Raw genomic sequence first — 115,343 nt, forward strand, 5'->3', positions numbered from 1 at the left:
CTAGAGATCCAATCAAGTTTTAGTGCAGACACGGTTTATGCAAAAGCAGTAGCTCATAAAATTGATTTACATGAAAAAATGTTTGTTTTAGCAGATTCGTTATGGCCAAAATACATGAAAAAGGAGGTTAAGCCAACTGATAAATTACAGTTGATAAAAAGAGTCATTGATAAAATTTCACTACAACATACCACACCTGCAAAATTTCAATCAGAAATTGAAAAGCAAATTCCTGAATTAGCTGCTTATGTTAAAGAAAAAGATCTATTGAACATCGATCCTTCTAAACCATTGGTTGTTCGTAAAGAACCGGCCTATATGGCAGGTGTAGCAGGAGCTTCTATATCTGCACCTGGTCCTTATGATAAAAATGCTAATACGTATTACAACGTAGGTAGCTTAAACGGATGGTCAGCAGAAAAAGCAGAAAGTTACCTAAGGGAATACAATGACTACGTACTACAAATTTTAAATATTCATGAAGCGATTCCGGGTCATTATACCCAATTAATTTATAGCAACCAATCCCCAAGTATTATAAAAGCTATATTAGGCAATGGTGCTATGATTGAAGGTTGGGCAGTTTATGCGGAAAGAATGATGTTAGAGAGCGGTTATAAAAATTCGCTTGAGATGTGGTTAATGTATTACAAATGGAATTTACGTACTACATGCAATATGATTTTAGATTACGGTGTACACACTAAAAACATGAGTAAAGAGCAAGCCATGTCATTGTTAATTGAGGAAGCTTTTCAGCAACAAACAGAGGCCGAAGGTAAATGGACGCGAGTAAGCGTTTCTCAAGTTCAATTAGGATCTTACTTTTCAGGATATATTGAAATATATGACTTTAGAGAACTGCTTAAAAAAGAGCAAGGTGAATCTTTTAATTTGAAAAATTTTCATGAAAAGTTCTTGAGTTATGGTAGTGCTCCTGTTAAGTATATAAAAGAATTAATGCTTCAAGAAAATAAAAAGAAAAAGTAACAAAATGAAAGAGACCCAATTAATTGTATTAATTGGGTCTCTTTTTTTAGATTAAAATTGACCTAATAGCCAATATATAATTATAAAAAGTATAATTGTTCCAAAGCATCCACCACCTAATTTTTTGGCGCCCCAGCCAGCGAGTATTGTTTTAAAGAATCCGTTCATGATGTATAAATTTAATTAATAAGTTGATTTATTGTTAAAAATAATTAAAATACACATAGCTTTTACTGTTACATTATAATGTTGATATATAATCTATTAATTTCGAAAGAAGTGGCCTAGATGGATTTAGTGAGATGCAAATAGCTGTCTCAGCATCCAAACAATCTGCTAATAAACAAACAGCTTTTTTGATCCAATATTTTTTAGAAATATAATTCTATGATGTAAATTTGCTTCAAATTAATTTGACCATTGATGAAGCCATTAAAAGAAAACCTACTTGTAAAAGACGCTACCTTACACAAAGTTCAGTTCGATACTGAATGGTTTTTTAATTTAGATGAAATGTCATTCTATTTAAAAGAAGATTTATCAGAAGTAGAGTTTGTATACTTACCCATGATTATTAATGGAGAGGAAGAATATGTAAAATGTTGCTCCTTTGAAGATATTATTCGGGGACGAAAAGAATTTATTTAAAAATAAGAGGAGCCAAAACAAACTCCTCTTTTACTTTTTACTACCGGTTACTTAATTTTGCTTTCTCTTTTCTAATATCACTAATTTTTCGGTTTTCAATCTTGCTTTCTAGCCATGAAATGATATCTAGATATAAAAAGGCTCTTTTCTCGTAGGTATTATTATCGAGTTCTATAAACCGAGCCCTCATTTTTATAAATTCTTTCTTAATATCGCTTGGGTAAATTGAATTTAGATTTTTTAAAAATTTAATTATTTCTTTCTGCACCTCATGTAAATCATTCATTTTCAATAGAAACTTATAAGTGTTTTTTAACTGACTTTCTAAGTAATAATCCTTTCCTAATTCATAATGCGCAATAAGGCATAGCAATCGGGCGAAGCACATTAAATCTTCGCGCATACTAAGGTTTTTGTTATTAATTATTTTTTCAAGATACAGTATGCATTCCGCGTACTTTTCATTTCCGAAATATATACTCGCAATTTTGTAGAAAAACATCATCTCATGATGCTCATCTAAATGATCATTATGTACTTTCAGTTTATTTAAGATCTCAGGAATAAGGTATTCCGCCTCTGCAAAAGTTCCTTCTAAAATATGAAAATTAAGTTTGTTATTGTAAACGTAGAGGAAAGAGAGTGAGGCTATATTATCATTACTTGGAAATCGAGCATCAGCTATTGTTTCTTCTAATCGAGTCAAATTTTCTTTAAATTTCGACATGTATTTTAACATATACAAAGACTCTAATAAATAATGGTTCCCCTTTAAAAAGAAAACTGGATTTAAAAAAATCATGTGCTGGTTATCATAAAATAAAGTAACCCATTTATAAGCATATTTATAACTAGATAAAAAGTCTTGAACTAAAAAACTTCGCCATAAATTTGCATTATAAAACCAGTACTTTTCTCTAAAACCAAACTTTGTCTCATCAAACTTAGCGATGTGTTTGTTAAAATAGTCATCAATATACTTGTACTCGTCATCGCTCTTTACATACCCTGTTTTAAGCATGATGCCATAAAGCTGTAAAGAAAGGTTTGAAAGTTTACTAGAAATTGTATTTCGGTAATTCAACTCCTTTGCTTGAATCACTAATTCATCTGCACGACCCTGAATACTTCGAGTGATATATTGAGATTCAATCAATTTTTCGAACTCAACTATTTCATAAGCCATTAATTTTTCATCGTTTTCTAAGGCGATGATTTTGGTTTTATCTAGAAGTTTTAAACTCTGTTTGTACAATCCTTTATTGTATAAGATAGTAGCAAAATCTATTTGCTCTCTTAATTGATAACGAATATTTTGACTAGGAATATTAAGTCGGATGCTAACTAATATTTGCTTATAAAGGTATGATTTTAAGTTTGATAGCTGTACTTTTTTAATTATACCACTTTTTAAAATTAATTTTTCATCATACAAATCAGATTTGTCTAGAACATTGAACAACTCAATAAACTTAGTATTTGAACTCGTCTCCAAACGACTTGCAAAAATTTTAAATTGTCTTTTTTCAGATTTAGACAAAGATTTTATTAATACAAATAAGAAATCTTTTTGATGGTTAGCCATTGTAAAATAATATGATGTATAATACTGATTATCAATTAGTTAATTGCTTAAAAATTACCTTATGAGCAGTATATTTGGTTGAAATCTGTTTTAGATTCGATGTTTGGAAATCTATTTTTGTTATGAAGATGTGAAATTACATTAAATAAATGAAAATGAATAGAGAGAAAGTTCAAATTTTTGATACCACTTTGAGAGATGGAGAACAGGTCCCGGGATGTAAATTAGATACAGATCAAAAACTTGTTATTGCAAGACGATTAGATGAGATGGGTGTTGATATCATTGAAGCTGGATTTCCTGTTTCAAGTCCTGGTGATTTTTTATCGGTTTCTGAAATTAGCAAAGTAGTTAAAAACGCTACTGTATGTGGATTAACAAGAGCAGTAAAAAATGATATTGATGTTGCAGCTGCAGCTTTAAAGTATGCTAAATATCCCCGCATTCATACTGGAATTGGAACATCAGACTCACATATTGTACACAAATTAAATACAAATAAAGAAGATATAATTGAACGTGCCAAAGCCGCCGTAAAACATGCAAAATCATATGTTGAAGATGTAGAATTTTATGCTGAGGATGCAGGTCGTACCGATAATGAATTTTTGGCTCGAGTCTGTGAGGAAGTGATAAAGTCAGGGGCAACTGTTTTAAATATCCCTGATACTACAGGATATTGCTTACCAGAGGAGTATGGAGCAAAAATAAAGTATTTGAAAGAGAATGTTAAAGGTATTGAAAACGTGGTTTTGTCTTGCCACTGTCATAACGATCTTGGAATGGCAACCGCAAATTCTATTTCAGGAGCAATCAATGGAGCAAGACAAATAGAATGTACCATTAACGGAATAGGGGAACGCGCAGGAAATACTGCTCTTGAGGAAGTGGTGATGATTTTTAAACAACATCCTTATTTGAATTTATATACTGATATAGATACTAGGCAACTGAATGAAATGAGCAGGTTAGTTTCTGAAAGTATGGGAATGCTTGTTCAACCCAATAAAGCAATTGTGGGAGCGAATGCTTTTGCACATAGTTCTGGGATACACCAAGATGGTGTTATAAAAAACAGAGCTACTTATGAGATTATGGACCCTTTAGAAGTAGGTGTCAACGAATCTTCAATTGTATTGACTGCCAGAAGCGGAAGAGCTGCCTTGGCTTACAGAGCTAAAAAGGTAGGCTACGAACTGACAAAAGTACAATTAGACATTGTATATCTAGAGTTTTTAAAATTTGCAGATATTAAAAAAGAAGTTATTGATGAAGATATTCATCAAATTATTGAAGTCAGCAAATTACAAGCTGAAATTAGTAGAAATTAGAAACCAATCAGGAATAACAATATTTAGGAGCAGTACATAAATTATATCTATAGACATCATGAATTTAAAAATAGCAGTACTAGCAGGAGACGGAATTGGTCCAGAGGTGATATTACAAGCAAAAAAAGCTTTGTACGCGATTGGTGTAGTTTACCATCATGAATTTATTTTTGAAGACGCCCTAGTAGGAGCAACAGCTATAGACAAAACAGGGACTTCGTTACCTCAACAAACATTAAACCTTTGTTTAAATACTGATGCTGTTTTGTTTGGAGCTGTAGGAGACCCCGCATACGATAACAATTCAGATACGGCACTTAATCCAGCGCAAGGTGTTTTAAAGCTAAGAAAAGAATTGGGTCTTTTTACAAATGTGAGACCAATTAAAACATATCCTACTTTATTAAACTCCTCTCCTTTAAAACAAGAAATAATCGACGGAATTGATTTTGTTGTTTTTCGAGAGTTAACAGGTGGAGCTTATTACAGTGAGAAAAAAATAAATCAAGAAGGAACTATCGCTTCAGATTTATTGGAATATTCCGAAGAAGAAATTGCTAGAATCGCACACTTAGCTTTTAAATCGGCAGAAAAAAGAAAGAATAAAGTAACAATGGTAGATAAAGCTAATGTATTAGAAACTTCTCGTTTATGGAGAAAGGTTGTTCAGAACATTGCTTTAGATTATCCTGATGTGGCATTAAATTTTTTATATGCGGATACTGCTGCTATGCAAATTATTCTAAATCCAAAGCAATTTGATGTGATACTTACTGAAAATTTATTTGGGGATATTTTATCAGATGAGGCCAGCGCGATAACTGGTTCAATCGGATTGTTGGCATCCGCATCCTTTGGTACTTCTAATGCTTTGTTTGAACCTATTCATGGTTCTCACCCATTAGCTAAAGGTAAAAATATTGCGAATCCAATTGCTTCTATCGTATCAGCTGCAATGCTTTTAGAGCATTTTGGATTGCATGAAGAAGCTCAAAAAGTACATGAAGCAGTTTTGAAATCTATAGAATACAATGTTGTGACAATCGATTTGAATCCTGGAACTAGTTTTGGAACTAACGAGGTCGGGGAATTCGTTTCTAATTACATCTTAAACAAAGATGATTTATTGTACTTCAATAATGACAATGTCCACATAGGACAATCGACGATTGTTTAGATCGAAAAAGTAAATTAAATATACAGACAGAAATACATATAATGGAATTAAATAAATACAGTAAAACTATCACTCAAGACGAAACGCAACCAGCCGCACAAGCGATGTTGTACGGAATAGGATTGACTGAAGAAGATCTAAACAAAGCGCAAGTTGGGATTGTAAGTATGGGTTACGAGGGAAATACGTGTAACATGCACTTAAATGACCTTGCAAAAGACATTAAAAAAGGCGTGTGGAAAGAAGATCTTGTTGGTCTTATTTTTAACACAGTGGGCGTAAGTGACGGGATTTCAAATGGTACAGACGGAATGCGTTTTTCACTAGTTTCAAGAGACGTAATTGCTGATTCTATCGAAACAGTTATGGGAGCACAATGGTATGATGCATTAATTGCCGTTCCAGGTTGCGACAAGAATATGCCCGGATCTGTAATTGCAATGGGTCGCGTGAATCGCCCATCGATTATGGTTTATGGAGGAACAATTCACTCTGGTAAATGGAAAGGAGAATCTCTAAATATTGTTTCTGCATTTGAAGCATTAGGAAAGAAATTTAGTAATACTATCGAACCAGAGGATTTCAAAGGGGTTATTAAAAACGCTTGTCCAGGTGCCGGTGCTTGCGGTGGAATGTACACTGCAAACACCATGTCATCAGCGATTGAAGCTTTAGGAATGAGCCTACCTTATAGCTCTTCTAACCCAGCTTTAAGCCAAGAAAAAAAACAAGAGTGTATTGATGCTGGAAAAGCAATCAGAATATTATTAGAAAAAGATATCAAACCTCGAGACATCATGACCCGTGAAGCATTTGAGAATGCGATCACCATGGTGGCTGTGCTAGGAGGTTCTACAAATGCGGTGATGCATTTAATTGCAATGGCACATTCTGTTGATATCGAAATTACATTAAAGGATTTTCAAGATATTAGTGATAAAACACCACTACTTGCTGATTTAAAGCCAAGTGGTAAATACCTAATGGAAGATTTGCACGAAGTAGGCGGAGTTCCAGGAGTAATGAAGTATTTATTGAAAGAAGGGTTGCTTCACGGAAATTGCTTGACTGTAACTGGTAAAACATTAGCTGAAAACTTAGCTGCTGTTCCTGATTTAAACGACGGACAAGACGTTATTCACGAAATCCAAAAAGCATTAAAAGCAACAGGTAATATCCAAATCCTTTACGGTAATCTTGCCGAAGAAGGTTGTGTAGCCAAAATTAGTGGTAACGAGGGAGAATACTTTGAAGGTGATGCCATTGTCTATGAGAATGAGCATGATGTAATAAAAGGAGTTCGTGCTGGAGAAGTAAAACCAGGCAATGTGGTCGTCATTAGGTACTGTGGACCTAAAGGTGGGCCAGGAATGCCTGAAATGCTTAAACCAACGTCAGCTATAATGGGTGCCGGTTTAGGTAAAAGTGTAGCTTTAATTACGGATGGTAGATTCTCTGGTGGTTCACATGGCTTTGTTGTAGGTCACGTAACGCCCGAAGCTTTTGATGGAGGTGGAATTGCACTAGTTGAAAATGGTGATATTATTACTATTGATGCCGTAAAAAACACCATCAATCTAAAAATTTCTGACGAAGAGTTTGCTGCAAGAAAAGTAAAATGGGTACAACCCGAAACAAGCATTAAAAAAGGAGTTTTACTAAAGTACATAAGATCAGTATCTAGTGCATCTACGGGATGTGTTACTGATAAATAAAGCAAAGAGCTTTAGCCTCAGCGCTACAAAATTATAACCAATGGGAACAAATAAAATATCAGGCGCAGAAGCCGTTATTAGATGTCTATTAGCAGAAGGAGTAGATTTGGTTTATGGCTACCCAGGTGGTGCTATTATGCCTGTTTACGATGAATTATATAAGTTTAAAGATGAACTACAGCATGTATTAGTACGTCATGAACAAGGTGCAACGCACGCTGCACAAGGGTTTGCAAGAGCAACTGGTAAAGTAGGTGTAGCAATCGCAACTTCGGGTCCTGGAGCAACTAACCTTGTCACAGGAATTGCAGATGCGCAGATTGATTCAACCCCTATGGTTTGTATTACAGGGCAAGTTGGAAAACATTTATTAGGTTCTGATGCCTTCCAAGAAACTGATATCATTGGGATTTCGACACCAGTCACCAAGTGGAATTACCAAATCACAGAGGCATCGGAGATTCCAGAAATCATGGCTAAGGCTTTCTACATAGCGAGATCAGGTCGTCCAGGGCCAGTTTTAGTTGATATCACTAAAAATGCACAGTTTGATTTATTAGATTTCTCATATAAAAAGTGCGAAGGAATTAGAAGTTATATTGCTGTTCCGAAATTAAAATTGGATAAGATAAAAGAAGCTGCCCAAATCATTAACAATGCTAAAAAGCCATTTATAGTTTTTGGACAGGGAATTATTTTGAGTCAAGCGGAAGCTGTATTTAAAGAATTTGTAGAGAAAACTGGTATTCCAGCAGCTTGGACCATTTTAGGATTATCTGCTTTGCCTACTAGTCATCCTTTAAATGTAGGAATGTTAGGAATGCACGGAAATTATGCTCCAAATATTTTGACTAATGAGTGTGATGTTTTAATCGCATTAGGAATGCGTTTTGATGATCGCGTTACAGGTAATCTAGAAACATACGCTAAGCAAGCAAAAGTGATTCATTTTGATATTGACCCTGCGGAAATTGATAAAAATGTAAAAACAGACGTGGCAGTTCTTGGAGATGTAAAAGAAGCTTTAGAAGCAATCCTTCCTTTAATAGCAAATAAATCACATGATGATTGGCATAATAAATTTAAAGAATTGTACAAAGTTGAGTGCGAAAAAGTAATTGACGAAGAGTTAGCACCAACAAATGGAAAAGGAATTTCAATGGGTGAAACAATTGAAATGATCAATAAACACGCTAATGACGACGCTATTATGGTTTCTGATGTTGGTCAGCACCAGATGTTTACGTGTCGCTACTCCAAATTTAAACAATCTAAAAGTAATGTTACTTCAGGAGGATTAGGCACAATGGGATTTGCTTTACCAGCAGCTATTGGTGCCAAAATGGGTAGACCAGATCGAGAAGTAGTTGCAATCATAGGCGATGGTGGTTTCCAAATGACAATTCAAGAACTTGGAACAATTTTTCAAACAAAAGTACCTGTGAAAATTGTGGTATTAAACAATGAGTTTTTGGGTATGGTACGTCAATGGCAACAATTGTTTTTTGATAAAAGATACGCGTCTACTGAAATGACAAATCCAAATTTTGTTGCTATAGCAGAAGGGTATTATATCAAAGCAAAAAAGGTAACAAAACGGGAAGATCTAGATGCAGCTGTAGCTGAAATGATGGCTTCAAAAGAGTCTTATTTTCTAGAAGTTATGGTCGAAAAAGAAAATAATGTATTCCCAATGATACCTACAGGAGCCTCAGTTTCAGACATTCGTTTGTCTTAAAATAGTTTAAAGTTTAAGGTTTAAAGATAGGAGCATTTATTTTAATGTTGGCCGACTTTGAACTTTAAACATAAAAACTTTCAAATTAAAAAAAATGGAAAATCAAACATTCACCATTTCTGTTTATTCAGAAAACAACGTTGGCTTACTAAATAGAATATCTGGTATATTCTTGAAGCGTCACATTAATATATTGAGCTTAAATGTTTCAGAATCAGAGATTGAAAACGTATCTCGTTTTATAATAGTCGTGAATACAACTGAAAAATGGGTTCACAATATTGTAGGACAAATAGAGAAACAAGTAGAAGTCATTAAGGCTTTTTATCATGTAGATGATGAAACAATTTTCTTAGAAAATGCTTTGTTTAAAATCGAATCTAGTTTGCTATTTGACGAAAAACAAATTCAAAATATTATAAAGGAAAGCAATTCAGAAATTGTCACAGTAGCAAGAGATTTTTTTGTGATTTCAAAATCAGGAAGACGATCAGAAATCGAGGAACTATATACTAACTTAAAACCCTTCGGGATAATGCAATTCGTACGCTCAGGAAGGATATCAGTTTCAAAAGAAAAAATGGAAATTTCAGCACTTTTAGAAGAATTAAAAAATAAATAAATAAAAAACAATGGCAAATTATTTCAATACGTTACCACTACGATTACAATTAGAACAGTTAGGAGTTTGTGAATTCATGGATCAATCAGAGTTTAGTGATGGGATTTCGGCTTTAAAAGGTAAAAAAGTTGTAATTGTTGGTTGTGGAGCTCAAGGATTGAATCAAGGATTAAACATGAGAGATTCAGGTCTTGACATTTCATACGCTTTACGTGCAGAGGCGATTGCTCAAAAGAGAGCCTCTTTTATGAACGCGGCAGATAACGGTTTTACAGTAGGTACTTATGAAGATTTAATACCAACTGCTGATTTAGTATGCAACCTTACACCAGACAAGCAGCATACAGCGGTTGTCACAGCTATAATGCCATTAATGAAAAAAGGTTCAACTCTTGCTTATTCTCATGGTTTTAATATTGTTGAGGAAGGAATGCAAATTCGTAAAGATATTACAGTAATTATGTGTGCTCCCAAATGTCCTGGTTCAGAGGTACGTGAGGAGTATAAAAGAGGTTTTGGTGTACCAACTTTAATTGCCGTACATCCAGAAAACGATCCTAATGATTTAGGCTTAGCTCAAGCAAAAGCTTACGCAGTAGCAACAGGAGGCCATAAAGCAGGCGTTTTAAGATCTTCGTTTGTGGCTGAAGTAAAATCGGATTTAATGGGAGAACAAACTATCTTATGCGGTTTACTACAAACAGGATCAATTTTATGCTTTGACAAAATGGTAGCTGAGGGAATTGATGCGGGTTATGCTTCTAAATTAATTCAATACGGCTGGGAAACCATTACCGAAGGATTAAAATATGGTGGAATTACTAACATGATGGATCGTTTATCTAATCCAGCTAAAATCGCTGCTTTTAAAACTGCAAACGAATTAAAAGATATCATGCGTCCGTTATTTCAAAAACACATGGATGATATTATCTCAGGTCATTTCTCTAAAACAATGATGGAAGACTGGGATAACGATGATAAAAACTTACTGGCTTGGAGAGCAGCCACAGGAGATACTAACTTCGAAAAAACACCAGCAGGTGATTTTGAAATTTCAGAGCAAGAGTACTATGATAATGGAGTTTTAATGGTGGCGATGGTAAAGGCAGGAGTTGAATTGGCTTTTGAAGCAATGACTGAGTCCGGGATTATAGAAGAGTCTGCTTATTATGAGTCATTACATGAAACACCGCTTATCGCGAATACAATTGCTAGAAAAAAATTGTTCGAAATGAATCGCGTAATTTCTGATACTGCAGAGTATGGCTGTTATTTATTTGATCATGCTTGTAAGCCATTAATAGCTGATTATGTTAAAAATGCACCTAGTAATTTAGTTGGTCGTCCTTTTAATAATGGTGAAAACGGAGTAGATAATAAAGAACTAATCGAAGTAAATAGTGTAATCAGAAATCATCCTGTAGAGGAAGTAGGTGCGTGGCTAAGAGAGTCCATGACAGCAATGAAAAAAATAGTTTAATTGTATTAATTTCAGGAATTACTGCACTAGAGCGTGTGCTAAGATTTGCTCATTATCATAAGTTGGTTATTGTTTTGAATTAGTTATAATAAAATTCAATTTAATGATATAAATGATGCCAATTACATTCACTTAACTCTAGCTAAAACGAGTTAAGTGAAGTAATTCCTTTTAAAAAGATTCTGTTTAAATAAAACAAGTTTAATTTTTTTGAAGATGTCATCTTTTCCAAAAATTACAGAATTAAAAAATTTATTGTAGCTGCATAGAATGATTTTTGATCTTATGCTTAGGTTACTGATTAGTTGTTTCTGTATTTTTGGTTATACTATATTGTTAATTTTAAAGGCGCCTTAGTTTTACTTTGGCGCCTTTTTTAAATTTGCACTATATCCAAAAACTGTTATTTTTTATGATATTCTAAATATATCATAGATCTTCGATGCTAATTTGTATTTTTTTATACGAATTTATCATTTTATTTGCTTTTACATTCAACGCTTATTTAATACATTTATAAAAAAATAAATAAGCATGAGTTATTATAAAATTGAAAATTTAGAACAATACTTTAAACACTATAATAAATCTGTTCGCGAACCTAGAAAATTTTGGGGAAAAATTGCAGAAGAAAATTTTACTTGGTACCAACAATGGGATAAAGTTGTTGACTTTAATATGGCCGAAGGTGATATAAAATGGTTTACAGAAGCAAAATTAAATATAACAAAAAACTGTATTGATAGGCATCTAAATAAGAGAGGAGATAAAACAGCTATTATTTTTGAACCAAATAATCCAGATGAAGACGCATTGCATATTACGTATACTGATTTGCATCAGCGTGTGTGTAAAATGGCTAATGTTTTAAGAGAACAAGGGATTGTAAAAGGAGATCGAGTTTGTATTTATTTACCAATGATTCCTGAATTAGCAGTTGCCACACTAGCTTGTGCAAGAATAGGAGCGATACATTCTGTAGTGTTTGCTGGATTTTCATCTACGGCTGTTGCGACACGCATTAATGATAGTGAATGTAAAATGGTAATTACCTCTGATGGCGGATTCCGTGGTACCAAAACAATAGAATTAAAAGATATTATTGATGAAGCATTAGAAAATTGTTCATCGGTAAACAAAGTATTAGTCGTTAAAAGAACGAACAATACAGTTACAATGATAGACGGTAGAGATGTTTGGTTACAACCCTTATTAGATACTGCATCGGATAATTGTGTAGCAGAAATAATGGATTCAGAGGATCCGTTGTTTATTTTATATACTTCAGGTTCTACAGGGAAACCCAAAGGAATGGTACATACAACCGCTGGATATATGGTACAGACAGCCTACACTTTCAAAAATGTTTTCAATTATGAAGAAAATGATGTTTTTTGGTGTACCGCTGATATTGGTTGGATCACAGGTCATTCTTACATCTTATACGGTCCTTTATTAAACGGAGCTACAACTGTAATTTTTGAAGGAGTACCATCTTACCCTGATTTTAGTCGTTTTTGGCAAATAATAGAGAAACATAAAGTAAGTCAATTTTACACAGCGCCTACAGCGATTCGCTCTCTAGCAAAAGAAAGTATAGAGTATGTTCAAAAATATGAATTAAAAACATTGAAGGTAATTGGATCCGTTGGAGAGCCTATTAACGAAGAGGCTTGGCATTGGTTTAATGATCACGTTGGGGCAAAGCGATGTCCAGTTGTAGATACGTGGTGGCAAACCGAAACTGGAGGTATTATGATTTCTCCAATTGCATTTGTAACCCCTACAAAACCAACCTATGCAACACTACCATTACCTGGTATTCAAGCGGTTTTAATGGATGAAAAGCGTAATGAAATTGAAGGCAATCAAGTAGTAGGAAGCTTGTGTATTAAATTCCCATGGCCAGGAATTGCACGTACGATATGGGGAGATCATCAACGTTATAAAGACACTTATTTTTCTCAATTCCCAGGAAAATTCTTTACAGGAGATGGTGCTTTAAGAGATGAAGTGGGTTATTATAGAATTACAGGACGAGTCGACGATGTTGTAATTGTGTCTGGTCATAATTTGGGAACTGCACCAATCGAGGATTCTATTAACGAACACCCTGCCGTGGCTGAAAGTGCAATTGTAGGTTTCCCACACGAGGTAAAAGGTAACGCTTTGTATGGTTTTGTTATCTTAAAAGAGTCGGGGGAAATTAGGAATAAGGAAAACTTGTTTAAAGAAATTAACCAACACATCTCAGATCACGTTGGTCCAATAGCAAAATTAGACAAAATTCAGTTTGTATCTGGTTTGCCAAAAACAAGATCAGGAAAAATTATGAGAAGAATTTTAAGAAAAATTGCAGAAGGTGATTTTTCAAATTTTGGAGATATTAGTACTTTATTAAATCCCGAAATTGTAGAAGAAATAAAAGAAAATAGAGTGTAAAATTTTATAAACAATATGTAAAGGTTGGTAATCTATTTCAAGATTACCAACCTTTTTTTTGGCTTACTTACAAAAAGATAGATGATGTAAAAGGCAGTAAAATGTAAAATTCTGTCAAGTGTATTTAAGACAATATTATCAATAATATAGGTGCCAATAGCAGCAAAAATATCATTAAATATAAGAGCAAAAGCACCGAAAAAATAGTAATACGCCTTTTTATCCGCGAATTTTCCTAAATAAATAACGGCAGTCGCTCCAAGAAACACAGCGATTATTGCGTTTGAAACAATGATAACATTAAGAATAATATCATTTATTGAACTAGTTAAAATATAAAGCACAGCTAGTAAGAAAATACAATTCAAAACCAAAATAAATAATGAAAATCCTTTGGGCACGGTAAAGAGAGATCTACTCTTAATTGAACTGTATCCCATGCTAATTAAAGCTAAATAACAAAAAAAAGAGGCAATCAAGGAAGCCTTGTATAAGGGTACTGAGTCTTCCCAAAATAATAGTAAAATTTCATTGATGTAAAATAAAGTAGCGAATGCTAAATAATTTAAAGTCAAACTTTCTTTGTTAGTGGTACATATATAAAAAAGAAAAGTGGGAATAATAAAGGGCTTAATAAAAACGATATATCTAGGATCATAAAATAATCCAGCGCAATAATAAGTTATTAAAAGAGCAAGGAGCAATACCATCAAGAATGCTTTCTGATTAACTTTTTTCATATTTAAAATAATTAAGGTCATTTACCTTTACAAAGCTTAAATATCTCAAATTTTATGAAATATTGAAACAATATATTGATCTTAAACAGTAAATTTACGAGATATGACAAATGATGCTGTACTTATTGTTGGTGGTGGATTAGCAGGACTTGTTGCAGCTATTCACTTAAAGAACCATAATCAGGAAGTCATTATCATAGAGAAAAATGAATTTCCTAAACATAAAGTGTGTGGTGAATATATTTCTAATGAGGTAGTACCCTATCTAGAATCATTGGGATTAGATATTGAATCTTTGAAACCAACACATATAGAAAAGCTTTCGTTTTCGTTAGTATCAGGTAAATCGATCAATACACAGCTGCCTTTAGGTGGTTTTGGAATTAGTAGATATGAATTAGATCAGTATTTATATACTGAAGCAACAAAAAGAGGGTGCTCAATAGTCCAAGAGACTGTAGCAGACATTAACTTCGTTAAGGATTATTTTACGATTACTACAAATTTAAATACCTACAAAACAGCAATTGTGTTAGGTGCTTTTGGTAAAAGATCAAATTTAGATGTAAAACTAGGACGCAGTTTCATTCAGAAACAGTCTAATTGGCTTGGTGTAAAGGCGCATTATAAATTAAATTTTCCTGATGATCTTGTAGGTTTACATCATTTTAAGGGAGGATATTGTGGTGTTTCTAAAATTGAAAACAATTTAGTAAACATATGTTATCTAGCTAATTACGAAACTTTTAAACAATACAAATCTATCAGAGAATATGAAAATAAAGTCGCGAGTCAAAATCCTCATCTAAAACAAATCTTTGATGAAGCTATCCTGCAATTCGAAAAGCCTTTAACTATTAGTCAAGTATCATTTGAAGAAAAAAAATGTGTAGAAGATCATATTCTTATGATTGGAGACACTGCTGGTTTAATTCATCCTTTGTGTGGTAACGGAATGGCAATGGCAATTCACAGCGCTAAAATTGCGGCAGAATTAGTAATTAGTTATAGTAGCGGAGAAATTAAAACAAGAGAAGTCTTTGAAAAAAAATATAGCGAACAATGGAACTATAATTTTAAGAAACGATTACAAATTGGTCGTCTATTAGGGAGAATTTTACAAAAGGAAAAACTTGCAGCTATGCTAATGCGTATATTAATTGTATTTCCTTTTCTATTACCAATAATTATAAAAAAAACACATGGTAAAGCCATTTTATAGCAATCACTTATGTTTCTAGATACAAAACAAAGAACGGATGAACCCGAGATCATGGATGATTTTGCTTTAGAAGGTGAGGTTTTACGAGATGCTTTGGATAAAATCGCTAAAATTAACCAACTTTTAGGCGGAAACAAGTTAACTTTACTTGGAGTCAGGGAGTTGATAGATGAGAGTTCCAAAATAAGCGAAATAACTATTGTTGATATTGGTTGCGGGAACGGAGATATGCTACGTGCTATTGCCGATTATGGTTTACATTATAATATTAAATTTAATTTGATTGGAATTGATGCTAATAATTTTACGGTTGAGCACGCTAAAAGTTTATCGCTAAACTATAAAAACATTAGTTATCGTTGTGAGGATATCTTTGACCCGTCTTTTAAAGAATTAAAATACGATATTGCCCTTTGTACATTAACCTTGCATCACTTCAAGGATGCAGAAATCTTGAATATTGTGGATACTTTTTATAAAAATTCGAGACTTGGTGTCGTGATTAATGATTTGCATCGAAGTCCTCTAGCATATCGATTATTTCAAGGTTTATGTTTCGTTTTTCAACTGAATGATATGTCAAGAGAAGATGGATTAATTTCAATTTTAAGAGGTTTTAAAAAGAAAGAATTAATTGAATTTTCCAAAAAATTAAATTTTAAAAATTATACCATTCATTGGAAATGGGCCTTTCGTTACCAATGGATAATTTCAAAAATATGAGTGTAAAAATAAATACTGTTACAAAGCAACTGCCAAAATATTCGAGAACGACAGCTGAGATTGTCCCTTTTCTGGACTCTTGGCTTACAGGTCAGGACGAGCGTTTTATTCGAAAAGTAAAAAAAATATTTGAGGGCGCAGCTGTAGACAAGCGCTATTCGATAATGGATCCTTTGGAAGTTTTTACTAATACTTCTTTTGAAGAGCGCAATGATATTTACACTAGAGAAGTTATTGATTTAGGTGAAAAAGTACTCCAAAAAGCATTGGACAAATCGGGTTGGGATCCAAAAGATCTTGATTATATCATTACAGTGAGTTGTACAGGAATTATGATCCCGTCTTTAGACGCTTATTTAATTAATAAATTAAAGTTAAGGCAAGATATCGTACGATTGCCTGTAACCGAGATGGGCTGTGCTGCAGGTATTTCCGGTATAATCTATGCCAAGAATTTCTTGCAAGCTAATCCTGGAAAGCGAGCTGCTGTAATAGCAGTCGAAAGTCCTACAGCAACCTTTCAACTAAATGATTACTCGATGTCTAATATCGTTAGCGCGGCAATATTTGGTGATGGAGCGGCCTGTGCTTTATTGTCTTCTCATCCTGATGACAGTGGGCCAGAGATTCTAGCCGAAGAGATGTATCACTTTTATGACAATGAACACATGATGGGTTTTAAGCTTACAAATTCCGGCTTGCAGATGGTTTTAGATATCGAAGTACCGGATACAATTGCATCCCATTTCCCCATGATTATTCATCCGTTTTTAGAAAAAAACAATTTAAAAATTAACGATATTGATCACTTAATATTCCATCCAGGTGGAAAAAAGATTGTGCAAACAGTCGAGGCTCTATTTTCTGATTTAGGCAAAAACATAGATGATACTAAAGAAGTTTTAAGACTATATGGAAATATGTCGAGTGCCACCGTTTTATATGTTCTAGAACGTTTTATGGATAAGACTGATTTAAAAGGAACAAAAGGAGTAATGCTAAGTTTTGGACCCGGATTTTCTGCTCAAAGGGTTTTATTACAGTTTTAAGATCGTAGTTTAACTTAATTATTTTTTTATTTTAAAAGGTAAGGTCAAATGTTAATAAATAATTTTACAGTGCATGACTAGCAATGAAATCATCTCTAAATTACCGTATTCCAAGCCATTCTTATTTGTAGATGAAATAACTAAAGTAAATGAGAATGGAGTAGAGGGGAATTTCACTTTTGATCCTACGCTGGACTTTTACGAAGGACATTTCAAAAATAATCCTATAACCCCTGGTGTAATTTTAACAGAAGTAATGGCGCAAATAGGAGTAGTTAGTTTGGGTATTTATTTATTAAATAATACAACTAATACATCTATTACAATTGCCTTAACATCAAGTAGTATTGATTTCTTAAAACCAGTATTTCCCTCTGAAAAAGTTACTGTGATTTCTGAAAAAATCTATTTTAGATTTAATAAACTAAAATGTAAAGTAGAGATGAAAAATGAAGAGGGACAAATTGTTTGTAAGGGAGAGATTGCGGGAATGATGGTTTCAAAATAAAAATTACAAAGCAGTATAATATTTGATAAAAAAATGAAAAAACGAGTTGTGATCACAGGTTTGGGAATTGTCGCTCCTAATGGTGTAGGTTTAGACGCTTTTACTACTGCCATAAAAAACGGTATTTCGGGGATTACAAAAAATGCAGAATTGGAGCGTTTACAATTTTCCTGTCAAATATCAGGTACTCCAGCAATATCAACCGAATTAGCTTTACAATATTTTTCAGAATTAGAACTTAGAAATTTTAATTCTTCAGGTATTTTATACGGAGTTATAGCAGGAATAGATGCTTGGAAAGATGCCAATTTACCTATTGAGCAAAATGAAGATCCAGATTGGGATAGCGGAACTATTTTTGGTACGGGAACTTCTGGAATCGAAAAATTTCGAGAAAGCATATATAAAATTGACGATTTCCAAACTCGTAGACTTGGAAGTACTGCTGTTGCACAAACTATGAATAGTGGTATAAGTGCCTATTTAGGTGGAAAATTAGGTTTAGGGAATCAAGTAACGACCAATTCGTCGGCTTGTACAACTGGTGTCGAAAGTATTATGATGGCTTATGACAGAATCGTTTCCGGTCAAGCTAAACGAATTTTAGCTGGAAGCACTAGCGATAGCGGTCCTTATATTTGGGGTGGCTTTGACGCGATGCGTGTGTGCACTTTCAAGCATAATAACTCGCCTGAAACAGGCTCAAGGCCAATGAGTGCAAGTGCATCTGGTTTTGTTCCCGGTAGTGGTGCAGGCGCAATGGTGCTAGAGGATTTAGATACTGCATTAGCGAGAGGAGCACGTATTTATGGCGAAATTATTGGTGGTACTATTAATTCAGGCGGTCAGAGAGGACTAGGTACTATGACAGCTCCGAACCCAACGGCTGTTATACACTGTATTAAAAAAGCAGTAGAAAATGCAAATATAAACCCTAATGATATTGATGCCATTAACGGGCATTTAACAGCTACTTCAAAGGATAGTCTAGAAATAGAAAATTGGTCGAAAGCGTTGGGTCGTTCAGGGAATAATTTTCCTTACATCAATTCCTTAAAATCTATGGTCGGTCATTGTTTATCTGGTGCAGGAAGTGTGGAAAGCGTGGCTACAGTTTTGCAGCTGTATCATGGATTTGTTTTTCCCAATAGTAATTGTGAAGATTTACATCCTGAAATTACGGCTATTGTAGATGCTTCTAAAATACCCACAAAACTGTTAGAATTAGAACTAAATATTATAGCTAAAGCTAGTTTTGGCTTTGGTGATGTTAATGGATGTATTATATTAAAAAAATATAAAGCTTAAAAATAAAAAAATGAATAGAGAAGAAATTATAGCGCAGTTAAAAAGTATTGTTAAGCCTTACTCAAGTAATCAGGACGCCTTTGACAATTTTACAGAAGACACTGATTTCATAGCAGATTTAAATATTAACTCCGCAAATTTAGTAGATATTATATTAGATGTAGAGGATGCGTTTCAAATTCACATCGACAACGAATCGATGGAGAAAATGATGGATGTAAAGTCGACACTTTTAATTATTGAAACCAAATTAAGCGAAAAATGATTGGTAATGATGTAGTTGATTTAGCTTTAGCCCAAATAGAAAGTAATTGGCGCCGAACTGGCTTTATATCAAAAATATTTACCGACCAAGAGCAAAAACTAATTCGAACTCACCACAATCCAGAGCTTATCATTTGGAATTTATGGAGTAGAAAGGAAGCCGTTTATAAAATTTATAATCGAGAAACGGGAATAAGAGCTTTTATTCCCCAAGAATTAGAGTGTTTGTATAGTAATGAGTACGAGGGTAAAGTACTATGTAAAGGGAAATACTATTATACCAAAACGACTATAGAAAATGATTTTTTACATAGCATAGCAGTGACTGATGAATCTCATTTTGATCTAATTACTTGTGTTAATGAACAGCAAACGATTGTAAAAAAGGAAGGAATTCCCTTTATTCATTGCAACTATTCTCATGAATTACTTCCCGTTTCTATTTCGCATCATGGTCGATATTATAAAGCGATTACAGTAAAGTAAAAGGCAACATTATTTAAGACCCAATCTTGATTTAAGTTTTAAAAAGAGTAATGCTATGGTGTAAGCAGCTTCTGTAGCAGTGTTCCTCTCACTTCTTTCTACTTTGTATGCATCTCCTAGTTTATCTAGGGAAAATTCTTTGTCTGTTATATCATGATATTTTCGATGCATGATATCGATATCTAATGCCTCGTTTTTTAGACGTCCGCAATCTAATCTTTCTAAAGTAGCATTAATCATATCTACATCAAAATCAATATGATGACCTACCAATACTGCGTTTCCTAAGTAATCTATAAAAGCTTTTATGGCGTCGACTTCGGCAAGTTTAGGTAATGTACTCTCAATAATAAACTCATTAGATAAATGATTATCATGCAAAAACTTATATTGTAGCAACACCGCTTCAAAACTATCTTTGATGTAGATAGTATCATCTATTATTGCAAAGGCACCAATTGATAAGATGACGTCCTTACTTAAGTTCATACCTGAGGTTTCTGTCGATAGCACCACATACCGATTTGATTTTTTACCAAATTTTGTTAAGTAGACTTTCCAAAAATCAGGAGTTTCTTTATTTATTTGTTTTAACCAGTCTAACATAATTAAGAAAATTGAGTTAGTTGAAATTTACTTTTTATTAATTCTTCTAACTCACGCATCGGAGCTAGAGCATTCTTTAATTTATCTTTATCTAGTTTGGATAATTCTTCTAAGTTTATGTATTGTCCAGAATTTTCGTTTTTTAAACCTTCAAGAGTTCTAAATTTAGACAAAGTCAAAAAGGCTTCAGCACAATCTAAAAATATTTCAGCGTGCTTAGGATCAGAAATTGCGAGCTGCTTAAATCGAACATATGTATTGTTGATTCCTCTAATCTCATTACTTAGCGCGAACAAGCGAGCACCATCAACAAGTGGCATAATAGCTCTAGTTTTAATATCAAATTTATCTTCGTGAGGGCCTTCTTCTTCTACAATGAATTTTTTGAAAAAACTTAAAGGGGAATTTTTGCGCAAAGCGTCGTTTCCTAAAAAGTCATAAAATAGCGTGTTGTTTTTAGTGCTTTTAAAAATGACTTCTGTGATAGCATCTTCAATTTTTTGTTCTCCAAAAACAATTTCATAATCAAAGAATATACTACTAATATCATTGCTATTTTCACCTGGAGTATTTATCCAATTGTTGTATTGTTTTATCCAATCAGTCAAAGATTTACACCAAGAAATACTACTACCCATATGCCCGTTAGGACACGCCTCATAACCTATTTTTTCAAGTGTTGCTGTTGTTTTTTTTCCTAATCTTAAAAAGTAATCTTTTACCTCACGATATTTATCTGGAGCAACATCCTCAAAGACCAAAATACTATCTTGATCTGTCAACAATAATTGCTCTTTACGACCTTGGCTACCAATGCTTAGCCAAGCAAATCGAGCAGGAGGGGAGCCTAAATCTAAAATAGCTAGCTCTACTGCTCTCTTCAATATTGCAAAATTAATTTCGCTTGCAATATTGTTAATATGCGGTAAGGGTATGTTTTTTTGAATCGAAGATTGAATTAAATTAGTTAATCGAACACGAATTTGTTTCAGATCTTTAGATGCATGTGACTTTTTTATTTCCTTAATCAATACACCTGGATTACTAGCTTGTGCAGCAATTAAATCTTGTTGCGATATGATTCCTTTTACTGCAGTTTTATCAGTACCATCTTTAGTAACACATAAGTGACTAACATTATTTTTAAGCATCAATAGTTGTGCTTCTGCAAGAGAAACATTCTCTATAACACAAACTACTGGTTTTGACATGATTTTCGAAACAACATCTGTAATCAAGAAACGTCCTGTAGCTATTTTAGAACGCATGTCCGTATCAGTAACAATCCCAATGGGTAAGTCCTGATTAATTACAATAGCACTGTTTATGCGAGTTTCCGACATTAACTGAGCTACTTCTTTAACTAAATTGTTTTCGGTAATTTCTAATGGAGCAGTATTGTACGATAAGGTTTGAAAAAACTGTATTTCAGACTGTTGGTCTGTGTATCTAAAAGAGTCTGAACTTATAATACCTTGTGAATTACTCGTACTAGAGGATTGATTAGTAGAAGCAAAACTTTCAAGTAAATAATTCATAACCGCTGAATTATTCGTAACAAATGGTTTAAAAATAGCGATAGGAATAGCATAAACAATGCTTTCTTCGCGTGCTTTTGCAGTCATTTGATAATTATTCTTAGCAAAAAAAGCTCTTAATCCAAATATCGAGCCTTCATGGCATTTGTTTAAAATCGTTTCTTCGGCATCAGCAATCACAGAAAGATGAATAACGCCTGATGCAACTACATAAAAGCTGTCGTGCAAAATATCGTTTATTTGAAACAATGTTTTGTTCTTTTCTAAATTTACCACACGAATGTTGCCCGCTATTTCAGCTAACTCCTCAAAAGTTAAGTGATCAAAGGGTGTGAATTCTTTTAAAAAATCAGCAATTTGTGCAGCGATTGTATTCATAATTCGTAAACATATTTAGTGCTACAAAAATAGCAATTTTTAAAGTGTGATGGCATTAATCATTAACCTTTAGTATGCGTTTTATCAATAATCTAAATTTAAACTAGTATCGTTACAATTTTGATAGCAATTAGTCAAAAGTACGCCTAAGCAGTATAACCAATTCGGTGGATTAAAAGTTGACAATGCGATATTTTTAAATATTCTATTTTACATAATATAAATTATAGTTCATTTATATGTAACGTTAAAAAGGAGTAGAAATGATCACTATATATAACTTTTGTACTTTACATTACTGTTTGTAACAAAAAAAGCTGTTGGATTTAAAAATCACAACAGCCAAAATATAATATTGTATTGGGTTTTAAATTACAACCAAGTAACAATGTCCTCGATATTTCTTCTTGTTTTAGGATTTGCTGGATCTGCTTTTCTATAACCAAAAGCAATCATAAATGATAACCCATATTTATCAGTATCAACACCAAATTTCTCTTTTAATAAAATTTCCACTTTTTCTTGATGAAATCCTTCAATTGGACAACTGTCAATACCTGTCAAAGCTGCAGCCGTCATCATATTTCCTAAAGCAATGTAAGTTTGCTTAGAAGACCAATCGAATAACTTTTTATCTGTATCTAATTCAAAATCACTCTCTTGAAATTCTCTATAGAATTTAGAATACATTTCAATTACATCAGCTGGCATTTTTTTAACGTCCTTCATCATCATGCTAATGTACTCAGAATCATGCTTTACCATAGGCGCTTTCATCGATAAGCCTAAAACAAAATGACTTGCAGTATCTAATTTTAAAGGCGCTCCCCATGAAACAGGCTTCAATAATTCTCGTAATGCTGCATCTTGAACTACGATAAAATGCCAAGGTTCAAAACCAAATGAACTTGGCGACAAATGAGCTGTTTCTAAAATAAAATGCATATCAGCATCTGAAATCGTTTTTGTAGCATCAAATTCTTTTGTTGCATGTCTAAACTTAAATCCTTCAATAATATCTTCTTTTGCTATGTTTGGTGTACTCATAAATTTATGTTTAACTTTTTAAAAATACAAATTTACAATGCTATCGCGACAACCTCGTTGATCTATATCAAGTACAACCAAATTAGGCTAGTAAAACAATTAAAACAACACTTATTTAGCTGTTAATCAATCCAAATCGTTTTTGTATTCACAAATTCCCGAATTCCATACGCTGCTAATTCTCTACCGTAACCGCTATTTTTAACACCTCCGAATGGTAATCTCGGATCGGAAACTACTAATTTGTTTACAAAACTACTTCCTGCTTCTAACTGTAAAGCAATTTTTTCTCCACGCTCCTTATTTGCTGTTAGAACTCCGGAACCTAATCCAAATTGAGAATTATTAGCTAATGCAATTGCTTCATCGTCATCCTTGGCACGAATGACAGATGCTACGGGACCAAATAACTCATTATCAAAACCTTCCATTCCCGGCTTTAGATCAGCAAGTATAGTGGCTGGATAATAAGCACCTTTTTGATCAGGAATATATCCTCCAAGTATGAGCTTCCCTCCTTGCGCTATTGTTTTCAATACTTGTTCATGTAGTTCGTCTCGTAAATCGACTCTTGCCATAGGTCCATAATACGACGTTTCATCTGTAGGTTCACTCATTTTTGCAGCTTTCATTTTTTGGGTGTATAGCGATAAAAATTTATCATAAATAGCATCTAGAACAACAAATCGTTTGGCTGCAATACACGTTTGTCCGTTGTTTTGTAGTCTTCCCAGCGTGGCTAAATCAGTCACTTCTTCTAAGTTAGCATCCTCTAAAATAATGTATGCATCACTCCCGCCTAATTCCATTACTGTCTTCTTTAGATTCTGACCTGCTATTGAGGCAACCGAGCGACCTGCAGGATCACTTCCTGTTAAAGTTACAGCAACGATATTCTTATTTTCAATTACTTCTTTAACTTTTTTGGAGTCAATGTTCAGGTTGCTAAAGACACCTTCTGGAAAACCTGCTTTTAAAAAAGCTTTTTCTATTGCTAGAGCACAACCTTGTACATTTGTAGCGTGTTTTAAAATGCCGGTATTGCCCGCCATAAGTGCTGGCACAGCAAACCGAATTACTTGGTAAAAAGGAAAATTCCAGGGCATAACAGCTAGTACAACACCAATTGGCTGAAATGTAACATAACTTTTAGATGCTTCTGTAGGAACGATTTCATCAGCGAGTAAGCTAGAAGTAGTATCAGCATAATACCTACATATCCAGGCACATTTTTCTATTTCTTTCCGAGATTGACCTATTACTTTACCCATCTCGCGAGTGGCTAGCTGCGCATATTCTTCTTTGTTTTGATCAAGAACATCAGCAAGCTTGTGCATTAAAACAGCTCTTTCTTCATACGATTTTTGTTTCCAGAGTGAGTAAGCTTCTTTAGAAATCGTAATTTTATCTCGAACTTCAGTTGATGTTAGCCTTTCGTATTTTGTTATCTCTTCTCCTGTTGCTGGATTTATTGTAATCGCATATTCCATGTTCCTTATTTTTATTTAAAGTATAAAGTTAAAAAATCATTAGCCAAAACAACTAGATCCATTACTAATTAATTCCCAATTTTTCCTGTTTTATATCCCGTTCTAAGATGCGTTTTTTAAGGTGAAAATTGATTTTTAAATAAGGAGCACTACAATAGTTTGCAGTTGAGCATCCCTCCTGCTGTTCGCTGTATCTCTTACTTTGGCTATCGCCCAGCAAGAGGATGCCGCTGCCATCAGGGCTAAACTAGAAAAGCAGAATTACTAAGGTCGTTAAGAAAAGTATTTAGGTAAAATCAAAAAAGCGATTTAGAGTAGGTTCTAAATCGCTTTTTACATTTCATTTGTATTTTAAACAGCATACGCACCTGATGAGTATGTTAGTTCATAACTGTGCGTGTAAATTTCGAATACGATACCAAATGGATCTTGCACATAGCACATTTTATATGGTTTATCATTTGGGTAATATTCTCTAATCGGCATGCGTTGTTTGCCTCCGTAAGCCACTATTTTTTCGATCAATTCCTCAATATTGGGATCTTGGACACAAAAATGAAACAATCCAGTATTAAAAGGATTAAATTCTGGCGCCTCCTTTACACCATTTGGAAACGAAAATAATTCGATTCCCACTCCATCCGAAGTCGAAAGATGTGCAATTTCAAATTCTTCCCAATCATTTCCAAATACATCAATGCACATTTGTCCTATCGCTGTTTCACTTTCTTTTTTCACCGTTGATGGTTCCATAATAACATACCATCCCATTACTTCAGAGTAAAAACGAACAGCATCGTGAATTTTTGGAACAGTAATACCAATGTGTGAAAATGATTTTGGGTAATTGTTATTTGTTGTCATAATTATATTTTTTGTTTTGCAAAGATATGCTATATTTGCCTGTATAGCAATAACTTACCTAAAAGTACTATAGTTACCAATAGGAGTATTATGCACAATATGAGTTATTTAAAAACATAAAATGAATCAAGAAAATCTTTGCCCTTTACATTTCACAATGAATTTAATAGGAACCAAATGGAAACCATTAGTATTATTTCATTTATTAGGAGGTCCATTACGTTCCGGAATATTACAAAAACACATTTTAGCTATTTCTAATAAAATGTTTACGCAAACGGTACGCGAATTAGAGCAAGACGGACTAATATCTAGAAAAATTTATCCAGTGGTTCCTCCTAAAGTAGAGTATGAATTGACTGAAAAGGGTTTATCGTTAGAAACTATTTTAAGAAGCTTAGATGAGTGGGGATCCGCTGCTTGGAGTGAACAAAACAAATTGTAATTAGTATTTAATAGTTTTGTAGGCTAGTCTTTGGTGCAATTATCTACAATAATAAATATAATTAATGCTAAAAAAAAAAGCAGCATCTAAATATATTTTAGATGCTGCTTTACAATAAATAAATAACAGGATATTATTTAAGTGATTTCATATCAATTACAAAACGGTATTTTACATCATTACTTGTAACACGATCATACGCTTTGTTGATATCTTGCATATCAATCAATTCGATATCACTAGTAATATTATGTTTTCCACAGAAATCTAACATTTCTTGAGTTTCTTTAATACCACCAATCAAAGAACCTGCAATACGTTTGCGTCCCATGATAATGTTTCCACCATGAAATGGCTTTAAAGGCTCAACTGCTCCAACTAAGACCATTGTTGCATCAATTTTTAATAATCCTAAATACGGATCCATTTCATGACCTACAGGAATCGTATTTAAAATAAAATCGAAGCTGTTTTGGTGTTTTTTCATCTCCTCAGCATCCTTAGATACTAGAACTTCGTGAGCTCCTAAGCGTTTGGCATCTTTACCTTTTTCTGGAGATGTTGTAATCATTACAACGTGTGCGCCTAAGGCATTAGCAAACTTAACTCCCATATGACCTAAACCTCCTAAACCAACTACACCAACTTTATCTCCAGCTTTTACTTTCCAGTGACTTAAAGGAGACCATGTAGTAACTCCAGCACACAATAATGGCGCTGCTCCTGCTTCATCTAAATTTTCTGGAATTCGCAATACAAATTTTTCATCAACCACTACTGAAGTTGAGTACCCTCCATAGGTTTCTTTACCTTCAATGTGTTTGTCTGGGCTGTTGTAAGTAAAAGTAGCACCTTCCTCACAAAATTGTTCTAAATCTTGCTGACAAGAAGAACAAGTTTGACAAGAATCAACTAAACAACCTACACCTACTAAATCTCCAACTTTATAAGAGCTCACGCCATCTCCCACTTCTACTACGCGACCTACAATTTCATGTCCTGGAACTACTGGATACGTGGATCCATGCCATTCGTTCCTAGCAGTGTGTATATCACTATGACATACACCGCAGTAGGTAATATCAATTTTCACATCGTCATTTCCTACTGCTCTTCTTTCTATGTTTAACGGTTTTAAATCTTCTGTTGCAGCCGTTGTACCGTAAGCCTTTACTGTTGTTGTAGCCATTTTATTTATTTTAAAATTTATTTATATAGTATCAAAAAAACATCAATAGTTTGATTATCAATGCTTTTTGTATTAAATGTATAACAAAAAAGTTTTATATTTTACTTTTTCGAAAATTAATTATTTCGATGCCCGTTCGTAATCAGTATATCCTTTTGCACCCGGAACATAAAAAGTATCTTGATCCGAGGGAGCTAGTTCTAAATTGTTTTCAAAACGCTCTACCAAGTCGGGATTGGAAATATAAGGTTTTCCGTAAGCGACAAGATCAGCATAGCCGTCTTCGATTACTTTATTTCCTTTTTCTTGATCAAAATTAGAATTAATCATTAAGGTACCATTATATAATGGACGGAAGTGCTTAGCAATTTCTTGCACGGCAAACGGGATAGTAGAAACGTCTGTAAAAGGCTCTGATAAATGCACGTAAGCTAAATTGTAATCATTTAACTTTTTAATAATATATTCAAAGGTTGGAATTGTCTCTTCATCCATTTTCATTCCGAATATACCATCTAATGAAGGATTAAAACGAACTCCTATTTTCTCTTGAGGTATAACTTCTTTTACCGCATCTAAGACTTCAAAAAAGAAACGACATCTGTTTTCGATACTACCGCCATACTCATCTGTCCTCACATTCGAAGTTCCATTAAAAAATTGATGAAACAAATAACCGTTGGAAGAATGTATCTCTACACCATCAAAATCAGCTCTTACAGCATTTACTGCTCCATTTTTAAAATCAGCAACGGTATCTTGAATTTCTTCGATAGTCATTGCCTTTGGGGTAACTGTATCTTTAAAGCCTTCGGGAGTATACGATTTTTCATTTGGATTAATAGCAGAAGCCGATAAAGGAAGCGCACCATTGTGAAAATCAGGGTGTGACATTCCGCCTACATGCCATAACTGAATATAAATTTTCCCGTCTTTATCGTGTACTCTTTTGGTCACTTTTTTCCAACCTTCTACCTGTGCATCTGTATAAATACCGGGAGTATTGATATAACCTACAGCTGCAGCAGAAACCTGAGAACCTTCTGTAATGATTAATCCTGCTGATGCACGTTGCTCATAATATAAACCATGTAAATCATCAGTAGGTACATTCCCTTCGTTATCTGCTCTACTACGCGTCATTGGAGCCATTACGACTCTATTGTTTACTGTAATATTTTTGCTGTATGGTGTTAATAATTGTTGTTTCGACATATATGTAATAAATTATTTGTGATTAAAAACAAATTTACAATACTTAATATCTAATCTCATTGATCTAGATCAATTAGCGTTTAATTAACTACTATTTCAATTAAGAATACTCATGACAAAAAGAAATCATAACTTTTGTACAAACTTGCAAATGCTGCTGAAAATGTAGCATACTGACAATTTTTCATAATTACTTTCCCTTACGAGCGTTTTTGAAAATTATATCTTTAAAGTGCTGTAAGCCTTACAGAAGGCTTATTTATGCTAAAACAATCTTGATTTTTTAAATAAATATTGAATTAATACCAATTTTGGCGCAGTTTTGGTGCTTTTAATGTCAAATTAAGTTTAAACAGAAGCCTTTTCAACAATGAAATGGAGGTTTTAAAATTAAAAAAATATGACTCAAGTTAAAGAGAACAACACGGTTAAAGTACATTACACAGGAAAATTAGCAAACGGACAAGTATTTGATACTTCGGAAGGAAAAGAGCCATTGGCATTCACCTTGGGACAGGGTAGCTTAATTCCTGGTTTTGAAAAAGGCCTGATTGCTATGAAATTAAATGAGAAAAAAACAATCAATATTACTAAGGATGACGCCTATGGCGATCCTCGTGAGGATTTAATTATTGAAGTACCAAAAAGCGAATTACCTCAAGAAATGGCTCCAGAAGTGGGTATGGGATTGGTTTCTAGAACTCCAGAAGGGCAAGAAATGAATCTTTTAGTTGTTGAAGTAAGAGAAGAATCAGTAGTATTAGACGGGAATCATCCTCTTGCAGGTAAAGATCTAATTTTTGATCTTGAAGTTGTTGAGATTACTGAGTAATCTTAGATAAAGAATACATTTGCAAAGCCTGACAGTTTATAATCTGTCAGGCTTTTTTTATGATATTATTTTCGAAAATGAAAATGTTTGAATTGAAAATGCAACCTCAATTATAAAGCTTCATTTCATCGAAATCTCAATTTTTCTATTTTCTACTAATAGCTTTAATTAGTTTTTTATTGCGTCTATCGGCTCTTGAATCTTGTAAAGAGAGCACTGCCCAGATTGAAGCAGGAATCCAGCCAATGATTGTTATTTGCAATAGGAAACACAAAATCGCTGTCAATATTTTACCTCTTAGGAAAAAGGATAGCGTTGGGAAAATGATTGCGATTAATAACATGATTCTTTAAAGGTTTAATTAGTAACACTCTAAGATAATTATTTACTTAAATGTTACATAATTTTATTACCAAAATTTTGAGATTAAGTACAGAATTCCAATTACTTTACTATTTTGAAACAGCCATTAATCATGAATACAACGTTTTCGGAAGTGTAAATCTACACTATTTTACAACTAATCATAAAAATTAACTTACTAAAAAAACGATGTAGTAGTGATTTTTGTTTTTTTTTTCGAATAATTGTCTTTTTGTATTATTACTATATTAAACCATAAATTCAATCAATATTTTTAAGATAATTCAATAAAGCGTACATTTAACGCATTATAAATATGTAAAAATATATAGATTAATATGTTAATATATCATTTTTATTGATTAATTATTTAGATTATCATTTATTTTTAAAGCTATTTTCTTTTATATGTTACTAATTAATATATATTTGTTTTTATTAAACGTCAGTAATACGTTTTATAAGATAAGCTAACAAATAGTATGTATGAAATTATTAATCAACCACCCAAAAACGACTAAGGCAGCTAAAGTTAGTGTAAGCTATACTTTCAAATACCTTTTTTTCTTAGCCACTATAATACTATTATTTACTCCTAAAAATATATTTGGTCAAGAGAGTACTGCAATTGACGCTAAAAGCAGTGCCGTAGATAGTAGCGATTACAAACCTTTTAATATTCACATGCATTTAAAAAATATGCATACATGGCATGGTTTCGTGGTAACACCAAGTCCTATGGTCGCAACGTCATTAGAATACAATTCGAAAAATAAAAAATTTGTTTTTGGTTTATGGGGTGGCGTAGGTTTCTCTGTAGATCCAATAACAACTAACGATGGTGACCGAGTAAACGCAAATTATAAAGAGTTATCTATATATACGTCCTATCACATTACTGACAAATTTTTTATCGAAGCCGTTTCGCACAACAATTATACGGGTGTAGAAGAACGAGGGGATGTATTACATTACTGGAGTTATAAAAAAACACAAGGATATAATTTTGTAGATTTAAACTTTGGTTATCAGGTGACTAATAAAACTTCGTTGTATTTAGCAACGATTTTAGCTGGTAGATCTGGTGATTATGAGGTTCAAAATGATGGTTCGTTGAAAGACTCCTACACACATTACCTAGAAGTAAAGCATAAAGTTTGGGAAAAAGACAATAATAGTTTGACATTGTTCACTGGTGGTGCTTTCTCTTTCCTTACTGACAAAACTTTTTACACAGACCAAAAAGCAAATATCATCAATGTAGGCGCTGTTTATGCACGCACAGTAAAAGCTGGTGGTTTTTCTTTCCCAATTGAAATGACTGCAATGTGGAATCCTGAAAAGCAAAAAGCAGTATTACAAGTTGATATTGCGCTGTTTTAAAATACTTATTCGATCTAATTCTTAAAAATTAAAATATGAAAACATTTTTCAAAAAAGCAGTCAAACCCTTATTAATGTTAACAGTGGCTTTAAGTCTTGTTAGCTGTCTTGATAAGAGCGACAGGATAAAATCAGATGTTCAGTCTAGTGGCTCAAAAGCTACAAAGATTGAAAGCGCTAAAGATCTAAAAGGAATGAAGATTGGGTATTGTACTCCTTCACTTGACGCTCCTTATTACCAAGCTTTGTTAATGAGTATCAAAGAAAACACTGAAATTAACGGAATGGAATTCTTGTCAGCTGACGGACAAGGTGATATCAATAAACAAATTGCCGCAGTAGAGGATTTGATCACTAAAGGGGTTGATGCTTTATTACTTAACCCAAAGGATCCTATGGCACTTGTTGCAGTTACTAAGGTAGCAAAGGCAGCTGGTATACCTGTATTCATCATTGATAGTTCGATAGACCCTTCTGCAGAAGTTGTTACTACTATTCAATCTAATAATCTAGCTAATGGTGAATTAGCAGGTGCTTGGGTTGCTAAGAAATTTGGAACTAAAAAAATGAAAATTGCATTACTAAGTGGGAATGCAGGAAACCCTGTAGGGCTAACGCGTAAGCAAGGATTGTTGCAAGGAATTACTGAGGAGCAATTAAGAACACTAGGTTACATCAATTTAAATGTAGCTACTCAAATGTACACTGAGTGGACGTATGCTGGTGGATTGAAAGCTATGGAAGATGTATTAGTAGCACATCCAGATATTAATGTCGTAATAACAGAATCTGATGTTTGTGTTTTAGGTGCCATTAAAGCGATTGCACAAGCTGGTAAAACAGATGACATCTTGATTGTTGCTGGAGCAGATGGTCAAAAAGAAGCCATTAAATACATCATGGATACTGACTTCTACGGTTGTACAGCAATGAATAGCCCTGTGCAAATAGGTCGAAATTCTGTTGAATGTGCCATACAATATATTAACGGAAAGAGGGATTTTCCATTAAAATCATATACAGCTCCTTTATTAATTACTAAAGAAAACGCTGCACAATACTACAATCCAAAAGCATTGTTCTAAAAATAAAAAAAGTACTCAAATGGGAAATTCAGAAAGCGAATACCGTCTTGAAATGACTGGAATAACTAAAAGTTTTGGGGTTGTTTCTGTTCTTGAGGGTGTGAATCTAAAAGTCAAACATGGAGAAATTCATGCTTTGCTTGGTGAAAATGGTGCAGGTAAATCAACATTAGTTAAAATATTAAGTGGTGTACATCAAAAGGACAGCGGAACAGTTTTACTTAATGGCAAAGAAATAAATCCAAAAAATACCCATTACGGTCAACTACTCGGCATTAGTGTAGTCTACCAAGAACTTTCATTAGTAAATGATTTATCAGTAGCTGAGAATATTTACTTACATAAGTTAGGTGCAAGTAAATTCTGGATGAATTGGAAAAAAATTACCAAGGATGCGCAAGAGTTAATTAATTCTTTAGGTTTCGAAATTGATGCTTCGGCAATTGTTAGAGATTTAAGTATCGTCCAGAAGCAAGTGGTTGAAATTGCCAAAGCATTATCTGAAGATACTAAAGTTTTAATTCTTGATGAACCTACCACCGTATTTGATCCAAATGATGCCAAAAAACTTTTTGCCAATTTAGAGCGCTTGAAAAAAGGTGGAATGTCCATCATTTATATTTCGCATCACCTAGAGGAAATTTTTAAAATAGCAGACACGATCACTGTTTTAAAAGATGGAGTTGACACGGGTTGCGTGCCTAAAGAAGATATCGATAAAGACGGTGTCATTCGATTGATGATAGGTAGAGAATTAGAAGATTTATTTCCGGTGCGAGACGTTACTGTTAGTGAAAAACCTGTATTTGAAGTAAAAGGATTAAGCGGAGACGACGGTTTTGTAAAAGATGTCTCGTTTGCTGTTCGTGCAGGTGAAGTTTTAGGAATTGCGGGATTAGGAGGAAGCGGTCGTACAGAGATGGCTAAACTAATTTTTGGTGCCGACAAAAAGAAATCAGGAACCTTAACCTTAAACGGTAAAGTGATTACAACCAGAAATCCGGTTGAAGCTGTAAACCAACAAATTGGTTTTGTATCTGAAGATCGTAAAGAAGAAGGTGTTTTTCTGCCTTTATCTATTCGTAAAAATATAAGTATTACCAGTTTTAAAACTATTTCTAGCAAGCTAGGTTTTATAAATGACGAAAAGGAAAATACTAATGTTAATGATTTAATTGCTAAGCTTAATATCAAAACCCCAAGCTCTGAAATTGATGTCAAAAATTTGTCGGGAGGAAACCAACAAAAAGTCGCATTAGCAAAATGGTTGAGTATCGATAGTAAACTTATTATTATTGATGAACCAACTAGAGGCGTTGATGTAGGCGCCAAGGTCGAAATCTACAACCTAATCAATGAAGTAGCAAAAAAAGGAGTTGCTGTTGTTGTAATATCGTCTGACATGCCAGAAATCATGGGAATTGCAGACCGAATATTAGTCATGCACAAAGGAAGCATCTTTGGAGAATTACCTAAAGATAAATTCTCTGAAGAAAATATTTTGAGATACTCTATTGGCGAAGAATTAAAAAATTAAATTTTAAATAATATTAAATACAACGTAATGAATCTAACTATAAAACAACAGCTTAGCACTCCAGGAGGAATTCTAAAGTTTTTAATTAAGCACAATACAATTGTCATTTTTGTATTGCTGATGATTTTCTCAGCTTTGATTTCTGATGTGTTTTTTACGCAAACGAACTTATCTAATTTACTAAAACAAGTATCTGGAATAGGCATTATCAGTATTGGGATGCTTATTGTAATCCTAACTGGAGGAATTGACTTATCTGTTGGTTCGCTAGTCGCTCTACTAGCTGTGACATTTGCACTTTTAATAAATTTAGTCATTCTACCTGCTGCTATATTATTGACAATCGTTATGGGATTTGCTTTAGGTAGTGTATCGGGATATTTGGTTGCCTATCAAAAGATGGCCCCTTTTATTGCCACATTAGCACTAATGACTATAGCAAGAGGTTTGGGTTTTATTTATGCCAAAGGTTCCCCTGTAACATTTGAAACAGCTGGAGGTGCATTCATGTCTGATTTTGCAAACAATGCAACTCTAGGTATTCCTAATATAGCCATTATCTTTTTCATCATTGTCGCCATGGCATCTGTGATGTTGAAATACAATGTGTTTGGTCGTTTAGTTATTGCCATGGGAAGTAACGAAGAGGCTTCTCGCCTATCTGGTATTAAAGTAAACAAATACAAGTTCTTAGTATATGCAATTTCTGGATCATTGGCAGCAGTAGCAGCAATCATCACTGCTTCAAGAACTAATTTAGGTTCTCCTAATATGGGAGTATCATGGGAGCTAGATGCTATTGCAGCAGTAGTTATTGGAGGAGCAAGTCTAAATGGAGGGAAAGGAACTGCTATTAATACCTTAATGGGAGTGTTAATCTTAGGGTTAATAGGTAACATTTTAAATCTTTTAAATGTTCCATCTTACCCGCAACAAGTTGTAAAGGGAGGAATTATCATTTTAGCCGTATTATTTCAAAAATTCGAAGGAAAAAAACAATAAATCATGAAGCAGTATAAATTAAATAGCAGCAACTTATCAGCAATTTCTGAACGAGTAGCTGTACCAAACTACAATAGAAAAAATATCACAACAGGCATCGTACACGTAGGTGTTGGTGGATTTCATAGAGCACACGAAGCAATGTATATTGATCAATTACTTGAAGATGCAGCTAATGCTAACTGGGGTATTTGCGGAGTGGCTTTACTTAATTTTGACCAAAAAATTTACAACGTTCTAAAAGAGCAAGATGGTTTATATACATTAGTAATTAAGGAATTAGACGGCAGCTTAACTAAGGAAGTCATCGGTTCGATTACAGAATATTTATTTGCACCTGATAGTCCAAAAGCAGTTATTGAAAAAATGGCTGATAAAGCGACCAAGATTATTACGTTAACTATCACTGAAGGTGGATACAATTTGAACGAAGCGACTGGAGAATTCAATTATGAAAATCCAACAATAGTTCACGATAAAAATAATCCAGCTGAGCCTAAAACAATTTTTGGTTATTTAACACAAGCTTTAGCATTAAGAAAAGAAAATAATAACGGCCCGATCACTATCTTATCGTGTGATAACATTGAAGGAAACGGACATGTAACTAGGAAAATGTTGTTGTCCTATATCGCATTTGCACAACCAGCTTTATTACCTTGGATAGAATCAAATGTATCTTTCCCAAATAGTATGGTAGACCGTATTACTCCGGCTACAATTCCTTCGGATATAGCGCTATTATTAGAAACTTCTGGAATTGAGGATCAATGGCCTGCGGTATGTGAATCTTTTCAACAATGGGTAATCGAAGACGATTTTATTGCTGGACGTCCTAATTTAGAGGCTGTAGAAGTGCAATTTGTAAAAGATGTTGCTCCTTTCGAAAAAATGAAATTAGGATTGCTTAATGCAGGACATTCTGTGATAGGTATTCTAGGTAGTTTAATGGGATACAATACTATTGATGAGGCTATTCACAATCCTGAAATTGCTAAATTCCTTGCTATTTATTTAGATAATGAGGTGACACCTACGCTGAATGATCTTGAAGGCGTGGATCTAACGCAATACAAGAAAACATTAGTGGCTAGGTTTAGCAATGTATATATTAAAGATCAAATCGAACGCATTTGCTCTGAGACATCAGCAAAAATGCCAAAATTTATAATGCCTACGGTTCAAGGACAATTGGCTGCTAATAGATCCGTATCGCATGCTGCCTTTGTGATTGCTGCTTGGGCAATTTACAGTTTGGGTGTTAACGAAAAGAAAGAAAGTATCAATATCAAAGATGCTTTACAAGAAGTTCTTTTTGCACAAGCGACGTTAGCACAAACAAATCCAGTTGCCTTCATCCAGATCGAAGCTGTTTTTGGTACCTTAAGCACTTCGGCAGCATTTGTAGCTGGTTATACAAAAGCATACAATGATATTGTAGCCTATGGAGTTGAAAAATGTATAATCGAATTGAACAGCAATTCATAAATATAAAATTATGATAAAGGCCACTTGTTTTGGAGAAATACTATGGGATGTCTTCCCTACTCACAAAAAAATTGGAGGAGCACCACTTAATGTCGCCATTAGATTAGCTTCGATGGGGAATGAAGTGGCGATTATTAGCCGCGTAGGAAAGGGAAAAAAAGGTAAAAAATTAATTGACTTTCTTGAAGAAAATAAAGTAGCTGTTAGCGGTGTTCAAGTTGACAACTACTATAAAACGGGTAAAGTTAAGGTTATACTAGATGATAAAGGTTCGGCTTCTTATGATATTATGCAACCAAGAGCATGGGATAATATCCAACTTACAAATGAGGCAATCGCTCTGGTGAAAAATGCTGATATTTTCATTTACGGAAGTTTGGCTTCTCGTAATGAAACTTCAGAGAATACGTTGAACGAACTACTGAAAGTAGCGAAATATAAAATATTCGATGTTAATTTACGTCAGCCTTATTACACTGCTGCAGTACTTGAAAATTTAATGAGTCAAGCTGATTTTATCAAATTCAATGATGATGAGATTTATGAAGTTGCAACACTCTTAGGCTCTACCAATCTGTCGTTTGATCAAAATATTATTTTTATAGCTGAGAGGACAAATGCTAAATGTATTTGTGTAACTAGAGGTAGTCAAGGCGCTGTATTATACATAGATAACAATTTTTATTACAACTCAGGATATCATGTTGAGGTTGTTGATACTGTAGGCGCGGGAGATTCTTTTCTAGCAACTATAACAAGTAAATTAATGAATAATGACGACCCACAAGAAGCTATAGATCACGCCTGTGCTATAGGCGCATTAGTGGCTAGTCGTGAAGGTGCAAATCCGGTAGTAACTGATTTAGAAGTAAACGAACTAATGCAATCATAAGTAGCTCTTGTCAACTAAAAGATTTGCTTAACACCTACTCTATATCTAATGATTTTAATCAAAAAAGAGTAGATTTGTAATCTGCTTTTCTTTCAATCCTAATTCAGTTTTACTATGCCTATACAGCCACAAATAATCCCCAATCTTTCTGTTGATTGTGTCGTTTTTGGTTTTGACTTTGATACTAAGTCTTTGAACGTTTTATTGACTAAGAGATACTTAGAGTCTGATGTGGATCAAAAAGTTTTAATCGACGATTTTGTTCTAACAGGTTATCACGTTTTAGAAAATGAAGATATAGATCAAACAGCAACCCGAGTTTTAAAAGAGCTGACAGGATTAGATAATTTGTATAAGAAGCAGTTTAAAGTATTTGGCAATCCTAATCGTTTGATGAACGAGAAAGATCGTATTTGGGCTCAAAAAGAAAATTTTAACGAACGTACTATTACCATTGCTTACTACTTTTTATTACAAGCTAGTGAGGTAAGTTTAAATGATACGAAAAGAGAGGCACATTGGTTTCCAGTAAATAACTTACCCGTAATGGGTTTTGATCATTTAGACATTATCACTGATGCATATAATGATATTAAAATCAAAGTTTTAACTGAGCAAATAATGTTTGATTTAATGCCTATTAAGTTTACCTTAAACGAGCTACAGTCAGCCTATGAAATTATTTTAGACGTTACTTTAGACAATAGAAATTTTAGAAAAAAAGTACTAACAAAACCATACATAGTTCCTCTTCAAGATAAAAAGAAAGTAGGTACAGCTAAGAAGCCTTCTCAATTATATATGTTTAGTAAGGATGTTTATTTTAAATTAACTGAGAAAGATGCTATTATTAGCACGATTATATAGTTAGTGCTAGTATATCATAAATAGGATTTTAAGCTATCAAATGAACCTTGATAGTTGTTAATTATAATCTTACCTTCCGCTCTATTTTGATGTTTATTTAGCTTATTAGGCGAAAAGGTTTTTAATTTATTCAATCTATCTCTACTTTTGTATTATGAATACAATGCTAATCGTACTTATAATCGGAATATTCGCTGGATTTTTTATTCAATCTATTATAGGCTTTGCAGGGGGTTTAGTATCTCTACCTATATTACTTTTAGTAATGCCATTAAATGAAGCTGTTTCTTATATCACAATTTTTTATTCAATTTCAGCACCTATTTATATAGTAAAAGAATGGAGTAACATAGATAAAAAGTTACTCAAAACCCTTGCTTTTTATTCTTTTTTTGGACTTATAGCTGGTGTATACTTATTAAAATATGGTAAACCTTTACTACTTAAAAGAGGTTTAGGTCTCTTCATTATACTTTTTGTTCTTTATAGTTTGCGAAAAAACAAGAAAATTTCCAAATTGAGCATATTAAAACCAATATTCGGTTTTTTAGGTGGTTTATTTTCAGGTGTATTTTCTACGGGAGGACCTTTGTATGTTATGATTGTCCAGAAGGAAACCGCTGATGTAAAAACTTTCAGAGCTACAATGTTCGGAATTTTAGGATTAGTAACATTGATGAGAGTACCAGCCTTAGCTATTAGTGGTGTACTAACATCCAAGGAAATTTACAACTCAATTTTTGTATTACCTTTTTTCTTGTTAGCAATCTATCTAGGCAAGAGAGTTTATGCCAGAGTCGATGATATATTATTAAAAAAGGTAATATATGTTCTTCTTTTTGTTTCAGGAACACTCTTATTAATTAGTAACTAAAGTTGAATTGTTATACAATTATATTAAGAAACCTTGGCCATAGCCTAACCTGAACTCATTTAATAAAACTTTAATTTCTTCACAGCTGTCTACTTATTGAAATAAATCAGTTAATGATTTACAATAAATTATTACACACAAGCTATGGTAGGAAAGGTTTTGTCTACCTTTGCCAAAAATTTAATAATTCGTTTCATGTCTAAATCTAAGTACTTACAATTAATATTAATCTTAGGATCGTTGACCGCTTTAGGACCATTTTCGATAGATATGTATTTACCTGGATTTTCTGGAATTGCAAAAGATTTAAATACTACTGTCGCAAAAGTATCTATGACTTTGTCTAGTTATTTCATTGGGATATCTGCCGGACAGTTACTTTATGGACCACTTTTAGATCGCTTCGGACGTAAAAAACCACTTTTTATTGGTTTGCTTGTTTATATTTTAGCTTCATTAGGTTGTGTCTATGTTAACGATATTGATACTTTTATTGGTTTGCGATTTATACAAGCAGTAGGTAGTTGTGCTGCAACGGTGGCTTCAGTTTCTATGGTTCGTGATTTGTTCCCTGTTAGAGACACTCCAAAGGTCTTTTCACTATTAATGTTAGTTGTAGGGCTTTCCCCAATGCTAGCACCTACATTGGGAGGATATGTAACGGAGTATTATGGATGGCATACTGTGTTTTTCATTTTGATGTGCATGGGGATTGTAATTCTAATAGCTGCGCAACTTGGTTTGCCCGATAGTTTTACACCCGATCGAACGATCTCATTAAAACCTAAGCCTATCATTTCTAATTTTATTAGTATTTTAAAGGAACCACAATTTTATACTTATGCCCTTACAGGTGCTGTAGCTTTTTCCGGATTGTTTACTTATGTAGCTGCTTCCCCAATTGTATTTATGGATGTATTTGATGTAGATGCAAAGACCTATGGATGGATTTTTGCTTTTATGTCACTGAGCTTTATAGGTTCTAGTCAATTAAATTCTGTTTTACTCAAAAGGTTTTCTAGCGAACAAATGATTTATAGTGCTTTGATTATACAATCGATTATAAGTATCTTGTTTTTAGTTCTAGCGGTCTATGATCTTCTAGGGTTGTATGAAACCATATTTATGTTGTTTTTATTCTTAGGGTGCTTAGGAATTTCAAATCCCAATACAGCAGGTTTAACCCTTGCCCCTTTTTCTAAAAATGCGGGTAGTGCCTCTGCATTGATGGGTGCATTGCAACTTGGACTAGGAGCATTAGTATCATTTGCAGTCGGAGTTTTTGTAAAAGATTCGATCATTCCCATGGTTATCATTATGACCTCGACTACTATTCTAGCTTTTATAATATTGAATTTGGGTAGAAAAAAAATAAAAAGACTATTATAATTACCAAATTGGCTAATCACAATAGTCTTTTTACATTTTCATAATTATATTTAGACAGTTTTAGTCTCTGCCCTCCTTGCTTTATCAGGTCTAATGATCATTCTAAGAGAGTTGTCTTTTGCAAAATAAGAAATCATCCAGTTAAAAAAAGTTTGTATCCTGTTTCGGTATGTAATCAAAGAAACAAGGTGAATGAATAACCAAATGGCCCACGCAATAAAACCTTTAAAATGCATTTTTGGTTTTGGTAAGTCGACAACTGCTTTGTTCTTACCTATTATCGCCATTGATCCTTTATCGTTGTATTTAAAAGGTACTTGCTGTTTATTTTTTAAGGTTGCCTTGAAATTGGAGGCCAAATTAATTCCTTGCTGGATTGCAACTTGAGCCACCTGCGGATGTCCGTCAGGAAAAGCTTCATCTGTTAGTTGTAATGCTGTATCTCCGATTGCGTAAATATTTTTAGTTCCATTAACCTTATTGTAGGCATCAGTAATCATTCGCTTGCCTCTACCATAACATTCAGCAGGAATTCCTTCGAATGTCATTGCTGAAACTCCCGCAGCCCAAATTAAGTTTTTGGTTTGAATCGTTTCACCAGTAGACAGATAGACGCTATCATCTTTATAATCGACAACTTGTGTATTAAGTTTTACCACAACACCTAAGTCCGTTAATGCTTTGTAAGTATCATCTTGCGAAGCTTTGCTCATGGGTGCCAATAAAGCCGGTCCGCCGTCTATTAAATAAATATTGCTAGCAGCTGTGGCTAATTCTGGGTACTCTTTGAGAAATATATTTTTTTTAAGTTCAGCAAACATACCTGAAACCTCTACACCTGTTGGTCCACCGCCCGCGACAACTATAGTTAGAAGCTCTCTTCGTTTACGAATATCTTTGCAAATTGCGGCTTTTTCTAAGTTTTTTAAAATTGTATTTCGCATCACAATAGCGTCATTCAGCGTTTTCATGGGGATAGCGTTTTTTTTGACGTTATCCATTCCAAAATAGCTTGTTTCTGCGCCAGTAGCAAATACTAAGTGATCGTAGGTTAACTCTCCATTATGAAGGATTACTTTATTTTCTTCGGGAACAACAGCCTTTAATTGTCCTAATCGAAATTGAAGGTTTTTTTTGCCCGCAAAAAATTTTCTAAAAGGATAGCTAATGCTTGATGGTTCTAGAAAAGCGGTCGCCACTTGATATATAAGAGGTGGAAAAAAATTATAATTATTTTTATCCACAAGTGTGACACGAATATCTTTTTGATTTAACAATTCCTTTGCTAAGTTTAGTCCAGCAAACCCCCCTCCGATGATAACAATTTCCATATATTTATTTTAACTTTAAAAGAATAAAATATTTTACTAAATATACAATAAATAAAACTCCTACTAAAAACAGAAGTATTAAAATAGCGTTAAAAGAAGTTATTACTAACGATATCTATATTCGTTAAATACTATTTGACACCGTTATAAAAAATATGGATCTGTTAGAATTATAGCACGTTGGAAACCTTAGGATACATCAATAATTGAAATTAAATCCTCTTTGCTTAGCGGCTTGTGTAAAAAACCTCCTAAGAAATCGTACTGTTGTGCTTTCAGTAAGTCACTTTCGTCCGTGGACGAGGATACAATGTAAATTTTAATTGTACTATTTTTAAAAAAGTTAAGATCAACAATTTGATCTAAAAACCCCCAACCGTTTAAGATGGGCATATTGATGTCAAGTAAGACAATGATCTCTGAGTCTAGATTGGTGTTTTGCGCTAATGCCGATAGTCCAATTTGGCCATTCTCGCATTCTGTTATAAGAGCATCCGGTGCAACTCTAGTAATCATGCGTGAGGCAATCATTCTGTAAATGTTGTCATCATCGATTATGTATAATTCTTTTTTCATTTGGCTCTATTATTCTTCTTCAAAACTACTTGAATCACTAACAATGTTTTTCACAATTTGATCCATTTCATTAGTTGAAATTTTAAGTTGACTCATCCAAAACATGAATTCTTCCTGATTCTCTTTTTCTTCTTCTAACAGATTAATTATTCCCAAAATTCGAGATATAGGAGCTCTAACGACATGTGATTGCGTCCAAGCAATATTTCTTAGTTTTGCATTTTGCACTTCGATTGTACTAATGTGCTTCAATGTTTCTGAAATATCATTGGTTTGTACAATTAAACGACTGTATCCTTCACTATTAATTTCTCTGAAATAAATATTTACGTTAATCTCTTTTCCATCACTTAAAATATGAGTAAAATTATTTCTAGGAAATTCCTTATCTCTTTTAATTAAGTTGTTTCTTACCATTTGCTCCTCAACTGAGGGATGCAATTGTGTAAAATGCATTTTTAAAAAATTATGATGTGATAGACCATATTTTAATTGTGCCGCCAAATTGGCATTTAATATTTTAAGAGATTTAGAGTCTAAAAGCCAAGTAGGTTGAGGGTTAAAGTTAAAAAGATTTTCATAGTTCTGTTTTTCATGCTCTAACTGATTAATAAAGCTACTCCTATTTAAGGTGAATGTAATCGTTTTGTGTAGGATTACTGGATTTATTTCGTCTTTTACTAAATAGTCATAAAAACCCATTTGAAGACTCTTTTTAGCCATCTCCAAATCAGTATATCCAGTCAAGATAATAATTGGAATTTCAAAATTATGAGATAACATACTGTTAATTAAGGATAAGCCACCTAATTCAGGTAAGTTTAAATCCATCAAAATTAAGGAAATATTCTCCGGAGAATTTTGCAATAATTCTACGGCACTTTTATAGTCATAATTATGGATAACTTTTATATTTTGAAATTGATCTAGTAGATAGTCTTCGATTAAAACAAAATCACCTATGTTATCTTCGATTACTAAAATAGTTAAATTATCTAAATTATCTTTTATCAGTCCACTCATAATTAACTTGCCTTAGTGGTTAACTGAAGCCAAAATTGCTCTATTTTTATTATTGCTGCAAGGAATTCTACTATATTTAATGGTTTCTCTACATAGCTATTACAATGGTTTTCATATGCTTTATCAATATCTTTTTGATTAGAAGAAGTCGTAAGCATTATCACCGGAATTTTTTTTAGTTCGGGATCAGTTTTAATTTGCTGTAGGACTTCATGGCCATTAAAAATAGGGATATTAATATCTAATAAAATTAGGTCGGGTCTCTTGGCATTTAAATACTTATCTCTTTTAAAAAGAAAATCTAAAGCCTCTTGTCCATTTTTTGCAACACTTATTTCTGTTTTTACATTGCACTCTTCAAAAGCCTCCAAGGTTAGCAATACATCCCCTTCATTGTCTTCTACTAATAATATGTGGGCAAGATTTAATAAATTGGCACTCATGCGCTTTAATTTTTAATTATTTAATTGCGAAATTATTTTATTCTCCTTTCCTCAATTTTAATGCTATCATGAAAGATTAATACCTATCAATCTTGGCTTTCTTGTCGAGTAATCATAACAGTGCTACTATAACTTTTAGAGTTGTAAATTATAACAAAACTACTTAAAATAGACGAACAATACTATTCCTATTTTAAATGTGCTTTAAAGGATTTCTCCAATTTTTACGACCATAAAACATGATTATTTCTTATTAAACACGAACTTAATTAATGGGTTTGAATAGGTTCAGCATTCTATGTTGCATTATAAATCTATCCTACTTTATTTACACATCACGGTAACTATTAAACTGAATAATTTAATCCTTTTAAACTAGCAAACGCAATATAAGCAAAGTCTTTCAAAGTTTTATTTACTATTAAAAAATTATAAACTTAGTTATATTATTTTATCTGCGAATTCACTATCTTTTTTTAAGTCTGCTTTTCTAATTAACTTAAATAATTAGAATGATTAATGTGTTATATTTTAGCTTAATCGGTTCTCTAACGTAATTTTCATCTTACTAGGAGATGTTGTATTCAATAGACGTCTGCAACAAAAAACTATTTATTTTAATTTAGGAAATTTGCTTTTTAAGTAATGGCATTTCTTCATTTTTAGCAATTGTAAAATGAAAAATGCTGCCTTCTCCTACTTTTGATTCTAGCCAAATTGTACCACCCAGAAACTCGATATGTCTTTTAGCAATAGATAATCCTATTCCTGTTCCTGGATATTGCTCTACGTTATGTAATCTTTGAAAAATTACGAATATCTTATCATGAAATTGAGGGTCAATACCTATACCATTGTCTCTAATAGTAAATGACCAGGAAGTCTTTTTATCTACTACCTTTATTACAATTTCAGGTTGCTTGTCTTGTTCCGAATATTTGATAGCATTATCTAAAATACAATTAAATATTTGCGTTACTGCTGCTCTGTAAGTGATCATGACAGGTAGATGGTCTGATGTAATAACTACTTTTTTCTCAGTTATTATTTTTCTTCTAAGGGTATTAAATTCGGTAATAATATCATTAAAATCTACTTTCTGTTTTCCTTCAGCAGGTTTATTTGCTCTGGAGTAGTCAAGAAGATCTAAAATGATTTGTTTCATTCTTATGGCACCATCTGTTGCATAATGAATGTATTTATGTCCTTTTTCGTCAAGAAGATCACCATATTTTCTTTGTAACAAATCCATAAAACTAGTAATCATTCGCAGAGGCTCTTGTAAATCATGCGATGCTACAAAGGCAAATTGCTCTAGTTCCTCATTGGAACGCTTTAACTCAAAAGATTGTAGCTGAAGCGATTGGTTTAACTCATTTAATTTTATGGTCATGTTCTTTTCCTCTGATATGTCAGTCATCGCTCCTACCATTCGCGTAGCTTTACCATTCTTATTTCTAATAATTATTCCTTGATCCGCTACGTAGATAATCTCACCTTGTTCGTTAAAAATTCGATACTCTAGTTCCCATCGATCACAGTTAGGATCACTAATAGCGTGTTGAATACTTTTTTGTATAGTATCAAGATCGTCTATATGAAATTTATCCCTCCAAAAATCATTATTAGTCATTAACTTAAGAGTATCCTTACCAAAAAAGTTTTCCACCGCTTTAGAACGATAAAAAGTTTCATTTATTAAATCCCAATCCCAAATAGCATCCTTGGTAGCTTCCGTAACTTTTTCAAATCTTTCGTTTGCTGCAACTAATCTAATATCACCTTCTTTTCGTAGCGTTATATCCTTAAAATAAACAGATAATCCTTCTTCAGAGGGATATGCAGAGACCTCTAGCCACTTATTTACTGTCGAATAATGTGCTTCGAAAGAAGTTACTTCTTTAGTAAGAACGGCTTTCTGATATTGATTGTAAAATTCAGTACCAACTACATCTGGATATTCATCCCATAAATGTTTGCCAACAATTTTATCTCTTTCTCTACCTAATACTACTTCAGCCTCCTTATTCCAGTAGGTTACAATCCAATTTTTATCAAATGAACAGAATGCATCTCCAATACTCTCTAGAATCTCGTTTTTTTCTTTAAATGCTTTTTGCAGTTTTTCTCCAGCAAGTTTCTTATCATTAATATCTTGTAAACTACCAAATACCCTTACCCTCCTGTTTTTTATAGTTTCACTATTTCCAATAATTCTAACCCATTTAATAGATCCTTTACATGTTTTAATTAAAATTTCCTCATCAAATGGCAATCCATGTTTAATTAAGTTTGAAATAGCCTCTGTAACTTTATCTTTATTAGTACCCTCGTAAAATTCCAATCCACTAGTCAAAGTAGGATTATAATTACTCTCGACTTCTAAAATATTCTTGACCAATGGTGACCAATACATAGCGTCACCTTGTTGATTAATAAGATCTAATTCCCAACTTCCTATACGAGCTAATTCAGTTGTCTGTTCTAATAAAACTTCATTTTTAGCTTCCTGCGTAACATCTAATATAATTGAATTGTAGGTAATCGTTCCATCTGTCAAAAAATTAGGGCTTCCGTAACCAAGGTGTGTACGTATTTCTCCAGAAGGTGTGACATATTTATATCGACAAGTCCACTTCGTTTTTGTCTTTATAGATTTTAAAATACTATCCTTTACAATATCATATTCTCCACCTTCTTTTATTTGATGCCACACCAAACTTATATTTTGAGTTACCTCCTCAGCACTAAACCCCCACAATTCGTGTACTTCACCTGAAACATATTGTAACGTATCTGACCCATCCTGATTTATCAAATATTGATAAACTACACCAGGTAAATTTTGTGAAATTGATAAGAGTCGGTTTTCGGTTTCTTTTGATGAGCTAATATCATGAATACTACCATAAATACGCTGAAAACGTCCCTCAATTTCTTCTGCATTTCCAATTACGCGAACCCATTTCTCCTTTTTATTTGCCGTTACAATTACAAGTTCGAAATCAAACGATTGTCCTGTTTTTACACATTCATTGAACTTAAGTAATGCGTAATCATAAAAATCTTTTCTACAAAACGACAAAGTGCTTGCAAGTTCAGGTATATGAGTAGTACTATCAGTTTCAACTATTCGATGTACCATTTCAGACCAAGTTAGTTTTCCACTAGTCAAATCAAGCTCCCAACTACCAATTTTAACTTGTTGTACTACCTGTTGTAATAACTCTTCATTTTTAACATCAACTGTCACGTCTAGGATAACAGAATTAATAATAACAGTACCATCAGATAAAAAGGTTGGAGAACCATACCCTAGGTGATTTCTTAACTCTCCATTTGGCATCATGTATTTCCAGGTAGCTGTCCATTTTGACTTTGATTCTATCGCATCGTATATACTTTTATTTATTTTATCTATTTCACCTCCAGCCTTTATTTGATCCCAAACCAATTGATTATTATTAACAACTAAATCAGCCTCAATGCCCCAAATCTGTAAAGAGCCTTTCGTTACGTATTTTAAACTGTCTGTCCCATCGGGGTGTATTACGTATTGGTATACAACACCTGGTATATTATCTGATAGCGATTGTAGCCTCAGCTCAGCCTCTTTGCGCTCGCTGATATCTTGAAAACTACCATAAATGCGTTGACATTCCCCGTTAAGTAGCTCAGCTGTTCCAATACAACGAACCCATCTTTCTTTTTTAGTAGTAGTCACTATAACCGCTTCATAATCGAACGATTCTCCTTTTTGAATACACTTCTTAATATGTAGTGCTACACTTTCTTTAAAATCATCTCTATAGAAACTTAACCCTGTTTTTAGGCTTGGACAAAATGTTTTTGCGTCTGTCTCATGCAATTGATGTACTTCAACAGACCAAAATATTTCTTCATTTATAAGATCAAATTCCCAACTACCAATTTTGGCTAAATTATTAGATTGTTGGATTAAATTTCTTAACTTTTTCTCTGAAGTAACATTTTTTCCAACCGCATAAATGACACCTTCTTCAATTGAAGGGTTGCTATTCCAACTTATCCAAATAGTTTCTCCATTTTTATTTAAAAATCGATTCTCAAATTCATAGACTGCTTCTCCCTTTTCCAGCTTATTCATTTCTATAAAAGTACTTTCACGATCATCAGGATGTACAAATTCTATTAAATTATGAAATAGAATTTCCTCTTTAGCGTAGCCCAGTAGTTCACAACCCCATTTATTGATTTTTAAAAATTTCCCATTAAAATCTGATAAGCATAAAACATCAGGTATCGCGTTAAACAAGTGGCTTAAATCATTTTCAAGCTGCTTTCTAATTAATTCAGAGCCTACAAATTGTTCTATCTTTTTAAATATCCTACTGTAGTTTTTAAAATATTGAGATTTGTTTTTTATTCCTATTAGTAGTAAGCCAACGACTTCCTCATTGTAAATTAAGGGAATCCCTAATATGGTTTGTAAACCTATAGTTTTTGCAGCATCGCGACGAACAAACTCCTCATTGTTACAAACATCATCCCAAAGTAATTGTTTTTTATTTGCCCATACTTTACCAACCAAGCCTTCATTACGAGAAACCTTGTTTAGTTGTATTTCATGTTGATAAAATAGTTCGTCAGAAGGCAAAGCTGTGTAATGAGAGAGCAGTTTCATTTCGCTTTTTTCTTGATTTAAAGACCAAGCTTCGACCAAGTCAAAGTTCCCAAAATTACTTATGGATTCACATAAACCTGTGAGACTATTCAAGAGATTATTTTGGATGCTAAAGTTGCTACTAATTTGGGAAAGTAAATCTTTTTCTAATACCTGTATCTTTTGTTCTGTAACATCTCTTAGAACAGAGACCCAATGTGTGTATTGACCATCATGGTCTGTTACTGGACTTATAGCAAAATTTGCCCAAAATTCTTCACCCGCTTTATTGTAATTTATAGTAGTTATTTCGCAAGTCTCGAATTTAGAGATAGCTTTGCTTACTTTATCTAATTCTTTCCTTTCTGTATTAGGACCTTGTAATATACGGGGTGTTTTACCTATTATATCTATTGGTAAGTACCCGGTCATAGAAGTAAAGGCCTCATTGACAAAAATAATTTTAGGATCTAGTCCTTTATTACTTGGTTCTACTTCTGTAATGACAATCGCATCTTTGGAATTAGTTATAACACTTTCAAAAAGTTTTAATTTTTGTTGCTCCTTGATTTTTTTTGTAACATCACGTGAATTTGCAACAATTCCGTTCACTTCTGGAATATCTAACATGTTAGTCAAAACTGTTTCTATCCACCTCCACTCTTTGTTGCTGTCTAAAAAGCGAAATGGTTTTACATTTACTTTTTTCTGACTATAAATTTTGTTTAAACTCTTTAAATTAGCCTCTAAATCCTCCGGATGTATAAAATCTGTAGTTTTCCTACCCAATATTTCTTCAGGTGATATACCTAAGATAGTTTTACATGTTGGACTAACATAAGTGTAATAACCATCTTTATTTACTATACTAAAAACATCAGACCCTTCTTGAACGAGAGCTTTAAAACGTAATTCACTATTAAACAATGAGTTATCCTGTTTAGCTTTTTCCTCATCAGCTCTTGCTACACAATACATAAGATTATCACCATCACTCCATTTCGCAGTCCAAAAATTGTATGCTGTTGCACCATTTTTTGTCTTGTACCTATTTGTAAATGATTTAATTACTTTATCACTGTAAATATCAATTGCGGCAGCATTAGTCTTGTTAATGTCTTCCTCTATAACTAAGTCTACAAATGATTTTCCTTCAAGCTCTTCCGGTAAGTATCCCCAAAGTTGTTTTGAAGCCTCACTTACATAAACAAATTTACCTTCCTTGTTAATACTACATAAAACGTCTAAAGAAGCGTTCACCATTTTTTTATAATCAGGTTGACTTGCTTTTAAGGCCTCACAAACTTGACTGATTGCTAAAAAACATTCTTGTTCTCTAAAAATGATTTTATAACCATTGACCACTTGGTAAAGTGTTTCTCCTGAATTAGTAAGAAATTGGAATTTCCCTAGTTGTATGTAACCGCTTTTATTGTGAATTGAAGCGTGAGCATCTATAAATGCTTCTTGCTCTTTTTCAACTATAAAGTTAGTAACGTCACTATTAATTAATGAATTACTGCTGTGACCAAATTGTTGTGTTGCCGCCGAGTTAACATCGAGTATTATGAAAGTCTCTAATTCATAAATCCAACACGACAGTGGATTATCATAAAATAGACTGCTAAAACCAAAGAAATCGTTTTTCATATATTTTAATTAACCTGAAATGATGCGAATTTATAGAAACTAAGTTTAGTAAAAATGATTTTTGAAATCTAGGTATCAACAATCCTCTTTAGTACAACTAATTATAATAAAAGCACCATTAAATTGGATGCGTAATGACATGACTCTTTATAAGCCTACCAAAAAGCACGTTGTAATCAAGACCATTCTTACTTTTTCTTATGGAAAAATAATACCTTGCTAAAATATAAAAAGTTCATTATAAATAACAAGACTTCTAGAAATATGTGTGCTCCGTAAAATAAAAAAAACCATTACGGAACTTGTATAAGTTGTGTAATGGTTTTTTATTGAATTCTAGAAGAATTTACTTTTTCATTTTTTGTCTTTTAACGGGTTTTTCAGCTGGTTCATTTTTGTTCTGCAACAAATAATTAGCCAAAAGTTTTTCTATCAACTCATCCTTTGTAAGGTGATGAAAGACTGTTTTTATTTTTGTTTTTAATTCAGCATCAACATCATGGTTGGGTTTTGTTTTAAAAATTTGTTTTGCCCATAATAAGGTATTGTTTTCTTCGATACTTGAAGCCGAAGGTTTCTTGAACTTACTGAATTTAATACCTAGTTCTTTTTCAAAATCAACAATTTCTTTTTCTTCCTCAGGCTGTAAAACAGTTAAAGATAAACCCTTTGCTCCTGCTCTAGCTGTACGTCCACTGCGATGCACGTAAGATTCATAGACATCTGGTAAGTGATAGTTTACTACGTACGAAATTTCCTTTACATCAATTCCTCTCGCCGCCAAGTCAGTGGCTACTAAGATATTGATATGTCCTTCACGAAATTGCTCCATGATACGATCTCTAATTCCTTGTGACAAACTTCCATGCAAAGCACCTGATGAAAAGCGGTTAATTGCCAAATTTTTTGCAAGTTTGTTTACTGCTGCCTTTGTTTTACAAAATATAATTCCGCGTTCTCCTTCTTTCGAATTTAAAAAGTGCATCAAAACATCTAGTTTCTCGATAGGATCGACCACTATATATTCGTGATCAATATCCTGATTCCCTACAGTTTCCATACTTGCACTTACTTGTACTACATTTTTGTTCAAGTAATTCTGCACCAATTGTTTGATGGTCCCCGGCATAGTTGCTGAGAACAAAATCGTTTTATGATCCTTAGGTAATTCAGCTACTATTTCGTCTAAACTTTCTTTTAAGATACTGACCATTTCATCAGCCTCATCTAGAACTAAAAAGTTGGTTTCCTTCAGATTGATTGCTTTTCGTTGAATCAAGTCAATTAAACGTCCTGGTGTGGCTACAACTATATGAGTTGGATTCGTCAAGCGTTCTATTTGGGGTTTTATAGGTATTCCTCCACAAGTTGCTGCTATCGAAACATCAGGTAAAAACTGCGAAAAAGCTTCTAAATTAGTAAAAATTTGTTGCCCTAATTCTCTTGTTGGAACTAATATTACAGCTTGAACGTGTGCCTTATTTGTATCAATTAATTGTATAAGTGGTAATCCAAAAGCAGCCGTTTTTCCCGTTCCTGTTTTAGCAAGTCCTACTACATCTGTTTTATTAGCTAATAATAGCGGAATTGCTTTTTGCTGAATCTCTGTTGGCGTTACAATTTTCAATTCGCTTAACGCTTTGCAAATTGGTGCCGAAATTCCAAGATCTGAGAATTGTTTTGACATATGTTGTGGATGTATTATTTTATGAAAATGTGATTGATGTGCAACTTTCTAGCCCTGATGGAAACGATATCCTCTTGTGTTGGTGTTCACCACAAGAGATAAAGTGTACAGCAGGAAAAAGCTCCTTATTTTACTCCTCGTCATCAGGCTCATTCATGATTTTCTCACGATACTTTTTACCTAGTAACAAAGTTAGTTTTAATTTGTAATCGTCAATTAGCCATTCACGATAGTTTTTACTGCACTGGCTCAAACATTTTGAATAGCGCTTGATACGACAATCAATATCATCATCAAGTTCCTTAGCTAATGCTTTTGCTTCCTGCAGCGTCTCTGTATTGTAAACGCACATGGTACTGTGTTGCTCTAAAGATTTCTCTAGCACAACCTTTGAACGTAAATTTTGCTTGATGGCGAGCTTATGTTCTTCGTCTATGTCAAAAGTAACATCTTCAGTATTACTAAATTTAGCGCGTAATTCAGGTGGCATTGAATACTTAAAATAAAGTTCAATCTCAGTGTCGTCACGCAGATTTTCTAAATAGAATTCCGGAGATTTAAAAATATGTTGCCAGTTTACCGGCTCACTCCATAGACCAAAACGAGCTGCATTATTACCTAAATCAATCACCGTAAAATCATCCTTGTTAGGTAGTTTACGAGAACCACGACCAATCATTTGGTAATACAAGGTTAAGGATTTTGTTGCTCTATTTAATATGATTGTTTCTACAGTAGGTTCATCAAAACCTGTGGTAAGAATTCCCACTGACGTTAAAATAGCATCAGGTGTATGTTTGAACCAATGCAAAATGTCCTTACGTTCCTCTGCATTACTAGTATTATCTAAGTGACGTATTGGATAGCCTGCTTCCCTAAAAGTTTCATATACATACAATGAAGTATTGATTCCGTTATTGAAAATTAGGGTCTTTTTACCTAATGATTTCTCAGTATAGGCGTGTAACAGTTTCTCTTGCATGTGCATGTTAGTGTACAAATCATCAGAGGATTTTACTGTGTAATCTCCATTAATACCTACTTTAAGAGAAGTTAACCCTACATCGTAGCTATAGGTTGTTGCTCGAGCCAAAAACCCATTGTTAATTAACGAACTAATAGTGTCACCTACGATTAATTCATCGTAGCTTTCGTGCATTGGTAATTTAATATTAGAACTTAATGGCGTTGCCGTTACTCCTAAAATAAACGCGTTTGTAAAGGAACTTAGTAATTTCCTGAAAGAGTTGTAATGGGCCTCATCAATAATTACTAAACCTACGTTGTCAAGGTGTAATTTTTCGTCGTAAATACGATTTTTAAGGGTTTCTACCATGGCAACAAAACACGAAAAATCATTTTGATCTGGTAACTCCTTTACCTTACTGTTAATGATCTTGTTTTTTACTCCAAAACCTTTAAGCATCTTTGATGTTTGCTTACAAAGCTCGATTCGGTGCGTTAAAACAACGACCTTTAAATCGTGCTTGGATAAATAACGACGAACAATTTCAGAGAAAATAACTGTTTTACCACCACCGGTAGGAAGCTGGTAAAGCAGGTGATGTTGTTTAGGTCCGTTATCGATACGTTCAAATATAGCATCGATGTCACCTTGTTGGTATGCATAAAGTTCTTTTCTGTCTTCTTTTTCTATTTCTATAGTATTTTCAAACATTGTTTTTTGTTGGGTTTTTGCAAAAATACGTCTAAAAAACAGTTTATCGGGTATATTTAATTGAAAATATCCCGATGTCATTAAATAATTTTGATTAACGGAATCTACTTAATCCTCTATTTTCTCTAGCGCCGCAACAAATCCCTCCTTGTTTTGCCACCGTTGTGTAGTGGTTTCATTACTTATAGAAATTAGCCGAGACTTGAAATCGGTTACCATTCCGTTTGCTATCGAAAACCGAATCACTTGCTCAAAATAGGTTAACATACTTTTAAAAAACAACTCTTGTTTAATAAAATGATCTACAGAATAAGCTTGTGCTATTTCAATTTGATAACACATAGCGTCAGCAATTACATACGGGTCTACGCCCAAAAGGATAAAATGCTTGATCATTTTTTGAGCCACAGAACGACGCATTTTAGGTCTTCGCTTTATTTTGCCTTTTTGAATTGGAAAATATTCATGTGAGACTTTAACTTTATATTCCTGCAAGAGTGCATTTTCGTTTGGGTTAAAAACAAAGTTATAATAAACCTTTACGGGAATAAATTTCTCATAAAGCGCTACCATTTGCTCCTCGAGTTGTTCTTTAGTCAAATCTTTTAGATACTTTTTTAATTCTCGCTTGCTCATTATCAAAGTTTAGGATTACAAAAGTAAATTAGTTTAGGTTGTAATACCCAAAAAATGAATCATAATACTTAATTTTGGCCTAAATCAAATAAAATAAATGCAATGTTAAAGGTTTTCAAGGTTACAGCCATTCTAGAAGGAATATCTTATTTAGTGTTAATTGCTAATATGCTTATCCTTAAAACGTATAATCCTGACTTGTATCATGTTATTCTTAGGCCTTTTGGTATGGCTCACGGATTTTTATTTATTGCATATATCATTTTAGCTATCTTATTAAAGAAACAGCAAAATTGGAATTATCCGACTTTGGGGATTATTTTAGCTGCATCATTAATTCCGTTTGGAACTTTTTATATCGAAAAGAAATACTGTAAAAATGTTTAAAGCAGCTTCTAAAATATTTACTTTACTCTATCCTTTTTTTAGAAAAATAGGGATGAATTATACTTTTGCTTCCTACATTAGTTTAGTGATTAACATTGCTATACTGTGCTTACTTGCTTATAGTATATATATTGTTTTCAGGCTGTTACTGGTTACAATAATGGTTTTTATTGCCCGACGAACAAAAACACGTTTTGATGATTTATTAGTAACTAATAAAACAGCAAAATACATAGCTCACTTGATTCCTTTGTTATTCATCTACAAATCAGTACCCGTTATTTTAGAAAAATATGAGTATTGGGAAGGTGTTTTTGGCAAACTTGTAGGCATCTATATTGTGATACTTGTTCTATGGATTATTAGAACAATTTTTAATGCCTTGCGAGATTATTTAAAGCTAAAGCCTCGTTACAGTGATAAGCCTATCGACAGTTTCATTCAGGTAATCATGATCCTGCTTTGGATAGTAGGTATTATTATTATTATTTCCAGATTATTCGAGATAGGACATACAGAATTACTGACTACTTTTGGAGCTGTTTCGGCTTTAATAATATTGATTTTTAGAGATATTATTTTAGGATTTGTCGCTAGTGTTCAAGTATCTGTAAACGATATGATTCGTATTGGCGACTGGATTACAATGGAGAAATTTGGCGCAGACGGAGATGTGATTGAAATTAATTTAACCACTGTTAAGGTTCGGAATTTTGACAATACCACCACCACGATTCCTACCTACAGCTTAAGCTCTGATTCGTTTCAGAACTGGAGAGGAATGTTAAATTCTGATGGAAGACGAATTAAAAGACACATTTTAATCAAAACCAGTAGTATTCGTTTTTTGAATGATTCGGAATTAGATAATCTAAAAAACATCAACCTTATTACCGCTTATATAGATAGCCGTAAAGCGGAGATTAATAATTACAATACGGATCGTGGCATTGATAAATCGATTGCCATTAACGGTCGAAACATGACAAATATGGGCGTTTTTAGAAAGTATATTATGCAATACTTAGCTAATCATCCCGCCATCAATCAAGAAATGTTACTGATGTGTCGTCAATTGCAATCTACTGTAAACGGGGTACCTTTAGAGATTTATGCTTTTACAAGCGATAAAAGATGGGAAAGTTATGAATATGTAATGTCTGATGTTTTTGACCATATTATTGCATCTGTTCCCTATTTTGGATTGGAAGTGTTTGAACTACCGTCTAAAGTTACAATTACAAAGTCCTAGTACTTACATTCACCGGAATGAAATAACAATAAAGTTTTTAATCTTGTACAAAAACCCATATACACACTATTTAGATATTGTATTTATCAAGCAGTAGTTAAAAAGATTTAAAAAAAAAATTACACTCTATTTTTTACAAATTCTATTTCAGTTTTTCCATGAGGTTTGGGTTTTCCGTCTGCATCTAAATTGACCATTGTCGTAGTATCAATTGAAATAATTGTTTCTCGAGTCATCATATTTCTTGCTTCACATTTGAGCGTAAGCGAACTTTTACCGAATTTAACAACGTCAATACCAATCTCAATAATATCGCCTTGCTTGGCTGAGCTTCTGAAATTAATTTCGGACATGTGCTTAGTAACAACTCTGGAGTTTTCTAATTGAATAATGGTATATAAAGCCAACTCCTCGTCTATCCAAGCTAAAAGTTGTCCACCAAATAAAGTTCCGTTTGGATTTAAATCTTCGGGTTTAACCCATTTTCTAGTATGAAAGCGCATAAACATTTTTTTAGTAACGCTAAAGTAACTCATCTCAATAAAATTTTCTTTATTTTTAAGAAAAAAAAATGATCGAAAGAGATACATTCATAAAGGATTTAAGAGGGCAAACAATAGGCTCCATAAGTACTGATTCCTCCGCAGAAGAAATTTTCCAAAATAGAGTTCTCAGGCCCATTTTAAAACTTCAGAACGACTTATTTATAGCCTCATTTAAAAATTACATCACAAAGTACAAAGGAGATTTTTATAATCTTACCATTGATAAGCGCTTAGGCGTAATTGAAAATGCTCTTCAAAAAGATGTAAAATACCGAAATACTTTAAAAGGAATGGTCATAGGACTTTTCACCATGGAGGAATATTTATTGTATAGTAATAATTCTTCCAATCTGAGTAAACGGATGATGACTATGTTGCTAGAGCGATTAAAAAGTCAGGTTCAACTATTTGATCAACCCAGAGACATAGAAAAAAAGTAAAATCAGCGGATTTAATTTTATGAATATCGCAATATACTAGGTGGACACACCAGTAAAATTAAAGTATTATAAGTTATTGATAATCTGATTTGTAAAAAACATTAAAAGAAGCAACACAATGACATAATATGTTATTGGCACACTTTTTTTCGTTATTATTGTTTAAAACAAAGTTATGAAAGAGGAATATTTTAAATGGTATTCACCAAACCTATACAGAGAAGTTGAAATGTTAGTTTTTGGACATGCAGGTTATCCTGTAGTTTTATTTCCAACTTCCATGGGAAGCTTCCACGAAAACAAGGATATGGGACTTATTGAGTCGGCAAGATGGTTTGTTGAGCAAGGATTAATTCAAATTTATTGCCCAAGCAGTGTTGATAAAGATAGTTTTTACAACAAGAATATTCATCCCGTACACCGTATAGAAAATCATGTTAGGTATGATAAAATGATTTGTCACGAAATTGTAGAAAAAGTAAAGAACAATACCCATTCTGGCAAAGTAGCGATGGCAGGGTGCAGCTTTGGAGGCTATCATGCCGCCAATTTTGCGTTTAGACATCCCGGTTATGTAAGTCATTTATTTTCAATGGGTGGAGCATTTGAGATAAAAAGTTTTCTAGACGGATTTCATAACGACGATGTATTTTACAATAGCCCACTTGATTACTTATCTGGTCTTGAAGATCATGAATTATGGAACATGGATATTGTTCTAGGAACTTCCAATTGGGACATTTGTTATGATGCGAATTTGAAACTTCATAAAGTTCTAAATGACAGAGGAGTCCAGCATTGGCTTGATGTGAGAGCTGATCGAAAACATGATTGGCCTGTTTGGAAAGAAATGTTTCCGCATTATTTATCCCGAATCAAGTTTTTTTAATCCCACAAATAATAAGTTTAAAATATAAAAAACAGAGCAATGAAGAAAATTGGAATATTATTTGGAATGGAAGACACTTTTCCACAGGCCTTTATAGATAGAGTAAATTCAAAAAACGAAAAGGATATTATTGCTGAAGCAGTTAGTATTGATATGGTGGTTCAAAACAAAGACGGAGATTATGCCGTAATTATTGACCGTATATCTCAAGATGTACCTTTTTACAGAGCTTATTTAAAAAACGCTGCTTTAACTGGAACTAACGTGATTAATAATCCGTTTTGGTGGAGCGCTGATGATAAATTTTTTAATAATTCATTAGCCGATACCTTAGGTGTGCCACTACCTAATACTGTTTTACTACCCTCTGCAGAGCACCCTACAGATACAACGGGCAAATCTTTCCGCAATTTAAAATACCCCATGAACTGGGAAGCCATTTTTGACTATATTAAATTCCCTGCTTATATGAAGCCTTATGCTGGTGGTGGCTGGAAAAATGTATATCGTTTAGAAAACAAAGAAGAGTTTTGGGAAAAGCATCAAGAAACAGGACAACTAGTAATGCTTTTGCAAGAAGAAATTATATTTACTGAATACTTTAGAGTGTATTGCCTTGGTTGCAAAGCGGTGAAAATTATGCAATACGAGCCCCGAAATGAGCCCCACTTGCGTTATGTTTTAGATGGACCTCCAGTTGATAAAAAATTATTAGCCTCTATAAAGGACTACACTCTAAAGCTTTGTAAAGGCCTAGGATACGATTTCAACACGGTAGAGTTCGCGGTTAGAGACGGTATTCCATACGCCATTGATTTTGGAAATCCAGCACCTGATGCAGACGTTAACTCTGTTGGAGCAGAAAATTTTGAATGGGTGGTTGAAGAGTCTGCAAAGATCGCTATCGCTGCTGCTAAAAAACAAAAACCTGGAAAAATTAACTTGACTTGGGGAACCTTTATGAAAGAGGCTATTGCGACAAAATAATAATGTGATACACTCAAATATCTAGCCCAGATAGTAATAGAAATCCTAGTGAGGCTCCAGTTAGCTACCTGTATGGCGAGGTTGATTGTAACAGATAGATACGAGCGAAGCGAACTGACGAAGTAAATAGCTTCTAAAAAATTAAAGATGAAAAAATTACCTGTTTTTACCCTTGGCGTAGAAGAAGAATACCAAATCATTGATCCGGTTACGAGAGATTTGCGCTCTCATTTATCAAAAATAGTTGATGGTGCAAAAATTATATTAAATGAGCAAGTTAAGTCTGAGATGCACCAATCGGTTGTGGAAGTTGGAACAAATATTTGCAAAAATGTTCATGAAGCCGAAAAGGAAATTAAATTCTTGCGATCTAAAATAGTTGAATTAGCTGATAAGCAAGATTTGATTGTTGGTGGTGCTGGAACACATCCCTTTTCTAAATGGCAAGACCAACCCATTACTGATGATCCTCGTTATCACATGATTGTCAACGAAATGCAGGATGCCGCACGCTCTAATTTAATTTTTGGTATGCACTGTCATGTTGGTATTGAAAATAGAGAAATTGGCTTGCAATTAATGAATCAAGCTTGTTATTTTTTACCCCATATATTTGCACTTTCGACTAATTCTCCTTTTTGGGAAGGAAGACAAACTGGATATAAATCGTTTAGAACAAAAGTTTTTGATAAATTTCCCAGAACTGGTTTACCAGAATATTTTGAGTCAGTTGCTGCCTATGACAATTTCTTGGAAACCTTGGTGAAAACAAACTGTATTGATAATCCAAAGAAAATTTGGTGGGACTTGCGCTTGCATCCCTTTTATGACACGATCGAATTTCGAATTTGCGATATGTGTTTAACGGTGGAGGAAACCATGTGTATAGTATCTGTAATACAGGCTATTGTAGCTAAATTATATAAACTAAATATGCACAATATGAGCTTTAACACCTATCGTCCTGCATTGATTAAGGAAAATAAGTTTAGAGCCGCTCGATACGGAATTGAAGGATCCATGATTGATTTTGGTCTTCAGAAGGAAGTAGAAACTCGTATTTTACTTGTTGAACTCTTAGAATTCGTAGATGATGTTGTGGATGAATTAGGTAGTAGAGACCATATTAATTATGTACACCAAATTCTAAAAAATGGTACTGGAGCAGCTAAACAACTAGCCGTTTTTGAAGAAACAAAAGACTTAACAAAAGTAGTTGATTTTATAACGAGTGAATTTACAAAGGGCTTATAGCATAATAGTTTATCTTTGTGATTTACCATATAAAAAATAAAAATGAGCACTAAAAAGATCACGATTGCACTTCTAGATATGTATGACGGTGTACCAAATCAAGGAATGCGTTGTATCATAGATATAATAAGTAGGTTCGAACCTATTGTAGGTTTTAAAATTTTTGATGTTAGAGGAAAAGGTGAACTACCTGAAATTAGCAAATACGATATTTATATTTCTACGGGTGGACCCGGAAATCCCTTAGTAGGAGATGGTAATTGGGATGTGAAGTATTATAGCTTTATTGATGAATTAAACACGTGGAATGCTGAAAACAACATTAAAAAGCACGTTTTGTTTATTTGTCATTCGTTTCAAATGGCTTGCAAGCATTTTGGTCTTGCTGAAATAACCAAAAGAAACGATACCTCATTTGGTGTAATGACTATGCATAAAACAAAAGAGGGCTTACATGATTCTCTTTTTGAAGGATTAGCGGATCCATTTTATGCAATAGACTCTAGAGATTATCAGGTTGTTCAACCCAATTTGAATGTTTTTAAGAAAAAGGGAGCCACAATCATTTCATTAGAAAAAATAAGAGATCACGTTCAATATGAACGCGCTATCATGGCGGTACGCTTTACGCCATATTTTGTAGGAACTCAATTTCATCCAGAGGCTGATCCTATTAGTTTTATTTCTCATTTACGAAACAAGGAAGCCAAAGATAGAATCAGAGAAATGAAAGGGAAAAGAAAGTTTAGGAATATGTTAGAAGACCTTTTAGACGATGACAAAATTTATCGAACAAACGAAACATTAATTCCTAATTTTCTGAGAACTGCAATAAATGATTTGATTAGGACTAAAAAAATAATGTCAAATTAATCCACCTGAGAGCGCATGATAAATAAGTATAGAAAATTATTTAATGAGCAATTTACATCGGAAAAGTATCAGGCATTTAAGGATGATATTGCTTCTGATTTTAATTATGCGCCTACTTTTAGAGTGGCAGAAAGTCCCTTTTTTATATCCAAAGAGCTTAAAGAACAACTAATCGAAGGATCAAATCAAGTTATAGCTTTCATTCAATCTAAAGAATTTAAATCTCTCACTGATAAATCATTAGAATTAAATCATTTAGTCCCTAACGAGGATGAGCACACTACTTTTTTAGCTATTGATTTTGGCATTTGTGAAGAGGATGGTAAAATAATTCCAAAATTAATTGAAGTACAAGGCTTTCCTTCTCTATACAATTATCAGATCGAATTGTATAGCAAATTTAAAAATCATTATGCATTTCTTGAAGAACTAACGCCATTTTTTAATAATATTACCGAACAAGAATATTTAAAAAATATTGAAGATGTCATTTGCAATGATCATCCGAAAGAAAATGTTATTTTACTCGAAATAGAGCCTGAAAAGCAAAATACTAAAATCGATTTTTATTATTGTAACCGGGTTCTTGGAATTCCAATAGTGTGCGTTACAGAGGTTTTTAAAAGAGGAAAACAGCTTTTTTATATAAATAAAGACGGAACTGAAATTGTTATAAAAAGAATCTACAATCGTGTAATTTTTGATGAATTAGATTTAAGAACAGACCTAAGGCTACAATTTAGTTTCGCTGATGAATTGGACGTCGAATGGGCAGGACATCCTAATTGGTTTTTTAGAATCAGTAAATTTATTTTACCCTTTTTAAAAGGTCCTTATTTCATTGAGTCAACTTTGTTGAGCGAATTAAAAGTAATTCCGGAAGACCTTCAAAACTACGTATTAAAACCTTTATTCTCTTTCTCAGGTTCAGGTGTGGTTTTTAATGTAAAGAAAGAAGATATTAAAGCTGTTGTTGATAAAGAATTATACATCTTACAGAAAAAGGTGACTTATAGTCCTGTAGTTCAATCTCCTGATGGTAAGGTCAAAGCAGAAGTGCGTGTGCTATGTACGTGGAAAAAGAAAGATGCATCACCTACCCTACTTTGTAATTTGGTTCGATTGAGTCGAGGTGAAATGATTGGCGTTAAATTCAATAAAGATAAAGACTGGGTTGGAGGTACAATTGGTCTATTTGAAAAAGAGTAAAACTATTTCCACAATTTTTCATAAAGCACTGGACAAACGTTTTTCATTGTTTGAGGCTCATCAACATTCCATGTGAAATTCAACAATGGATAGTTTTCATCATTAGTTACGAAAGAATCGTAATCGATGTAGGAATAGAGTTCTTTATCAGTCACATTTTTAAAAGCATTGATTGCCACATACCAAAATCCTTCAAATTCATACAATTCCTCACCTTCTTTAACCAAATCAATTAAAGTATCAGGATTGGCCTTCGCTTTGTAAAACGTGTCTTTCCCTCTAGATATTAGCCAACATCTAAAATATTCAAAACCATCATCGCTGCAACCTCCATGCATTATATATGCAGCACACCAAAGATCAGAGGTATAGGAATCATACAATAGTTTATCCGTTCGCAAACGAAAACCTATCATTTCTTTAGGAGTCAATTTTTCAACTTCATTTACCAAAAAAATTTCTTGGTCCTCAGTAGAACTGGTTTCTTTTATCGAGTTTTCAATAATACTCCAATATACCTCTTCATCAAGCATTTCACTAGATACTGCGATAGTAACAGAGTCTTTAGCTGTATTTTCAGGAATTAAGCTTACAGTCTTACTGTCTTGAGCAAAAGAAGTAGTGCTTATGAATAAAAGAGAATAGAATAAGGTGCTGCAATTTTTCATAGTCATTTCACTTTTTAAGATTTTCACTTTGATATATCGAGGTTAAAATTAGTATATTTTACTCTGTAATTTCAAAACTCGCTACATAAAAATTTTTGTCAATACTTAATTTTAATTCTTTTTGATTAACTGCTTTCTTTTGCCATTCTGTATTTGCTTTTAGCAATTGCTCTTGACCACTTATTTGAACTTTTACTGGCATGTTAAAACCTACTACACAGTTTGTCCAACGGTAACCTAAAGTTTCATCTTTTAAAAAATATTCTAAGGTAGGTATTCTAGTATCTCTCAAGTATTGATTAAAAAAAGGTTCCAAATCTATCCCTATTTCTTTCGACAGATAATCTTCAATTTGCTTTGTTGATACGGTTTGATGGTAGAATGTACTGCTCAAGCCTCTCAAAATCATGCGCCATTTAGCATCATTATCAACGATTTGACGTAAGGTATGTAGCATATTAGCACCCTTGTAATACATATCACTCGAACCCTCATTGTTCACATTGTATTGACCAATTATAGGTTTGTCATTTTTAATGTTCTTTCTAATCCCCCTTACATAAGTATAGCCAGCTTCTTTACCATAAAAATATTCCAAAAATAAACTTTCAGAGTAGTTTGTAAAACTTTCGTGGATCCACATATCAGCAATGTCCTTGTAAGTAATGTTATTTGCAAACCACTCGTGACCCGACTCATGAATAATTATAAAATCGAATTTTAATCCCCAGCCTGTTCCACTTAGATCTCTACCACGATAGCCATTCTTGTAACCATTTCCATAAGTAACGGAACTTTGATGTTCCATACCCAAATAGGGAGCTTCTACCAATTTATAACTATCCTCATAAAAAGGATACGGTCCAAACCAATGTTCAAATGCTTGCAACATGCGCGGAACATCTTTAAATTGTTCTTTGGCTTTGGCTAAATTATCTCTTAAAACGTAATAGGTACAATCCAGATTTCCTTTTTCACCTTTAAATTTTTCTGAAAAGGAAACATAATCACCAATATTGATATTGACACCGTAATTATTTATCGGATTAGCAACATACCAATTATAAGTTTTTGTTCCATCTTTTACTGTTTTTACGCTTTGCAAACGACCGTTGGATACGTTTACTAAATCCCCTGGAACATTCACGCTAATCAACATATTCTCTACCTCGTCATACATATGATCTTTATTAGGCCACCAAACACTAGCACCCAAACCTTGACAAGAGGAGGCAATAAAAAGTTTTCCATTTGCATCTTTTTTCCATGTGATTCCGCCGTCCCAAGGCGGATTGATAGCTACTTTGGGTTTTCCGCCATAAAAAACAGTAAGTTCTTTAATTGCTGCTGTTTTTTGTGGTGAAGCCATAGTAATGAAATATACATTTCCTTCTCGCTTAAATTTTAAATTTACCCCATCTTGAACCACTCTACTAATAGCCATAGGTTGCTGCAAATCAATTTGCATTACATCATGACTTTCTAAAACGGAATACTTAATAGTGTTTGAACCTGTTATAGTACTGTCTTTAGGGTTTACTTTGATATCTAAATGATAATGTTTCACATCCCACCATGATCGCTCTTTAGTGATACTGCCGCGTAAAGAGTCTTGCCTAGTAAACTGAATATCAGATTTAGATAATAGCCCTTGAGAGTGGCTATTTTGTGCTAAACAAAACACTAAAATCAAGGGTAAAAGATATTTTTTCATGAAATACGATAGGAATTATTACTGTTTTATTCTAAAATATATTAATGTAGTTTAGTTACTTTTTCTTGTGCAACCACCACAGAAAAATCAGCGACCAAGCGATCTGTATAATTATTTAATAACTCTAAAATTCGTTCACTTTTTTTAGACTGTACAATAATTCCGGCATGGTAATCTAGAGGGACTGTAAAACAAACTTCAGGATCTGCAAAAGAAGATAAATTTGGTTTCTGATCTTTAGACAAAGTTAGAACAATACCTGCATATTCTTTTTTAATCTTTGGTAATTTATATTTTTTCCCTTTTACCAAGGCATCTTCTATAGCGGCCCATTCTTTCCATAAATTAATATTAGAAGCAGCATCAACCATCTCGGCAAGGTGTGCTCCTCCTACTCTCGAAGATGTTTCTAGAAAATATATTTTACCATCATCATCGCACTTTATGAATTCAGTATGCGCAGCACCATGTTTTAAACCAAATCCCTTCATGACTTGCTCATTAACCTCTTTTATTGCCTTATCATCATCCGACCCATACGGAATGTTCGAACTTCTAAAAACACCACCACCCTGTGAAATTTCCATTGGTGTGGCTAGATATTTAGAGGTTAAACTAAATATAACTTTTTTATCTAAAATTAAGCTGTCACAATGATAAACTGCACCTGGCTTAAATTGTTCTAAAAGATATTTAAAACGGTTATTTCCCATTTCGTTAATATGTATCCATAAACTTTCTTTATCAAAAACCTTTATGATTCCAGATGCAGATGCCTCTGACCTTGGTTTTAAAACCCATGGAGCTTGCACGGTATCAGCAAATGTGTTAATATCGTGGTCATTAAAAAGAGAACAAAATGTAGGGTTAGAAATACCGCAACTTTTTGCTCGCATGCGCATCGCAAGCTTATCTCTGAAATAGCGACCGGTAGTTTGTCCCATACCGTCGATACGTAGGTTCTCGCGCAAATAAGTAGCTTTTTCAACATCATAATCATCTAAAGCAACTATCGCATCAATTTTATTAGCTTTCATAAGATTGCCTACTCCTAATAATAAATGCTCCAGATTCCAATCTATATCCTGACCTTGCATATAAAATATTTCCTCAATGGCGTCATGTGGCCAAGGTTTATCTCGTAACTTTTCGCTAGTGATGAGATAAACTTTATTTCCAAGGCTATGTAGGTGCGTTAAAAAATCAGCTCCTTTGAAATAATTTGAAATACAAATAAAAGTTTTAACATTTTCCATAAGTCTATATATTTTCAATGAATTTAGTCAATAAATGAACACCGTAAGCAGTCGCATGCTTACTTTTTGCAAATTCGTCATCACCAAAAGCTACTCCTGCAATATCTAAATGCGCCCAAGCGGTATGCTCCTCTGTAAAAAATTCTAAAAATTTAGCTGCACTGATAGCTCCGGCGACTGGTTTTCCACTATAATTTTTTACGTCGGCAATATCACTTTCTATATCTTGTTTGTAGCAATCCCAAAGCGGTAATTGCCATAATCGTTCACCAATTGAATTTCCAGCATCTTGTAATTGTCTTGCAATTGATTCATTATTAGTAAATAAGGCACCGCATTCATAACCAAAAGTTCCTACGCTACTACCTGTTAGTGTTGCTATATCTACTAAGTATTCTGGCTTATAATTTTTTAGCATATAGGAAATTCCATCAGCCAATATTAAACGTCCCTCTGCGTCAGTATCAATAATTTCTATTGAATTACCACTGTAACTTGTAATCACATCGCTAGGTAAAAATGATTTTCCGCTAACTGAATTTTCTGTACAAGGAACAATTGCAGTCACTTTAATGGGTAATTGTAAATCAGATATTAATTGCATAGTACCTAATACTGCTGCTGCGCCAGCCATATCACATTTCATGTGCAACATCCCTGCCGTTTTAATGTTGAGTCCTCCAGTATCAAAGGTAACTCCCTTGCCAACTAAACCTACATGTTTAAAGGTATCCGATTTAGTCGCAGGAACGTAATCCATTATAATGAATTGCGGTTCATTTTCGCTTCCTTGACCAACGGCTAAAAAAGCGCCTAAACCCTCAATTTTGGCAGCTTCTCGTCCAAGAATTTTTACTTCAAACCCATGTTTCTCTCCTTTCTCCTTTGCCCATAGTCCCAGGTAATGAGGAGTTACAGTATTAGGAGGTAGGTCTACAAGAGCTAGTACTTCTAATTGAGCACGTGCAATTTTGATCGATTTATTTACAACGGAAGCATAACTTTTTGAGGAAAAAATTTCTAATTGGAATGCTGAATTTAAAAACGAATGCGCTTCCTTTTTCTTAAAATGTCCTAAATTATAGGTTCCTAGAAGTAGCCCAGATACAACTGCCTCCACTAGATCCTCATTAAAAGCATCAGGAATATATAGCGCCACATTTTGACTAAAATAGCTTTCCTCCTTTTGAGAAACGCTACGAAAAAGGGTCTTTAAGTTTGAATAATCAATTGTTTTACCTATTCCGATAAATAAGTATAACGCATTACCTTTTTCAACAACATAGCGACTGTTCTTTTTACCAAAAAAAACCTTTGACGAGAGCACTATTTCTTCAAATTCAATTGGAACTATATTTTTGGGATTAGTCTCATAAACTGGAACGATCACTGTTCCTGAAAAATTTTCTAACTGTGTTACTTCTTTAATTTTCATTTAGTTTTCTTTAGTGTTAAAAAATAGCCATTCAATTGCCTTTGGAAATTCATCACTCCAAAAAGTTTCGGTATGCTTTCCTAATTTATTTATACTTAAATTAATTTTCATTCTGTTTGCCACAAAACGATCTTCAATCATTTGATTTTTAAATTTTTGAACTTGATCAATCATCGTTTCACTTTCATCTCCTCCAGCATACAAATATATTTTTGTATCCTGCGCCTCTTCATGACTTTTGATCTTTAATTTGGGACCCACCCACAATGATGGTGAAAAAATCATTAGTCTACCAAAAATCTCGGGATAGCGAATTCCGCTAAAAATACTGACTAATGCGCCCATCGAACTTCCTCCTATCCCTGTGAACTCTCTTTCTTTTTTGGTTCTGAAATTAGAATCTACAAACGGTTTCAAGGTTTCTGTCAAAAACTTAATGTATTTTTTACCTTGGCCTTTCCCCAACAGGGTTGTTCCGACATTGTATTCTTTTATTCGGTCTTCTTTAGCGTGTTCTATTGCGATAATAATAATTTTTCCGATTTTGTATTCGGACATTACTGCCAATTTTTTATCAATTTCCCAATTGCCATACTCCGCCTTTTCATTGAACAAATTTTGCGCATCTTGTAAATACATTACGGGATAACTTTCAGAAGAACTATCATAATCATGCGGTAGAAGCGCCCATATTTTTCTTGTTTTATTTAGTTGAGGAATTTCAAACTCATCAGATATCAATACTATTTTGGGCAGATAGTTTGGTTTAAAAGGTAACCAGTTCCTTCTCCATTTACTAACGTGCTCTTTTTGAACTCCAGAATGATTGGTTGTAGATCTATTACTGGTAATATTGCCATCGGCATCAATTTCAACCTCACTCCAATCTCCTTTTGTAAACTTGTAGAGTAACGTATCAGGATATTCAAAATCATGTGTAAATTTAAAATGGTATAAGCCACTACCAATCTTTTCCATTACATAAGCTTTGTCTTGGGTCAGCCAATTATTGAAATTCCCCGATAGGTATACTGGCCTCGAGTCATCTTCATCAGTTGTTAATATAATATGTAGTCCTGTTTTAATAACTGTAGTGTTTAAATTAGTTGTAATCATATGGTCATCAAAACTCATAATGCAAAAAAGTGTTTTTGTAAAATTGTACTAGTAAATATAGTGCATTACACGTTCAAATGAAAGGAAAAAAATAACCCAATACTGAAATATTTCACTATTGGGCTATCAAAAATCCTTTTTTAAGGTACTATTTTTATTTCTGGCGACTCTTTAAAACGCTAATCACATCATCAAGTTCAAATCCCTTTGCTTGTAAAAGAATTAAATAATGAAACAATAAATCGGCACTTTCGCTTAAGAACAAATCATCTTTGTTATCAAGTGCTTCAATTACAACTTCTACCGCTTCCTCTCCTACTTTCTGAGCAATTTTATTCATTCCCAATTTAAACAACGAGGCAACATAACTCTTTTCGGAGTCTGCATTTTCTCTTCTTGTTTTAATGGTTTGCTCTAATTTAGATATAAAGCCATAATCTCCTTTGTTTTCTGTTTGCCAGCAGGTATCTGCACCGGTATGACAAGTAGGACCAATTGGTTTTGCTTGAATTAATAGGGTATCACCATCACAGTCATTCTTTATATCAACCAATTCCAGGAAATTTCCACTTTCTTCTCCTTTAGTCCAAAGCCTTTGTTTTGAACGGCTAAAAAAAGTTACTTTTTGTGTGTCTATTGTTTTTTGATAGGCTTCTGCATTCATGTATCCCAACATCAAAACCGTTTTAGTTTCGCTATCTTGTATAATTGCAGGAATTAAACCATCTGTATTTTTTGTAAAATCTATGTTCATTATTGTGAGTCTAAAGTTGTAAAGTCAAATGTCTAAAAGTAAGTTTAAATTCTAACTTCGATATTATTATTTTTAAGTTCTTTTTTTAAGGCTTTAATTTCAATTTCTTTAAAATGAAACACGCTTGCCGCCAGTGCTGCATCTGCTTTTCCTTCAATAAAACTGTCTACAAAATGTTGCATATTTCCCGCCCCACCTGAAGCGATAATTGGAATATTAATTAAAGTAGACAATTTAGCCAAAGCTTCATTAGCAAAACCATTCTTGGTTCCGTCATTATCCATAGAAGTAAACAATATTTCTCCTGCACCTCTTTTAGCTACTTCAACCGCCCAGTCGAATAGATTCAATTCTGTAGGTACTTTACCTCCCACTAAATGAACAATCCATTGACCATCAATCTGCTTCGCATCAATAGCAACAACAACACATTGACTTCCAAATTTTTGCGCTAGCTCGTTAATTAAATCAGGATTTTTGACAGCTGATGAATTAATCGAAACTTTGTCGGCACCATTTTGCAACAAAATTTCAACATCTTCCACTGATGCTATTCCGCCTCCAACAGTAAAGGGTATGTTTATCGTCGAAGCTACTTTACGAACTAAATCTACTAATGTTTTTCTTCGTTCTTCAGTCGCTGAAATATCCAAAAAAACCAATTCGTCGGCTCCTTCATCTGAATAAATCTTCGCTAACTCTACTGGATCACCAGCATCACGCAAATCTACAAAATTTACGCCTTTTACCGTACGTCCGTTTTTAATATCTAAACAGGGAATTATTCTTTTAGTAAGCATTTCATTTTTTGTTGCACAGAAATTCGCAGAGCTTTCGCAGAGATACACAAAAATTTTAGCGAATCTTTGTATTTTCTTTGCGAATATTTGCGAAATATTCTATTTATTTATAATGTAGTTTTCTAATTGTTTCAAACTAATTCTTCCTTCGTAAATCGCTTTTCCTATGATCGTTCCTTCACAACCTAAGTCCGCTAATTTTGGTAATTCATCGAAAGTCGAAATTCCACCTGACGCGATTAATTTAATGCCGTCTCTCGACTCCGCTCGAGATGACATGCTCGACTCCGCTCGAGATGACATGCTCGACTCGGCTTGAGATGTCATGCTCGAAGTTACACTGCATTGCTCTAGAATTTTTTTATATAAATCAAAACTTGGACCTTCTAGCATTCCGTCTTTAGCGATATCTGTGCAAATCACGTATTGAATCCCTTTCTCTTGGTATCCCTGTATAAACGGAACTAACTCTTGATCTGATTCTTCCAACCATCCTGACACTGCTACTTTTTCATTATTAGCATCAGCTCCTAGTATAATTTTATCGGCCCCAAAAGTGTTGATCCATTTTTCGAAAATATCACGATTTTTAACGGCAATACTTCCTCCTGTAATTTGGTTAGCACCGCTTTCAAAAGCAATTTTTAAATCTTCATCCGATTTTAAACCACCACCAAAGTCAATTTTCAACTTGGTTTGAGTCGCAATTTGCTCCAAGATTTTATGATTAATAATCCGACTTGATTTTGCACCATCTAGATCGACTAAATGCAAATATTCAATTCCGTGTGCTTCAAATTCTTTAGCTACTTCTAGCGGGTTTTCGTTATATATAATTTTGGTGTTGTAATCCCCTTTAGATAGGCGAACACATTTTCCATCAATGATATCTATGGCTGGTATTATTCTCATTTTTTTAATTTAAAGATTTAAAAATTGTAAAATTTAAAGATTGGCAATTTGAAACATAGTACTTATTAATCCAGATTTTTTAAATCATTAAATCTTTCAATCATTTAATTTTAGGAAATTCCCCAAAATTTTCTCCCCTACGTCACCACTTTTCTCAGGGTGAAATTGGGTTCCGTAAAAATTGTTTTTTTGCAATGCCGAAGCATATTCTAGTTCGTAATTAGTAGTAGCAATCGATTCGGCGCACTCTGGAGCGTAAAAACTATGTACTAAATACATGTATTCGTTCTCAGCAATGTCTTTAAATAAATCCGATTTCAAGTTATAAATCGTGTTCCAACCCATTTGTGGCACTTTTACTTTTGGTGTAAATTTAATCACATCTACATCAAAAATGCCTAATCCTTTTGTGTTTCCCTCTTCGGTTTTGTTGCACATCAATTGCATTCCAAGACAAATACCTAATACAGGCTGCGTCAGTGTAGGAATCAACGCATCCAAGCCGCTGGCCAAAAGCATTTTCATCGCTGAACTCGCTTCACCCACACCCGGAAAAATCACTTTGTCTGCTGCTTTGATCTCGGCTGGATCATTACTCAAAACCGCCTTATATCCCAATCTTTCGATAGCAAACATAATACTTTGAATATTACCTGCTCCGTAGTTTATTATTACTAGTTTCATTTATATAGTCTTAAAGTCGAAAGTCGAAAGTCCTAAAGTCGTTTACAATTACCTAGCTATAGGACATTTGACTTTAAGACCTTTGACTTTATGACTTATTAAAGCATCCCTTTCGTCGATGGCAAAATCATTTTTTCGGTATCGCGTTTTACGGCAACTTTTATCGCTTTGGCGAAAGCCTTAAAAATAGCCTCAATTTTATGATGCTCGTTGTCACCTTCGGCTTTGATATTGATGTTGGCCTTAGCACCATCAGAGAATGATTTAAAGAAATGCAAGAACATCTCTGTTGGCATCTTACCTACCATTTCACGTTTGAATTCGGTTTCCCAAACCAACCAATTTCTACCTCCAAAATCAATAGCCACCTGCGCTAAGCAGTCGTCCATTGGTAAACAAAAACCATATCTTTCAATACCTAATTTGTTTCCTAATGCTTTCGCAAAAACTTCTCCTAGAGCAATTGCTGTATCTTCAATAGTATGATGTTCATCGACCTCTAGATCTCCTTTTACAAGAATTTCTAAGTCCATTTGCCCGTGACGTGCAATTTGGTCAAGCATGTGATCAAAAAAGGCAATTCCGGTTTCAATTTTACTTTTCCCCGTACCATCAAGATTCAAGTTAATGTAAATATCAGTTTCATTGGTTTTTCTCGAAATCGCAGCCGAACGTGCTTCTAGTTTCAAGAACTCGTAAATAACTTTCCAATCCATCGATTGCAAGACTATTGTTTCATCTAACTCTTCTCTTTTGGCGCTAATCTCTTCACTCCCTGCTCCATCAGAATCGTTCATGAAAACTGCCTTTGCTCCAAGATTTTTAGCCAATTCCACATCTGTTAAACGATCTCCTAACACAAAGGAATTCGCCAAATCATACTCTGGATTGTCAATATATTTAGTCAACATTCCTGTTCTTGGCTTGCGTGTGGGTGCATTATCTTCTGGAAAAGAACGATCTACAAAAATATCATCAAAAAGAACTCCTTCATTTTGAAAAGCTTTTAAAATAAAATTTTGCGTAGGCCAAAACGTATCTTCAGGAAAACTATCCGTCCCCAGACCATCTTGATTGGTTACCATAACCAATTCGTATTCTAATTCGGTTGCGATTTTAGCCAAATATTGAAATGCTTTTGGATAAAACTCTAATTTATCTAAACTATCTAACTGAAAACCTTCTGGTTCTAAAACAATCGTTCCATCACGATCTATAAAAAGTACTTTTTTCATTTTATGTAAGCTTTTAGCTGCTAGCTTTTGGCCATTGGCTAGTTGTGTTTTATTTTTTATTTTGGCGTGTCCCAAAGGGTCGGGCCATTCGTTCCCGCTTTTATATGACTTCGTTTCTCCGTCATAAAAAGAGCTCCACTACTATCCCTCACGCAAATCGGATTTTAATCCTAATTATATTTTAAAGACATTTATCGTCTTCGGTCATACCTTCCATTTTCTTTAAAGCAGTATTTGCAGTAACTTCTTCACAATAAATGTTATTTACAAATGCCCCTGTTTCAAAAACCAATTGAACATAAGTAATCTTGCCTGCTTCAACCAATACTTCGAACTTCTCGGCTTTCTCTTTAGACTTCTTTCCTCCAAATTGAACTGAGCATTCATGTTTACCGACAGGAACTTCATGTATAGAGTACTTTTTATTATTCAATTTGCAAACAAATTCTCCATCAATAAAGGTTTTAAATGCTACTGCAGAACCTTGAAAACCAGTTGACCTCAAGAAATAAATTTTGCCAGTTTCTTTTGCTTGAACATCCTGAGCCTTCATTACAGTATTAAAACTCAATGAAATTAATAATACAATGATAAATTTTTTAAACATTTTTTATTTGGATTAAATTACACATTTATGATTCGCTAATTGATACTAAAGCCTCTATCAATTGCTTATTTTCATCCGCTGTACCTATTGTTAAGCGCAAGGTGTTTTCACATAAAGGCTGCGTTGTACGATTACGAATTACAATTCCTTTTTGAATCAATTGATCATAACGTTTATTAGCATCATCTACTTTTATTAAAACAAAATTAGCTTCAGTAGGATAGATTTTCGAGACAAAATTTACTTCATTTAATACTTTAAGTAAATCATCTCTTTGTATTACTATTGAATCAATTTCTAATTGAATTTTTTCCTTATCAGCTAATCTTTCTAAAGCTCTTTGCTGTGTTAACTCATTCACATTATAAGGCGGTTTTATCTTATTTAAAACCGCAATGATCGCTGCAGATGCATAGCAAATTCCTAGACGAATTCCAGCTAGACCATACGCTTTTGATAAGGTTTGGGTTATGATTAAATTAGGATATTCATCCAATTCATTCAACCAACTTGGCTTTTTTGAAAAGTCAATGTAGGCTTCGTCAATTACTACCAAACCATTAAAGTTTTTGAGCAATGTAACTATACTTTCATCATCAAATGAATTCCCTGTTGGATTATTTGGTGAACACAAAAACAATACTTTTGTATTTGCATCTACTGCACTTAGGATTTTGTCGATCTCAGGCTGAAAATCTGGGGATAATAAAATCTCTCTATTTTCAACAGCATTAATGTTTGCTAAAACGCCATACATTCCGTACGTTGGCGGCAAAGTGATCACGTTATCTGTTTTAGGCTCGCAAAAAGCTCTGAACAGTAAATCTAATACTTCGTCACTACCGTTTCCTAATAAAACCTGCTCTACTTTTAGGTTTCTTTGTTTTGCTAAAACGGCTTTAACATTCCTCTGCTGAGGGTCAGGATACCGATTTACTCCATTTTGGTACGGATTCTCGTTAGCGTCCAAAAAGGTCATTTGAGCCACATCAAAATCCTTAAATTCATCGCGAGCCGACGAATATGGTTTCATGGTCTTGACGTTCTCGCGAACTAAATTATTTATATTGAAACTATTTTCCATCTTTAATGCCTTTTAATCGTAATGTAACTGCATTTTTGTGTGCTTGCAATCCTTCAGCTTCAGCCATAAGTTCGATTGCCGAACCAATATTTTGAATTCCTTTTTCAGATATCTTCTGAAAAGTCATTGCTTTCATGAAACTATCCAAGTTTACGCCACTGTAGTTCTTTGCATAACCATTGGTTGGCAACGTATGATTAGTCCCTGAAGCATAATCTCCAGCGCTCTCAGGAGTGTAATTCCCAATAAAAACCGAACCAGCATTTCCTATGTTATCAACGTAAAAATCTTCATCTTTTACACAAACTATAAAATGTTCAGGTCCGTATTCATCGATTAAATCTAAGGCAATTGTATCGTTTTCTACGTAAATTAATTTCGAATTAGCAATAGCTTTTTCGGCAATTTCTCTGCGTGGCAGCACTTTCAGTTGGTTTTCAATTTCAGTTTCAACGGCATCAATTAATGATTTAGAAGTTGCTACCAAAATAACTTGGCTGTCTATACCATGTTCCGCTTGAGAAAGTAAATCAGAAGCTACAAAAGCGGGAACAGCAGTATCATCAGCAACAACTAATAATTCTGAAGGCCCAGCAGGCATATCAATAGCAACTCCAAATTGGGTTGCTAATTGCTTAGCTACAGTTACGTATTGATTTCCAGGTCCAAAAATCTTGTATACTTTCGGAATTGTTTCTGTACCAAATGTAAGCCCTGCAATCGCTTGAATCCCTCCCACTTTCAATATTTTAGTAACCCCACATAAATTAGCGGCGTACAAAATAGCTGGATTAATTTTTCCATTTTTGTCAGGCGGTGAACACAAAACAATTTCTTTACAACCTGCTATGTTTGCCGGAACAGCTAACATTAAAACTGTTGAAAACAAAGGAGCCGTTCCACCAGGAATATATAAACCAACTTTTTGAATCGGTCTTTTTTCTTGCCAGCAAGCTACACCTTCAACTGTTTCAACAGCTACTTTAGGAGTTTTCTGCGCAAAGTGAAATTTTTCGATATTACTTTTAGCTAATTGAATCGCTTCTTTTAGTTCAGTAGGAATTATAGCAATCGCCTCTTCTATTTCAGTTGTTGAAACAGCAATCTCTTTAGGAGCGCCACCATCAAACAAAGCAGTATATTTGGCAACAGCTTCATCCCCTTTTTTTTGCACTTCTCTAAAAATTTCTTTTACAGTTTGTTCTATATCATTTACCGTTTTTGTTGGTCTTTCTAAAATTGCAGACCAAGTATCAGGTGTTGGATTGTATATTTTATTCATGATTTTATAGTTTAAATTTTAAAGCTCTTCATAGATTAAGTCATAACGAACCTATCTACTTATGAATTCCCACTTGAAACTTAATTAAAGTACCATTTTCTCAATTGGGCAAATTAAAATTCCCTCGGCACCAGCCTCTTTTAACTGATCAATTACATCCCAGAACGTATCTTTATCAATAACAGAGTGTACACTGCTCCATCCTTCTTGTGCCAATGGCAATACGGTTAAACTACGTAATACAGGAAGAATTTTACCAACTTCTTCAATTTTATCATTTGGAACATTCATCAAAATGTACTTTGATCTTCGCGCTCTTAAAACTGACTCGATTCTGAATTTTAACGTATCTATTAATTTCTGGACATCTGGAGTCACCTTTGGAGAAACGGCTAAAACTGCTTCACTTTTATAAATGATTTCTACTTCTTTCAAGTTGTTTTTGAATAAAGTACTTCCGCTTGAAACGATATCTACAATAGCATCAGCAAGACCTATATTGGGAGCAATCTCTACTGAACCTGAAATTTGGTGAATATCTACATTAATTCCAAATGAATTGAAATACTCAATTACAGTGTTTGGATAGGAAGTTGCGATACGCAATCCATCTAAATCTTTGATAGAATTGTATTCGAAAGTTTTAGGAACAGCAACAGATACTTTACATTTTGAAAATCCTAGTTTCTGAACCACTTGGATTCCTTTTCCTTTTTCGACTAATAAATTATCTCCTACGATAGCAATATCTACTACTCCATCGATCAAATATTGAGGGATATCTGAATTTCTTAGGTATAAAACTTCAAGAGGAAAGTTAGACGCTTCAGCTTTCAACTGGTCGATTCCGTTATTGATAGAAATTCCACAATCTTTTAGAATTTGGATACTCTCTTCGTTTAATCGTCCTGATTTTTGAATTGCAATTTTTAATGTACTCATTGTAATAAATTTTTAGAATAGTTATGTCTGAGTACAGTTAGATTCAATAAAAAACCCGTTTGATGTACTCAAACGGGTTTTTAAATATGATGATTTACATGCATACCATTAACACATCGCTTGAGAGCAATAATGAAAATGATGATGATGTAATTTGTTTGTAAACATGACTTGTATTATTTTTCAGATGCAAATATAATTGTTTTTTTTATTAGTAGCCAATTATTAGTTTAACTAAATGTTGTTTTTTTGTTAAATCAGTACTATTCTCCGTTCTCATTGTTGATTTGAATCTCTTTATCATTTGGATAAATAGTTTTTTGAAGCGCGTTGTCACGAATTTCAGTATGACGAATTTCACCACCAGAAGTACCTACTCTTGTTGCAACTGCAACCGCAGCAATAGCTAAAATTAGAGTTACGAATGACAACAATTTAGCCAATTTGTGCTTTTTAATAGCAGTATAAAGTGATCCTAAACTAATAATCGCTAAGGCGTATAATAGAATTGCCAACTTTTCTGCTAGTTCCTCATGCTCATGAATTATTTCATGTCCTATATTAGGCATATCTTCTACAATTTCCTCAGCTCCTTCTCCTGTGTACATACTTGCAAAACCAAATGCAGCTGCAATTACAAAAAGAATATATGCGGTATTTTTGACCGATTTACTCTTCATAATGAAACCTACAATCAAAATTCCTAAACCAAAAATAGTTCCAATAATTGGAAAATGATTTACTACTAAGTGCCAATGTGCGTCGTTCATAATTTTATTTTTAAATTGTTATTTTATACTCTTACACCGAAAACATAACCTACTAGTGCGGACAAACCCATTGCAATTGTACCCCAAATTGTAATTCTAATAACCGCTTTTGTAATACTTGAACCTCCAGTTTTTGCTGACAATCCACCTAAGAGTATTAGAAACAAAATTGTTGATCCGTAAAGCCAATATTCCATACCCTCAATTGGTGCAAAAAGTACTACAACAAGAGGCAAAACGCCGCCAATTGTAAACGAAGCTCCTGAAGCTAGTGCTGCCTGAATTGGATTTGCTTGACTAATTTCATTAATACCTAATTCGTCTCTTATATGCGCAGCTAATGCATCCTTTTTAGTAAGCTCAATCGCCACTTGCATTGCAGTTTCTTTTTTGAGTCCTCGTTTTTCATAGATCTGCGCCAATATATTTAATTCTTCCTCTGGCATTTCTCTAAGTTCTATTTTTTCTCTTTCAATGTCTGCAGTTTCGGTATCTGTCTGAGAACTTACAGAAACATACTCACCTGCTGCCATAGATAAAGCACCCGCTACCAGACCTGCGACAGTTGCCAGAACAATTGGTTCCCTAGTAGCACTTGCTGCCGCAATACCAATGGCAAGACTGGAAATAGAAATTATACCATCATTTGCCCCCAGAACGGCAGCTCGAAGCCAATTGCTTCGATGTATGTAATGATTATCTAAATAATTATCAATTGTTAGTATTGAATTATCGTTGTCGTTTATCATAGCATTGAGGGTACTGTGTAATTTCAAAAAAAACTCTATATTTTCAAACTACTTTGAAATGAAAATAAATTTGTGATTTTTTAAAATTAATAATTATTTACTACTCTTTTAAATCGTAGGCTCCTTTGATCAAAATAGTGCTTTTAGCGTTTATTTGACCACCCAAAATTAGTTCAACATATTGATCATTAACTTCTCCTATTGTTACCGAAACTTTTTTGAATGCGTATTGAGAATTAGTTTTCGAATCCAATAAAAGTACAAAATTTTTGTTTCCTTCTTTAATTAAAGCTTCAACTGGAATAGCAAGTCCTTTTTTAGTAGCAACAATTATATTTGCTTCTACAAACATACCTGTTATGAGTTGTTGCTTGAGGTTTTCTTCTAAGTGACCGTGTACGTTGATTGTTCTATCGTTTCCTTCGATCGATTTTCCTACGAGATGCACTTCGGCCTTGAAAGTTTCGTTTGTAGCTTCGGGAACCTTGAATTTAATTTGCTGACCTTCTTTTACTTGTAAAATATCTTTTTCAAATACATTAAGCTCTAAATGCAAGTGATCTGTTTCTATTATTTCTAACAAAACATCGCCAGTCCCAGCATACATTCCCAAATTAGCATTCATAACTACTATATCTCCAGCAATTGGTGCATAAATAGTAATTACTGAGGTAAGAACACCTTTCTCAACAGCTGCTGGATTGATATTTAAAAGTTTAAGTTTTGCTTTTAAGCTTTGATACATGGCTTTAGTACGGCGGTACTCACTCTCTGCCTTCAAATAATTTTTTTGAGAAGTAATCTTTTCATCATACAAAGTTTTCTGACGCTCGTATTCTGATTTTAAATAGTTGATCTGCTCTGCTACTTCCAAATACTCTTTTTGAATATCTAAAAATTCTGTGTTCTCTATCGTTAATAATGCTTGTCCCTTACTTACCTTATTTCCTACAAGAAGCTTAGTAGATTTAATATAACCTGGCACAAAGGTGGTTACCTTAGCTCTATTTTGTGGTGGTACATCGATTTTACCTGATGCTTTGACAGTAACATCAAAATCTTGTTCTTGAGGATTTCCTATAGCCATTCCTGAAGATCCAAACTGTTCTTTGGTTACAATTAGTAAACCAGTATCTTTTGTGACAACTTCCTCTATCTTGTTTTCTTTACAAGAAAATAAAAATAGGGACAAAGTGAGTACGTATACTATATGTTTCATTATAAGTTATTTTGTATGTTGATGTATTGTGAGTCTAATTGTGTTTTATTGAATAATAAGACATTATCTAAGTAATCTACTTGTATTGTTGTAGCATTTTCAAGACTTAAAATGTACTGGAAGAAATCAATCTCACCTTGTTTGTAACTTGCGTTGGCAACCTTTATAATTTCATCGGACAATTTTTTACCATATTGATTGTAATAGGTAATTGCTTCTTGGTACTTCTCTAACTCATTTTGTTTTTGACTAATAAATTGATCTATTTTTTGCTCTTCATTTAACCGTTGTTGCTCCCAACTTTGTAATTCTAACTGTGCCACCTTACTTTTGGCTACGTTACCTCCAAATAAAATAGGAACGGAAATTCCTACCTGAAAACCATTAATAGATTGTGAAAGTCCTTTGTTTGAACCTCTAAAATAATCCAAATTTAAATCTGGTAACCAATGTTGTTTTTGGAGAACAATTTGTTTCTTGTAGTTATTTGTAACACTTTCCAAATAAGTAGTATGTAGTGCTTTATTTGAAGTTATTTGATCATTAATATAAGGAACAACTGTGTTGTTTTTTATTGCAATAGTACTATCTGATTGTACCAATGAAGTTAGCAATTCATATTCAGCTTTCTTGTCCTTTCCTATCTGTATTAATTTAGTTTTAATCTGCCTATATTTAGCTTGTGCAGTAATCTTTTCTAGATAATTAGTTTCTCCAAGTTCAAAACGTCTATCGCTAGCTTTAGAAAAATTTTGGTACAAACTATCTAAATACTGGTACCGCTTTTCTTGATCTTGCCAATATACTATTTGAAAATAGCTCTTAGCTATTTGTAGCGCCAATTTGCTTTTGTGAAGTTCAAATGTTGCTTTTTCTTTTTCATAATCGGATTCATAGACTTTGCGTTGCGCACCGTAAACAGTAGGAAATGCAAAACGCTGCATAACACCAATGACCTTCAAAGGTTCATTATTGAAAGCGATGTTGTTCTTGTCGTAGTTGTAATAGACATTAGTTTTATCAAACGTATACGCACTTTTGATATTGGCTTGAGCCTTATCTACTTGTAACTGATAACTTTTTATTCCTTTATTGTTTTTTATTCCATTTGAAATTAATTGGTCCAACTCAGAATCAGGATTTTGAGCAAAGGCAAATGAGGTACTGAACAAAATGATTAGTAAGTAAGTTGCACTATTGTGTTTCTTGAATTTTGGTTTTTTGAATTCCTTTTGGTCAAAAACCTTAAATAGTATAGGTAAGACCACCATGGTCAGGATTGTGGCAGTAAACAAACCTCCAATAACTACTGTTGCTAAAGGTCGCTGTACCTCTGCCCCTGCAGACGACGAAATTGCCATTGGTAAAAAACCTAGCGCAGCTGCTGCCGCGGTTAGTAAAACTGGACGCAATCTATCTGTAGTTCCTTTCAATATCAGTTCGTCTATGTTTTTCATTCCTTGATGCTTTAGTTCTTTAAAATGTTCAATTAAAACAATTCCGTTAAGGACTGCAATACCAAAAAGTGCTATGAATCCAACTCCTGCCGAGATGCTGAAAGGCAAACCGCGTAGCCACAGAAATAAAACTCCTCCTACTGCTGATAATGGTATCGCAGAGTACACCATTAGAGCCTCTTTTATAGAACCAAAAGCAAAATACAACAAAATAAAGATTAAGAATAAAGCAATAGGAACCGCGATCATTAATCGCGCTTTTGCCGATTGCAAATTTTCAAATTGTCCGCCATATTGTACATAATAGCCCGTTGGTAATTTCACTTTAGTACTCACTATATTTTGTATGTCAGTTACTACACTTTGTAAATCTCTATTACGAACATTAACACCTACTACAATTCTTCGATTTGTATTGTCTCTCGAGATCTTTGCTGGGCCTTCTGAGTAATCAATAGCGGCAAGTTCTTGTAGCGGAATTTGTTCTCCATTGGGAGTGGCAACATATAGGTTTTTTAAATCATTTATACCTTGCCTATTTGATTGGTTTAATCGTATTACCATATCAAAACGTTTTTCTCCTTCAAAAACATTCCCAACAGTTTTTCCTGCAAAACCAAGTGCTATCATATCATTTAATTCTGCTACATTTAGGCCGTAGCGAGCAATTTTAGATCTGTCGTAACGCACAGTCATTTGCGGTAATCCTTCCGTTTTTTCGATAATAATATCAGATGCACCCTCTACTTTAGCAATCGCTTTTTTTACCTCCTCGGCTTTTTGAGCCAAAATAGCCAAATCTTCGCCAAATATTTTAATGGCAACGTCTGATCGCGTTCCTGAGATTAGTTCATTAAAGCGCATTTCGATAGGTTGTGTAAATTCAATTTCCATATTCGGAATTTGTTCTTCGATAGCTACTTTAATTTTATCAGCTAATTCGTCCTTTGATTTTGCCGAAACCCATTCAGATTTTGGTTTTAGCTTTACAATCACATCACTTTCCTCCATACTCATAGGATCCGTAGGTACCTCGGCAGCACCAATTCTACTTACGACTTGATCTACTTCGGGAAATTTTTTCAGAATTATATTTTCAATTTTAGTAGTTGTTTCAATAGTTTTGGTCAGAGTAGTTCCTGTTTTAAGTACTGGTTGAATAACAAAATCACCTTCATCTAAGGTTGGAATAAATTCCCCACCCATACTACTAAAAACTACTACAGCCAATACTAATAAACCAATTGCGCCATATAAAACTTTCTTGGTGTTAGTCAAAGCCCACGTTATAATAGGAATGTACCAGCTATTTAATTTTGCGATTAAGCGATTAGAAATAGAATTTGGGTTTTCCTCTCTTGCTTTTAAAAATAAAGAAGAAACCACTGGGACATAAGTAAAACAGAATATCATAGCTCCAACTAATGCAAAACTAAAAGTCATTGCCATGGGCTTGAACATTTTTCCTTCGATCCCCGACAATGAGAGTATGGGAATAAATACAATCAAGATGATAAGCTGTCCAAAAATGGCCGAATTCATCATCTTGGAAGCACTTTTATACGTAATTTGATCAATCTCTATCTGACGATCTTCAGGAGACAACGGGCCCAATTGGGCTGCTTTTTGAGCTATTTGAAAGGCAATAAACTCGACTATTATGACAGCGCCATCAATTATTATTCCGAAGTCGATTGCACCAAGACTCATTAAATTAGCATCAATACCAAATATATTCATTAGTGATATTGCAAATAATAAACACAAAGGAATTACAGAGGCTACAACCAAGCCAGAACGCCAATTACCAAGCAATAACACAACGACAAAAATGACAATCAAACATCCTAAAATAAGATTTTCAGCAACTGTAAAAGTAGTCTTACCTACTAGTTCGCTACGTTCTAAAAATCCATTTATATATACTCCTTCAGGCAGTGACTTTTGGATTTCGGTAATGCGTGACTTTACATCGTTTATCACTTGCTTCGAGTTGGCATTCTTCAGCATCATTACTTGACCCAGTACTTTTTCGCCTTCTCCATTTCCTGTAATTGCCCCAAAGCGATTGGCGCTACCAAAACGGACATCTGCCACATTTTTAATATAAATTGGTAGACCATTTATATTTTTAACCACTATATTTTCAATGTCAACTAAGGATTTTACTTTTCCCTCTGCACGAATAAAATAACTCTGATTTACTTTTTCGATATAAGCACCACCAGCGATACTATTATTGTTTTCAAGAGCCGTAAAAACATCAGTAGTGCTAATATTCATCGCTTTTAACTGCGCAGGATTAATGGCAATTTCATACTGCTTTAAAAACCCTCCCCATGTATTAATTTCGACTACTCCTTTTATTCCTGACAACTGTCTTTTTATGACCCAGTCTTGAATGGTCCTTAAATCGGTAACAGAATATTGGTTTTTAAATTCAGGTTTTACTTCTAAGGTATATTGATAAATTTCGCCAAGACCAGTAGTAATTGGTCCCATTTCGGGAGTTCCAAAACCAGCCGGAATTTTTTCTGATGCTGATTTTATTTTTTCGGCAATCAATTGTCTTGGTAAATAAGTACCTAAATCATCATCAAAGACGATAGTTACTACTGACAAACCAAATTTTGATATTGATCTAATTTCTTGAACTCCTGGTAAATTAGCCATTTCAATCTCTACCGGATACGTAATATACTGCTCAATATCTTGAGTAGAAAGGTTGCGAGAGGTAGTAATTACTTGAACTTGGTTATTAGTGACATCAGGAACTGCACCTATCGAAATTTGGAAAATGGAATAAATACCGAATCCAAAAATCCCTGCAGTGAATAATAAAACGATGAGTTTATTCTTAAGGCTAAAAGCGATTATTTTCTCTAACATTTATTGTGTTTTTTAGATAATCAAAAGTAAGACAATTGTGAGTGTATTCCCTTAAGATAGCCTTAAGGTATACTTAAAGAAAGCTTAGGATTACCGTTGTGCCATGACCTTCATGGCTTTGAATAGCGACGGTAATATGAAGCATCTCTGACAGCCTATTCACGATAGACAATCCTAGACCTGTTCCTTTAATTTCAGGGTGATCAGAAGATTTTGATCGGTAAAATTGATCAAAAATCAGCTGTAAATCTTCTTCAGGAATACCGATACCTGTATCTGTAATATGACATTCTAGAACCGATTCTCTTTCGACAAAAGTTATGGTTATCGAACCACCTAAATTGGAATATTTAATGGCGTTCGAAAGTAAATTAGAAAGAATGATAGAGATTAAATATCGATCTGTATTATAATAAAAGTCGGTTCTTTTGGATAAAACAACTTGAATCTTTTTGGACTCTAGCTCATGAGAGAATCGAGAAATTACCTCTAGAACAACCGCATTTAAATTAATTTTATCAATGTTGAGCGATTGCTTTTGGTTCTCATAGCGTGCAAGTAATAATAATTGATCAACTAAATGATTTAAACGGTCTACTTCGGCTACACAATAACTAATTTTCTCGTGATATTCTTCCTCCGTCCTTGGCTTTCTCACTAAAACCTCTAAGGTTCCTTTGATAACAGTAAGTGGTGTTCTAAGTTCGTGGGAAGCATCCGAGGTAAACTTTTTTTCTCTCTCTACGGTAGTTTCTATTCGGTTAAGAAGATTGTTTATCGTTTGTGACAGCACAAATAATTCATCTTTTTTTTGAGGTAGAGTAATACGAGAACTCAAATTATTAGTGGTTATCCTATTAGAAGTTTCGATAATAGTATTAATTGGTCTAATGCTTCTACCGGCAATAAAACGAGCGATAAAAAAAAGAATGAGTAATATTAGCGGATAGGCTATAACTAAGATCTCCAATAGGTTTTGCAAAATTAGCGTGGCATATTCTAATGACATAGCGATCATTAAATATCCCACAATCTTATTATTTGAAACAATAGCAACCTGTATTTGCCTAATTTTTATTGATGATAATTTAGTGTCAAATAGGCTATTAGTTTCGCTTTTTGTGTTAAAATTTAACTGCTCATTTTTTAGGTTTGGAGATTTTTCAATCACTTCTTTATTACTTCCTAAAAATTGGACAAAAACGGGATTTACATCTACCGTGTTATGCTCTCTCTCTTTCCATTCTTCTAAATGAAGTAAAACATAGGAATTTCCGTTGATTTGAATTTCATTCAGGTGGTTTTGGACCTCCTTATTAATGTCGTTATTTACATGATTATAAACAGAGAATCTAACAATTGAATAAATAGCAAAAAACACCACAAAAATTAATAATGCAGTAGTTATAATGTAATGAAAAGCGATACGGTTTTTAAATGAAAATTGCTGCATCTTGTAAGTTAGTCATTGGCAATATATCCCACACCTCTAATTGTTTTGATATAATCTTGTTCTATTTTTAGATTTAATTTTTTTCGAATAGCATTTATAAATACATCGATTACACCTGTATCATAATCGAAATGAATGTCCCAAACATCCTCAATTATCTGATTTCTAGTACACACATGGCCTTTTTTACGTACTAAATAGGTCAAAAGTTCGAACTCTCTTTGCGTAAGTGATACCACTACCCCATTTGCTAGAACTTCATGCTTATCAAGATCGATTGTAATGTGGCCTAAGGTTAAAAGCTCTACTTCTTTTTGCGTTCTAAAATGAATTTTAATTCGTTCTACTAACTCTTCAAAACTAAAAGGCTTTTTAATATAATCATTGGCGCCCGCTTTTAATCCTTCTATAGTTTCATTTATGGTGTCTTTGGCAGTTAAAAAAAGTATAGGAGTGGCATGATCTTTAATTCTTATGGCTTTGCATAATTCAATCCCACTCATCTTTGGAAGCATCCAATCTAATAATATGATGTCAAAAACGGTATTTTGTACCATTTCGAAACCACTATGACCATCAGATGCCGTACTCACTTTATACCCTTCTTCTTCAAGACCTTGTTTCAAGAATTGAACAATACCTGCTTCATCTTCGACAATTAAAATATGCATTTTATAAAATAATTTATTCTACTTCAAATTTAAAACCAACAGTCACTATGTTTGCTGACAATCCATCCGAACGATTGTAGTGGTTTAAACGTAAATCTATGGATTTTAATCCTAAAATGTAAATTTTAGTGCGAGTAAAAATATCGGTATACGTAAATCCCCCTCCGTACTGATTCGTACTAAATTTTGATAAATCATAATCAGAAGTGTAAAACTGTTCGGTCGATACATGGGTTTCGTAAGGGGCAAAATATCGTGAAGCCGTTTGAGTGTAATAACGATACATAGGATACAGCGTAAAACTGGAGCTTATTTTTATAGGTAGTTCTATAGAAGCCGTATGGGCTTGAATTCCCCAATTGTCCTCGTAATAGCGATAATAGGTTCTGGCAACGACATATTGATTGATATAATAATTAAGTCTAACGCCTATAGGAATTTTGAAACGGGAACTTGGCAATCGTTCTGTATCATCAGCGAGTTGATATACACCTGTATTTTGAGCAGAGGTATAAACTGGAATAAATTGGGATTGACCAATATAATAATTTGACTTATCTGCAAAATAAACTCTTTGGTACGGTGTTGCTAACAATCCTTCTTGTTTAAGCACATCAAAAAAGACAGATAACTGAATTTTTTTAGTCAGAATTTGCGAGAATGATAGTGATGCAGAATAGGAGTTTCTATTCACTTTATTGTAAGAACTAAATGCTGTGGGATTATAAGCATTTGAAGCAGCACCATTTTGATCAAAAACAGTAACTCCCGAAAAATAACTGCTGTTTTGAAAATTATTGCCGTTCTCTCCAAACTCTAGAAGCTCCTTTGGGTAAATAGGTCTCCATTGGTCTAAATAGGCATTAGCTTTGAAGCTGATTTCCGTATTTTTTTCATTAAAAAGACGTGTGTATCCTCCTCCAAATCCTATCGAAGTATAATCGTATTCGTTAGAAAATGAAACATCAGCATTCCAAATGCGATTGCGATCATCAGAGTTGTGAGCGTAATTTACAGTTAATGAAGTCAACTGATCACTTCCTGAAGCTCCAGATGAAGCTTGCCAAGGTGTTCCGTAAATCCTAGATGTGGTACTACCAGAAACTGCAGACGGATCAAAAGGGTTAATATTACTTGAAGAGGCCGAAGTGTAGGCAGAAATTCCAGCATCAAATGTCAGGACATCATCATCATTTAGCGGTACCGCTACAACGATATTTGAGGCGATATCCGATAATTTTTCGGAGCCAATACCACCGCTAACGGCTGAATGTTTACCGTCTTGATTGTAATAACTTAGTAAAAAATCTACTTCAGTATTTTCTAAAATTCTTTTCTTAAATGCCTTAACACTGTCTTTGACTTGAGCAGCAGCACTAATATTTACTAGTACTAACAATATAATTATATTTTTTTTCATCACGATTTACTAATTACAACCACATCCACCACCCGTTTTTCCGCCGTTGGCGCCAGCTGCAGCTTCACGATACACCTGAAAAGTAGTTTCATACTTTTCTGATGATTTTGCCGCTAATTTCATATCAGGATCGTTGATATATAATTTATCGTACTCTTTTACTGCAACACAAGACTGCATAAAAAAACTTATTACTAGTATAGATACTATTTTATTCATGGCTATATTTTTTTAAATCAATATTTTTTGAGGTGAAAATTTTTCCTTTATCGTCGACATAAATGCAACCTATTCCTGGCAACTGATCTACCAAATCAATTCCAACATCGACACCAAGTACAAAAAGACCTGTGGCTAAAGCATCTGCAAATTCGCAGGACTTGGCAAAAACGGTAACGCTAATTACGCCCCTAACGGGATACCCCGTGCGAGTATCAATGATATGTGAATAACGAACACCATCAAAAGTCACGTATTTCTCATAACTACCAGAGGTTTCTACGGCTGTATCTTCAAGAGGAAATGTTGCAAAAACTTTATCCTTATTCAATGGATTTTTAATTCCTATTTTCCACTGTTCCCCATTGAGCTGTTTTCCCCATGTGTTGATATCACCTGATATATTTACAATTCCAGCTTTTACTCCCTCCTGCACTAATAAACTTTTTATTTTATCGGCTATGTACCCTTGACCAATACCACCAAGACCCAATTTCATGCCTTCCTCTTTTAAGAATATGGTACTATTATCCTGATCTAGTATTACTTTTTTGTAACCTACACGCGCCACCGATTTTTTTATTTCCTCAGGTAATGGCATTTGTTTCATGCTTCCGTCAAACTTCCAAATTTTGTCCATAGAGGCATAACTAATATCAAAGGCTCCCGATGTAAGTTCAGATATGCGTAACGCTCTTTCCACAAGATCAAAAACTTCTTTTGGAACTTTTACAGGCTTGATTCCAGCATTTTTATTCACCTCGGATATCGCCGTTGTTGGTATCCAATCTGAAATTAGATTTTCTATACGGGAAACTTCGGCGACAGCCTGATCAATATATCGATCACCTTCGGGTATATCTTTAGCTTCTACGATCATCTCAAAAGGACTCCCTAACATCGATAAGGTCCTTTTATGTATCACTTGAGCCTTTGATGCAATACTAGCGAGCAAAAAAAATAGAAGCATTATTTTTTTCATAGTATTATTTTACAAATCCGTTTAACATAGTAATGTAATCTGAAGGTGACACGTTTTGATAACTAGCCTTCCCTAAAACTTTTCCGGTTTTATCAATGAGTACAACAAGAGGAAATACACCTTCAGGATTGTATTTTTCTGCTAATTTTTTGTTTTGAGATTGCAATTCTTCTGGTAATTGGTTTTGTTTCTTTTTTGGAAAATCAGCTCTTGCTATAACACAGTTGTCCTCAGCATATTTTTTGAATTCTGCAGACTGCCAGATGTTTTTTTCTAATTTAATACAAGGAGCGCACCAATCTGATCCAGAAAACAACAATAGGATGGTTTTATTATTGTTTATAGCTTCATTTTTAGCCAACTGAAAATTGGTATTCCAATCTTGAGAATAAGTTACAGATGCTGATAGCATCAATAGGAAAATTATTGTTTTTTTCATTTTCAGTTGTATAATGGGATATCTTTAAAGAAAGTTAACATAGTACTTTCCTATTAGTTTTAAAAACAAAGATAAAAGTAAAGTATACCTTTATAATAGGATAAGCTTAGTATTAAGCAAATCTTAAGGTTTCACAAGACTCTAAAGCAGTCCTTTAAAGTAATTTTACAAAAAAAAGAAATGTTCAAAAAATTAGCTCCATTCTACAGTCTTACACTGTTTTATCTCGTTGTGAGTTTGACACTACGAATTGTACTCCTTTTTCATCCTATTACACAAGCTTCATTCACAATATTTGATACTTTCAAGATATTTTTAATAGGATTAGCTTCTGATTTTTTTGTGTTTATTATCGCCTCTGGTTTTTTATGGCTCTATCTTATTTTTATTTCTAATAAAAAATATGATAAACCTTATGGATACATCATTTTAGGGTTAATGATTGGACTATTAATCTATATCGCTTCAGGCAAATCAATACTATCAGAATACGGCGGGGCATTACCTGAAATAGGCTTAGCTTTTGTTGGTCTAAAAACAATTTTATTTGCCTTACTTTTGTTTGTACCTAAGTACAGAGCTACTATCAGGCTGTGGCTATTTACCTTTGTACTCTTTTTGTTTGTAGTTCTGATATTGCAAAATGCGATTAGTGAATACTTTTTTTGGAACGAGTTTGGAGTCAAATATAATTTTATTGCTGTTAATTATTTAGTTTATACTAATGAAGTAATTGGTAATATAATGGAGTCTTATCCAGTAATTCCACTATTCAGTGCCTTATTTTTCATTGCGGGTTGTATCACTTTTCTGATTTTGAAGGTGTCGAAAAACTATATTTCTATCCTTCCTACATTTTCTCAAAAAATCAAACTCACTCTAATTTATTTTGCTCTTTTTGTTATCTCTTTTGTGGCAATTCCTTTTCTGGCTCGTTCAGAAAATTCTCAAAATAAGTTCACCAATGAGTTGCAATCAAATGGAATGTATCGTTTCTACTTAGCCTTTATGAATAGCGAGTTGGATTACTTTAAATTTTATAAAACACTGCCAACAAACGAAGCCTACGCTATACTAGGAGCGCAGATTCCAGGTTTACATAATAACTCAAGTTCAAGACTTGTAGAAAGTCTGGCAGCTGAAACTCACAAAAATGTAGTTCTTATAACTATTGAAAGTTACAGCGCTGATTTTATGCAAGCATATGGCAACAAGCAAAATATCACCCCTTTTTTAGATCAGTTAGCAACTGAAAGCTTGATGTTTACTAATTGTTACGCATCCGGAAATAGAACGGTGCGAGGGCTCGAAGCAGTTACTTTATGCTTACCTCCTACCGCTGGAGAAAGTGTTGTAAAAAGAAAGGATAATAAAAATAAGTTTTCGACAGGAAATATATTTGCACAGAAAGGATACTCTGTCAATTATTTATATGGAGGAGATTCATTTTTTGACAATATGGAAGATTTTTTTAGCGGTAACGGATACAAGATCATCGATAAAAAAACATTACAACCTAATGAAATCACTTTCTCTAATGTATGGGGCGTTTGTGATGAAGATATGGCCAATAAAGCGATCAAAACAATGAACGAACAAGCAACCACTGGTAAACCTTTCTTTAATCATTGGATGACTGTAAGCAATCACCGACCATTTACGTATCCAAATGACAAAATAGATATTCCTGGCGATGCGAAATCGCGAGACGGTGGAGTAAAATATACTGATTATGCTCTAAACAAGTTTTTTACAATGGCCAAAAAGCAACCTTGGTTTAAAAATACTGTTTTTGTAATTGTTGCCGATCATTGTGCCTCTAGCGCTGGAAAAACCGAATTACCTATTGATAAGTACCGTATACCAGCTATGATTTACAGTCCGGGTTATATAGCACCACAACATTACACTAATTTAGTTTCTCAAATTGATATAATGCCCACTGTTTTTGGTTTACTTAATTTCAACTATCAATCTAAATTTTTTGGTCAAGATGTTCTACAAGAAAGTTATAAGCCTAGAGCGCTAATAGCTACCTACCAAGACCTTGGACTTATAAAAGATAATGTTTTGACAATACTTTCTCCTAAGCAGCAAGTGAAGCAATTTGAATTAACGTTAAAACCTATAGCAGGAGTTGAAAATGAGTTCCAAGAGTTTTACGATGAAAAACCATTAAAAAAACCTAGACCTGATTTAATCAAGGAAACGATTGCTTACTACCAAACTGCTTCGGATATGCTGAAACAAAAAAAATACGAAAAGAACTAGACGAAAAAAGCCTGTGAAAATGTTCACAGGCTTTTTTTAATATGAAACAGAGAAGAATTTATTCTGCGTCTTTGTCATCTATCACACCAAAAAGATCTCCTTTTTGAAACAATTTTGCATCTTTTTTCAAAAGTTTCCCATTACGAGCAGTAAGGGTTTTAGCATCTAGACTGCTTAGATCAGGTTTTCCTGCATTTACCCAAGCAGTGTACCAAAAACTAGCCGTTGCTGTTACTGCTTTTTTCATTTGGTTTTCTACCATACCGTCTAATGCAATATGCAGTTTATTAGCATATTCGTCGCTATATCTAGCGCTATTGTACTTGTTTTTTATCACATTGCCATCTGCATCAGTCACAAAAATTTGATTGGGTTGCAAACTAGTTCTTAAATTTTTATCCGCTGCTAATAAGGCAGGTACTAAACTATGAGTATCATGAATCATGTCCCATATTGCTTTGTCTACATCCTCATAATAAGTAGCAGGTGCAACATTAAACTTATAGTTTTTCACAAATAATTCAGGAATTCTGCTTTCCCATAAAGAGTGAATTCCTTTTTGATCCGTAAGTTGACCATCGTGATTGTCAGATGTATGCAATGGCATATGAGCATCAGCAATATAATGACCTAAATCAGCGGCGATAAATAATATTTCGTTTTTACGTTTTTCTTTGAATGCTGTTGTCAATTTACCCATCATTTCTTGAATATACCATGGTAAAGTTCCACTTTTTGACAAAAACTTATCATCGTATTTCTTTAGGGCATCAGCCATATTTTGAGGAAAAGTAGAAACATCGCCATAGTTTTCCATATCAAAATAATGCTTTGGTCCTTCATTTTTATCAGAAATCACATATTTTCTCAAATCTGGAACGGAGGATTCTTGAGTAATGAAATCTATATGGTTGTAAAAAAACACTTGTAACGGTTTTGGTAAAGCCATTACTGCCGCCTTATTAATACGTTCATGGCCAATAATACCCCATGATAGGGTACAAAATCCAACTACTGCAACTGCAGCTAAGATTCCTAAAGATTTAATTTTTTGACTTTTCATTAGTTTATTTATTTTGAGATACAAAAGTATTTTTTTTAAGCATATCTCAAACAAATTAAATTCAAGTTTACTATTATTTAACAGTTAGTAATACATGCACTTTAAAATTGAATCACATGTATGAACGATTTGAAACACAATGGATGGACAATGAATTACAATAAACCATTGTATTTACGAACAAACCATTCCGTAGTAAGGAAAATCGAAATTAAAACTAACAACCAATACCAATCAATAATTGGAGATCGAGAAGTCGTACTTTTTTGAACGGATTGATAATTTTTGTCTTGAATAAGAGATTGCACAACCTGATCAATTTGATTTGGAAAATACAACTTGCCTTTGGTGATGCTTGCCAATTGGCTTAATTTGTCTATATCTGGATTGACAAATTGTTTTTCTATATCAAAATCTAAAATTTCAAATGAACTTGTATAAGTTGCATTTGATGTTAACTCCGTTACCTTAAAGTTATAATTCCCTGCTCCTAGTCCATCTAAATTTACCTTATAACTATTACTTCCTTTTAGTAAATCGTAATTAGTAACTTTCTTAGTTTTAGAATTAATAACGGCGATTGTTAAACGCGCTTTCTCATCAAACTCATAGTTTTTATTAAAGTATTGTGCAGTGATTTCTATTGCATCGCCCGAATTATAGAAACTTTCATGGTTAACTACCAATGATTTCTTGGCCCCGTTTGAAGACAAATATTGAATAATTTTATCCATAAAAATATCAAATTTCTCATAGGACTGTTGGTCGATATGACTTTGTAAACGCCATTTCCACATATTCTCACCAAACAAAAAAGCGTTACGTTTCCCCTGATTTTCATTAAAACTTAACAATGGCGAACCTGTTTCTAGATTTCTAATTTTAGCCGAAAGTAGAACAGCAAGATCGCTATTGATCTGAATTTTACCATACGCATTTTGTAGCGGTGGAAAGCTTTCAAATCCAATATTTTCTATCGCAAATAAATTAAACTGACCTTCAAAACTTGGCAAATAATCTTCTTTTTGATTAGTCATTTTAAAAGTAAAACTGCTTTGAATTTGATTCAAAAAATCAAAATCTGTTTGGGTTCCCGTTATAATAAAGCTGCTTAAGCCCGCTACTTTATTCAAATCAATTACCGGTTTAAAACTGGTAGTTGGTTGATATAAAATTAAAACTCCATAATCTTGCAAGGTTTTGATATCCTTTGGATTAACAATACTTACTTTACGCTGTGCATTAGATTCAATGGCACGTTTTAAAGCACCAATATCAGGATGGTTAATAGCACTTACAAGAGCCACATTTGTCTTTTGATCGATCACTTCGACTGCAAAGTTTTTCGTATTATTATAGGTATTTTTTTCTTTTTCCAGCGAACTAATTGTCGCTTTATACACTTGTGATCCAATTTTGTCAGCAGGCAAAAGAACGCTGACAACTGCTATATTTTTCGTTTTAGAAAAAGAAACATTCTCCTTTGCTAAGATGGTACTCCCTTGACTAATTTGAATATTTGCTGCTAGATTTTTATCCCCTGCATACTCTAAAAACACTTCTACAGGAAACTTATTCTTGTAAAAAGCATACTTATTTACATTCAGCTGATTAATTTTTAAATCCACCACTTTGATTGTATCTCCCAGAATAATGGGGAAGACTGCATTATTAGCATCAAAACTGTAAACATAATCATTACCATTTGTCTGGTTACCATCAGAAATAAGTATAGTAGGAAACGAAATATTTTTATTGATAACCTTTATATCTTTAGCGACAGCATCAAGATTAGTCTGGCTACCTTTATAATCTACTTTATCTAGTGGTCGAGAATCAACATCAAATTGGTAGGTTTGGACTGCGTATTTTTCTTGAATAGCTGGATTTGCCAGTATCGTTTTTAAAATTAAATTGGCTGTACTATCTGCTTTCAAATTAAGTATTGAACTTGAGTTGTCAATAGCAATAACTAACGGCGGTTTAATAATTTCTAATTTCGTACTTGAAATTATCGGGTTGATCATCAGCAACAACACTCCAAAGAGGGATAGAAAACGTAAAAAAGCCAAAAACAAGTTGACTTTAGACTTATTCTTGGCTTTATATATGTATTGAAAAAATGATAAACCACCAGCTATTAATATTGAAACAAATAATAATAGCACGGTAGTTGTTGTCATAATTAAATTTTATTCAGCGTTCAATGCTAGTCACTAGTGAATACACCAATAACTTTCACCAAATTTTATTTTTAAGTAAGCATTCCTCCATCAACATTCATAACTTGACCAGTTACGTAAGCACTCATGTCTGATGCAAAAAACAAACAAGCATTCGCCACATCTTCTGTAGTACCACCGCGTTTCAATGGAATTCCATCTCTCCAACCTTGTACTACATCGTCATTTAACTTAGCTGTCATTTCTGTTTCAATAAATCCTGGTGCGATCGCATTACAACGAATGTTACGAGAACCTAATTCCAGCGCCACCGACTTAGTAAAACCAATTACTCCTGCTTTAGAGGCAGCATAGTTCGTTTGCCCTGCATTTCCCTTCACTCCCACAACACTACTCATGTTTATGATAGATCCAGAACGTTGCTTCAAGAACGTTCTTTGAATCGCTTTGGTCATATTAAAAACCGACTTTAGATTGACATCAATAACCTTATCAAAATCTTCTTCTGACATACGCATTAATAGGTTGTCTTTCGTAATTCCGGCATTGTTAATCAAGATATCAACTGTACCAAACTCAGCAATTACCGCGTCTACCATAGCTTGCGCTTCGTTAAAATCTGCTGCATTCGATTGGTATCCTTTTGCTTTAATTCCTAAAGCGTTCAACTTGTTTTCTAAAGCAAGCGCAGATTCAACAGATGAACTGTATGTAAACGCAACATTTGCTCCGTGTTTAGCAAAAACCTCTGCTATTCCTTTCCCGATTCCACGACTTGCGCCCGTTATAATGGCAACTTTTCCTTCTAGTAATTTCATAATCAAAAATTAATTTATTTTTTATTTGAAGCTAATCCTGCTATCCGCTACAATCTTTTATATCTGCCGCGGCAAATATAAAAGGATTTCCACTTCTATCAGGGCTAAAAACGATAGCCCAAATATATACTATTTCTTTTTTTAAAAAAAATTTCAGTTTGAATAACGCAAGAAAATGTAGCATTTTAGATCTTGAAATAACGATGTACTAATTTATCCCAAAAACCAGCATATATAGCTAAAATAGTAAAAACAAGTAAAAATAAATGATAAAAGGCGTTACCTATTAAATCGAAAAAGTCTAATTTACCATTTGCAAAGCTCAAAATCAACAATACTTGTGCTCCATATGGCAAAATACCTTGTACCACACACGAAAAAATATCGAGTATCGCAGCTGTTTTCTTCGGGTTCAAATCATATTCATCGTTAATTTCTTTAGCAATAGTACCCGTAATTACAATTGAAACTGTATTATTAGCAATAGCAAGATTTGTCAATCCAACTAAAGTTCCAATACCCATTTGTGCTGATTTCTTGCTTTTAATACGCCTTTTTATTTGATGTAAAATATAGTCGATTCCACCTGCTTTATCAACCATAGCAGCTAAACCACCAGACAACATTGATAATAAGAATATTTCGGTCATGCTTGTAAATCCCTCATAGATCTTCTGGGTAAATTCCATCACAGTAAATTGATTTCCATACAAACCTATGATTCCTGCTACAATGGTACCAATAACCAAGGTAGAGAAAACATTAACACCCACTAAAGCGAGAACAATTACTAATATATAAGGGACAATAGCGATCCATTCAAAGTCGGTTTTTGCAATAGGTACAGCTGTAATATCTGAATTTAGTCCAAGATAGAAAAACAGTAGAATAGTAATGATTGCCGCTGGAAAAGCGATGAATAGATTAATTTTAAATTTATCTTTTAAATCTGTTCCTAACGATTGCGTTGCTGCAATGGTAGTGTCCGAGATCATAGATAAATTATCTCCTAACATAGATCCACCTAACAAAGCTCCAGCAATCAATGGTAATGACGCTCCGCTTGATGTGGCTAAACTTACAGCTATAGGACCAATTGCTACTATAGCTCCCACTGATGTTCCTGTAGCCGTTGATAAAAATGCAGCTATTAAAAATATCCCTAACGGAAAATAAGCAACATCAATATTATTTATTCCTAAGCTTACTACTGCATCTACTCCACCCATAGCTTTACTAACCACTGCAAATGCACCTGCAAGTAAATAAATCAAACACATGGTCATGATTTTACTTTCGCCACAGCCTGCAATAAGTGTTTCCACTTTAGTATCTGTAGACGTTTTATACAATAAAAACGCCGCTATAATACCTAAAATTACAGCTACTGGTGAAGGAAAAGCATAAAAATCATTCAGCCAAATTCCAGCTCCTAAAAAAGTAAAAATAAAAATAAATAAAGGAATTAGTGCCCAAGCATTTCCTTTTGTTCTAAAATGGTTTGTCATAAAAATGTATACTAAATGAAACAATTAGAACGACAAGTAAAATCCGATAGTGTTTGTGTGAAAACAACATTTTTTCCAAAGGATTTGGCTTATCGTTTTAGCACCTTGCTCGTTGTTGCAGGTTGCTATCTCATAATGAGATTCGTGATAACGGCTGCAAATGTAATGCATAAAGAAAGAAAACAAGAATGAAATCGTGAATTTTGAAAAATTCCCATAAAAAAAAGCTTCACCGAAGTAAAGCTTATCATAATTTATGTAGAGTAGTACTTTATTAAAAAGCTACATTCCATCTTGGTAACCTTCCGTTTTCATCCAAGAAGTTTTGCAAAACTTGTCCTTCTACTGCTGTTGGGATTGCTTTTGATTTGTCATTAAATGTTTCGTACCAAACCACTTCAAGAACACTAATACCTTCTTTAGCCATTTGTGCTGGCCAAGAATATTTTCTTCCTGTTTTTGCAAACTGATGTCCTTCGACAATTTTTTCTTTTAAACCACCATTTTTTATTTTCAAGCTACCATCATTTTGAACCGTTCCAGTAGAACCTACCATGATTAACTCTTTTTCCTCACCTACTGCATATACTAAAAAGACACCACTTCCTTCTGAAGCATTACAAACTTGTTCTAAACTGTCTTCCGAAGCAAATGAAAATGAATCGCTAACTTTAAATTTTTTTAATTCCTTGTACATATTATATTATTTATTTTATTTGGCTTTCACAAAAAAATACCCCACAATAAGTGAGGATTACTACAACCATATGTTCTATTTACTAAATTAAGGGACAGAGAATAGTCACTTTTAATAAAGTGCAAAGGTATTCCTTTAATTCAATTTATAATAAAAAAGCCCCACAAAAATGTGAGGCTAATTCTATTTTTAATTAAGATAATGACTATCCTAAAACTTCTTTTACTTTTTTACCAATTTCAGCTGGAGAATCTACAACGTGAATTCCACATTCTCTCATGATTTGTTTTTTAGCTTCAGCCGTATCGTCAGATCCACCAACAATAGCACCTGCATGTCCCATTGTACGTCCCGCTGGAGCTGTAACTCCTGCAATGAATCCTACAACTGGCTTGCGGTTACCATCAGCTTTGATCCAGTGTGCTGCATCTGCTTCTAGTTGACCACCAATTTCACCGATCATTACGATGCATTCCGTTTCTGGGTCGTTCATCAATAATTCAACTGCTTCTTTTGTAGTCGTTCCAATAATTGGATCTCCACCAATACCAATAGCAGTAGTAATTCCTAAACCTTGTTTTACAACTTGGTCAGCAGCTTCGTAAGTTAATGTTCCAGATTTAGATACAATACCTACTGTTCCTTTTTTGAAAACAAAACCTGGCATGATACCAACTTTAGCTTCACCTGGAGTAATAATTCCAGGACAGTTAGGTCCAATTAATCTAGCATTTCTTTCTTTAACATAAGCATTAGCTTTAATCATATCAGCAACAGGAATTCCTTCCGTAATAGCTATGATAACTTTAATTCCTGCATCAGCAGCTTCCATAATAGCATCAGCAGCAAAAGCTGGTGGTACAAAAATGATTGTTGTATCGGCACCTGCTTTTTCTACTGCATCTTTAACAGTATTAAAAACGGGAAGGTCTAGATGAGTCGTCCCACCTTTTCCTGGAGTTACACCACCAACTACATTAGTTCCGTACTCAATCATTTGAGAAGCATGGAAAGTTCCTTCGCTTCCTGTAAATCCTTGAACAATTATTTTGGAATCTTTATTAACTAAAACACTCATGATATATATTTTATGTGATTTTTATATTTGTCTTGCAAAAGTAAGGTTTTGAAAATTATTTTGAGCCTTTTTACTACCAAAATAAATCAAGATAATTGACTCATTTGATATCCTCGATATAATTTATCATCTTTTATTTCCCAAATAGTCATAAAGTGAGCTAACAGCATCTCTTCTCTAGGATTTTCTACTGTTTTTACAAAATGAGAATAACGTACACTTATCATATGCTCTTCGGCGATAATATGGCTAATTCTGATTTTAGAACGAACATAGGCTTTACCTAATTCATTAGATAAATTCAGTAAAGATTTATAATCGTGTTGAATAAAACCAGTACTACTATTCCAATCCAATGTAACTTCACTATGAAGAAACTCCTTCATGATAGCACTATCAATTAGTGCATCTGATTTATAAAATTTTTGAACAAATTCTTTTGCAGTCATAATTATTTTAATTTACTTAAAATCTCTGGAATTTTCTTAATATTGGCTAATTGTTTTAATTTCTCTCTGGATTCTTCGATAGGAGTTCCGAAATACGTTTTTCCGCCTTCAACTGATTTTGTTACACCAGTTTGACCTAAAATAACCGCTTTGTCACCGATAGTTATACCACTAGTAGTCCCTACTTGTCCCCATATAGTAACTTCATCTTTGATAATCACACAACCCGCTATACCTGTCTGAGAAGCAATTAAACATTTTTTTCCAATTACAGTGTCGTGTCCTACATGAACTTGATTATCTAATTTTGTACCTTCTCCAATAGTTGTATCACCTGTTACTCCTTTATCAATAGTACAAAGGGCTCCAATTCCTACGTTGTTTTCAATAACAACTCTACCGCCAGAAATCAACTGGTCAAAGCCATCTGCTCTTTTCTTATAATAGAAAGCATCTGCTCCTAAAATAGATCCTGAGTGAATTATAACATTATCACCAATAACCGTGTGATCATATATAACTACGTTCGCATGGATCAAGCAATTTTTACCAATCATAACGTTATTCCCTAAAAACACATTAGGCTGTATGATAGTACCTTCCCCAACAATAGCGCTTGTGGCTATAGCCAAAAAAGATTGTTGAAATGGCTTGAAATGCTTGGTCAGTGTATTAAAATCTCTGAAAGGATCATCAGAAATCAATAATGCTTTTCCTTCCGGACACTCTACTTGTTTATTAATTAAAATAATAGTCGCCGCAGATTGCAAAGCTTTATCGTAATATTTCGGATGATCAACAAAAACAATGTCTCCTTTTTCTACAACATGAATTTCATTCATACCAGAAACAACGAAATCAGCATCACCTATAAATTCACAGTTGATAATACTCGCTATTTCTTGTAAGGAATACTTTTTAGAAAATTTCATAAATTAAATTAAGGGAGGTAAAATCAGAAAATGTGACCTACTATCTAGAATCACATTTTCTAATAATGTATTATTTATTCTTTTACACGCTCCATGTATGAACCTGATGCAGTATCAATTTTAATTTTATCTCCTTCATTAATAAACAAAGGAACATTTACTGAAGCTCCAGTCTCTACTGTTGCCGATTTTGTAGCGTTAGTTGCTGTATTTCCTTTAATCCCTGGTTCAGCATATGTTACTTCAAGAATAACTGAAGCAGGCATATCTACAGAAAGAGGTAAGTCAGTCTCTGTATTAATACTTACCATTACACTTTCTCCTTCTTTCAATAAACCTGGTGAGTCTAAAATGTTTTTATTTAAAGAAATTTGTTCGAAAGTCTCTGTATTCATGAAATGAAATTCATCTCCCTCAGGGTACAAAAATTGAAATTTATGATTTTCAACTCGTACTTCTTCAATTTTATGTCCAGCCGAAAAAGTATTATCTAATACTTTACCATTAGTCAAACTTCTTAATTTAGTTCTAACAAAAGCAGGACCTTTTCCAGGTTTAACGTGAAGAAATTCGATGATTTTGTAAATATCATTGTTATATTTGATACATAACCCGTTTTTAATATCTGATGTAGATGCCATTTTATTTGCGTTGAGCTACTAGCTTTGTGCTATTAGCGATTTATATTTATTTTTAAATTGTAATTATAAATTCCTTAAAGAAAAAAATAATTTTAGTAATTACCAGTGTACCCTTTCATTACCCCTCGAGATGAGTTTCTGATAAAATCGATAATTTCATCTCTTTCAGGAGTAGCTTCCATTTCGGCCTCAATGATTCCTAATGCTTGCGTTGTATTGTAGTTTTTTTGATATAAAATTCTGTAAATATCTTGTATCTCTCTAATTTTATCTATTGAGAAACCTCTTCTTCTTAATCCTACTGAATTGATTCCAACATATGACAAGGGCTCTTTTGCTGCTTTGGTAAAAGGGGGTACATCTTTTCTTAGTAAGGATCCTCCAGATATCATAGCGTGATCTCCTATATTAATAAATTGGTGCACGGCAGATAATCCTCCTACTATGGCGTAGTTCCCTACGGTAACGTGACCACCAAGCAAAACACCATTTACTATAATTGCATTGTTACCTACATGACAGTCGTGTGCAATGTGTGCACTTGCCATGATAAGACAATTGTCACCAATAACGGTTTGACCTGATGCTATAGTTCCTCTATTAATGGTAACACATTCTCTTATGGTGCAATTGTCACCTATTATCGCCAATGACTCTTCGCCTCCAAATTTTAAATCCTGTGGTACTGCAGATATTACTGCTCCCGGAAATATATTGCAATTTTTTCCAATTCTTGCGCCTTCCATAATAGTCACATTAGACCCAATCCAGGTACCATCACCTATAATAACGTTATTGTGAATGGTAGTAAAAGGCTCTATTACAACGTTTTTGGCGATTTTGGCGCCAGGATGAACATATGCTAAGGGTTGATTCATCTGCTTTTTTTTATTGTTATATATAAATTAAAATAATACTTGAATTCCTCAAGCGATCTTAATTTAAATCTATTGTTTTTTGGCTATTTGCGCCATTAATTCTGCTTCAGCTACTAATTTACCATTAGCGTAAGCGTTAGCTTGCATATGACAAATCCCTCTTCTTATTGGTGTAATTAAATCACATTTAAAGATTAACGTATCACCTGGAAGTACTTTATGCTTAAACTTCACATTATCAATTTTCATGAAATAGGTTAAGTAATTCTCAGGATCAGGAACTGTACTTAATACTAGAATACCACCTGTTTGAGCCATTGCTTCAACAATTAATACTCCGGGCATCACTGGTGCTTCAGGAAAGTGACCAACGAAAAAGTTTTCGTTCATGGTAACATTCTTCATACCAACCACATGTGTTTCTGACATTTCTATAATACGATCGATCAATAAAAACGGTGGTCGGTGAGGTAAAACAGCCATGATCTTATGGATATCCATCAATGGTTCCAAATTCAAATCGTAAACAGGAACATAATTACGTTGCTCTATTTTAATAATTTTAGCCATTTTTTTTGCAAACTGTGTGTTTACAAAATGTCCTGGTTTGTTTGCGATTATCTTACCTTGAATTTTTGTACCAATTAGCGCTAAGTCACCTACTACATCTAGTAATTTGTGTCTAGCGGCTTCGTTAGGATAATGTAAGGTCAGGTTATCTAAAATTCCATTTGGTTTTACATTTATTACTTCTTTACCAAAAGCTTTTTTAAGATTCTCCATAGTAGCATCAGAAATATCTTTATCTACATAAACAATAGCATTATTTAAGTCACCACCTTTTATCAAACCATTATCTAGCAAAGTTTCTAACTCATGCAAAAAACTAAATGTTCTTGAGGAAGCAATCTCTGTTTTAAAGTCGGCAATGCTTTTTAGGTTGGCATTTTGAGTTCCTAATATTTTAGTCCCAAAATCTACCATTGTAGTAACAGAATAGTGATCACTTGGCATCACTAATATTTCGCTTCCAGTCGCTTCATCGGTAAAAGAGATTACTTCCTTTACCACATAAACGTTACGTTTAGCATTTTGCTCTTCTATTCCAGCTTTTTCTAAAGCTTCAACAAAATATTTCGAAGAACCATCCATGATTGGCAATTCAGAGGCATTCAATTCGATAATAACATTATCTAAATCACAACCCACTAAAGCTGCTAAAACATGCTCCGGTGTTTGAATTTTAACGCCTAATTTCTCAAGGTTGGTACCTCTTTGCGTATTAACCACATAATTAGCATCCGCCTCAACAACTGGTTGTCCTTCTAGATCTACTCTCACAAAAGTAAAACCATTATTTACTGGAGCAGGCTTAAAAGTCATCTTGACTTCTCTACCTGTGTGTAATCCAACTCCTGTCAAAGAGATTTCTGTATTGATGGTCTTCTGTTTAACCATTATTTCCATTTTTTTGGTTTGATATTTGTTTCTTTAATTCTTCTATTTCTGCAACAATCTTATGAAGATTCTTAAAATGCACATACGATTTACTAAAATCGTTGTAACCAAAAGAAGGGCTTCCTTGTAAGATTTCGTTGTTTTTAATGTTTCTACCTACTCCTGCTTGAGCTTGAATTCTAACATTGTCTCCAATTGTTAAATGTCCTGATATACCCACCTGTCCACCTATCATGCAATTTTTGCCAATTTTAGTGGAACCAGCAATTCCTGTTTGTGCAGCAATAACGGTATTCTCTCCTATTTCAACATTATGCGCTACTTGTATTTGGTTGTCGAGCTTTACCCCTTTTCTAATGATAGTAGACCCCATTGTGGCCCTATCAATCGTTGTACAAGATCCAATATCTACATCATCCTCAATTATAACATTTCCTATTTGCGGGATTTTCTTGAAGGTTCCGTCTACATTTGGAGCAAAACCAAAACCATCTGCTCCTATAATTGCACCAGAGTGTATGACACTATTGGCACCAATTTCTGTCTCGGAATAAATTTTCGTACCCGCAAAAATAGTGACATTATCTTTAATGACAACATTATCACCAATAAAACAATTGGGATAAATTTTAACGTTATTACCAATTATAGTATTTGCTCCTACATAACTAAAACTACCAAGATAAAAACTACTACCATATTTTACGTTTTCAGATAATACGGACGGTTGTTCAATTCCGCTTTTTATTCCTTTAGCATGGTCATAAAACTCTAACAGCTTAGAAAAGGCTAAATAAGCGTCTTCTACTTTGATTAAAGTCGTTTTTATCGCCGCCTCAGGAACAAAATTATTATTAACTATTGTTATGGATGCTTCTGTAGAATAGATGTAATTATTATACTTCGGGTTAGATAAAAATGTCAAAGATCCTGCAGTACCCTCTTCTATTTTAGATAATTTTTGCACTTCAGCCAGCGGATTACCTACCACTTCTCCTTCTAATATTCCCGCTATTTGTTCTGCTGTAAATTTCATCTTACTTAATTATATTTTTCATAGACACCAAAGGACGATCACCTAGTAAGGTCTTTAAGATGTTAAAAAAAAATGTAGTGATTTCTTTCATTGCGACAAAAATATAAAAAAATAGATGTTAAATGTTTATTTAAATCAGTTGTTTTGGGAAACAAATATAATATTTAGTTACGGATTTGGACAACGATTTTAAATTGAGTTGATCTGATGATTCGATAACATCCTCAACAGTACGGTCTTTTTTTAATATACGTATAGGTTCGGCCTCCTTACTGTACGCTTGATTTTTTATTTTTCCTTTAAAAATAAAATAACTAGTATCTGCTAAAGAAATATTGTTTTCCAAAGCAAAACGTTCTTTCATTGGAGTAAGAGCGTCTAAAGCTACTTTTTCACTTGTTAATTTAATTTTTAGCAAATCTCTATTTATAATCATCCCACTCAATGTTGACAAGATATAATCGTCATGACGTTGCCATCCTTTTAAAGCGCTTATAATATCAAAATCATCTAGTTGGGAGAATAAATCTAAAATAGTAGAATTAAATCCATCAAATGTAATTTTGTTTTCAAGAAAAAACTGCAATGGAGTACTACAAGGTAGTGTGATTCCTTTTAAAGTAAGCTCCTTGGCTCTTTTTAAAATTTTAGTTAAGATAAGCTCAGCAACTAAACTAGTTTTATGCAAGTAAGCCTGCCAATACATCAATCTTCGAGACATTAAAAACTTTTCGACAGAGTAAATACCTTTCTCCTCAATAACTAAAAAGTCATCTACCACATTCATCATTTGGATTAAACGTTCTGAATTCACATTTCCTTCAGCCACTCCTGAATAAAAACTATCTCGTTTCAAATAATCCATTCTGTCCATATCTAATTGACTGGATATTAATTGCAACATAAATTTTCTATGGTAATCACCCTCAAAGACCTGAATAGCTAAATTTAATTGACCACCAAATTCTTTATTAAGTTGATGCATAAATAGCAAAGATATTTGCTCATGATGTACATCCTCAACAATACTACGTTCCATAGCATGCGAAAACGGACCGTGACCAATGTCATGTAATAGAATAGCTATGTAAAGTGCATTTTCCTCTTCAGGGCTTATAGTAACTCCTTTAAAACGTAAAACATCAACTGCTTTTTGCATTAAGTGCATACAACCTAATGCGTGATGAAAACGCGTGTGATTTGCCCCTGGATAAACCAAATAAGACAATCCCATTTGTGATATTCTGCGCAATCGCTGAAAATAAGGATGCTGAATTAAATCGTAAATTAAAGCATTTGGTATGGTGATAAATCCATAAATAGGATCATTGAATATTTTAAGCTTATTGAGAGTACTCACAAATTATCTATTTTAAGGAACAAATATAAACAAATTAGATTTTAAAATACAGGTATCGGCTAAGCCTATTCTTTTGTAATACTATACTACCAAATCTAGCTCAAATTCGTGCTAACTATACTGTAACAATTCCTCGTTAAAATTAACAAAAAATTAAGTTCGATTAGTTCAGTGTTTTACGAACCTAACTTAACTTTGCAAAAAAAAATACAACTATGGATGTTCAAAAAGAAAAAAATGAACTGAGAGAGATGTTTGGCGTTCATTTTGAAAAATTATACAATATACCGCCATTAGCAGCGCGAATAATAGGAGTTCTAATAATCGATGGATGTAAATCAGGATTGACCTTTGACGCATTAGTAGAAACAATTGGTGCTAGTAAAAGCTCTATTTCCACTAATTTGAATTTACTTCTTAAAATGGAAAAAGTCACTTATTTTACTATATGTGGTGATCGTAAAAAGTACTTTAAAGCTGCCGATCTTAGTAAACGCTTAGAAAACTATCTGCAAATTATAGATTCTGAAATGACCATTTTAAACAGAATGATTAGTTACAGAGAGCATACTGCCTCTTGCCTTGAAGAACAGCGTAACCTAGACAATGTTAGGGCTTACAAAGTTCATGTAAACGAGCTTCAAAAGTTATTCTCGAATACTATTAAGAAATTTCAAGAAATAGAAACACACAATAAAAATAAATAATAAATCCAATACCAATAACAAGTCTACAATGAAAAATAGATACTTTATAAGTGCTTTAGCTTTATCAATGAGCTTTCTATCCTGTAAAAAAGAAGCAACAGTGACGGCACCTCCCGTAATGACCTACAAAGTAGTTACTATCGAAAAATCAAACACTACATTATTAGCAGAATACCCTGCTAGTTTAGAAGGAATAACAGATATTGATATTCGTGCAAAAGTAGATGGTTATATTGAAAAAATATACGTTCAAGAAGGGCAAGAAGTAAAAAAAGGGCAATTACTTTTTAAACTTGAAACGCAAACAGCTACACAAGAAGCGGCGGCAGCTAAAGCAAAAATTACTGCCGCACAAGTAGAAGTTGATCGTTTACGACCTCTTGTAGAACGCAACATTATTAGCGACGTGCAACTTGCAACTGCAAAAGCAAACCTTGCTGGAGTAAAAAGCACCTATCAAAGTATCGTTGCTCGTATTAATTATGCTACGATCAAAAGTCCCGTGAACGGAATCGTTGGGACTTTACCGCTGAGAATAGGAAGCTATGTAAGTAGCCAAACCGTGGAGCCATTGACACGAATATCTGATGTTAGCACTATTTACGCTTATTTCTCTGTAAATGAGAAGCAGCAACTTGATATTATGATGAATGCAGAGGGTAAAACGTTTCAGGATAAAGTAAATAATATGCCTGCTGTAAATCTAGTATTAAGTAATGGTAGTTTATTCGAGCAAAAAGGAAAAATTCAGACATTTAGTGGTCAAGCCAATGAGCAAACGGGATCTTTCAACGTACGATCTAGTTTTCCTAATGTTAACAGATTACTTCGTTCTGGAGAAAGTGGTATTGTTCAAATTCCAACACAGTTAGAAGATGTTATTATTATTCCTCAAAATGCAACTTTAGAAATGCAAGACAAGCGAATCGCACTTGTAGTGGACAAAGAGAATAAGGTGAAAGCGATGCCTATTAAGGTTCGTCCTGTTCCTGGAGGTCGATTTTTCGTGGTAGACAGCGGACTTACTATTAACGATAAAATGCTAATTGAAGGTGTTGGTATCGTTGCTGAAGGTACACTTATTAAGCCAGAAGTAGTCGCATACAAAACGATTCTAAATCCTGAGACTGCAAAAAAATAATCGACAGACATTTAATTGAATAAATAGTACCTTATGTTTTCAAAATTCATAGACAGACCAGTATTGTCTACGGTAATATCTATAATTATCGTAATACTAGGAGCGATAGGACTTGTTTCCCTTCCAGTCTCCCAATATCCAGAAATAGCACCACCAACTGTAACCGTTACGGCTAACTACCAAGGAGCAAGTGCCGATGTAGTAATGAGTTCAGTAGTAATTCCATTAGAAGAACAAATTAATGGTGTCGAGGACATGACCTACATGACATCGACTTCAAATAATGATGGTTCAGCTTCGATTAGTATCTATTTTAAATTAGGGACTAATGCAGATTTAGCTGCCGTAAATGTTCAAAATAGGGTTTCGCGTGCTACCCCTTTATTACCACAAGAGGTGACTAGAGCCGGAGTTACCACATCCAAACGACAAAGCGATAACATATTGATTTTCTCCTTATACAGTGAGAATCCAGAATATGATATGACCTTTTTACAAAACTATGCCAACATTAACATTTTACCTAAAATTAAAAGGGTAGCTGGTGTAGGAGAAGCCGTTATTTTTGGCCAAAAAGATTACTCGATGCGTATTTGGTTAAAGCCAGATGTTATGGGAGCTTATGGATTAATTCCCTCAGATATCACGGCATTGTTAGCCGAGCAAAATATTGAAGCGGCGCCAGGTCAATTGGGTGAAAATAGCAATCAGTCTTTTCAGTATACTTTAAAATACAAAGGTCGTCTACAGGACACTAAAGAATTTGAAAATATTATTGTTCGTTCTACCAGCAATGGCGAAGTTTTGAAATTAGGAGATGTTGCTAGAGTTGAGTTAGGAGCGGTAAATTATGCCGGAAACACGCTCACCAACGGAAATCAATCGGTTGCGATTGCAATTGCACAAACTGCAGGATCTAACGCACAAGAAGTTATTGAGGGTGCCTTAAAAGTTTTGGATGAATCCAAAGTAAATTTCCCAAAAGGAGTTGATTACACCACATTAATTAATGCCAATGATTTCCTTGAGGAATCGATTACAAAAGTAATTCACACGTTGATAGAAGCATTTATTTTAGTATTTATCGTTGTCTTTATTTTTCTACAAGATTGGAGATCCACCTTAATACCCGCTATATCGGTACCGGTTGCTATCTTAGGAACTTTCTTTTTCTTAAGTGTTTTTGGTTTTACAATAAATTTATTGACGCTTTTCGCCTTAGTACTAGCCGTAGGTATTGTTGTAGATGATGCCATTGTCGTCGTCGAGGCAGTCCACGCTAAGATGGAAGCTGGAGAACACGACCCTAAAAAAGCAGCTCATAGTGCCATGGGCGATATTAGTAGTGCAATTATTTCGATTACACTAGTGATGTCAGCCGTATTTATTCCTGTGGCGTTTATTAGTGGTTCAGCAGGGGTGTTTTACAAGCAATTTGGTTTAACATTAGCGGTTTCTATTGTTTTATCTGCTATTAATGCCTTGACGTTATCTCCTGCCTTGTGTGCTATATTTTTAAAACCACATGATGGAGCTAAAAAAACAGGATTTTTAGAGCGTTTTTATACTGCCTTCAACGTTGGGTTTGATACGACAACCAAAAAATACAAAAGATCAGTAGAGTTTTTCATCAAGCGCAAATGGTTGGCATTTGGTGGTATCGCTCTTTTTGCAGCTATTTTTGTATTATTATTAAATATTACCCCAAAGGCATTTGTACCTGGAGAAGACACAGGAGCTATTATTTCTGATGTATCCTTACCTCCTGGAACTTCGTTAGAAAACACTGAGAAAGCATTACTTGAAATAGAAAATCAGGTTAAAGATATACCTGAAATTAAGGCAATCCTACGTATCTCTGGTCGAAGCTTGATTAGTGGTACTGGTAGTAATTACGGGATGGTTATTGTTAAATTAAAGCCTTGGGCAGAGAGAAAGGATGCGAACCAAGAAATATCAATGATCGTTGGCGAGTTGTTTAAAAGAGCATCGGTGGTTAAAAATGCAAAGGTATTGTTCTTTGCTAGACCTACTCTTGTTGGTTTTGGTTTTACCAATGGTTTTGAGTTGCAACTGCAAGATCAAAAAGGAGGAACTATTCAAGAACTAAGCGATGTAAATAACAAATTTTTGGCAGCCTTAAATACTCGTCCAGAGATTAAGTACGCTGCTACTTCATTTTCACCCAATTATCCACAATATCGTATTGATTTAAATGTGGCCGCAATCAAAAGATCAGGTTTAACAGTAACAGATGTTTTGGGAACAATGCAAGGCTATTATGGTGGAGTTTACGCTTCTAACTTTAATAAATTCGGAAAACAATATCGAGTTGTCTACCAATCTGAACCTCAATTTAGGAGCGATCCTGAATCGTTGAATAAAGTTTTGGTTCGCAATAACAACGGCCAAATGGCTCCTATTTCACAATTTGTAACCTTAGTAAAAGTTTTTGGACCACAAGCTATTGATCGTTTCAATTTATTTACTTCTGTAAAAATTACAGGAGCGCCTAATGAAGGATTCAGCACGGGAGATGCGATTAAAGCTGTTGAAGAAGTCGCAAGTCAAAATCTACCTATCGGGTATGGGTATGAGTTTTCGGGTTTGACTCGTGAAGAAATTAGTGCTGGCGGTCAAACGCTATACATTTTCCTTTTGTGTCTAATATTTGTTTACTTCTTACTTGCAGCACAATATGAGAGTTATATGCTCCCATTTGCAGTATTAATTTCACTTCCTATTGGTTTAGCAGGAGCTTATATTTTTGCTTACTTCTTTAATGTAAGTAATAATATTTACCTCCAAATTACCTTGATTATGCTTATTGGATTATTGGCAAAAAATGCGATTTTGATTGTCGAATTTTCTGTTGATGCTCGTAAAAAAGGTCTAAGTATCACCCAAGCTGCAGTGCAAGGAGCGGTTGCTCGTTTGCGACCAATTCTAATGACCTCTTTTGCCTTTATATTTGGTTTATTGCCATTAATGTTAGCACAAGGTGCCGGTGCAGTAGGAAATAAATCGATTGGAACGGGAGCTATTGGCGGAATGTTAATTGGAACATTATTAGGGGTTTTTGTCATTCCTGTTCTATTTATCGTTTTCCAAAGCTTACAAGAAAAAATTAGTAGCAAGCCAATTCCGGTAACGATTCAAGATTCAGATGTTCCACTTTTAGAAGAAGAAAATGAAAAATAAAATATATAAAATCGTATTATTAACAGCAACAGCAACGCTTGTACAATCTTGCTTCGTTGCAAAAGAATACGAACGACCAGAACTTAAAACAGCTAACTTGTATCGAAATGCAGTAGTAACAACAGATACAGCATCTTTAGCAGCAATATCCTGGGATAAGGTATTTACTGATCCGCTTTTGCAAAAGTATATTAGTAAAGGTTTAGAGAATAATTTAGATATTCGCATAGCCATGCAAAATTTAGTTGCTGCCGAAGCGACTATGAAGCAAGGAAAAGCGGGCTACTTTCCTACTCTAACAGCCACTACAGACTGGACACACCAAACGATTTCTAAAAATAGTCAATCAGGTACGTTTTTAAGAAATTTGAATGTAGATCAATACCAACTGTCTGGCAACTTATCATGGGAAGCAGACATTTGGGGTAAAATACGTTCGAATAAACGTGCCGCCAATGCTGCATTTTTACAAACGACAGCTGCTAATCAAGCTATAAAAACCGAACTAATTGCTAGTATCGCAACACTATATTATCAATTATTATCGGTTGATGCTCAAATAAAGATTGCTGAGAAAACGTTGATTAACAGAGATAAAAGTGTCGAAACAATTGTTGCTCTTAAAAAAGCGGGAAATGTTACTGAAGTGGGTGTAAAACAAACGGAAGCACAAAAATATGCAACAGAGCTAATCATTGCTGATTTAAAAAACAGTACCATAATACTCGAAAACACACTCAGTACATTACTAAATGATCCAACTGTCGTAATACAACGTGCTACATTTGAGTCCCAAAATTTGCAGCCAGCCATTACTTTAGGAGTTCCTGCTAGTTTATTACGAAACAGACCTGATGTGATCGCAGCCGAATATAACTTGATCACCAACTTTGAAATGACTAATGTAGCCAAAAGTGGTTTTTACCCTAGTCTCAGAGTCACCGCTTCTGGAGGTTTTCAAAGTATTGATCTGAAAGAATGGTTTAGCGCCAACTCTCTTTTTGCAAGTGTGATTACTGGTTTAACGCAACCTATCTTTAACCAAAGACAGGTGAAAACAAAATATGAAGTGGCTAAAGCAAATCAAGAAAAAGCGTATTTGCAATTTGAACAATCTTTACTTGTTGCGGGTAAAGAAGTATCAGATGCCTTGGCACAATACAACAATGAGACTTATAAAATTACCATTAGAGAAAAGCAGGTTGATGCTCTTGGCAAGGCAAGCCAATTCTCGGATGAGTTGCTTAATTATGGTTTAGCTAATTACTTAGAAGTTTTAACCGCAAAAGATGCTGCTTTGAATGCCGAATTAAGTTTAGCAGATAATAAATTTCAACAATATAAAGCCGTCGTGCAGTTATACAAAGCCCTTGGTGGCGGATGGCAATAGACATAATTTTGTACCCAGAATTATTTAATTAATTGTAATTGAAAGAAGCTATTAAACAACATTGTTTAGTAGCTTTTTTTTTATTTACAACGCAAAATAGATATACAATTAGTTGCCTTCTGAGGATTAGTTACTGAAAAAACATTAAATTAAAGTCAGCAAGTAACCTAATACAACACCGCCCAAAACAATAAAGGCGCTATTCAACTTTTTAAAGTAAAAAACCGCTAGCATACTGACTAAAGCTATCAAAATAGTGCGCCAATCTATAATCGTACTTATCCCCATTTGAATACAAATCGATACAATTATCGCAACCGAAGCCACATTTACCGCATCTAAAAAGGTACTAAAAGTTACCGAATTGCGTAATTTTTTGACCAAAGGATTCAATAAAGCTACAAAGACAAAAGAGGGTAAAAAGATGGCCAAAGTAGACACAGCAGCCCCCGTCAAGCCATTAATTTGATACCCTATAAACGTAACCGACGAGAAAACTGGTCCTGGAGTAAATTGACCCACTGCGATGGCGTCTATTAGTTGCGTTCTTGTAAGTAAGCCACGCGTAACTAATTCAGCATCTAGAAATGCAAAAAGCACATACCCACTTCCATACAATATAGCTCCGATTTTGATGAAAATTAGAAACAAGTTAAAGTTGGTTATACCTACCGAAGTCGCTTTAGAAGCGGAAAGAAGGGATAACGATATCCAATTATTTTTAAAAAACGAATGGTCTTTATTTTGAATGGAATACAAGAGCAAAGCGACCAAGCCGGCACCAAAAATCAAAATGATTTCATTAATTTGCAAAAGTGACAATAGTAAAACAAGACCTGCAATAACTCCCAAGAGAACGGTTTTCAAGGACTTTTTTGCCAAAGGATAAACAGCTCCTAGTATAACGGCAATTATCGCTGGTTTGATACCATATAAAAAAGGCTGTAAATGAGGCAATTGACCATATTCTTTATAACCATAGGCAAAAACCCCTGTGAGCAGTACCGCGGGAACAATAAAGCAAAGTCCAGCAACGATCAGCCCCTTCCATCCTGCTCTTTCATGTCCGATGTGAATTGCCATTTCAGTGCTATTGGGTCCCGGAATCAAGTTTGTCGCTCCCAGTAAATCCAAAAATTGTTGGTCATCGAGCCATTTTTTCTTAACGACCACTTCCTCCTGCATCATGGCGATATGAGCTGCTGGTCCTCCAAAACCAATTACACCTAACTTTAAAAAAAGTAAAGCCAATTCCTTCAAACGTTCTTTTTCAGTCATGCTATTTCTGCTCTATTCTGAAGCTAAAGTACATTATTTTTTAACTTAATTGGTATCCAAACGGTTTCTTCAGAGGTTGGATCTGACCGCTTGTATTTCGTGCCTAAAATTTCAAAATGCGGACGATCATCTAACCCGTAGATAGAATTTGGTAACCATTCACCGTAGATTTTCTCAAAAAAAGCAGGAGCCATTTGCTCATTACCTACAAAAGTAAAAACAGCATACAATCCAGCTGGGATAATCATTACATCCATATCAAAGGGAACACGATCTACTTGAGATACTGGTACGCCAACCCACTTAGTAAAAGTAGCGCTAGGATTGAACTGCTCCCAATAGCTCTTGCTAAAAACTTGAATGGAATATAAATCCATATTTGGAGTATGAGATACCTCCTTGCGCCTTGGCATAAAGCGTTGCCATACCATCGCTGCATCGTAATTAGTGTAAGACATAATTGCGTGCATCCCTATGATTTGTATGGCTGAACTTGTGGTGATTTTTGGTTCCAATTTTAACAGGTGTAGTGTTTATATATGTTCTTGCCTTTTTGTAATTCGGCAGTTCGGTTTTAGTTCAAAATAGCAACGGTACGATTAATTACGAGCTGATTTTGAAAATCTAACAATTCTTTCTTAATCACAAAATAACCTCTCGATAATACAAATCGATAATAAGAAATGGCTTGAGAATACAACTCCAATTCTGATTCTATGTATTTATCTCCGCTAAAATAAAGATAATCTTCTTTTAGATACAATTCAAAGCTAGCAATTATTTCTGGCGTTAGTACTTTTTTGTACAAGTTACTTTCTAGCATTTCCCTAATTTCTTTTTTGATCTCTACTTCTATTTCATAGACCTTCAAAAGTTTTGGTTTGATTTGCTCAATTGGAGTTACAACCGATAAGAATTCTGTTGCCTGCATCAGCATGCTATACTGTTCAAAACTTATGTCAAAAGAGCGATCAAAAGCAAAAAACACCTTATACTTCCCTATCAAAATTGCTTCTTGATGATCTACTGTAGCCAACTGTCTAAAATAATTAAATATGACAATATCATTTTGGATAATGCGCTCCTTCAAATCTTCTTTTTCTTTTTTTAGCTGGGGCAAAAGGGTATCTGCTTCAGTTGATTTGAATTTATGTCCATCGTAATCAAAAGATTTGAGCTTAATTGCACCATCTAGAATATTCTGAATGGTTTGTTCGTCATTAGATACCGCAAGGTACTCGTATACTAAATCTATTTTCTCCTTACTGAATAATTGTTCGAGTTCCTCTTGTTTGCCTATCGTTGGTGCGTTCTCTATGTCAAAATGCATTATATCTTTATTATCATAATAACCATTATAGATGGTATTAAAAGAATTTTCTGCTTGTTTTTGAATAAATTCATTTTTAAAATCAGTTAAGGAAACTGCTTCAAATGTTTCATTGATGTCTAAATGACTGAATAAACGAGAGGTAATGTTTTCCTGTATTTTTTCAAAGTCTTGAAAGATGAATTTAGCTAGATTGTTATTTTCGAATTGCTTGTGTATCCCTACGCGTTCTAAATTAGCACAACGATCCTCCACAGACGGGTGTGACGCCCACTGGTTTTCGATAACCAATTTGGATTTATTGAATTTACTCATTTCGACCGCTGTCACAAGCGGCAAATTATTTTTGTACTGCAACTGGCTCTCGTTAGCTAAATAATTTAAAACAAATACCTGTTCCTCATAAATATTTTTGCTCTTAAAATTACTCCCTACTTTATCGCCATAAAAATCCAACACTTTATTGTAAGACGCATCGACTAGATCCATTCGTAAGAGCGATTCTTGCAAGGGAGTAATTCCTGCGACATTAGCCGCTACTTCGTCAGCGTGAAATTCCATTTCACGAGAAAGTGCTAGATACGCTATATTGACAAACTCATACATCTTTCTTAAAACCCACTGAATACCGCTTATGATTTTGACTGAAATCATTAAAAAAATAGAAAAGTAATTGCTAATATTTGCCCATTTCTGAATCGTCTTATCAAAAGAGTCGTTATCGTACAACATGTTAAAAATAACCTGATTCACGTAATAAACATAACTTCCTACCTTCATGCTCCGTTGTGAAAAATGGCCGAATTCATGTGCCAAAATAGCTTTGAATTCCTGCTCACTGATACCATTGACTAAACCTAGACCAATTTGCAGATTCTTTTTTACGGGGAAAAACATACTCCAAAAACTCGAATCATAAAAAACACTGGCATTTACATCTGCACTAACATATACTTTTTTAGGAAAATCAGTCCCTACCTCCTCTACTATACTTGCAATGAATTGAAATAATTTCGGTTCGTTTGCGGCAGTAATTTCGGTTAAATGCGTTCGGTCTATTTTATGTTTTTTGAACATAAATTTGAATAAAAATCCTAAAACAAAAAATCCCAAGCTACCCAAACCTACTCCCAGAGCAAGGGTTATAAAC

General features: G+C 33.9%; 99 protein-coding genes and 1 riboswitch (2 of these 100 only partly in view). Of the genes, 40 read left to right on the plus strand and 59 right to left on the minus strand.

Features of this window, described 5'->3' with window-relative positions:
* Together H8R22_RS10570 and H8R22_RS10575 are read left to right on the plus strand one after the other, a co-directional pair.
* On the plus strand, nt 1–990 hold the 3' portion of the coding sequence (locus H8R22_RS10570; RefSeq protein ID WP_187010346.1) for a DUF885 domain-containing protein. 765 nt of this gene lie to the left of the window's left edge; the window shows 990 of its 1,755 coding nt (coding positions 766–1,755); its start codon lies off the left edge, out of view; the stop codon is at nt 988–990.
* Nucleotides 991–1,413: 423 nt separating this feature from the next.
* On the plus strand, nt 1,414–1,638 hold the full coding sequence (locus H8R22_RS10575; protein ID WP_187010347.1) for a hypothetical protein: 225 nt from the start codon (nt 1,414–1,416) through the stop codon (nt 1,636–1,638).
* A 40-nt stretch (nt 1,639–1,678) separates the two neighbouring features.
* On the opposite strand, the gene H8R22_RS10580 is transcribed toward H8R22_RS10575, so the two are convergent.
* Nucleotides 1,679–3,223: a hypothetical protein gene (locus tag H8R22_RS10580; RefSeq protein WP_187010348.1), complete on the minus strand. Its 1,545-nt coding sequence runs from the start codon at nt 3,221–3,223 to the stop codon at nt 1,679–1,681.
* Between the two features lie 155 nt (nt 3,224–3,378).
* Between H8R22_RS10580 and H8R22_RS10585 the strand changes: the two genes are divergently transcribed.
* From H8R22_RS10585 to acs, 7 genes are all read left to right on the plus strand, one after another.
* On the plus strand, nt 3,379–4,554 hold the full coding sequence (locus tag H8R22_RS10585; protein ID WP_187010349.1) for a 2-isopropylmalate synthase: 1,176 nt from the start codon (nt 3,379–3,381) through the stop codon (nt 4,552–4,554).
* Between the two features lie 58 nt (nt 4,555–4,612).
* Nucleotides 4,613–5,731: a 3-isopropylmalate dehydrogenase gene (gene leuB / locus H8R22_RS10590; RefSeq protein ID WP_187010350.1), complete on the plus strand. Its 1,119-nt coding sequence runs from the start codon at nt 4,613–4,615 to the stop codon at nt 5,729–5,731.
* Nucleotides 5,732–5,772: 41 nt separating this feature from the next.
* The gene (gene ilvD / locus H8R22_RS10595; protein WP_187010351.1) at nt 5,773–7,446 is read left to right on the plus strand and encodes a dihydroxy-acid dehydratase; all 1,674 of its coding nucleotides are present in this window, start codon (nt 5,773–5,775) and stop codon (nt 7,444–7,446) included.
* A gap of 40 nt (nt 7,447–7,486) precedes the next feature.
* Complete coding sequence (ilvB, locus tag H8R22_RS10600; RefSeq protein WP_187010352.1) at nt 7,487–9,184, plus strand: biosynthetic-type acetolactate synthase large subunit; 1,698 nt, start codon at nt 7,487–7,489, stop codon at nt 9,182–9,184.
* A gap of 94 nt (nt 9,185–9,278) precedes the next feature.
* Nucleotides 9,279–9,806: an acetolactate synthase small subunit gene (gene ilvN, locus H8R22_RS10605; RefSeq protein ID WP_187010353.1), complete on the plus strand. Its 528-nt coding sequence runs from the start codon at nt 9,279–9,281 to the stop codon at nt 9,804–9,806.
* A gap of 10 nt (nt 9,807–9,816) precedes the next feature.
* On the plus strand, nt 9,817–11,289 hold the full coding sequence (gene ilvC / locus H8R22_RS10610; RefSeq protein ID WP_187010354.1) for a ketol-acid reductoisomerase: 1,473 nt from the start codon (nt 9,817–9,819) through the stop codon (nt 11,287–11,289).
* 534 nt (nt 11,290–11,823) lie between these two features.
* Nucleotides 11,824–13,731 carry an acetate--CoA ligase gene (gene acs, locus H8R22_RS10615; protein ID WP_187010355.1) on the plus strand — a complete coding sequence of 636 codons (1,908 nt, stop codon included), beginning with the start codon at nt 11,824–11,826 and terminating at the stop codon, nt 13,729–13,731.
* 32 nt (nt 13,732–13,763) lie between these two features.
* Here the strand turns inward: acs and H8R22_RS10620 are convergent, their stop codons facing one another.
* On the minus strand, nt 13,764–14,471 hold the full coding sequence (locus H8R22_RS10620; RefSeq protein WP_187010356.1) for a hypothetical protein: 708 nt from the start codon (nt 14,469–14,471) through the stop codon (nt 13,764–13,766).
* Between the two features lie 103 nt (nt 14,472–14,574).
* On the opposite strand from H8R22_RS10620, the gene H8R22_RS10625 reads away from it, so the two are divergent.
* The 7 genes from H8R22_RS10625 to H8R22_RS10655 all read left to right on the plus strand — a co-directional run bounded on the left by H8R22_RS10625 (nt 14,575) and on the right by H8R22_RS10655 (nt 20,031).
* The gene (locus tag H8R22_RS10625) at nt 14,575–15,693 is read left to right on the plus strand and encodes an NAD(P)/FAD-dependent oxidoreductase (protein ID WP_187010357.1); all 1,119 of its coding nucleotides are present in this window, start codon (nt 14,575–14,577) and stop codon (nt 15,691–15,693) included.
* Between the two features lie 9 nt (nt 15,694–15,702).
* The gene (locus tag H8R22_RS10630; RefSeq protein WP_187010358.1) at nt 15,703–16,416 is read left to right on the plus strand and encodes a methyltransferase domain-containing protein; all 714 of its coding nucleotides are present in this window, start codon (nt 15,703–15,705) and stop codon (nt 16,414–16,416) included.
* Nucleotides 16,413–17,465 carry a type III polyketide synthase gene (locus H8R22_RS10635; protein ID WP_187010359.1) on the plus strand — a complete coding sequence of 351 codons (1,053 nt, stop codon included), beginning with the start codon at nt 16,413–16,415 and terminating at the stop codon, nt 17,463–17,465. The genes H8R22_RS10630 and H8R22_RS10635 overlap by 4 nt, the downstream gene beginning before the upstream one ends.
* A 73-nt stretch (nt 17,466–17,538) precedes the next feature.
* Nucleotides 17,539–17,973, plus strand: coding sequence for a 3-hydroxyacyl-ACP dehydratase FabZ family protein (locus H8R22_RS10640; RefSeq protein WP_187010360.1), 435 nt, complete (start codon nt 17,539–17,541; stop codon nt 17,971–17,973).
* Nucleotides 17,974–18,006: 33 nt separating this feature from the next.
* Nucleotides 18,007–19,281 carry a beta-ketoacyl-[acyl-carrier-protein] synthase family protein gene (locus tag H8R22_RS10645; RefSeq protein WP_187010361.1) on the plus strand — a complete coding sequence of 425 codons (1,275 nt, stop codon included), beginning with the start codon at nt 18,007–18,009 and terminating at the stop codon, nt 19,279–19,281.
* Nucleotides 19,282–19,291: 10 nt separating this feature from the next.
* Nucleotides 19,292–19,546 carry an acyl carrier protein gene (locus H8R22_RS10650; RefSeq protein ID WP_187010362.1) on the plus strand — a complete coding sequence of 85 codons (255 nt, stop codon included), beginning with the start codon at nt 19,292–19,294 and terminating at the stop codon, nt 19,544–19,546.
* Nucleotides 19,543–20,031, plus strand: a complete 489-nt coding sequence (locus H8R22_RS10655) for a 4'-phosphopantetheinyl transferase family protein (protein ID WP_187010363.1) — start codon at nt 19,543–19,545, stop codon at nt 20,029–20,031. The genes H8R22_RS10650 and H8R22_RS10655 overlap by 4 nt, the downstream gene beginning before the upstream one ends.
* Nucleotides 20,032–20,040: 9 nt before the next feature.
* On the opposite strand, the gene H8R22_RS10660 is transcribed toward H8R22_RS10655, so the two are convergent.
* The 5 genes from H8R22_RS10660 to H8R22_RS10680 form a co-directional block, all read right to left on the minus strand.
* Nucleotides 20,041–20,637, minus strand: coding sequence for a 3'-5' exonuclease (locus H8R22_RS10660; protein ID WP_187010364.1), 597 nt, complete (start codon nt 20,635–20,637; stop codon nt 20,041–20,043).
* Between the two features lie 2 nt (nt 20,638–20,639).
* Nucleotides 20,640–22,553, minus strand: a complete 1,914-nt coding sequence (locus H8R22_RS10665) for a DUF294 nucleotidyltransferase-like domain-containing protein (protein WP_187010365.1) — start codon at nt 22,551–22,553, stop codon at nt 20,640–20,642.
* Nucleotides 22,554–22,925: 372 nt separating this feature from the next.
* Nucleotides 22,926–23,600 (minus strand): NAD(P)H-dependent oxidoreductase, encoded by a 675-nt coding sequence (locus tag H8R22_RS10670; RefSeq protein WP_187010366.1) that lies wholly within the window; start codon nt 23,598–23,600, stop codon nt 22,926–22,928.
* A 122-nt stretch (nt 23,601–23,722) separates the two neighbouring features.
* Nucleotides 23,723–25,090, minus strand: coding sequence for an NAD-dependent succinate-semialdehyde dehydrogenase (locus H8R22_RS10675; protein ID WP_187010367.1), 1,368 nt, complete (start codon nt 25,088–25,090; stop codon nt 23,723–23,725).
* Nucleotides 25,091–25,441: 351 nt separating this feature from the next.
* Nucleotides 25,442–25,954 carry a VOC family protein gene (locus H8R22_RS10680; protein ID WP_187010368.1) on the minus strand — a complete coding sequence of 171 codons (513 nt, stop codon included), beginning with the start codon at nt 25,952–25,954 and terminating at the stop codon, nt 25,442–25,444.
* Between the two features lie 121 nt (nt 25,955–26,075).
* Here H8R22_RS10680 and H8R22_RS10685 point away from each other — a divergent pair, with 121 nt between their 5' ends.
* Complete coding sequence (locus H8R22_RS10685; RefSeq protein WP_187010369.1) at nt 26,076–26,399, plus strand: winged helix-turn-helix transcriptional regulator; 324 nt, start codon at nt 26,076–26,078, stop codon at nt 26,397–26,399.
* Nucleotides 26,400–26,532: 133 nt separating this feature from the next.
* On the opposite strand, the gene H8R22_RS10690 is transcribed toward H8R22_RS10685, so the two are convergent.
* On the minus strand, nt 26,533–27,588 hold the full coding sequence (locus tag H8R22_RS10690; protein ID WP_187010370.1) for an NAD(P)-dependent alcohol dehydrogenase: 1,056 nt from the start codon (nt 27,586–27,588) through the stop codon (nt 26,533–26,535).
* A gap of 120 nt (nt 27,589–27,708) precedes the next feature.
* A complete protein-coding gene (locus H8R22_RS10695; RefSeq protein WP_187010371.1) occupies nt 27,709–28,803 on the minus strand; it encodes an alkene reductase in 1,095 nt (364 codons plus the stop codon).
* Nucleotides 28,804–29,203: 400 nt separating this feature from the next.
* On the opposite strand from H8R22_RS10695, the gene H8R22_RS10700 reads away from it, so the two are divergent.
* Nucleotides 29,204–29,635: an FKBP-type peptidyl-prolyl cis-trans isomerase gene (locus H8R22_RS10700; RefSeq protein ID WP_187010372.1), complete on the plus strand. Its 432-nt coding sequence runs from the start codon at nt 29,204–29,206 to the stop codon at nt 29,633–29,635.
* A gap of 145 nt (nt 29,636–29,780) precedes the next feature.
* Here the strand turns inward: H8R22_RS10700 and H8R22_RS15715 are convergent, their stop codons facing one another.
* Nucleotides 29,781–29,978: a YqaE/Pmp3 family membrane protein gene (locus H8R22_RS15715; protein ID WP_187010373.1), complete on the minus strand. Its 198-nt coding sequence runs from the start codon at nt 29,976–29,978 to the stop codon at nt 29,781–29,783.
* 506 nt (nt 29,979–30,484) lie between these two features.
* On the opposite strand from H8R22_RS15715, the gene H8R22_RS10710 reads away from it, so the two are divergent.
* From H8R22_RS10710 to H8R22_RS10750, 9 genes are all read left to right on the plus strand, one after another.
* Nucleotides 30,485–31,381: a hypothetical protein gene (locus H8R22_RS10710; RefSeq protein WP_187010374.1), complete on the plus strand. Its 897-nt coding sequence runs from the start codon at nt 30,485–30,487 to the stop codon at nt 31,379–31,381.
* Between the two features lie 35 nt (nt 31,382–31,416).
* Complete coding sequence (locus H8R22_RS10715; protein ID WP_187010375.1) at nt 31,417–32,466, plus strand: substrate-binding domain-containing protein; 1,050 nt, start codon at nt 31,417–31,419, stop codon at nt 32,464–32,466.
* Between the two features lie 19 nt (nt 32,467–32,485).
* On the plus strand, nt 32,486–34,003 hold the full coding sequence (locus H8R22_RS10720; RefSeq protein ID WP_187010376.1) for a sugar ABC transporter ATP-binding protein: 1,518 nt from the start codon (nt 32,486–32,488) through the stop codon (nt 34,001–34,003).
* A 27-nt stretch (nt 34,004–34,030) separates the two neighbouring features.
* Nucleotides 34,031–35,005: an ABC transporter permease gene (locus H8R22_RS10725; protein ID WP_187010377.1), complete on the plus strand. Its 975-nt coding sequence runs from the start codon at nt 34,031–34,033 to the stop codon at nt 35,003–35,005.
* A gap of 3 nt (nt 35,006–35,008) precedes the next feature.
* Nucleotides 35,009–36,493 (plus strand): mannitol dehydrogenase family protein, encoded by a 1,485-nt coding sequence (locus H8R22_RS10730; protein WP_187010378.1) that lies wholly within the window; start codon nt 35,009–35,011, stop codon nt 36,491–36,493.
* Between the two features lie 10 nt (nt 36,494–36,503).
* Nucleotides 36,504–37,385: a carbohydrate kinase family protein gene (locus H8R22_RS10735; RefSeq protein ID WP_187010379.1), complete on the plus strand. Its 882-nt coding sequence runs from the start codon at nt 36,504–36,506 to the stop codon at nt 37,383–37,385.
* Between the two features lie 114 nt (nt 37,386–37,499).
* Complete coding sequence (locus H8R22_RS10740) at nt 37,500–38,252, plus strand: NUDIX hydrolase (protein ID WP_222616919.1); 753 nt, start codon at nt 37,500–37,502, stop codon at nt 38,250–38,252.
* 154 nt (nt 38,253–38,406) lie between these two features.
* Nucleotides 38,407–39,126 (plus strand): sulfite exporter TauE/SafE family protein, encoded by a 720-nt coding sequence (locus H8R22_RS10745; protein ID WP_187010380.1) that lies wholly within the window; start codon nt 38,407–38,409, stop codon nt 39,124–39,126.
* A gap of 195 nt (nt 39,127–39,321) precedes the next feature.
* Nucleotides 39,322–40,515, plus strand: a complete 1,194-nt coding sequence (locus H8R22_RS10750; protein WP_187010381.1) for a multidrug effflux MFS transporter — start codon at nt 39,322–39,324, stop codon at nt 40,513–40,515.
* A gap of 50 nt (nt 40,516–40,565) precedes the next feature.
* On the opposite strand, the gene H8R22_RS10755 is transcribed toward H8R22_RS10750, so the two are convergent.
* From H8R22_RS10755 to H8R22_RS10790, 8 genes are all read right to left on the minus strand, one after another.
* Nucleotides 40,566–41,846 carry an NAD(P)/FAD-dependent oxidoreductase gene (locus H8R22_RS10755; RefSeq protein WP_187010382.1) on the minus strand — a complete coding sequence of 427 codons (1,281 nt, stop codon included), beginning with the start codon at nt 41,844–41,846 and terminating at the stop codon, nt 40,566–40,568.
* 189 nt (nt 41,847–42,035) lie between these two features.
* The gene (locus tag H8R22_RS10760) at nt 42,036–42,422 is read right to left on the minus strand and encodes a response regulator (protein WP_187010383.1); all 387 of its coding nucleotides are present in this window, start codon (nt 42,420–42,422) and stop codon (nt 42,036–42,038) included.
* Nucleotides 42,423–42,431: 9 nt separating this feature from the next.
* Nucleotides 42,432–43,445: a response regulator gene (locus H8R22_RS10765; protein ID WP_187010384.1), complete on the minus strand. Its 1,014-nt coding sequence runs from the start codon at nt 43,443–43,445 to the stop codon at nt 42,432–42,434.
* A gap of 2 nt (nt 43,446–43,447) precedes the next feature.
* Nucleotides 43,448–43,888, minus strand: a complete 441-nt coding sequence (locus tag H8R22_RS10770; RefSeq protein ID WP_187010385.1) for a response regulator — start codon at nt 43,886–43,888, stop codon at nt 43,448–43,450.
* A 622-nt stretch (nt 43,889–44,510) separates the two neighbouring features.
* On the minus strand, nt 44,511–50,180 hold the full coding sequence (locus H8R22_RS10775; protein WP_187010386.1) for a PAS domain S-box protein: 5,670 nt from the start codon (nt 50,178–50,180) through the stop codon (nt 44,511–44,513).
* 346 nt (nt 50,181–50,526) lie between these two features.
* Nucleotides 50,527–51,867: a DEAD/DEAH box helicase gene (locus H8R22_RS10780; RefSeq protein ID WP_187010387.1), complete on the minus strand. Its 1,341-nt coding sequence runs from the start codon at nt 51,865–51,867 to the stop codon at nt 50,527–50,529.
* A gap of 130 nt (nt 51,868–51,997) precedes the next feature.
* Nucleotides 51,998–53,545: a DEAD/DEAH box helicase gene (locus tag H8R22_RS10785; protein ID WP_187010388.1), complete on the minus strand. Its 1,548-nt coding sequence runs from the start codon at nt 53,543–53,545 to the stop codon at nt 51,998–52,000.
* Between the two features lie 108 nt (nt 53,546–53,653).
* Nucleotides 53,654–54,181 (minus strand): DUF6155 family protein, encoded by a 528-nt coding sequence (locus tag H8R22_RS10790; RefSeq protein ID WP_187010389.1) that lies wholly within the window; start codon nt 54,179–54,181, stop codon nt 53,654–53,656.
* 102 nt (nt 54,182–54,283) lie between these two features.
* On the opposite strand from H8R22_RS10790, the gene H8R22_RS10795 reads away from it, so the two are divergent.
* Nucleotides 54,284–54,568: a DUF3817 domain-containing protein gene (locus H8R22_RS10795; RefSeq protein WP_187010390.1), complete on the plus strand. Its 285-nt coding sequence runs from the start codon at nt 54,284–54,286 to the stop codon at nt 54,566–54,568.
* The gene (locus H8R22_RS10800) at nt 54,561–55,820 is read left to right on the plus strand and encodes a mechanosensitive ion channel family protein (RefSeq protein ID WP_187010391.1); all 1,260 of its coding nucleotides are present in this window, start codon (nt 54,561–54,563) and stop codon (nt 55,818–55,820) included. The genes H8R22_RS10795 and H8R22_RS10800 overlap by 8 nt, the downstream gene beginning before the upstream one ends.
* A gap of 119 nt (nt 55,821–55,939) precedes the next feature.
* Here H8R22_RS10800 and H8R22_RS10805 read toward each other — a convergent pair whose 3' ends face one another.
* Nucleotides 55,940–56,323 (minus strand): acyl-CoA thioesterase, encoded by a 384-nt coding sequence (locus tag H8R22_RS10805; RefSeq protein ID WP_187010392.1) that lies wholly within the window; start codon nt 56,321–56,323, stop codon nt 55,940–55,942.
* A gap of 68 nt (nt 56,324–56,391) precedes the next feature.
* Here H8R22_RS10805 and H8R22_RS10810 point away from each other — a divergent pair, with 68 nt between their 5' ends.
* The 6 genes from H8R22_RS10810 (at nt 56,392) to H8R22_RS10835 (ending at nt 62,017) form a co-directional block, all read left to right on the plus strand.
* On the plus strand, nt 56,392–56,805 hold the full coding sequence (locus H8R22_RS10810; protein WP_187010393.1) for a glyoxalase: 414 nt from the start codon (nt 56,392–56,394) through the stop codon (nt 56,803–56,805).
* Between the two features lie 175 nt (nt 56,806–56,980).
* Entirely contained in the window at nt 56,981–57,694 is a 714-nt protein-coding gene (locus H8R22_RS10815; RefSeq protein ID WP_187010394.1) for an esterase family protein, read from the plus strand.
* 39 nt (nt 57,695–57,733) lie between these two features.
* Nucleotides 57,734–58,681: an ATP-grasp domain-containing protein gene (locus tag H8R22_RS10820; protein ID WP_187010395.1), complete on the plus strand. Its 948-nt coding sequence runs from the start codon at nt 57,734–57,736 to the stop codon at nt 58,679–58,681.
* A gap of 147 nt (nt 58,682–58,828) precedes the next feature.
* The gene (locus H8R22_RS10825) at nt 58,829–59,935 is read left to right on the plus strand and encodes a carboxylate-amine ligase (RefSeq protein WP_187010396.1); all 1,107 of its coding nucleotides are present in this window, start codon (nt 58,829–58,831) and stop codon (nt 59,933–59,935) included.
* Nucleotides 59,936–59,977: 42 nt separating this feature from the next.
* A complete protein-coding gene (locus tag H8R22_RS10830) occupies nt 59,978–60,808 on the plus strand; it encodes a type 1 glutamine amidotransferase (RefSeq protein WP_187010397.1) in 831 nt (276 codons plus the stop codon).
* 15 nt (nt 60,809–60,823) lie between these two features.
* The gene (locus H8R22_RS10835; protein ID WP_187010398.1) at nt 60,824–62,017 is read left to right on the plus strand and encodes a hypothetical protein; all 1,194 of its coding nucleotides are present in this window, start codon (nt 60,824–60,826) and stop codon (nt 62,015–62,017) included.
* A gap of 2 nt (nt 62,018–62,019) precedes the next feature.
* Here H8R22_RS10835 and H8R22_RS10840 read toward each other — a convergent pair whose 3' ends face one another.
* From H8R22_RS10840 to H8R22_RS10955, 24 genes are all read right to left on the minus strand, one after another.
* Nucleotides 62,020–62,685 carry a DUF4240 domain-containing protein gene (locus H8R22_RS10840; RefSeq protein ID WP_187010399.1) on the minus strand — a complete coding sequence of 222 codons (666 nt, stop codon included), beginning with the start codon at nt 62,683–62,685 and terminating at the stop codon, nt 62,020–62,022.
* A 58-nt stretch (nt 62,686–62,743) separates the two neighbouring features.
* Nucleotides 62,744–64,399, minus strand: a complete 1,656-nt coding sequence (locus H8R22_RS10845) for a M1 family metallopeptidase (protein WP_187010400.1) — start codon at nt 64,397–64,399, stop codon at nt 62,744–62,746.
* A 41-nt stretch (nt 64,400–64,440) separates the two neighbouring features.
* Entirely contained in the window at nt 64,441–65,655 is a 1,215-nt protein-coding gene (locus H8R22_RS10850; RefSeq protein WP_187010401.1) for an ATP-grasp domain-containing protein, read from the minus strand.
* A gap of 4 nt (nt 65,656–65,659) precedes the next feature.
* Nucleotides 65,660–67,090: a leucyl aminopeptidase family protein gene (locus tag H8R22_RS10855; protein ID WP_187010402.1), complete on the minus strand. Its 1,431-nt coding sequence runs from the start codon at nt 67,088–67,090 to the stop codon at nt 65,660–65,662.
* The gene (locus H8R22_RS10860) at nt 67,091–68,224 is read right to left on the minus strand and encodes an alpha/beta hydrolase-fold protein (RefSeq protein WP_187010403.1); all 1,134 of its coding nucleotides are present in this window, start codon (nt 68,222–68,224) and stop codon (nt 67,091–67,093) included.
* 136 nt (nt 68,225–68,360) lie between these two features.
* The gene (gene hisIE, locus H8R22_RS10865) at nt 68,361–68,960 is read right to left on the minus strand and encodes a bifunctional phosphoribosyl-AMP cyclohydrolase/phosphoribosyl-ATP diphosphatase HisIE (protein WP_187010404.1); all 600 of its coding nucleotides are present in this window, start codon (nt 68,958–68,960) and stop codon (nt 68,361–68,363) included.
* A gap of 44 nt (nt 68,961–69,004) precedes the next feature.
* On the minus strand, nt 69,005–69,760 hold the full coding sequence (hisF, locus tag H8R22_RS10870; protein WP_187010405.1) for an imidazole glycerol phosphate synthase subunit HisF: 756 nt from the start codon (nt 69,758–69,760) through the stop codon (nt 69,005–69,007).
* Nucleotides 69,761–69,859: 99 nt separating this feature from the next.
* Nucleotides 69,860–70,672 (minus strand): 1-(5-phosphoribosyl)-5-[(5-phosphoribosylamino)methylideneamino]imidazole-4-carboxamide isomerase, encoded by an 813-nt coding sequence (locus H8R22_RS10875; RefSeq protein WP_187010406.1) that lies wholly within the window; start codon nt 70,670–70,672, stop codon nt 69,860–69,862.
* Nucleotides 70,673–70,768: 96 nt separating this feature from the next.
* Nucleotides 70,769–71,356, minus strand: a complete 588-nt coding sequence (hisH, locus tag H8R22_RS10880; protein ID WP_187010407.1) for an imidazole glycerol phosphate synthase subunit HisH — start codon at nt 71,354–71,356, stop codon at nt 70,769–70,771.
* 98 nt (nt 71,357–71,454) lie between these two features.
* Nucleotides 71,455–72,591: a bifunctional histidinol-phosphatase/imidazoleglycerol-phosphate dehydratase HisB gene (gene hisB / locus H8R22_RS10885; protein WP_187010408.1), complete on the minus strand. Its 1,137-nt coding sequence runs from the start codon at nt 72,589–72,591 to the stop codon at nt 71,455–71,457.
* Between the two features lie 181 nt (nt 72,592–72,772).
* Nucleotides 72,773–73,198 (minus strand): DUF2846 domain-containing protein, encoded by a 426-nt coding sequence (locus H8R22_RS10890; protein WP_187010409.1) that lies wholly within the window; start codon nt 73,196–73,198, stop codon nt 72,773–72,775.
* A 25-nt stretch (nt 73,199–73,223) separates the two neighbouring features.
* Nucleotides 73,224–74,282: a histidinol-phosphate transaminase gene (gene hisC / locus H8R22_RS10895; protein ID WP_187010410.1), complete on the minus strand. Its 1,059-nt coding sequence runs from the start codon at nt 74,280–74,282 to the stop codon at nt 73,224–73,226.
* Nucleotides 74,272–75,564, minus strand: coding sequence for a histidinol dehydrogenase (gene hisD / locus H8R22_RS10900; protein WP_187010411.1), 1,293 nt, complete (start codon nt 75,562–75,564; stop codon nt 74,272–74,274). The genes hisC and hisD overlap by 11 nt, the downstream gene beginning before the upstream one ends.
* An 84-nt stretch (nt 75,565–75,648) precedes the next feature.
* Nucleotides 75,649–76,506 carry an ATP phosphoribosyltransferase gene (gene hisG / locus H8R22_RS10905; RefSeq protein WP_187010412.1) on the minus strand — a complete coding sequence of 286 codons (858 nt, stop codon included), beginning with the start codon at nt 76,504–76,506 and terminating at the stop codon, nt 75,649–75,651.
* A 263-nt stretch (nt 76,507–76,769) separates the two neighbouring features.
* A complete protein-coding gene (locus H8R22_RS10910) occupies nt 76,770–77,276 on the minus strand; it encodes a hypothetical protein (protein ID WP_187010413.1) in 507 nt (168 codons plus the stop codon).
* A gap of 23 nt (nt 77,277–77,299) precedes the next feature.
* Nucleotides 77,300–78,025: a VIT1/CCC1 transporter family protein gene (locus H8R22_RS10915; protein ID WP_187010414.1), complete on the minus strand. Its 726-nt coding sequence runs from the start codon at nt 78,023–78,025 to the stop codon at nt 77,300–77,302.
* A gap of 100 nt (nt 78,026–78,125) precedes the next feature.
* Nucleotides 78,126–79,244 (minus strand): efflux RND transporter periplasmic adaptor subunit, encoded by a 1,119-nt coding sequence (locus H8R22_RS10920; protein ID WP_187010415.1) that lies wholly within the window; start codon nt 79,242–79,244, stop codon nt 78,126–78,128.
* Complete coding sequence (locus tag H8R22_RS10925) at nt 79,244–83,590, minus strand: CusA/CzcA family heavy metal efflux RND transporter (RefSeq protein WP_187010416.1); 4,347 nt, start codon at nt 83,588–83,590, stop codon at nt 79,244–79,246. The genes H8R22_RS10920 and H8R22_RS10925 overlap by 1 nt, the downstream gene beginning before the upstream one ends.
* 73 nt (nt 83,591–83,663) lie before the next feature.
* Nucleotides 83,664–85,043 carry an ATP-binding protein gene (locus H8R22_RS10930; RefSeq protein WP_187010417.1) on the minus strand — a complete coding sequence of 460 codons (1,380 nt, stop codon included), beginning with the start codon at nt 85,041–85,043 and terminating at the stop codon, nt 83,664–83,666.
* An 8-nt stretch (nt 85,044–85,051) separates the two neighbouring features.
* The gene (locus tag H8R22_RS10935) at nt 85,052–85,714 is read right to left on the minus strand and encodes a response regulator transcription factor (protein ID WP_187010418.1); all 663 of its coding nucleotides are present in this window, start codon (nt 85,712–85,714) and stop codon (nt 85,052–85,054) included.
* Between the two features lie 13 nt (nt 85,715–85,727).
* Nucleotides 85,728–87,134, minus strand: a complete 1,407-nt coding sequence (locus tag H8R22_RS10940) for a DUF3570 domain-containing protein (protein ID WP_187010419.1) — start codon at nt 87,132–87,134, stop codon at nt 85,728–85,730.
* A 9-nt stretch (nt 87,135–87,143) separates the two neighbouring features.
* The gene (locus H8R22_RS10945; protein WP_187010420.1) at nt 87,144–87,353 is read right to left on the minus strand and encodes a DUF4266 domain-containing protein; all 210 of its coding nucleotides are present in this window, start codon (nt 87,351–87,353) and stop codon (nt 87,144–87,146) included.
* On the minus strand, nt 87,346–88,335 hold the full coding sequence (locus tag H8R22_RS10950) for an FAD:protein FMN transferase (protein WP_187010421.1): 990 nt from the start codon (nt 88,333–88,335) through the stop codon (nt 87,346–87,348). Before H8R22_RS10950 ends, H8R22_RS10945 begins: the two co-directional genes overlap by 8 nt.
* A 4-nt stretch (nt 88,336–88,339) precedes the next feature.
* The gene (locus tag H8R22_RS10955; protein ID WP_187010422.1) at nt 88,340–88,774 is read right to left on the minus strand and encodes a thioredoxin family protein; all 435 of its coding nucleotides are present in this window, start codon (nt 88,772–88,774) and stop codon (nt 88,340–88,342) included.
* A gap of 180 nt (nt 88,775–88,954) precedes the next feature.
* Between H8R22_RS10955 and H8R22_RS10960 the strand changes: the two genes are divergently transcribed.
* Entirely contained in the window at nt 88,955–91,045 is a 2,091-nt protein-coding gene (locus H8R22_RS10960; protein WP_187010423.1) for an LTA synthase family protein, read from the plus strand.
* A 58-nt stretch (nt 91,046–91,103) separates the two neighbouring features.
* Here the strand turns inward: H8R22_RS10960 and H8R22_RS10965 are convergent, their stop codons facing one another.
* The 13 genes from H8R22_RS10965 to H8R22_RS11025 form a co-directional block, all read right to left on the minus strand.
* Nucleotides 91,104–92,108 carry a zinc dependent phospholipase C family protein gene (locus H8R22_RS10965; RefSeq protein ID WP_187010424.1) on the minus strand — a complete coding sequence of 335 codons (1,005 nt, stop codon included), beginning with the start codon at nt 92,106–92,108 and terminating at the stop codon, nt 91,104–91,106.
* Nucleotides 92,109–92,263: 155 nt separating this feature from the next.
* Nucleotides 92,264–94,291 carry a hypothetical protein gene (locus tag H8R22_RS10970; RefSeq protein ID WP_187010425.1) on the minus strand — a complete coding sequence of 676 codons (2,028 nt, stop codon included), beginning with the start codon at nt 94,289–94,291 and terminating at the stop codon, nt 92,264–92,266.
* Nucleotides 94,292–94,362: 71 nt separating this feature from the next.
* Nucleotides 94,363–95,109: a 3-oxoacyl-[acyl-carrier-protein] reductase gene (gene fabG / locus H8R22_RS10975; protein ID WP_187010426.1), complete on the minus strand. Its 747-nt coding sequence runs from the start codon at nt 95,107–95,109 to the stop codon at nt 94,363–94,365.
* Between the two features lie 185 nt (nt 95,110–95,294).
* On the minus strand, nt 95,295–96,617 hold the full coding sequence (locus tag H8R22_RS10980; RefSeq protein ID WP_187010427.1) for a Na+/H+ antiporter NhaC family protein: 1,323 nt from the start codon (nt 96,615–96,617) through the stop codon (nt 95,295–95,297).
* A 59-nt stretch (nt 96,618–96,676) separates the two neighbouring features.
* A riboswitch (SAM-I-IV-variant riboswitch) is annotated at nt 96,677–96,773 on the minus strand.
* Between the two features lie 118 nt (nt 96,774–96,891).
* A complete protein-coding gene (locus H8R22_RS10985) occupies nt 96,892–97,314 on the minus strand; it encodes an ADP-ribosylation factor GTPase-activating family protein (protein WP_187010428.1) in 423 nt (140 codons plus the stop codon).
* A 205-nt stretch (nt 97,315–97,519) separates the two neighbouring features.
* Nucleotides 97,520–98,392, minus strand: a complete 873-nt coding sequence (gene sucD / locus H8R22_RS10990; protein ID WP_187010429.1) for a succinate--CoA ligase subunit alpha — start codon at nt 98,390–98,392, stop codon at nt 97,520–97,522.
* A gap of 86 nt (nt 98,393–98,478) precedes the next feature.
* The gene (locus H8R22_RS10995; RefSeq protein WP_187010430.1) at nt 98,479–98,841 is read right to left on the minus strand and encodes a nuclear transport factor 2 family protein; all 363 of its coding nucleotides are present in this window, start codon (nt 98,839–98,841) and stop codon (nt 98,479–98,481) included.
* Nucleotides 98,842–98,843: 2 nt separating this feature from the next.
* Complete coding sequence (locus H8R22_RS11000; protein ID WP_187010431.1) at nt 98,844–99,773, minus strand: UDP-3-O-(3-hydroxymyristoyl)glucosamine N-acyltransferase; 930 nt, start codon at nt 99,771–99,773, stop codon at nt 98,844–98,846.
* 74 nt (nt 99,774–99,847) lie between these two features.
* Entirely contained in the window at nt 99,848–100,414 is a 567-nt protein-coding gene (gene efp, locus H8R22_RS11005) for an elongation factor P (RefSeq protein WP_187010432.1), read from the minus strand.
* Nucleotides 100,415–100,506: 92 nt separating this feature from the next.
* Nucleotides 100,507–101,292, minus strand: a complete 786-nt coding sequence (lpxA, locus tag H8R22_RS11010; protein WP_187010433.1) for an acyl-ACP--UDP-N-acetylglucosamine O-acyltransferase — start codon at nt 101,290–101,292, stop codon at nt 100,507–100,509.
* Between the two features lie 69 nt (nt 101,293–101,361).
* Nucleotides 101,362–102,750: a bifunctional UDP-3-O-[3-hydroxymyristoyl] N-acetylglucosamine deacetylase/3-hydroxyacyl-ACP dehydratase gene (locus tag H8R22_RS11015; RefSeq protein WP_187010434.1), complete on the minus strand. Its 1,389-nt coding sequence runs from the start codon at nt 102,748–102,750 to the stop codon at nt 101,362–101,364.
* Nucleotides 102,743–103,786 carry a UDP-3-O-(3-hydroxymyristoyl)glucosamine N-acyltransferase gene (gene lpxD / locus H8R22_RS11020; RefSeq protein ID WP_187010435.1) on the minus strand — a complete coding sequence of 348 codons (1,044 nt, stop codon included), beginning with the start codon at nt 103,784–103,786 and terminating at the stop codon, nt 102,743–102,745. The genes H8R22_RS11015 and lpxD overlap by 8 nt, the downstream gene beginning before the upstream one ends.
* A 130-nt stretch (nt 103,787–103,916) precedes the next feature.
* Entirely contained in the window at nt 103,917–105,146 is a 1,230-nt protein-coding gene (locus H8R22_RS11025) for an HD domain-containing protein (RefSeq protein WP_187010436.1), read from the minus strand.
* 215 nt (nt 105,147–105,361) lie between these two features.
* Here H8R22_RS11025 and H8R22_RS11030 point away from each other — a divergent pair, with 215 nt between their 5' ends.
* Genes H8R22_RS11030 through H8R22_RS11045 form a run of 4 tightly spaced genes read left to right on the plus strand, consistent with a single transcriptional unit; the run spans nt 105,362 to nt 111,585 of the window.
* A complete protein-coding gene (locus H8R22_RS11030; RefSeq protein WP_187010437.1) occupies nt 105,362–105,853 on the plus strand; it encodes a GbsR/MarR family transcriptional regulator in 492 nt (163 codons plus the stop codon).
* A gap of 28 nt (nt 105,854–105,881) precedes the next feature.
* On the plus strand, nt 105,882–106,994 hold the full coding sequence (locus H8R22_RS11035; protein WP_187010438.1) for an efflux RND transporter periplasmic adaptor subunit: 1,113 nt from the start codon (nt 105,882–105,884) through the stop codon (nt 106,992–106,994).
* 33 nt (nt 106,995–107,027) lie between these two features.
* A complete protein-coding gene (locus H8R22_RS11040; RefSeq protein ID WP_187010439.1) occupies nt 107,028–110,195 on the plus strand; it encodes an efflux RND transporter permease subunit in 3,168 nt (1,055 codons plus the stop codon).
* Entirely contained in the window at nt 110,185–111,585 is a 1,401-nt protein-coding gene (locus H8R22_RS11045) for an efflux transporter outer membrane subunit (RefSeq protein ID WP_187010440.1), read from the plus strand. Before H8R22_RS11040 ends, H8R22_RS11045 begins: the two co-directional genes overlap by 11 nt.
* Before the next feature lie 144 nt (nt 111,586–111,729).
* Here the strand turns inward: H8R22_RS11045 and chrA are convergent, their stop codons facing one another.
* The 3 genes in view from chrA to H8R22_RS11060 are tightly spaced (at most 59 nt apart) and all read right to left on the minus strand, a layout consistent with a single transcriptional unit that may run on beyond the window.
* Nucleotides 111,730–112,863, minus strand: coding sequence for a chromate efflux transporter (chrA, locus tag H8R22_RS11050; RefSeq protein WP_187010441.1), 1,134 nt, complete (start codon nt 112,861–112,863; stop codon nt 111,730–111,732).
* Nucleotides 112,864–112,886: 23 nt separating this feature from the next.
* On the minus strand, nt 112,887–113,378 hold the full coding sequence (locus tag H8R22_RS11055; protein WP_225876016.1) for a GyrI-like domain-containing protein: 492 nt from the start codon (nt 113,376–113,378) through the stop codon (nt 112,887–112,889).
* A gap of 59 nt (nt 113,379–113,437) precedes the next feature.
* Nucleotides 113,438–115,343, minus strand: the 3' portion of a protein-coding gene (locus tag H8R22_RS11060; protein WP_187010442.1) for a M48 family metallopeptidase. 161 nt of this gene lie beyond the right edge of the window; 1,906 of the gene's 2,067 nt are visible here — the last part of the coding sequence; its start codon lies beyond the right edge, outside the window — the gene reads right to left on this strand; its stop codon occupies nt 113,438–113,440.

Source organism: Flavobacterium kayseriense, assembly GCF_014305095.1.
Lineage (GTDB): Bacteria > Bacteroidota > Bacteroidia > Flavobacteriales > Flavobacteriaceae > Flavobacterium > Flavobacterium kayseriense.

What these genes read in the sequence shown, in the direction of transcription:
- H8R22_RS10575 (WP_187010347.1), top strand. Translation starts at nt 1,414, where the DNA reads ATGAAGCCATTAAAAGAAAACCTACTTGTAAAAGACGCTACCTTACAC.
- H8R22_RS10580 (WP_187010348.1), bottom strand. Translation starts at nt 3,223, where the DNA reads ATGGCTAACCATCAAAAAGATTTCTTATTTGTATTAATAAAATCTTTG.
- H8R22_RS10585 (WP_187010349.1), top strand. Translation starts at nt 3,379, where the DNA reads ATGAATAGAGAGAAAGTTCAAATTTTTGATACCACTTTGAGAGATGGA.
- leuB (WP_187010350.1), top strand. Translation starts at nt 4,613, where the DNA reads ATGAATTTAAAAATAGCAGTACTAGCAGGAGACGGAATTGGTCCAGAG.
- ilvD (WP_187010351.1), top strand. Translation starts at nt 5,773, where the DNA reads ATGGAATTAAATAAATACAGTAAAACTATCACTCAAGACGAAACGCAA.
- ilvB (WP_187010352.1), top strand. Translation starts at nt 7,487, where the DNA reads ATGGGAACAAATAAAATATCAGGCGCAGAAGCCGTTATTAGATGTCTA.
- ilvN (WP_187010353.1), top strand. Translation starts at nt 9,279, where the DNA reads ATGGAAAATCAAACATTCACCATTTCTGTTTATTCAGAAAACAACGTT.
- ilvC (WP_187010354.1), top strand. Translation starts at nt 9,817, where the DNA reads ATGGCAAATTATTTCAATACGTTACCACTACGATTACAATTAGAACAG.
- acs (WP_187010355.1), top strand. Translation starts at nt 11,824, where the DNA reads ATGAGTTATTATAAAATTGAAAATTTAGAACAATACTTTAAACACTAT.
- H8R22_RS10620 (WP_187010356.1), bottom strand. Translation starts at nt 14,471, where the DNA reads ATGAAAAAAGTTAATCAGAAAGCATTCTTGATGGTATTGCTCCTTGCT.
- H8R22_RS10625 (WP_187010357.1), top strand. Translation starts at nt 14,575, where the DNA reads ATGACAAATGATGCTGTACTTATTGTTGGTGGTGGATTAGCAGGACTT.
- H8R22_RS10630 (WP_187010358.1), top strand. Translation starts at nt 15,703, where the DNA reads ATGTTTCTAGATACAAAACAAAGAACGGATGAACCCGAGATCATGGAT.
- H8R22_RS10635 (WP_187010359.1), top strand. Translation starts at nt 16,413, where the DNA reads ATGAGTGTAAAAATAAATACTGTTACAAAGCAACTGCCAAAATATTCG.
- H8R22_RS10640 (WP_187010360.1), top strand. Translation starts at nt 17,539, where the DNA reads ATGACTAGCAATGAAATCATCTCTAAATTACCGTATTCCAAGCCATTC.
- H8R22_RS10645 (WP_187010361.1), top strand. Translation starts at nt 18,007, where the DNA reads ATGAAAAAACGAGTTGTGATCACAGGTTTGGGAATTGTCGCTCCTAAT.
- H8R22_RS10650 (WP_187010362.1), top strand. Translation starts at nt 19,292, where the DNA reads ATGAATAGAGAAGAAATTATAGCGCAGTTAAAAAGTATTGTTAAGCCT.
- H8R22_RS10655 (WP_187010363.1), top strand. Translation starts at nt 19,543, where the DNA reads ATGATTGGTAATGATGTAGTTGATTTAGCTTTAGCCCAAATAGAAAGT.
- H8R22_RS10660 (WP_187010364.1), bottom strand. Translation starts at nt 20,637, where the DNA reads ATGTTAGACTGGTTAAAACAAATAAATAAAGAAACTCCTGATTTTTGG.
- H8R22_RS10665 (WP_187010365.1), bottom strand. Translation starts at nt 22,553, where the DNA reads ATGAATACAATCGCTGCACAAATTGCTGATTTTTTAAAAGAATTCACA.
- H8R22_RS10670 (WP_187010366.1), bottom strand. Translation starts at nt 23,600, where the DNA reads ATGAGTACACCAAACATAGCAAAAGAAGATATTATTGAAGGATTTAAG.
- H8R22_RS10675 (WP_187010367.1), bottom strand. Translation starts at nt 25,090, where the DNA reads ATGGAATATGCGATTACAATAAATCCAGCAACAGGAGAAGAGATAACA.
- H8R22_RS10680 (WP_187010368.1), bottom strand. Translation starts at nt 25,954, where the DNA reads ATGACAACAAATAACAATTACCCAAAATCATTTTCACACATTGGTATT.
- H8R22_RS10685 (WP_187010369.1), top strand. Translation starts at nt 26,076, where the DNA reads ATGAATCAAGAAAATCTTTGCCCTTTACATTTCACAATGAATTTAATA.
- H8R22_RS10690 (WP_187010370.1), bottom strand. Translation starts at nt 27,588, where the DNA reads ATGGCTACAACAACAGTAAAGGCTTACGGTACAACGGCTGCAACAGAA.
- H8R22_RS10695 (WP_187010371.1), bottom strand. Translation starts at nt 28,803, where the DNA reads ATGTCGAAACAACAATTATTAACACCATACAGCAAAAATATTACAGTA.
- H8R22_RS10700 (WP_187010372.1), top strand. Translation starts at nt 29,204, where the DNA reads ATGACTCAAGTTAAAGAGAACAACACGGTTAAAGTACATTACACAGGA.
- H8R22_RS15715 (WP_187010373.1), bottom strand. Translation starts at nt 29,978, where the DNA reads ATGTTATTAATCGCAATCATTTTCCCAACGCTATCCTTTTTCCTAAGA.
- H8R22_RS10710 (WP_187010374.1), top strand. Translation starts at nt 30,485, where the DNA reads ATGAAATTATTAATCAACCACCCAAAAACGACTAAGGCAGCTAAAGTT.
- H8R22_RS10715 (WP_187010375.1), top strand. Translation starts at nt 31,417, where the DNA reads ATGAAAACATTTTTCAAAAAAGCAGTCAAACCCTTATTAATGTTAACA.
- H8R22_RS10720 (WP_187010376.1), top strand. Translation starts at nt 32,486, where the DNA reads ATGGGAAATTCAGAAAGCGAATACCGTCTTGAAATGACTGGAATAACT.
- H8R22_RS10725 (WP_187010377.1), top strand. Translation starts at nt 34,031, where the DNA reads ATGAATCTAACTATAAAACAACAGCTTAGCACTCCAGGAGGAATTCTA.
- H8R22_RS10730 (WP_187010378.1), top strand. Translation starts at nt 35,009, where the DNA reads ATGAAGCAGTATAAATTAAATAGCAGCAACTTATCAGCAATTTCTGAA.
- H8R22_RS10735 (WP_187010379.1), top strand. Translation starts at nt 36,504, where the DNA reads ATGATAAAGGCCACTTGTTTTGGAGAAATACTATGGGATGTCTTCCCT.
- H8R22_RS10740 (WP_222616919.1), top strand. Translation starts at nt 37,500, where the DNA reads ATGCCTATACAGCCACAAATAATCCCCAATCTTTCTGTTGATTGTGTC.
- H8R22_RS10745 (WP_187010380.1), top strand. Translation starts at nt 38,407, where the DNA reads ATGAATACAATGCTAATCGTACTTATAATCGGAATATTCGCTGGATTT.
- H8R22_RS10750 (WP_187010381.1), top strand. Translation starts at nt 39,322, where the DNA reads ATGTCTAAATCTAAGTACTTACAATTAATATTAATCTTAGGATCGTTG.
- H8R22_RS10755 (WP_187010382.1), bottom strand. Translation starts at nt 41,846, where the DNA reads ATGGAAATTGTTATCATCGGAGGGGGGTTTGCTGGACTAAACTTAGCA.
- H8R22_RS10760 (WP_187010383.1), bottom strand. Translation starts at nt 42,422, where the DNA reads ATGAAAAAAGAATTATACATAATCGATGATGACAACATTTACAGAATG.
- H8R22_RS10765 (WP_187010384.1), bottom strand. Translation starts at nt 43,445, where the DNA reads ATGAGTGGACTGATAAAAGATAATTTAGATAATTTAACTATTTTAGTA.
- H8R22_RS10770 (WP_187010385.1), bottom strand. Translation starts at nt 43,888, where the DNA reads ATGAGTGCCAATTTATTAAATCTTGCCCACATATTATTAGTAGAAGAC.
- H8R22_RS10775 (WP_187010386.1), bottom strand. Translation starts at nt 50,180, where the DNA reads ATGAAAAACGATTTCTTTGGTTTTAGCAGTCTATTTTATGATAATCCA.
- H8R22_RS10780 (WP_187010387.1), bottom strand. Translation starts at nt 51,867, where the DNA reads ATGTCAAAACAATTCTCAGATCTTGGAATTTCGGCACCAATTTGCAAA.
- H8R22_RS10785 (WP_187010388.1), bottom strand. Translation starts at nt 53,545, where the DNA reads ATGTTTGAAAATACTATAGAAATAGAAAAAGAAGACAGAAAAGAACTT.
- H8R22_RS10790 (WP_187010389.1), bottom strand. Translation starts at nt 54,181, where the DNA reads ATGAGCAAGCGAGAATTAAAAAAGTATCTAAAAGATTTGACTAAAGAA.
- H8R22_RS10795 (WP_187010390.1), top strand. Translation starts at nt 54,284, where the DNA reads ATGTTAAAGGTTTTCAAGGTTACAGCCATTCTAGAAGGAATATCTTAT.
- H8R22_RS10800 (WP_187010391.1), top strand. Translation starts at nt 54,561, where the DNA reads ATGTTTAAAGCAGCTTCTAAAATATTTACTTTACTCTATCCTTTTTTT.
- H8R22_RS10805 (WP_187010392.1), bottom strand. Translation starts at nt 56,323, where the DNA reads ATGCGCTTTCATACTAGAAAATGGGTTAAACCCGAAGATTTAAATCCA.
- H8R22_RS10810 (WP_187010393.1), top strand. Translation starts at nt 56,392, where the DNA reads ATGATCGAAAGAGATACATTCATAAAGGATTTAAGAGGGCAAACAATA.
- H8R22_RS10815 (WP_187010394.1), top strand. Translation starts at nt 56,981, where the DNA reads ATGAAAGAGGAATATTTTAAATGGTATTCACCAAACCTATACAGAGAA.
- H8R22_RS10820 (WP_187010395.1), top strand. Translation starts at nt 57,734, where the DNA reads ATGAAGAAAATTGGAATATTATTTGGAATGGAAGACACTTTTCCACAG.
- H8R22_RS10825 (WP_187010396.1), top strand. Translation starts at nt 58,829, where the DNA reads ATGAAAAAATTACCTGTTTTTACCCTTGGCGTAGAAGAAGAATACCAA.
- H8R22_RS10830 (WP_187010397.1), top strand. Translation starts at nt 59,978, where the DNA reads ATGAGCACTAAAAAGATCACGATTGCACTTCTAGATATGTATGACGGT.
- H8R22_RS10835 (WP_187010398.1), top strand. Translation starts at nt 60,824, where the DNA reads ATGATAAATAAGTATAGAAAATTATTTAATGAGCAATTTACATCGGAA.
- H8R22_RS10840 (WP_187010399.1), bottom strand. Translation starts at nt 62,685, where the DNA reads ATGAAAAATTGCAGCACCTTATTCTATTCTCTTTTATTCATAAGCACT.
- H8R22_RS10845 (WP_187010400.1), bottom strand. Translation starts at nt 64,399, where the DNA reads ATGAAAAAATATCTTTTACCCTTGATTTTAGTGTTTTGTTTAGCACAA.
- H8R22_RS10850 (WP_187010401.1), bottom strand. Translation starts at nt 65,655, where the DNA reads ATGGAAAATGTTAAAACTTTTATTTGTATTTCAAATTATTTCAAAGGA.
- H8R22_RS10855 (WP_187010402.1), bottom strand. Translation starts at nt 67,090, where the DNA reads ATGAAAATTAAAGAAGTAACACAGTTAGAAAATTTTTCAGGAACAGTG.
- H8R22_RS10860 (WP_187010403.1), bottom strand. Translation starts at nt 68,224, where the DNA reads ATGAGTTTTGATGACCATATGATTACAACTAATTTAAACACTACAGTT.
- hisIE (WP_187010404.1), bottom strand. Translation starts at nt 68,960, where the DNA reads ATGAACATAGATTTTACAAAAAATACAGATGGTTTAATTCCTGCAATT.
- hisF (WP_187010405.1), bottom strand. Translation starts at nt 69,760, where the DNA reads ATGCTTACTAAAAGAATAATTCCCTGTTTAGATATTAAAAACGGACGT.
- H8R22_RS10875 (WP_187010406.1), bottom strand. Translation starts at nt 70,672, where the DNA reads ATGAGAATAATACCAGCCATAGATATCATTGATGGAAAATGTGTTCGC.
- hisH (WP_187010407.1), bottom strand. Translation starts at nt 71,356, where the DNA reads ATGAAACTAGTAATAATAAACTACGGAGCAGGTAATATTCAAAGTATT.
- hisB (WP_187010408.1), bottom strand. Translation starts at nt 72,591, where the DNA reads ATGAAAAAAGTACTTTTTATAGATCGTGATGGAACGATTGTTTTAGAA.
- H8R22_RS10890 (WP_187010409.1), bottom strand. Translation starts at nt 73,198, where the DNA reads ATGTTTAAAAAATTTATCATTGTATTATTAATTTCATTGAGTTTTAAT.
- hisC (WP_187010410.1), bottom strand. Translation starts at nt 74,282, where the DNA reads ATGGAAAATAGTTTCAATATAAATAATTTAGTTCGCGAGAACGTCAAG.
- hisD (WP_187010411.1), bottom strand. Translation starts at nt 75,564, where the DNA reads ATGAATAAAATATACAATCCAACACCTGATACTTGGTCTGCAATTTTA.
- hisG (WP_187010412.1), bottom strand. Translation starts at nt 76,506, where the DNA reads ATGAGTACATTAAAAATTGCAATTCAAAAATCAGGACGATTAAACGAA.
- H8R22_RS10910 (WP_187010413.1), bottom strand. Translation starts at nt 77,276, where the DNA reads ATGAACGACGCACATTGGCACTTAGTAGTAAATCATTTTCCAATTATT.
- H8R22_RS10915 (WP_187010414.1), bottom strand. Translation starts at nt 78,025, where the DNA reads ATGATAAACGACAACGATAATTCAATACTAACAATTGATAATTATTTA.
- H8R22_RS10920 (WP_187010415.1), bottom strand. Translation starts at nt 79,244, where the DNA reads ATGAAACATATAGTATACGTACTCACTTTGTCCCTATTTTTATTTTCT.
- H8R22_RS10925 (WP_187010416.1), bottom strand. Translation starts at nt 83,590, where the DNA reads ATGTTAGAGAAAATAATCGCTTTTAGCCTTAAGAATAAACTCATCGTT.
- H8R22_RS10930 (WP_187010417.1), bottom strand. Translation starts at nt 85,043, where the DNA reads ATGCAGCAATTTTCATTTAAAAACCGTATCGCTTTTCATTACATTATA.
- H8R22_RS10935 (WP_187010418.1), bottom strand. Translation starts at nt 85,714, where the DNA reads ATGCATATTTTAATTGTCGAAGATGAAGCAGGTATTGTTCAATTCTTG.
- H8R22_RS10940 (WP_187010419.1), bottom strand. Translation starts at nt 87,134, where the DNA reads ATGAAAAAAAATATAATTATATTGTTAGTACTAGTAAATATTAGTGCT.
- H8R22_RS10945 (WP_187010420.1), bottom strand. Translation starts at nt 87,353, where the DNA reads ATGAATAAAATAGTATCTATACTAGTAATAAGTTTTTTTATGCAGTCT.
- H8R22_RS10950 (WP_187010421.1), bottom strand. Translation starts at nt 88,335, where the DNA reads ATGAAAAAAATAATGCTTCTATTTTTTTTGCTCGCTAGTATTGCATCA.
- H8R22_RS10955 (WP_187010422.1), bottom strand. Translation starts at nt 88,774, where the DNA reads ATGAAAAAAACAATAATTTTCCTATTGATGCTATCAGCATCTGTAACT.
- H8R22_RS10960 (WP_187010423.1), top strand. Translation starts at nt 88,955, where the DNA reads ATGTTCAAAAAATTAGCTCCATTCTACAGTCTTACACTGTTTTATCTC.
- H8R22_RS10965 (WP_187010424.1), bottom strand. Translation starts at nt 92,108, where the DNA reads ATGAAAAGTCAAAAAATTAAATCTTTAGGAATCTTAGCTGCAGTTGCA.
- H8R22_RS10970 (WP_187010425.1), bottom strand. Translation starts at nt 94,291, where the DNA reads ATGACAACAACTACCGTGCTATTATTATTTGTTTCAATATTAATAGCT.
- fabG (WP_187010426.1), bottom strand. Translation starts at nt 95,109, where the DNA reads ATGAAATTACTAGAAGGAAAAGTTGCCATTATAACGGGCGCAAGTCGT.
- H8R22_RS10980 (WP_187010427.1), bottom strand. Translation starts at nt 96,617, where the DNA reads ATGACAAACCATTTTAGAACAAAAGGAAATGCTTGGGCACTAATTCCT.
- H8R22_RS10985 (WP_187010428.1), bottom strand. Translation starts at nt 97,314, where the DNA reads ATGTACAAGGAATTAAAAAAATTTAAAGTTAGCGATTCATTTTCATTT.
- sucD (WP_187010429.1), bottom strand. Translation starts at nt 98,392, where the DNA reads ATGAGTGTTTTAGTTAATAAAGATTCCAAAATAATTGTTCAAGGATTT.
- H8R22_RS10995 (WP_187010430.1), bottom strand. Translation starts at nt 98,841, where the DNA reads ATGACTGCAAAAGAATTTGTTCAAAAATTTTATAAATCAGATGCACTA.
- H8R22_RS11000 (WP_187010431.1), bottom strand. Translation starts at nt 99,773, where the DNA reads ATGAAATTTTCTAAAAAGTATTCCTTACAAGAAATAGCGAGTATTATC.
- efp (WP_187010432.1), bottom strand. Translation starts at nt 100,414, where the DNA reads ATGGCATCTACATCAGATATTAAAAACGGGTTATGTATCAAATATAAC.
- lpxA (WP_187010433.1), bottom strand. Translation starts at nt 101,292, where the DNA reads ATGAATCAACCCTTAGCATATGTTCATCCTGGCGCCAAAATCGCCAAA.
- H8R22_RS11015 (WP_187010434.1), bottom strand. Translation starts at nt 102,750, where the DNA reads ATGGTTAAACAGAAGACCATCAATACAGAAATCTCTTTGACAGGAGTT.
- lpxD (WP_187010435.1), bottom strand. Translation starts at nt 103,786, where the DNA reads ATGAAATTTACAGCAGAACAAATAGCGGGAATATTAGAAGGAGAAGTG.
- H8R22_RS11030 (WP_187010437.1), top strand. Translation starts at nt 105,362, where the DNA reads ATGGATGTTCAAAAAGAAAAAAATGAACTGAGAGAGATGTTTGGCGTT.
- H8R22_RS11035 (WP_187010438.1), top strand. Translation starts at nt 105,882, where the DNA reads ATGAAAAATAGATACTTTATAAGTGCTTTAGCTTTATCAATGAGCTTT.
- H8R22_RS11040 (WP_187010439.1), top strand. Translation starts at nt 107,028, where the DNA reads ATGTTTTCAAAATTCATAGACAGACCAGTATTGTCTACGGTAATATCT.
- H8R22_RS11045 (WP_187010440.1), top strand. Translation starts at nt 110,185, where the DNA reads ATGAAAAATAAAATATATAAAATCGTATTATTAACAGCAACAGCAACG.
- chrA (WP_187010441.1), bottom strand. Translation starts at nt 112,863, where the DNA reads ATGACTGAAAAAGAACGTTTGAAGGAATTGGCTTTACTTTTTTTAAAG.